The organism is Comamonas sp. 23 (assembly GCF_049601575.1).
Classification (GTDB): Bacteria; Pseudomonadota; Gammaproteobacteria; order Burkholderiales; family Burkholderiaceae_C; genus Comamonas; species Comamonas squillarum.
The window spans coordinates 3,533,330-3,645,834 of record NZ_CP187127.1; the positions used below are offsets into that span (position 1 = coordinate 3,533,330).

Annotated in this window: 102 protein-coding genes and 5 tRNA genes (2 of these 107 running past the window's edge); 56 read left to right on the plus strand and 51 right to left on the minus strand. The window is 64.1% G+C overall.

Going from position 1 to position 112,505, the window contains the following annotated elements; genetic code table 11:
• Nucleotides 1-241, plus strand: partial view of a [protein-PII] uridylyltransferase gene (locus ACPEE1_RS16015; RefSeq protein ID WP_116925041.1) — the 3' end only. The gene continues 2,378 nt to the left of window position 1, outside the view; the window shows 241 of its 2,619 coding nt (coding positions 2,379-2,619); its start codon lies beyond the left edge, outside the window; the stop codon is at nucleotides 239-241.
• A gap of 19 nt (nucleotides 242-260) precedes the next feature.
• On the opposite strand, the gene def is transcribed toward ACPEE1_RS16015, so the two are convergent.
• Nucleotides 261-800 carry a peptide deformylase gene (gene def / locus ACPEE1_RS16020; protein WP_116925040.1) on the minus strand — a complete coding sequence of 180 codons (540 nt, stop codon included), beginning with the start codon at nucleotides 798-800 and terminating at the stop codon, nucleotides 261-263.
• 140 nt (nucleotides 801-940) lie between these two features.
• On the opposite strand from def, the gene ACPEE1_RS16025 reads away from it, so the two are divergent.
• From ACPEE1_RS16025 to ACPEE1_RS16060, 8 genes are all read left to right on the plus strand, one after another.
• Nucleotides 941-1,384 carry a YbaN family protein gene (locus tag ACPEE1_RS16025; protein WP_116925254.1) on the plus strand — a complete coding sequence of 148 codons (444 nt, stop codon included), beginning with the start codon at nucleotides 941-943 and terminating at the stop codon, nucleotides 1,382-1,384.
• Nucleotides 1,385-1,459: 75 nt separating this feature from the next.
• Nucleotides 1,460-1,535: transfer RNA gene (locus ACPEE1_RS16030), tRNA-Asn, on the plus strand.
• Between the two features lie 46 nt (nucleotides 1,536-1,581).
• Nucleotides 1,582-1,657 (plus strand) — tRNA-Asn (locus ACPEE1_RS16035).
• 47 nt (nucleotides 1,658-1,704) lie between these two features.
• Nucleotides 1,705-1,780: transfer RNA gene (locus ACPEE1_RS16040), tRNA-Asn, on the plus strand.
• A gap of 49 nt (nucleotides 1,781-1,829) precedes the next feature.
• Nucleotides 1,830-1,905, plus strand: a tRNA-Asn gene (locus ACPEE1_RS16045).
• Nucleotides 1,906-2,036: 131 nt separating this feature from the next.
• Nucleotides 2,037-2,837, plus strand: a complete 801-nt coding sequence (gene aat / locus ACPEE1_RS16050; protein WP_423933858.1) for a leucyl/phenylalanyl-tRNA--protein transferase — start codon at nucleotides 2,037-2,039, stop codon at nucleotides 2,835-2,837.
• Nucleotides 2,830-3,588: an arginyltransferase gene (locus tag ACPEE1_RS16055; protein WP_116925039.1), complete on the plus strand. Its 759-nt coding sequence runs from the start codon at nucleotides 2,830-2,832 to the stop codon at nucleotides 3,586-3,588. The genes aat and ACPEE1_RS16055 overlap by 8 nt, the downstream gene beginning before the upstream one ends.
• A 54-nt stretch (nucleotides 3,589-3,642) precedes the next feature.
• On the plus strand, nucleotides 3,643-4,440 hold the full coding sequence (locus tag ACPEE1_RS16060) for an IclR family transcriptional regulator (RefSeq protein ID WP_116925038.1): 798 nt from the start codon (nucleotides 3,643-3,645) through the stop codon (nucleotides 4,438-4,440).
• A gap of 69 nt (nucleotides 4,441-4,509) precedes the next feature.
• Here ACPEE1_RS16060 and ACPEE1_RS16065 read toward each other — a convergent pair whose 3' ends face one another.
• From ACPEE1_RS16065 to ACPEE1_RS16095, 7 genes are all read right to left on the minus strand, one after another.
• Nucleotides 4,510-5,634: a serine hydrolase gene (locus tag ACPEE1_RS16065; RefSeq protein ID WP_207788049.1), complete on the minus strand. Its 1,125-nt coding sequence runs from the start codon at nucleotides 5,632-5,634 to the stop codon at nucleotides 4,510-4,512.
• A gap of 117 nt (nucleotides 5,635-5,751) precedes the next feature.
• Nucleotides 5,752-7,290, minus strand: coding sequence for a 2-isopropylmalate synthase (locus ACPEE1_RS16070; protein WP_021024887.1), 1,539 nt, complete (start codon nucleotides 7,288-7,290; stop codon nucleotides 5,752-5,754).
• 143 nt (nucleotides 7,291-7,433) lie between these two features.
• Nucleotides 7,434-9,158, minus strand: coding sequence for a 2-isopropylmalate synthase (gene leuA, locus ACPEE1_RS16075; protein ID WP_423933865.1), 1,725 nt, complete (start codon nucleotides 9,156-9,158; stop codon nucleotides 7,434-7,436).
• 222 nt (nucleotides 9,159-9,380) lie between these two features.
• Nucleotides 9,381-10,268: a CDP-diacylglycerol--serine O-phosphatidyltransferase gene (pssA, locus tag ACPEE1_RS16080; RefSeq protein ID WP_116925036.1), complete on the minus strand. Its 888-nt coding sequence runs from the start codon at nucleotides 10,266-10,268 to the stop codon at nucleotides 9,381-9,383.
• 206 nt (nucleotides 10,269-10,474) lie between these two features.
• Complete coding sequence (gene ilvC, locus ACPEE1_RS16085; protein ID WP_116925035.1) at nucleotides 10,475-11,491, minus strand: ketol-acid reductoisomerase; 1,017 nt, start codon at nucleotides 11,489-11,491, stop codon at nucleotides 10,475-10,477.
• 353 nt (nucleotides 11,492-11,844) lie between these two features.
• Nucleotides 11,845-12,336, minus strand: coding sequence for an acetolactate synthase small subunit (gene ilvN, locus ACPEE1_RS16090; protein ID WP_021024891.1), 492 nt, complete (start codon nucleotides 12,334-12,336; stop codon nucleotides 11,845-11,847).
• A 142-nt stretch (nucleotides 12,337-12,478) separates the two neighbouring features.
• Nucleotides 12,479-14,269: an acetolactate synthase 3 catalytic subunit gene (locus ACPEE1_RS16095; protein ID WP_182345325.1), complete on the minus strand. Its 1,791-nt coding sequence runs from the start codon at nucleotides 14,267-14,269 to the stop codon at nucleotides 12,479-12,481.
• A 305-nt stretch (nucleotides 14,270-14,574) separates the two neighbouring features.
• On the opposite strand from ACPEE1_RS16095, the gene ACPEE1_RS16100 reads away from it, so the two are divergent.
• The 6 genes from ACPEE1_RS16100 to ACPEE1_RS16125 all read left to right on the plus strand — a co-directional run bounded on the left by ACPEE1_RS16100 (nucleotide 14,575) and on the right by ACPEE1_RS16125 (nucleotide 18,248).
• Nucleotides 14,575-15,138: an RNA polymerase sigma factor gene (locus tag ACPEE1_RS16100; protein ID WP_182345611.1), complete on the plus strand. Its 564-nt coding sequence runs from the start codon at nucleotides 14,575-14,577 to the stop codon at nucleotides 15,136-15,138.
• Nucleotides 15,135-15,569 carry a DUF3619 family protein gene (locus ACPEE1_RS16105; protein WP_021024894.1) on the plus strand — a complete coding sequence of 145 codons (435 nt, stop codon included), beginning with the start codon at nucleotides 15,135-15,137 and terminating at the stop codon, nucleotides 15,567-15,569. Before ACPEE1_RS16100 ends, ACPEE1_RS16105 begins: the two co-directional genes overlap by 4 nt.
• Entirely contained in the window at nucleotides 15,566-16,501 is a 936-nt protein-coding gene (locus ACPEE1_RS16110; RefSeq protein ID WP_116925033.1) for a DUF3106 domain-containing protein, read from the plus strand. Before ACPEE1_RS16105 ends, ACPEE1_RS16110 begins: the two co-directional genes overlap by 4 nt.
• A gap of 10 nt (nucleotides 16,502-16,511) precedes the next feature.
• Nucleotides 16,512-17,081 (plus strand): RDD family protein, encoded by a 570-nt coding sequence (locus ACPEE1_RS16115; protein WP_260719193.1) that lies wholly within the window; start codon nucleotides 16,512-16,514, stop codon nucleotides 17,079-17,081.
• Between the two features lie 127 nt (nucleotides 17,082-17,208).
• The gene (locus ACPEE1_RS16120) at nucleotides 17,209-17,655 is read left to right on the plus strand and encodes a diacylglycerol kinase (protein ID WP_116925032.1); all 447 of its coding nucleotides are present in this window, start codon (nucleotides 17,209-17,211) and stop codon (nucleotides 17,653-17,655) included.
• On the plus strand, nucleotides 17,652-18,248 hold the full coding sequence (locus ACPEE1_RS16125) for a TIGR00730 family Rossman fold protein (protein ID WP_116925031.1): 597 nt from the start codon (nucleotides 17,652-17,654) through the stop codon (nucleotides 18,246-18,248). The genes ACPEE1_RS16120 and ACPEE1_RS16125 overlap by 4 nt, the downstream gene beginning before the upstream one ends.
• Nucleotides 18,249-18,361: 113 nt before the next feature.
• On the opposite strand, the gene ACPEE1_RS16130 is transcribed toward ACPEE1_RS16125, so the two are convergent.
• Both ACPEE1_RS16130 and ACPEE1_RS16135 read right to left on the minus strand, forming a co-directional pair.
• Nucleotides 18,362-19,657, minus strand: a complete 1,296-nt coding sequence (locus tag ACPEE1_RS16130; RefSeq protein WP_423933872.1) for an MFS transporter — start codon at nucleotides 19,655-19,657, stop codon at nucleotides 18,362-18,364.
• Nucleotides 19,658-19,730: 73 nt separating this feature from the next.
• Nucleotides 19,731-20,699, minus strand: coding sequence for an ornithine cyclodeaminase family protein (locus tag ACPEE1_RS16135; protein ID WP_423933874.1), 969 nt, complete (start codon nucleotides 20,697-20,699; stop codon nucleotides 19,731-19,733).
• Nucleotides 20,700-20,898: 199 nt separating this feature from the next.
• Here ACPEE1_RS16135 and ACPEE1_RS16140 point away from each other — a divergent pair, with 199 nt between their 5' ends.
• The gene (locus tag ACPEE1_RS16140; RefSeq protein WP_182345321.1) at nucleotides 20,899-21,513 is read left to right on the plus strand and encodes a helix-turn-helix domain-containing protein; all 615 of its coding nucleotides are present in this window, start codon (nucleotides 20,899-20,901) and stop codon (nucleotides 21,511-21,513) included.
• 84 nt (nucleotides 21,514-21,597) lie between these two features.
• On the opposite strand, the gene glnK is transcribed toward ACPEE1_RS16140, so the two are convergent.
• From glnK to ACPEE1_RS16160, 4 genes are all read right to left on the minus strand, one after another.
• Entirely contained in the window at nucleotides 21,598-21,936 is a 339-nt protein-coding gene (gene glnK, locus ACPEE1_RS16145) for a P-II family nitrogen regulator (protein ID WP_116925027.1), read from the minus strand.
• Nucleotides 21,937-22,080: 144 nt separating this feature from the next.
• Nucleotides 22,081-23,538, minus strand: coding sequence for a SulP family inorganic anion transporter (locus ACPEE1_RS16150; RefSeq protein ID WP_423933879.1), 1,458 nt, complete (start codon nucleotides 23,536-23,538; stop codon nucleotides 22,081-22,083).
• A 117-nt stretch (nucleotides 23,539-23,655) separates the two neighbouring features.
• A complete protein-coding gene (locus ACPEE1_RS16155) occupies nucleotides 23,656-23,820 on the minus strand; it encodes a hypothetical protein (RefSeq protein WP_182345319.1) in 165 nt (54 codons plus the stop codon).
• A 45-nt stretch (nucleotides 23,821-23,865) separates the two neighbouring features.
• On the minus strand, nucleotides 23,866-25,521 hold the full coding sequence (locus tag ACPEE1_RS16160; protein WP_423933882.1) for an NAD+ synthase: 1,656 nt from the start codon (nucleotides 25,519-25,521) through the stop codon (nucleotides 23,866-23,868).
• A 195-nt stretch (nucleotides 25,522-25,716) separates the two neighbouring features.
• On the opposite strand from ACPEE1_RS16160, the gene ACPEE1_RS16165 reads away from it, so the two are divergent.
• From ACPEE1_RS16165 to ACPEE1_RS16175, 3 genes are all read left to right on the plus strand, one after another.
• Nucleotides 25,717-26,790, plus strand: a complete 1,074-nt coding sequence (locus tag ACPEE1_RS16165) for a threonine aldolase family protein (protein WP_116925025.1) — start codon at nucleotides 25,717-25,719, stop codon at nucleotides 26,788-26,790.
• 43 nt (nucleotides 26,791-26,833) lie between these two features.
• Nucleotides 26,834-28,060 (plus strand): GNAT family N-acetyltransferase, encoded by a 1,227-nt coding sequence (locus ACPEE1_RS16170; RefSeq protein ID WP_116925024.1) that lies wholly within the window; start codon nucleotides 26,834-26,836, stop codon nucleotides 28,058-28,060.
• A gap of 173 nt (nucleotides 28,061-28,233) precedes the next feature.
• Entirely contained in the window at nucleotides 28,234-28,431 is a 198-nt protein-coding gene (locus ACPEE1_RS16175; protein WP_021025136.1) for a CsbD family protein, read from the plus strand.
• A gap of 249 nt (nucleotides 28,432-28,680) precedes the next feature.
• Here the strand turns inward: ACPEE1_RS16175 and ACPEE1_RS16180 are convergent, their stop codons facing one another.
• On the minus strand, nucleotides 28,681-29,277 hold the full coding sequence (locus ACPEE1_RS16180) for an RBBP9/YdeN family alpha/beta hydrolase (protein WP_260719187.1): 597 nt from the start codon (nucleotides 29,275-29,277) through the stop codon (nucleotides 28,681-28,683).
• 180 nt (nucleotides 29,278-29,457) lie between these two features.
• Nucleotides 29,458-30,384, minus strand: a complete 927-nt coding sequence (locus tag ACPEE1_RS16185) for a LysR family transcriptional regulator (protein ID WP_021025134.1) — start codon at nucleotides 30,382-30,384, stop codon at nucleotides 29,458-29,460.
• A 191-nt stretch (nucleotides 30,385-30,575) separates the two neighbouring features.
• Here ACPEE1_RS16185 and ACPEE1_RS16190 point away from each other — a divergent pair, with 191 nt between their 5' ends.
• The 3 genes from ACPEE1_RS16190 to ACPEE1_RS16200 all read left to right on the plus strand — a co-directional run bounded on the left by ACPEE1_RS16190 (nucleotide 30,576) and on the right by ACPEE1_RS16200 (nucleotide 33,371).
• Entirely contained in the window at nucleotides 30,576-31,211 is a 636-nt protein-coding gene (locus ACPEE1_RS16190) for an FMN-dependent NADH-azoreductase (protein ID WP_116925022.1), read from the plus strand.
• Nucleotides 31,212-31,446: 235 nt separating this feature from the next.
• Nucleotides 31,447-32,325 (plus strand): DMT family transporter, encoded by an 879-nt coding sequence (locus tag ACPEE1_RS16195; RefSeq protein WP_423933889.1) that lies wholly within the window; start codon nucleotides 31,447-31,449, stop codon nucleotides 32,323-32,325.
• A gap of 332 nt (nucleotides 32,326-32,657) precedes the next feature.
• Nucleotides 32,658-33,371, plus strand: coding sequence for a Crp/Fnr family transcriptional regulator (locus ACPEE1_RS16200; protein ID WP_021025131.1), 714 nt, complete (start codon nucleotides 32,658-32,660; stop codon nucleotides 33,369-33,371).
• A gap of 184 nt (nucleotides 33,372-33,555) precedes the next feature.
• Here the strand turns inward: ACPEE1_RS16200 and rnhA are convergent, their stop codons facing one another.
• Both rnhA and ACPEE1_RS16210 read right to left on the minus strand, forming a co-directional pair.
• Nucleotides 33,556-34,005, minus strand: a complete 450-nt coding sequence (gene rnhA / locus ACPEE1_RS16205; RefSeq protein WP_116925247.1) for a ribonuclease HI — start codon at nucleotides 34,003-34,005, stop codon at nucleotides 33,556-33,558.
• A 106-nt stretch (nucleotides 34,006-34,111) separates the two neighbouring features.
• Nucleotides 34,112-34,975 (minus strand): class I SAM-dependent methyltransferase, encoded by an 864-nt coding sequence (locus tag ACPEE1_RS16210; protein WP_116925020.1) that lies wholly within the window; start codon nucleotides 34,973-34,975, stop codon nucleotides 34,112-34,114.
• On the opposite strand from ACPEE1_RS16210, the gene gloB reads away from it, so the two are divergent.
• From gloB to ACPEE1_RS16225, 3 genes are all read left to right on the plus strand, one after another.
• On the plus strand, nucleotides 34,974-35,747 hold the full coding sequence (gloB, locus tag ACPEE1_RS16215; protein ID WP_423933894.1) for a hydroxyacylglutathione hydrolase: 774 nt from the start codon (nucleotides 34,974-34,976) through the stop codon (nucleotides 35,745-35,747). The genes ACPEE1_RS16210 and gloB overlap by 2 nt on opposite strands.
• Complete coding sequence (locus tag ACPEE1_RS16220) at nucleotides 35,747-37,294, plus strand: transglycosylase SLT domain-containing protein (protein WP_325654673.1); 1,548 nt, start codon at nucleotides 35,747-35,749, stop codon at nucleotides 37,292-37,294. Before gloB ends, ACPEE1_RS16220 begins: the two co-directional genes overlap by 1 nt.
• A gap of 113 nt (nucleotides 37,295-37,407) precedes the next feature.
• Entirely contained in the window at nucleotides 37,408-37,731 is a 324-nt protein-coding gene (locus ACPEE1_RS16225; RefSeq protein WP_182345316.1) for a tetratricopeptide repeat protein, read from the plus strand.
• Nucleotides 37,732-37,834: 103 nt separating this feature from the next.
• On the opposite strand, the gene gsiD is transcribed toward ACPEE1_RS16225, so the two are convergent.
• From gsiD to ACPEE1_RS16265, 8 genes are all read right to left on the minus strand, one after another.
• On the minus strand, nucleotides 37,835-38,797 hold the full coding sequence (gene gsiD / locus ACPEE1_RS16230) for a glutathione ABC transporter permease GsiD (protein WP_116925016.1): 963 nt from the start codon (nucleotides 38,795-38,797) through the stop codon (nucleotides 37,835-37,837).
• Between the two features lie 15 nt (nucleotides 38,798-38,812).
• Nucleotides 38,813-39,733 (minus strand): glutathione ABC transporter permease GsiC, encoded by a 921-nt coding sequence (gene gsiC, locus ACPEE1_RS16235; protein WP_116925015.1) that lies wholly within the window; start codon nucleotides 39,731-39,733, stop codon nucleotides 38,813-38,815.
• Between the two features lie 3 nt (nucleotides 39,734-39,736).
• Entirely contained in the window at nucleotides 39,737-41,269 is a 1,533-nt protein-coding gene (gene gsiB / locus ACPEE1_RS16240; RefSeq protein WP_182345314.1) for a glutathione ABC transporter substrate-binding protein GsiB, read from the minus strand.
• 101 nt (nucleotides 41,270-41,370) lie between these two features.
• Entirely contained in the window at nucleotides 41,371-43,275 is a 1,905-nt protein-coding gene (locus ACPEE1_RS16245; protein WP_182345313.1) for a dipeptide ABC transporter ATP-binding protein, read from the minus strand.
• Between the two features lie 328 nt (nucleotides 43,276-43,603).
• A complete protein-coding gene (locus ACPEE1_RS16250; protein WP_182345312.1) occupies nucleotides 43,604-44,623 on the minus strand; it encodes an isoaspartyl peptidase/L-asparaginase family protein in 1,020 nt (339 codons plus the stop codon).
• A 53-nt stretch (nucleotides 44,624-44,676) separates the two neighbouring features.
• Nucleotides 44,677-45,558, minus strand: coding sequence for an alpha/beta fold hydrolase (locus ACPEE1_RS16255; protein ID WP_423933900.1), 882 nt, complete (start codon nucleotides 45,556-45,558; stop codon nucleotides 44,677-44,679).
• 8 nt (nucleotides 45,559-45,566) lie between these two features.
• Nucleotides 45,567-46,028: a type II 3-dehydroquinate dehydratase gene (gene aroQ, locus ACPEE1_RS16260; RefSeq protein ID WP_423933902.1), complete on the minus strand. Its 462-nt coding sequence runs from the start codon at nucleotides 46,026-46,028 to the stop codon at nucleotides 45,567-45,569.
• Between the two features lie 157 nt (nucleotides 46,029-46,185).
• On the minus strand, nucleotides 46,186-46,533 hold the full coding sequence (locus ACPEE1_RS16265) for a hypothetical protein (RefSeq protein ID WP_423933905.1): 348 nt from the start codon (nucleotides 46,531-46,533) through the stop codon (nucleotides 46,186-46,188).
• Nucleotides 46,534-46,740: 207 nt separating this feature from the next.
• Here ACPEE1_RS16265 and ACPEE1_RS16270 point away from each other — a divergent pair, with 207 nt between their 5' ends.
• Nucleotides 46,741-48,558, plus strand: a complete 1,818-nt coding sequence (locus tag ACPEE1_RS16270; RefSeq protein WP_260719178.1) for a glutamine--tRNA ligase/YqeY domain fusion protein — start codon at nucleotides 46,741-46,743, stop codon at nucleotides 48,556-48,558.
• A 77-nt stretch (nucleotides 48,559-48,635) separates the two neighbouring features.
• On the opposite strand, the gene ACPEE1_RS16275 is transcribed toward ACPEE1_RS16270, so the two are convergent.
• A complete protein-coding gene (locus ACPEE1_RS16275; RefSeq protein WP_423933908.1) occupies nucleotides 48,636-50,282 on the minus strand; it encodes an acyl-CoA synthetase in 1,647 nt (548 codons plus the stop codon).
• A gap of 136 nt (nucleotides 50,283-50,418) precedes the next feature.
• Between ACPEE1_RS16275 and dnaG the strand changes: the two genes are divergently transcribed.
• From dnaG to ACPEE1_RS16300, 5 genes are all read left to right on the plus strand, one after another.
• Nucleotides 50,419-52,482 (plus strand): DNA primase, encoded by a 2,064-nt coding sequence (gene dnaG, locus ACPEE1_RS16280; RefSeq protein WP_232539571.1) that lies wholly within the window; start codon nucleotides 50,419-50,421, stop codon nucleotides 52,480-52,482.
• Nucleotides 52,483-52,833: 351 nt separating this feature from the next.
• Complete coding sequence (gene rpoD / locus ACPEE1_RS16285) at nucleotides 52,834-55,299, plus strand: RNA polymerase sigma factor RpoD (RefSeq protein ID WP_116925006.1); 2,466 nt, start codon at nucleotides 52,834-52,836, stop codon at nucleotides 55,297-55,299.
• Nucleotides 55,300-55,439: 140 nt separating this feature from the next.
• A complete protein-coding gene (gene fdhD, locus ACPEE1_RS16290) occupies nucleotides 55,440-56,270 on the plus strand; it encodes a formate dehydrogenase accessory sulfurtransferase FdhD (protein WP_116925005.1) in 831 nt (276 codons plus the stop codon).
• A gap of 318 nt (nucleotides 56,271-56,588) precedes the next feature.
• The gene (locus ACPEE1_RS16295) at nucleotides 56,589-56,894 is read left to right on the plus strand and encodes a winged helix-turn-helix transcriptional regulator (protein ID WP_027010615.1); all 306 of its coding nucleotides are present in this window, start codon (nucleotides 56,589-56,591) and stop codon (nucleotides 56,892-56,894) included.
• A 113-nt stretch (nucleotides 56,895-57,007) separates the two neighbouring features.
• Entirely contained in the window at nucleotides 57,008-57,361 is a 354-nt protein-coding gene (locus ACPEE1_RS16300; RefSeq protein ID WP_116925004.1) for an FKBP-type peptidyl-prolyl cis-trans isomerase, read from the plus strand.
• 100 nt (nucleotides 57,362-57,461) lie between these two features.
• Here ACPEE1_RS16300 and ACPEE1_RS16305 read toward each other — a convergent pair whose 3' ends face one another.
• Together ACPEE1_RS16305 and ACPEE1_RS16310 are read right to left on the minus strand one after the other, a co-directional pair.
• Complete coding sequence (locus tag ACPEE1_RS16305; RefSeq protein ID WP_116925003.1) at nucleotides 57,462-59,498, minus strand: VC_2705 family sodium/solute symporter; 2,037 nt, start codon at nucleotides 59,496-59,498, stop codon at nucleotides 57,462-57,464.
• Nucleotides 59,482-59,760, minus strand: coding sequence for a hypothetical protein (locus tag ACPEE1_RS16310; protein ID WP_423933913.1), 279 nt, complete (start codon nucleotides 59,758-59,760; stop codon nucleotides 59,482-59,484). Before ACPEE1_RS16310 ends, ACPEE1_RS16305 begins: the two co-directional genes overlap by 17 nt.
• A gap of 212 nt (nucleotides 59,761-59,972) precedes the next feature.
• Between ACPEE1_RS16310 and ACPEE1_RS16315 the strand changes: the two genes are divergently transcribed.
• The 4 genes from ACPEE1_RS16315 to ACPEE1_RS16330 all read left to right on the plus strand — a co-directional run bounded on the left by ACPEE1_RS16315 (nucleotide 59,973) and on the right by ACPEE1_RS16330 (nucleotide 63,936).
• Nucleotides 59,973-61,184 carry an ABC transporter substrate-binding protein gene (locus tag ACPEE1_RS16315; protein WP_027010617.1) on the plus strand — a complete coding sequence of 404 codons (1,212 nt, stop codon included), beginning with the start codon at nucleotides 59,973-59,975 and terminating at the stop codon, nucleotides 61,182-61,184.
• Between the two features lie 151 nt (nucleotides 61,185-61,335).
• A complete protein-coding gene (locus tag ACPEE1_RS16320) occupies nucleotides 61,336-62,286 on the plus strand; it encodes a hypothetical protein (protein ID WP_423933916.1) in 951 nt (316 codons plus the stop codon).
• 91 nt (nucleotides 62,287-62,377) lie between these two features.
• Nucleotides 62,378-62,950: a sigma-70 family RNA polymerase sigma factor gene (locus ACPEE1_RS16325; RefSeq protein WP_260719173.1), complete on the plus strand. Its 573-nt coding sequence runs from the start codon at nucleotides 62,378-62,380 to the stop codon at nucleotides 62,948-62,950.
• Entirely contained in the window at nucleotides 62,947-63,936 is a 990-nt protein-coding gene (locus ACPEE1_RS16330) for a hypothetical protein (RefSeq protein ID WP_423933920.1), read from the plus strand. Before ACPEE1_RS16325 ends, ACPEE1_RS16330 begins: the two co-directional genes overlap by 4 nt.
• A 109-nt stretch (nucleotides 63,937-64,045) precedes the next feature.
• Here ACPEE1_RS16330 and ACPEE1_RS16335 read toward each other — a convergent pair whose 3' ends face one another.
• The 5 genes from ACPEE1_RS16335 to ACPEE1_RS16355 form a co-directional block, all read right to left on the minus strand.
• Nucleotides 64,046-64,693 carry a LysE family translocator gene (locus ACPEE1_RS16335; protein WP_423933923.1) on the minus strand — a complete coding sequence of 216 codons (648 nt, stop codon included), beginning with the start codon at nucleotides 64,691-64,693 and terminating at the stop codon, nucleotides 64,046-64,048.
• Between the two features lie 193 nt (nucleotides 64,694-64,886).
• Nucleotides 64,887-65,729 (minus strand): siderophore-interacting protein, encoded by an 843-nt coding sequence (locus ACPEE1_RS16340; RefSeq protein ID WP_423933926.1) that lies wholly within the window; start codon nucleotides 65,727-65,729, stop codon nucleotides 64,887-64,889.
• Between the two features lie 257 nt (nucleotides 65,730-65,986).
• Nucleotides 65,987-66,592 carry a lipocalin family protein gene (locus ACPEE1_RS16345; protein WP_260719169.1) on the minus strand — a complete coding sequence of 202 codons (606 nt, stop codon included), beginning with the start codon at nucleotides 66,590-66,592 and terminating at the stop codon, nucleotides 65,987-65,989.
• Nucleotides 66,593-66,725: 133 nt separating this feature from the next.
• Nucleotides 66,726-67,226, minus strand: coding sequence for an MgtC/SapB family protein (locus ACPEE1_RS16350; RefSeq protein ID WP_116924996.1), 501 nt, complete (start codon nucleotides 67,224-67,226; stop codon nucleotides 66,726-66,728).
• A gap of 106 nt (nucleotides 67,227-67,332) precedes the next feature.
• Nucleotides 67,333-67,542 (minus strand): CsbD family protein, encoded by a 210-nt coding sequence (locus tag ACPEE1_RS16355; protein WP_116924995.1) that lies wholly within the window; start codon nucleotides 67,540-67,542, stop codon nucleotides 67,333-67,335.
• A 735-nt stretch (nucleotides 67,543-68,277) separates the two neighbouring features.
• Here ACPEE1_RS16355 and ACPEE1_RS16360 point away from each other — a divergent pair.
• From ACPEE1_RS16360 to ACPEE1_RS16370, 3 genes are all read left to right on the plus strand, one after another.
• Nucleotides 68,278-69,225: an IS481 family transposase gene (locus ACPEE1_RS16360; RefSeq protein ID WP_423933930.1), complete on the plus strand. Its 948-nt coding sequence runs from the start codon at nucleotides 68,278-68,280 to the stop codon at nucleotides 69,223-69,225.
• A gap of 382 nt (nucleotides 69,226-69,607) precedes the next feature.
• Nucleotides 69,608-69,904 (plus strand): DNA-directed RNA polymerase subunit alpha C-terminal domain-containing protein, encoded by a 297-nt coding sequence (locus ACPEE1_RS16365; RefSeq protein ID WP_165841128.1) that lies wholly within the window; start codon nucleotides 69,608-69,610, stop codon nucleotides 69,902-69,904.
• 380 nt (nucleotides 69,905-70,284) lie between these two features.
• Complete coding sequence (locus ACPEE1_RS16370) at nucleotides 70,285-71,625, plus strand: serine hydrolase domain-containing protein (RefSeq protein ID WP_423933934.1); 1,341 nt, start codon at nucleotides 70,285-70,287, stop codon at nucleotides 71,623-71,625.
• A 162-nt stretch (nucleotides 71,626-71,787) separates the two neighbouring features.
• Here the strand turns inward: ACPEE1_RS16370 and ACPEE1_RS16375 are convergent.
• The 3 genes from ACPEE1_RS16375 to ACPEE1_RS16385 form a co-directional block, all read right to left on the minus strand.
• Nucleotides 71,788-71,864: transfer RNA gene (locus ACPEE1_RS16375), tRNA-Val, on the minus strand.
• An 83-nt stretch (nucleotides 71,865-71,947) separates the two neighbouring features.
• Nucleotides 71,948-74,188, minus strand: coding sequence for a RelA/SpoT family protein (locus ACPEE1_RS16380; RefSeq protein ID WP_409935141.1), 2,241 nt, complete (start codon nucleotides 74,186-74,188; stop codon nucleotides 71,948-71,950).
• Nucleotides 74,189-74,224: 36 nt separating this feature from the next.
• Nucleotides 74,225-75,160, minus strand: a complete 936-nt coding sequence (locus ACPEE1_RS16385) for an alpha/beta fold hydrolase (protein WP_243419261.1) — start codon at nucleotides 75,158-75,160, stop codon at nucleotides 74,225-74,227.
• Nucleotides 75,161-75,273: 113 nt separating this feature from the next.
• Between ACPEE1_RS16385 and ACPEE1_RS16390 the strand changes: the two genes are divergently transcribed.
• From ACPEE1_RS16390 to ACPEE1_RS16405, 4 genes are all read left to right on the plus strand, one after another.
• The gene (locus tag ACPEE1_RS16390; RefSeq protein WP_260719168.1) at nucleotides 75,274-76,062 is read left to right on the plus strand and encodes a 3-hydroxybutyrate dehydrogenase; all 789 of its coding nucleotides are present in this window, start codon (nucleotides 75,274-75,276) and stop codon (nucleotides 76,060-76,062) included.
• A 341-nt stretch (nucleotides 76,063-76,403) separates the two neighbouring features.
• A complete protein-coding gene (gene ompR / locus ACPEE1_RS16395) occupies nucleotides 76,404-77,135 on the plus strand; it encodes a two-component system response regulator OmpR (RefSeq protein WP_021027409.1) in 732 nt (243 codons plus the stop codon).
• A 161-nt stretch (nucleotides 77,136-77,296) separates the two neighbouring features.
• Complete coding sequence (locus ACPEE1_RS16400; RefSeq protein ID WP_116924990.1) at nucleotides 77,297-78,814, plus strand: sensor histidine kinase; 1,518 nt, start codon at nucleotides 77,297-77,299, stop codon at nucleotides 78,812-78,814.
• A gap of 91 nt (nucleotides 78,815-78,905) precedes the next feature.
• On the plus strand, nucleotides 78,906-79,301 hold the full coding sequence (locus ACPEE1_RS16405; protein ID WP_116924989.1) for a GFA family protein: 396 nt from the start codon (nucleotides 78,906-78,908) through the stop codon (nucleotides 79,299-79,301).
• A 70-nt stretch (nucleotides 79,302-79,371) separates the two neighbouring features.
• On the opposite strand, the gene ispF is transcribed toward ACPEE1_RS16405, so the two are convergent.
• Together ispF and ACPEE1_RS16415 are read right to left on the minus strand one after the other, a co-directional pair.
• Nucleotides 79,372-79,857, minus strand: a complete 486-nt coding sequence (ispF, locus tag ACPEE1_RS16410; protein ID WP_116925242.1) for a 2-C-methyl-D-erythritol 2,4-cyclodiphosphate synthase — start codon at nucleotides 79,855-79,857, stop codon at nucleotides 79,372-79,374.
• 106 nt (nucleotides 79,858-79,963) lie between these two features.
• Nucleotides 79,964-80,728: an IspD/TarI family cytidylyltransferase gene (locus tag ACPEE1_RS16415; RefSeq protein WP_116925241.1), complete on the minus strand. Its 765-nt coding sequence runs from the start codon at nucleotides 80,726-80,728 to the stop codon at nucleotides 79,964-79,966.
• Between the two features lie 302 nt (nucleotides 80,729-81,030).
• On the opposite strand from ACPEE1_RS16415, the gene mfd reads away from it, so the two are divergent.
• The 4 genes from mfd (at nucleotide 81,031) to ACPEE1_RS16435 (ending at nucleotide 87,546) form a co-directional block, all read left to right on the plus strand.
• Nucleotides 81,031-84,516: a transcription-repair coupling factor gene (gene mfd, locus ACPEE1_RS16420; protein ID WP_423933941.1), complete on the plus strand. Its 3,486-nt coding sequence runs from the start codon at nucleotides 81,031-81,033 to the stop codon at nucleotides 84,514-84,516.
• 63 nt (nucleotides 84,517-84,579) lie between these two features.
• Nucleotides 84,580-85,293, plus strand: a complete 714-nt coding sequence (gene serB, locus ACPEE1_RS16425) for a phosphoserine phosphatase SerB (RefSeq protein ID WP_182345294.1) — start codon at nucleotides 84,580-84,582, stop codon at nucleotides 85,291-85,293.
• 185 nt (nucleotides 85,294-85,478) lie between these two features.
• On the plus strand, nucleotides 85,479-86,630 hold the full coding sequence (argE, locus tag ACPEE1_RS16430) for an acetylornithine deacetylase (RefSeq protein ID WP_116924986.1): 1,152 nt from the start codon (nucleotides 85,479-85,481) through the stop codon (nucleotides 86,628-86,630).
• Nucleotides 86,631-86,757: 127 nt separating this feature from the next.
• Complete coding sequence (locus ACPEE1_RS16435) at nucleotides 86,758-87,546, plus strand: SOS response-associated peptidase (RefSeq protein ID WP_116925240.1); 789 nt, start codon at nucleotides 86,758-86,760, stop codon at nucleotides 87,544-87,546.
• Between the two features lie 18 nt (nucleotides 87,547-87,564).
• Here the strand turns inward: ACPEE1_RS16435 and xerD are convergent, their stop codons facing one another.
• The 3 genes from xerD to ACPEE1_RS16450 form a co-directional block, all read right to left on the minus strand.
• Entirely contained in the window at nucleotides 87,565-88,527 is a 963-nt protein-coding gene (gene xerD, locus ACPEE1_RS16440; protein WP_423933945.1) for a site-specific tyrosine recombinase XerD, read from the minus strand.
• Between the two features lie 67 nt (nucleotides 88,528-88,594).
• Nucleotides 88,595-89,575, minus strand: a complete 981-nt coding sequence (locus ACPEE1_RS16445) for a tripartite tricarboxylate transporter substrate binding protein BugE (protein WP_027011016.1) — start codon at nucleotides 89,573-89,575, stop codon at nucleotides 88,595-88,597.
• Between the two features lie 217 nt (nucleotides 89,576-89,792).
• Nucleotides 89,793-90,758 (minus strand): tripartite tricarboxylate transporter substrate binding protein BugE, encoded by a 966-nt coding sequence (locus tag ACPEE1_RS16450; protein ID WP_116925238.1) that lies wholly within the window; start codon nucleotides 90,756-90,758, stop codon nucleotides 89,793-89,795.
• A 223-nt stretch (nucleotides 90,759-90,981) separates the two neighbouring features.
• On the opposite strand from ACPEE1_RS16450, the gene ACPEE1_RS16455 reads away from it, so the two are divergent.
• Nucleotides 90,982-91,911: an AEC family transporter gene (locus ACPEE1_RS16455; protein ID WP_116924984.1), complete on the plus strand. Its 930-nt coding sequence runs from the start codon at nucleotides 90,982-90,984 to the stop codon at nucleotides 91,909-91,911.
• Between the two features lie 40 nt (nucleotides 91,912-91,951).
• Nucleotides 91,952-92,626 carry a GDSL-type esterase/lipase family protein gene (locus tag ACPEE1_RS16460; RefSeq protein WP_260719165.1) on the plus strand — a complete coding sequence of 225 codons (675 nt, stop codon included), beginning with the start codon at nucleotides 91,952-91,954 and terminating at the stop codon, nucleotides 92,624-92,626.
• Between the two features lie 9 nt (nucleotides 92,627-92,635).
• On the opposite strand, the gene queG is transcribed toward ACPEE1_RS16460, so the two are convergent.
• On the minus strand, nucleotides 92,636-93,709 hold the full coding sequence (queG, locus tag ACPEE1_RS16465) for a tRNA epoxyqueuosine(34) reductase QueG (protein WP_423936465.1): 1,074 nt from the start codon (nucleotides 93,707-93,709) through the stop codon (nucleotides 92,636-92,638).
• An 84-nt stretch (nucleotides 93,710-93,793) separates the two neighbouring features.
• On the opposite strand from queG, the gene tsaE reads away from it, so the two are divergent.
• Together tsaE and ACPEE1_RS16475 are read left to right on the plus strand one after the other, a co-directional pair.
• Entirely contained in the window at nucleotides 93,794-94,285 is a 492-nt protein-coding gene (gene tsaE / locus ACPEE1_RS16470; RefSeq protein WP_243419260.1) for a tRNA (adenosine(37)-N6)-threonylcarbamoyltransferase complex ATPase subunit type 1 TsaE, read from the plus strand.
• A gap of 89 nt (nucleotides 94,286-94,374) precedes the next feature.
• Nucleotides 94,375-95,883 (plus strand): N-acetylmuramoyl-L-alanine amidase, encoded by a 1,509-nt coding sequence (locus ACPEE1_RS16475; protein WP_232539658.1) that lies wholly within the window; start codon nucleotides 94,375-94,377, stop codon nucleotides 95,881-95,883.
• 72 nt (nucleotides 95,884-95,955) lie between these two features.
• On the opposite strand, the gene ACPEE1_RS16480 is transcribed toward ACPEE1_RS16475, so the two are convergent.
• The gene (locus ACPEE1_RS16480) at nucleotides 95,956-96,600 is read right to left on the minus strand and encodes a VTT domain-containing protein (protein WP_116925236.1); all 645 of its coding nucleotides are present in this window, start codon (nucleotides 96,598-96,600) and stop codon (nucleotides 95,956-95,958) included.
• A 192-nt stretch (nucleotides 96,601-96,792) separates the two neighbouring features.
• Between ACPEE1_RS16480 and mutL the strand changes: the two genes are divergently transcribed.
• Nucleotides 96,793-98,898, plus strand: a complete 2,106-nt coding sequence (gene mutL / locus ACPEE1_RS16485; RefSeq protein WP_116924980.1) for a DNA mismatch repair endonuclease MutL — start codon at nucleotides 96,793-96,795, stop codon at nucleotides 98,896-98,898.
• A gap of 79 nt (nucleotides 98,899-98,977) precedes the next feature.
• On the opposite strand, the gene ACPEE1_RS16490 is transcribed toward mutL, so the two are convergent.
• The 4 genes from ACPEE1_RS16490 to ACPEE1_RS16505 form a co-directional block, all read right to left on the minus strand.
• Complete coding sequence (locus tag ACPEE1_RS16490; protein ID WP_021027661.1) at nucleotides 98,978-100,546, minus strand: DHA2 family efflux MFS transporter permease subunit; 1,569 nt, start codon at nucleotides 100,544-100,546, stop codon at nucleotides 98,978-98,980.
• 43 nt (nucleotides 100,547-100,589) lie between these two features.
• Nucleotides 100,590-101,828, minus strand: coding sequence for an HlyD family efflux transporter periplasmic adaptor subunit (locus tag ACPEE1_RS16495; protein ID WP_116924979.1), 1,239 nt, complete (start codon nucleotides 101,826-101,828; stop codon nucleotides 100,590-100,592).
• 80 nt (nucleotides 101,829-101,908) lie between these two features.
• On the minus strand, nucleotides 101,909-103,453 hold the full coding sequence (locus tag ACPEE1_RS16500; RefSeq protein WP_182345286.1) for an efflux transporter outer membrane subunit: 1,545 nt from the start codon (nucleotides 103,451-103,453) through the stop codon (nucleotides 101,909-101,911).
• On the minus strand, nucleotides 103,450-104,058 hold the full coding sequence (locus tag ACPEE1_RS16505; protein WP_182345285.1) for a MarR family winged helix-turn-helix transcriptional regulator: 609 nt from the start codon (nucleotides 104,056-104,058) through the stop codon (nucleotides 103,450-103,452). Before ACPEE1_RS16505 ends, ACPEE1_RS16500 begins: the two co-directional genes overlap by 4 nt.
• Before the next feature lie 378 nt (nucleotides 104,059-104,436).
• Here ACPEE1_RS16505 and gdhA point away from each other — a divergent pair, with 378 nt between their 5' ends.
• From gdhA to ACPEE1_RS16525, 4 genes are all read left to right on the plus strand, one after another.
• A complete protein-coding gene (gene gdhA / locus ACPEE1_RS16510) occupies nucleotides 104,437-105,783 on the plus strand; it encodes an NADP-specific glutamate dehydrogenase (protein ID WP_182345284.1) in 1,347 nt (448 codons plus the stop codon).
• Nucleotides 105,784-105,914: 131 nt separating this feature from the next.
• The gene (locus tag ACPEE1_RS16515; RefSeq protein WP_182345283.1) at nucleotides 105,915-107,786 is read left to right on the plus strand and encodes a M48 family metallopeptidase; all 1,872 of its coding nucleotides are present in this window, start codon (nucleotides 105,915-105,917) and stop codon (nucleotides 107,784-107,786) included.
• A gap of 159 nt (nucleotides 107,787-107,945) precedes the next feature.
• Nucleotides 107,946-108,971 (plus strand): tRNA (adenosine(37)-N6)-dimethylallyltransferase MiaA, encoded by a 1,026-nt coding sequence (miaA, locus tag ACPEE1_RS16520; RefSeq protein ID WP_182345282.1) that lies wholly within the window; start codon nucleotides 107,946-107,948, stop codon nucleotides 108,969-108,971.
• Between the two features lie 15 nt (nucleotides 108,972-108,986).
• On the plus strand, nucleotides 108,987-109,529 hold the full coding sequence (locus ACPEE1_RS16525) for a DUF2867 domain-containing protein (RefSeq protein WP_423933955.1): 543 nt from the start codon (nucleotides 108,987-108,989) through the stop codon (nucleotides 109,527-109,529).
• Here the strand turns inward: ACPEE1_RS16525 and ACPEE1_RS16530 are convergent.
• A complete protein-coding gene (locus ACPEE1_RS16530) occupies nucleotides 109,526-110,788 on the minus strand; it encodes an MFS transporter (protein ID WP_182345281.1) in 1,263 nt (420 codons plus the stop codon). The two genes, ACPEE1_RS16525 and ACPEE1_RS16530, sit on opposite strands and share 4 nt — an antisense overlap.
• Before the next feature lie 95 nt (nucleotides 110,789-110,883).
• Here ACPEE1_RS16530 and ACPEE1_RS16535 point away from each other — a divergent pair, with 95 nt between their 5' ends.
• Nucleotides 110,884-111,315 carry a winged helix-turn-helix transcriptional regulator gene (locus tag ACPEE1_RS16535; RefSeq protein ID WP_116924971.1) on the plus strand — a complete coding sequence of 144 codons (432 nt, stop codon included), beginning with the start codon at nucleotides 110,884-110,886 and terminating at the stop codon, nucleotides 111,313-111,315.
• 28 nt (nucleotides 111,316-111,343) lie between these two features.
• Here the strand turns inward: ACPEE1_RS16535 and cysE are convergent, their stop codons facing one another.
• Complete coding sequence (gene cysE / locus ACPEE1_RS16540) at nucleotides 111,344-112,123, minus strand: serine O-acetyltransferase (protein WP_116924970.1); 780 nt, start codon at nucleotides 112,121-112,123, stop codon at nucleotides 111,344-111,346.
• 39 nt (nucleotides 112,124-112,162) lie between these two features.
• Nucleotides 112,163-112,505 carry the final stretch of an RNA methyltransferase gene (locus ACPEE1_RS16545; protein ID WP_116924969.1) on the minus strand. It continues 470 nt past the right edge of the window, so only the last 343 of its 813 coding nucleotides appear in the window; its start codon lies beyond the right edge, outside the window; the stop codon is at nucleotides 112,163-112,165.

Genomic DNA, 112,505 nt, shown 5'->3' on the forward strand with positions numbered 1-112,505 from the left:
CCAGCGCTGGCTGCTGTCCATCTCGGCGGCAGACCGCGCAGGCCTGCTCTACACCGTGGCACGCATCCTGGCCCGCCACCAGCTGAGTGTCGAGCTGGCCAAGATCAGCACCTTGGGCGAGCGCGTGGAAGACAGCTTTTTGCTGCAGGGCCCGGAGCTGCAAAACAATGTGAGCCAGATCGCGATCGAGACCGAGCTGCTCTGGGCACTGGCCGCGACGGGCAGCGGCGCGGCCGGTTGACCGTTAAGGCGAACCCGGCTCAGTCGTCCTCGGCCGCGCTGATGCCGGGAAACAAAATCTCGGTAAAACCGAACTGGCTGAAATCGCGCACCCGCATCGGGTAGAGCTTGCCCCAGAGGTGGTCGCATTCATGCTGCACCACCCGGGCATGGAAGCCCTCGGCCTCGCGGTCAATCGGGTCGCCATACTGGTCAAAGCCGGTGTAGCGGATCTTGCGCCAGCGCGGCACCATGCCGCGCAGCCCCGGCACCGACAGGCACCCCTCCCAGTCGTCTTCTTCCTCGTCCGACAAGGGCGTGATCACCGGGTTGATCAGCACCGTGGGCGGCACCAGCGGGCGGTCCGGGTAGCGCGGGTTGCGCTCGGGCGAGCCAAAGAACACCACCTGCAGATCCACCCCGATCTGCGGCGCCGCCAGGCCCGCGCCGTTGGCGTCGCGCATGGTGTCAAGCAGGTCCTGCACGAGCTGGTGCAGCGCATCGGTGTCAAATTCGGTCACGGGCTGCGCGGTGCGCAGCAAACGGGCATCGCCCATTTTCAAGATTGGATAGATCGCCATGCCGGCATGGTAGCGCAGCGCGCAAGCCCGTCTGGCGCCTTTTGCCACCCAAAGCACCGGCGCAGCAGCGCAGCAAGATGCCCACCACCCTTGCCCAGCATCAAGACACTGTTATGCGGCGCGATGCACAATGCTGGACCATGAACGAGCCCGGAGCCTCTTCCACCGCGCTGCAAGACGTGCAGACACCGGCTTACTGCCCCATCCGCAGTCCGGTCTTGCGCTGGCTGCTGCTGTTGGCGGCTGTGGCCTGCCTGGCGATGGGCATCATCGGCATTTTTGTGCCGGGGCTGCCGACCACGGTCTTTGTGCTGATGGCCGGGGCTTGCGCGGCGCGCAGCTCGCCGCGCCTGCATGCCTGGCTGTGGCGCCACCGGCTGTTTGGCGGCATGCTGCGCAACTGGGCGGCGGGCGGTTTTGTCAGCCGCAAGGCCAAGTGGAGCGCCAGCATCACGATGGCGCTGTGCGCAGTCATCATGCTGCTGGTGCCAGCGCCTGGCTGGGCCAAGCTGTTGTCGATTGGCTGCATGGCCTGCGTGCTGGCCTGGCTGTGGTGCCGGCCCGAGCCCCCGGCACCGCAATGAGCCCAGCCCTGCGCGGCAAAAAATGACCTCGTCCGTTTTTCAGGTCAAAAATTCGTTCTATAATCGCAGTCTTGTTCCTCAATAGCTCAGTTGGTAGAGCGCCGGACTGTTAATCCGTAGGTCCCTGGTTCGAGCCCAGGTTGAGGAGCCAAAGAATTTTTCGGCTTTGCAATCGAACAAAGCCTGTTGACCGATATTCCTCAATAGCTCAGTTGGTAGAGCGCCGGACTGTTAATCCGTAGGTCCCTGGTTCGAGCCCAGGTTGAGGAGCCATCACTTATCTGCCCTGCAATCGTTCAGGGCATTGACCAAAAATTTGTTCCTCAATAGCTCAGTTGGTAGAGCGCCGGACTGTTAATCCGTAGGTCCCTGGTTCGAGCCCAGGTTGAGGAGCCAAAGAATTTTTTTTGGCTTTGCAATCGCACAAAGCCTGTTCACTGTTTATTCCTCAATAGCTCAGTTGGTAGAGCGCCGGACTGTTAATCCGTAGGTCCCTGGTTCGAGCCCAGGTTGAGGAGCCATTCAAAAAGCCTGCACCACCGTGCAGGCTTTTTTGTTTTTTGCGGCCGCAGCCCAGCAGCCGGGAGCGAACTGCCGTATTTGTCACCCTGCGTACCACGGGCGGCCAGCAGCGCCCCATTTGGCCGCTACCATGGCAGGCAACACCATGAGCGCCAACCACCACACGCCCCCGCTAGCCTGGCTGCAAGCCGATGACGACTTTCCACCCGTGGACATGGCCTGGGGGCCCCACACCCCGCACCCGGGCCTGCTGGCCGCTGGCGGCGTGCTCGACAGCGCCCATCTGCAGCAGGCCTACCGCCAGGGCATCTTCCCCTGGTTCAGCGAGGGCTCACCCATTCTGTGGTGGTCCACCGATCCGCGCATGGTGCTGCAACCGGCCCACTTCCGCCTGCACCGCTCGCTCAAGCAGGCCATCCGCAAGTTTGCGCAGGATCCCAGCAGCGAACTGCGCATCGACAGCGACTTTGCCGCCGTGATCGCCGCCTGCAGCCAGCAGGACCGCCCGGGCCAGGATGGCACCTGGATCGTCGACGACATCCAGGCCGCCTACACCCAGCTGCACCGGGATGGCTTTGCCCACAGCGTGGAGCTGTGGCAAGGCGGCCAGCTGGTAGCCGGCCTGTACTGCGTGGCCATTGGGCGCGCGGTGTTTGGCGAATCGATGTTCACCACCGTGCCCAACGGCTCCAAGATCGCACTGGCCGCGCTGGTGCAGATCTGCCGGCGCGAGCAGGTGCCGATGATCGACTGCCAGCAAAACACCGGGCATCTGGCCTTCATGGGCGCTGCCGAAGTGCCGCGCAGCCGGTTTTTAGAGAATGTGCGCACGCAAATAGCGCTGCCCCCTATGCGCTGGGAGTTTGCATCTGGCGATGGGACTGACATAATCCCACTATCTGAAATGACATCTCCGCATCCGGATGAGTAGGCTGAACGAACTACCGCTGCACAGCTTGCAGTTTTATGCGACAGCGCCCTACCCATGCAGCTATCTCGAAGCGCGCATGGCGCGCTCTCAGGTAGCCACGCCCAGCCACGCCATCCAGAACGATGTCTACTCCGAGTTGATCCAGCAGGGCTTTCGCCGCAGCGGCCTGTTCACCTACCGCCCCTATTGCGATGGCTGCCAGGCATGCGTGCCCTTGCGCGTGCAGGTGCAGGACTTCAAACCCAAGCGCCACCAGCGCCGCGCGCGCAAGCAGCACCAGGCGCTGGACGTGCGCGTGCTGCCGCTGGGCTTTTTGCGTGAGCACTACGCGCTCTACCTGCGCTACCAGTCGGCGCGCCATACCGGTGGCGGCATGGATGAGGACAGCGTCGAGCAGTATTCGCAGTTCATGCTGCAAAGCCGGGTCAACAGCCGCCTGGTGGAGTTTCGCGAGCCCGCGCAGGGCCAGCAGCCCGGCGCCTTGAAGATGGTCTCGATCATCGACATCCTCAACGACGGCCTGTCGGCCGTCTACACCTTTTACGAGCCCGAGGCCCACACCAGCTACGGCACCTACAACGTGCTCTGGCAGATTGATCAGTGCCGGGCCATGGGCCTGCCCTACCTGTACCTGGGCTACTGGATTGCCGCCAGCCCCAAGATGCAATACAAGGCCGATTACCAGCCCTATGAGGTCTATATCGACCAGCGCTGGCAACCGGGCCAGCTCGCCAACCATTGCGCCCCTTGATCGCTCCGATCAAGCGGTCACCCCTCTTTTTGTTATTTGAGCGCCAGTCTACGCATGACCAAACCAATACATGACACCGTCACCAAGCCCAGCGTGCAAGTGCTAGAGCGCATGTTCACGCTGCTGGACGTCCTGGCCACGCGCGAGGAAGCGGTGTCACTCAAGGAGCTGAGCGAGATCACAGGCCTGCACCCGTCGACGACGCACCGCATCTTGAACGACCTGACCATTGGCCGCTTTGTGGACCGCCCCGAGTCGGGCAGCTACCGCCTGGGCATGCGCCTTCTGGAGCTGGGCAACCTGGTCAAGGCGCGCATCAATGTGCGCGAAGTGGCCCTGCTGCCGATGCGGCGGCTGCACCTGGCCACGCAGCAGGCCATCAATCTGAGCATGCGCCAGGGCGATGAGATCGTCTATGTGGAGCGCAGCTTCAGCGAGCGCTCGGGCATGCAGGTGGTGCGCGCCATCGGCGGCCATGCGCCGCTGCACCTGACCTCGACCGGCAAGCTCTTTTTGGCCAACGACGAGCCCGAGCGCGTACGCGCCTACGCGATGCGCACGGGCCTGGCGGGCAACACCAAGAACAGCATCACCAATTTGGCGGTACTCGAGCGCGAGCTGTCCAAGACCCGCCAGTACGGCGTGGCGCGCGACAACGAGGAGCTGGAGCTGGGCGTGCGCTGCATGGCAGCGGGCATTTATGACGACCAGGGGCGCCTGGTCGCTGGCCTGTCGGTGTCCGCCCCTGCCGACCGGCTGGAAGACGCCTGGACCACGCGCCTGCAGGCCACGGCTAGCGAGATCTCGTCCGCGCTGGGCTTTGACGAGCACCGCCAGCCCAACGCACGCTGAGCCCGGGCAGGCCATCAACCGCACGCAAAAAAACCTGCCGAGGCAGGTTTTTTTGTGGGCGCAGCGCGCTCAGTGCTTGGCCAGCAGCTGCGTGCCCGAGCCTTCCACCCAGTGGCGCACGCGCTCGGCATCGGCCAGGCGACCGAACTTGCCCGCCGAATCCAGGAACACCATGATGAGCTTGCGGCCGGCCACCTGGGCCTGCATCACCAGGCAGCGGCCTGCCTCGGAGATATAGCCGGTCTTTTGCAGGCCGATATTCCACTCGGGACTGTGCACCAGGCGGTTGGTATTGTTGAACTGCAGCATGCGCTCACCCACTTCGACCTGGTAGGACGGCGAAGTGGTCAGATCGCGCAGCAGCGGATCGGAGTGCGCCACATTGACCAAGGTGGCCAAGTCAAAGGCGCTGGACTGGTTGGAGCTCGACAAGCCGGTGGGCTCGACATAGCGGGTATCGGCCATGCCCAGCATCTTGGCCTTCATGTTCATCATGCCGACAAAGGTCTGCAGGCCACCAGGGTAGGTGCGGCCCAGCGCATGGGCGGCACGGTTTTCGCTGGACATCAGCGCCAGGTGCAGCAATTCGCCGCGCATCAAGGTGGTGCCCACACGCAGACGCGAGCTGCTGTGCTTTTCGGTGTCCACATCGTCCTGGGTGATGGTGATCATCTCGTCCATCGGCAGCTGGGCCTGGGAGATGATCAGGCCGGTCATCAGCTTGGTGAGCGAGGCGATCGGCAGCACGGCATGGTCGTTCTTGGACAGCAGCACTTCATGGGTGTCCTGGTCCAGCACCAGAGCGACGCTGGATTTGAGTGCCAGCGGATCGGTCACATCATGCAGGCCGGCCATCTGGCCGAAGGACTGGCGCTCGGGAATGATGACGGCAGCGGCAACGGCAGCGCGCCCTGCGTGGCGCCCTGCCTTGGCCAGCGTGGTCTTGCCCTTGGGGGCTTTGCCGGCGACCTTTTTGGACGATGGCGCAGCCGCTTGCTTTTGGCGGCCATTGCGCTCGCCCTTGGAGGCCACGGCGGCAGGCTTTTTGCTAGCCTTGGCCTGCACATGGGCCTTGGGAGCGGACTTGTTTTTGGCGCTGGCCTGCACGCTGGGAGCGGACAAACCAAAGGCCAGGGTACAAATTGCAAACAAATGTGAAAAACGACGCAAAACACTGCGATGACGTAGCGCCATTATTCTGCTCCCTACAAATACGATAGCTGACAGCGGAAACTTGAATTTAAAAAATCGCGCAAATTCATTAACTTACGCCATTCTTCAATTATTTAAGTGAAATTATATTCCGAAGTCTCAACCTTGTGCAGCTACTCGCTCCGTAGGATTTTGTAACTTGTTTAGCGCAGCGATGTAAGCCTTCGCTGACGCCACCACAATATCAGGGTCTGCGCCTACACCGTTGACCACGCGCCCACCCATCTGCAAGCGCACGGTCACCTCGCCCTGGCTCTCGGTCGAGCCGCTGATCGCATTGACCGCATACAGCACCATCTCGGCGCCGCTGCGCGCCTGCGACTCAATTGCCTTCATCGAGGCATCGACCGGGCCGTTGCCGGTAGACTCGCCGCGCACCTCCTGGCCATGGGCAATCAACACCACGCTGGCCTTGGGCTGCTCGCCCGTTTCGCTCGATTGCGACAACGAGACAAAGCGGTAGGTTTCGGCCTGCGCCTCGGCGCCTTCCATGTGCACCAGTGCGAGGATGTCTTCGTCAAAAATTTCGCTCTTGCGGTCGGCCAGGTCCTTGAAACGGGCAAAGGCGGCATTGATCTCGCTTTCGCTGTCCATCACCACACCCAGCTCCTGCAGGCGCTGCTTGAAGGCGTTGCGGCCCGAGAGCTTGCCCAGCACGATCTTGTTGGCGCTCCAGCCCACATCTTCGGCACGCATGATTTCGTAGGTGTCGCGCGCCTTGAGCACGCCATCCTGGTGGATGCCGGAGGCATGCGCAAAGGCATTGGCGCCCACCACGGCCTTGTTGGGCTGCACCACAAAGCCGGTGGTCTGGCTCACCAGGCGGCTGGCGGCCACGATGTGCTGCGCGTCGATGTTGACATCGAGGCCAAAGTAGTCGCGCCGCGTCTTGACGGCCATGACCACCTCTTCGAGTGAGCAGTTACCCGCGCGCTCGCCCAGGCCGTTGATCGTGCACTCCACCTGGCGTGCACCACCGATCTTGACGCCGGCCAGCGAGTTGGCGACAGCCATGCCCAGGTCGTTGTGGCAGTGCACCGACCAGATGGCCTTGTCGCTGTTGGGAATGCGCTCGCGCAGGTTCAGAATGAACTGGCCATAGAGCTCAGGGATCGCGTAGCCGACGGTGTCGGGCACGTTGATGGTCGTGGCACCTTCGGCAATCACGGCCTCGATCACGCGGCAGAGAAAATCAGGGTCGCTGCGGTAGCCGTCTTCCGGGCTGAACTCAATATCGCCCACCAGGTTACGGGCAAAGCGCACCGACATCTTGGCCTGCTCGAACACCTCATCGGGCGACATGCGCAGCTTTTTCTCCATGTGCAGCGGGCTGGTCGCAATGAAGGTGTGGATACGCGCGCGGTTGGCGGGCTTCAAGGCCTCGGCGGCGCGGGCGATGTCGCGGTCGTTGGCGCGGGCCAGCGAGCAGATGGTCGAGTCCTTGATGATGGAGGCGATGCTCTGGACACAATCGAAGTCACCGTTGGAGCTGGCGGCAAAACCGGCCTCGATGACGTCCACCTTGAGGCGTTCGAGTTGGCGCGCAATGCGCAGCTTTTCGTCCTTGGTCATCGAGGCGCCGGGCGACTGCTCGCCATCGCGCAAGGTGGTATCAAAAATAATCAGTTGGTCGCTCATCGTGTGTTCTCCATGGCATTGGTCCTGCGCTGCCACCGTGGGTGAGTGGATTGTCTAAAACAGGCTGCAGGAGAGCGATCACTTCACTCTGCTGCAGCCTGCTTCAACCGCGCTACAGTTTACGTGCTTTGCTCCGCCTGTGGTTAGGCGGTAGCCACTTGTGCAGCCGCTTGTGGCGCTGCCGTTTGCACGCTGGCGACAGCACCGCTACGTGCTACCGCACTCATCACCGCGCGGAAAGCCGCCTGGGTGCTGTTGCTGTCCATGCCCACGCCGTACAGGCTCTGGCTGTCGCCCACGCGCAGCTCGATATAGGCAGCGGCCGTGGCATTGGCGCCCTTGTCGCCGCGGGCATCGCTGGCAGCCACTGCATGCTCGCTGTAGTCCAGCAAACGAACGGGGATACCGATGGCGCTGCTGACCGCTCGCACAAAGGCATCGATCGGGCCATTGCCGTGGCCGGCGATGCTGACGGCCTGGCCGGCCCACTGCACCTTGCCGCTGATGCGCACGTCATCGCTGTCGTTCGATTCCACGCGGTACTGGGCCAGCGCATGGTTGGCGCCCAGCTGGTACTCGCGCTCGAAGATCTGCCACAGGTCCTTGGCGGTGAACTCGGTGCCCGCCGTGTCCATCGCGCGCTGCACCACCTGGCTGAACTCGATCTGCAAGCGGCGTGGCATCGCCAGGCCATAGGCTTCTTCGAGCAGGTAGGAGATGCCGCCCTTGCCCGACTGGCTGTTGACGCGGATCACCGCTTCATAGCTGCGGCCCAGGTCCTTGGGGTCGATCGGCAGGTAAGGAATTTCCCAGATATCGGCATCCTGGCGGGCCGCAAAGGCTTTCTTGATCGCATCCTGGTGCGAGCCCGAGAACGAGGTGTAGACCAGGTCGCCGGCATAGGGGTGGCGCGCCGGCACGGGCAGCTGGTTGCAGTACTCGACTTCAGCGCGGATGGCGTCGATGTCCGAGAAATCGAGCTGGGGCGATACACCCTGCACATACATGTTCAAGGCCACATTGACGATGTCGAGGTTGCCGGTGCGCTCGCCATTGCCAAACAGGCAGCCTTCGACGCGGTGGGCGCCGGCCATCAACGCCAACTCGGCGCTGGCCGTGCCGGTGCCGCGGTCGTTGTGTGGGTGCACAGACACCACCACCTCAGGGCGGTTGGCAAACTGGCGCACCATCCACTCGATCTGGTCGGCAAACACGTTGGGGGTGGCGTTCTCCACCGTCGTGGGCAGGTTCAGGATGATGTCGCGGCCTGGGCCCCAGGCGGCAATCGCCGTCTCGCAGGCCTGCTGGGACACCTCAAGCTCAGCGAGCGAGAAGGTCTCGGGCGAGTACTGCAAGACCCATTCGGTGCCGGGCTGCGCATCGGTCAAGGTCTTGAGGTGGGTGACCTGGTCTTTGACCAGGGCCATCACCTCGGGCACGCTCATGCCGAATACCACCTTGCGCCAGACCGGGGCCACCGCGTTGTAGATGTGGACGATGGCGCGCGGCGCGCCTTGCAAGGCCTCGACCGTGCGCGTGATCAGCTCAGGCCGGGCGGGGGTCATCACCTGGATGGTGACGTCGGCGGGAATGCGCTTTTCCTCGATCAACTGGCGCACAAAGTCGAACTCGATCTGCGAGGACGCGGGAAAGCCGACTTCGATTTCCTTGAAACCAATCTTGACCAGCATGTCGAACATGCGCAGCTTGCGCGCCAGGTCCATGGGCTCGATCAGCGCCTGGTTGCCATCGCGCAGATCGGTGGACAGCCAGATGGGTGCCTGGGTGATCTGGGCATCAGGCCAGGTGCGGTCACGCAACGCAATGGCTGGAAAAGCGCGGTACTTGCTGGAAGGTTGGGTCAACATGGTTGTCTGGTCTTTCTCATCGGAACAAAAAGTTCGGGGTTGGAAACCAGCAACCTGCTAAAAACAGAATCGGCCCGTTGCTGGTGCAAACGGGCCGAGGTGTAGGGGTGAAAAACTGCGCGCTACTCTACCTGCCCGTTGGACATGCTAGTAGTAGAGCTAGGGACAGGTTTTGCATGGCAATCACTCTAACACAGGTTTGGGCTGGTGTCTGCAAAAAACTCAATCGTGGTGCAAGCCGCGCTCTTCGGGCTCGTCGGTCGAGGTCGCCACGATCGAGACATGCTGGCCCTTGAAGCGGCGCCAGGCATAGATCACATAGCCCGAGAGCGAATAGACCACAAAGATCAGGAACAGCATCGTGGCCGGCTCGATGCTGACCACCGCCAGCAGCAGCACCACCACCACCAGGGAGATGAAGGGCACGCTCTTGGCAGCGCCTGCATCCTTGAAGCTGTAGTACGGGATATTGGTGACCATGGTCAGACCCGCCAGCAAGGTGATGGCAAACATGATCCAGGACAGGTCATCGCGGCTGGCCGGGTAGCCGCCAAACAGCGCAATCACCTGGCCAAAAATCGGCACATCGCGGTGCGATACCAAAAGCGCGCTGGTCAGCCAGATAAAGCCTGCCACCAAGGCCGCAGCAGCGGGCGACGGCATGCCCTGGAAATAGCGCTTGTCCACCACGCCCGTGTTCACATTGAAACGCGCCAGGCGCAGCGCTGCGCAGGAGCAATAGACAAAGGCTGCGATCCAGCCCCAGCGGCCCAGCGGGCGCAGCGCCCATTCATAGGCAATCAGTGCGGGAGCGGCGCCAAAGGACACCATGTCCGAGAGCGAATCCATCTGCTCGCCAAAGGCGCTTTGCGTGTGCGTCATGCGCGCCACGCGGCCGTCGAGGCTATCGAGCACCATCGCGCAGAACACGCCGACAGCGGCCGCCTCGAAACGGCCATTCATGGCCATCACGATCGAGTAAAAACCGCCAAACAAGGCGGCCAAGGTGAACGAGTTGGGCAGCACATAGATGCCCTTGCGCCACTTGCGCTGCGCAGGCGGCAGTGCATGCGCTGCGGCCTTGGGCTTGGTTTCGTTTTCGTCCAGCATTCAATCCACTCCAGCGCCAGCTATATCTGCGCAATCAGCTACTTATTTTATAGTTTCCAGCGGGTTCTGGCCCCGCCGGGCTTGGGCTACAGTGTAGCTTTTCGCCAGCGCGGCCCCGCCGGCCATGCCCATGAAAAAAGGACTGCCAAAGCAGTCCTTTGCACATCACCTCGGCGCCGCAACAGGGCTGCGGCAGCCGCCGGGATTTAGTTGCGGGTCTGGTCGACCAGCTTGTTCTTGGCGATCCAAGGCATCATGGCGCGCAGCTGACCACCGACTTGCTCGATCTGGTGATCGGCGGTGTTGCGGCGGCGGGCGGTCATCGATGGGTAGCTCAGACGGCCTTCCTGGATGAACATCTTGGCGTAGTCGCCGTTCTGGATGCGCTTCAGAGCGTTGCGCATGGCCTTGCGCGACTCTTCATTGATCACCTCAGGGCCGGTCACGTACTCGCCGTATTCGGCGTTGTTCGAGATCGAGTAGTTCATGTTGGCGATGCCGCCTTCGTAGATCAGGTCCACGATCAGCTTGAGCTCGTGCAGGCACTCGAAGTAGGCCATTTCAGGCGCGTAGCCGGCTTCCACCAAGGTCTCGAAGCCCATCTTGATCAGCTCGACCGCGCCGCCGCACAGAACGGCTTGCTCGCCGAACAGGTCGGTTTCGGTTTCTTCCTTGAAGTTGGTCTCGATGATGCCGGCCTTGCCGCCACCATTGGCCATCGCGTAGGACAGGGCCAGGTCACGGGCCTTGCCAGACTTGTCCTGGTGCACAGCGATCAGGTGGGGCACGCCGCCGCCTTGGCTGTAGGTGTTGCGCACGGTGTGGCCTGGGGCCTTGGGCGCCACCATCCACACGTCCAGATCGGCGCGGGGCACGACCTGGTTGTAGTGCACGTTGAAGCCGTGCGCAAACACCAGCGAAGCGCCTTGCTTGATGTTGTCCTTGACGTTGTCGCTGTAGACCTTGGCGATGTCTTCATCAGGCAGCAAGATCATGACCACGTCAGCGGCCTTGACGGCATCGTTGACTTCCATCACGGTCAGGCCGGCCTTCTCGGCCTTGGGCCAGGAAGCGCCAGACTTGCGCAGACCGACGATGACCTTCACGCCACTATCGTTGAGGTTCTGCGCGTGCGCATGGCCTTGCGAGCCGTAGCCGATGATGGCGACGGTCTTGCCTTTGATGAGGGACAGGTCACAGTCCTTGTCGTAAAAAACTTTCATGCTTCGCTCCGTTGGTATCAGTCAAAAATTCAGAAATTCAAACAAACATTCTCAAGAATCTGCATCGTCAGGGGGCCTTGCCGCAGGTCCTGAAGCCAGCAAATAAGCTCCCGCTACAAAAGCGCCCAATCCTACTATGAGTACTAGCCAGGGGTTGGTGCGCCTCGAAGCGTTTTCGTCGGGCTCGCCAAAGATGCCATCACACAAGCGCTGCTGTGTGAAAAGGTCCTGGGACAGACTGCAATCAGGGTCGTCCGTCTGCACCCAGGCCACCACCAGCACAAGCCCCACCAGCAGCAGCACCACCCCCACCGCCTGGCGGGCATGGCGTCGCAGCCGGTGACACCAGCGCATTACACGCGCAAGATGCGTTCACCGCGCCCGATGCCGCTGGCTCCGGTACGCACGGTTTCGAGGATGGCCGACCGGTCGATCGCGCTCAGGAAGGCGTCGTTCTTGGCCTGGTCGCCGGTCACCTCGATGGTGTAGCTCTTCTCGGTCACATCGATGATGCGGCCGCGGAAGATATCGGCCATGCGCTTCATTTCTTCGCGCTCCTTGCCGACCGCCCGCACCTTGATCATCATCAGCTCGCGCTCGGTATAGGCGCCTTCGGTCAGATCGACCACCTTGACCACTTCAATGAGGCGGTTGAGGTGCTTGGTGATCTGCTCGATGACGTCGTCCGAGCCGGTGGTGGTGATGGTCATGCGCGACAGCGAGGCATCCTCGGTGGGCGCCACGGTGAGCGACTCGATGTTGTAGCCACGGGCCGAAAACAGGCCCACCACGCGCGACAGGGCGCCTGGTTCGTTCTCCAGGAGAACCGCAATGATGTGTTTCATAAGAACAGATTCCTCTTTTCGCTACCCTCCCCCGGCGCCGGTAAGCGCAGGGCTCGGTAGACAATAGATTCGTCAGAAAGGGAAAACCCAAGGACAGGCTGGACGCGCGCTTGCCACAAGGCGCGCCAAGCCAGAAAGGCGTTTACAGATCGTCCGCGCCCAGCAGCATCTCGGTGATGCCCTTGCCGGCCTGGACCATCGGGAAGACGTTCTCGGTCGGATCGGTGCGGAAATCGAGGAACACGCTCTTGCGCTCTTCACGGGCAATGCGCCGCGCCTCGCGCAGCGCGGGCTCCACATCCTCGGGCTTCTCGATCAGAATGCCCGCATGGCCATAGGCTTCGGCCAGCTTGACGAAGTCAGGCAGCGAATCCATGTAGCTGTGGCTGTAGCGGCCCGAGTACTCGATCTCTTGCCACTGGCGCACCATGCCCAGGAAGCGGTTGTTGAGCGCGCAGATGATGATCGGCGTCTCGTACTGGCGGCAGGTGGCCAGCTCCTGGATGTTCATCTGCACCGAGCCTTCGCCGGTGATGCAGAACACCTCGGCATCGGGCTTGGCCAGCTTGATGCCCATCGCATAGGGGATGCCCACGCCCATCGTGCCCAGGCCGCCCGAGTTGATCCAGCGGCGCGACTCCTCAAAACGGTAGTACTGCGCAGCCCACATCTGGTGCTGGCCCACGTCCGAGGTCACATAGCAGTCCGCATCGCGGGTCATCTGCCACAGCGTCTCGACCACGAACTGGGGCTTGATCACCTCCTTGTTGCCACGGTCATAGCGCAGGCAATCGCGGCTGCGCCAGTCTTCGATGGTCTTCCACCAGTTTTGCAGCGCCTCGGCATCGGGGCTGACCACGCTCTCGCGCACCATCGCGATCAGCTCGGTCAGCACTTCCTTGCAGTCGCCCACGATGGGCACATCCACCTTGACGCGCTTGGAGATCGACGAGGGGTCAATGTCGACATGGATGATCTTGCGCTCCACCGACATGAAGTGCTTGGGGTTGCCGATCACCCGGTCATCAAAGCGCGCACCGACGGCCAGCAGCACATCGCAGTTCTGCATCGCGTTGTTGGCTTCGATCGTGCCGTGCATGCCCAGCATGCCCAGGAATTTCTTGTCGCTGGCCGGGTAGGCGCCCAGGCCCAGCAAGGTGTGGGTCACCGGGTAGCCCAGCAGGTCCACCAGGGTGCGCAGCTCTTGCTCGGCGCCGCTCAGCAGCACACCGCCACCGGTATAGATATAGGGGCGCTTGGCCGACAGCAGCAGCTGCAAGGCCTTGCGGATCTGGCCGCTGTGACCCTTCTTGACCGGGTTGTAGGAGCGCATCTCGACCGTCGAGGGATAGCCGCTGTAGGCCACCTTCTTGAAGGACACGTCCTTGGGAATATCGATCACCACGGGGCCAGGGCGGCCCGTGCGTGCGATATGAAACGCTTTTTTCATCGTCAGCGCCAGGTCGCGCACGTCCTTGACCAGGAAGTTGTGCTTGACGATGGGGCGCGTGATACCGACGGTATCGCATTCCTGGAACGCATCCGAGCCAATGGCGGTCGTGGATGTCTGACCGGAGATCACGACGATGGGGATGCTGTCTGTGTAAGCAGTGGCAATACCGGTGACGGCATTCGTCAGGCCGGGGCCGGAGGTGACCAGGGCCACGCCCACTTCACCGGTGGCGCGGGCAAAACCGTCTGCCGCATGCACTGCTGCCTGTTCATGGCGAACCAGCACATGGTTGATGGTGTCTTGCTTGTAGAGCGCGTCGTAGATGTAGAGAACTGCACCGCCGGGGTAGCCCCACAGCTGCTTGACGCCTTCGGCCTGCAGTGCCTTGACCAGCACTTCAGCACCCATGAGTTCTTGGGATTTCTGCGCGGACTGATGCGCCGCTTGCGCCGAGTTCTGCTCGGCCTTGGACATTTCCATGATCAACCTTTGTGAATTTCTCTAACGAAAAACCTCTGGTGCTCCTCACCCAGCTCTTGTGGAGCCTGCTTGGAACTTGAGGCCAACGGACATGGGCGAGATGCTTGCGACGCCGGACCGTGACCCTTTTGCTTTTTGATGCTTGTACATTATCGCACTGCAGCATTGCTTTGCGACAAGCTACGGATTTTTTTTCGATAGGATGCGATAATCTAAGGCTTGATGCGGTGTTTTTTGCCACACTTGGTTTATTTACCCGGGTAAAAAGCGAGAAATCTCTGAATAACCACGGTGTTGGGTACGATTTGGCCACAGAACGAGAACTGTCCGACTTTCTGAAAAGCGTTGAAAAGCGAGCTTTCAAGCGCTCGCTTTTTCATGTGCGCGACCAGGAAGCAGCGCTCGACATCGTGCAGGACAGCATGATGAAGCTGGCCGAGCACTATGGGGACAAGCCGCCCAACGAGCTGCCGATGCTGTTCCAGCGCATCCTGTCCAACAGCACGCTCGACTGGTTTCGCCGGCAAAAGACGCGCAACGCGCTCTTTACGACGATGAGCGACTTCGAAGGCCCGGATGACGAGGGGGAATTCAACCTCCTCGATATCTATAACGCCGACAATGGAGAGGCCGAGCAGAGTGCCGAGGACCACACCAACCGCAAACAAACCCTTGCATTAATAGAAAAAGAGATACAACAGTTGCCAGCGCGTCAACGCGAAGCGTTTCTGATGCGTTATTGGGAAGAGATGGACATCGCAGAGACTGCAGCAGCCATGGGTTGCTCAGAGGGAAGTGTAAAAACCCACTGCTTTCGCGCCATCCAAACCTTGAGTAAAGTGCTTAAGGCCAAAGGAATCGTGCTATGAACCGCTCAAACACCGCCCAAACCGTTGTCAATGCTGAAATTTTTGCCCGCCGCGTCACCGCTCGGCTGAGCGAAGCCGAGGCTGATCTCGACTACGACATCAGCGAACGTTTGCGAGCGGCCCGCGAGCGCGCGCTGTCCCGCCGCAAGGTGGTGGCTGTGCCCGCTATTGCACGCCAGCCCCAGCAGGAAGCTGCACCTTCTGGCAAACGCAACTGGTGGCGCGCCGTGGTGTCGGCCGTGCCGCTGAGCGCGATGGTGGCCGGCCTGGCTTTCTTCAATGGTGTTCAGGCGGACGAAGGCGCCAGCGAAATGGCAGAGTACGATGCCACCTTGCTGGCTGACGAGCTGCCGCCAAGCGCCTATACTGATCCTGGTTTTACCCAGTTTCTGAAGATTGCTGCCCAAAAGCAGCCCACTGACAAGCGTTGAGACACGATTACGATAACGACGAGGTAGCCGGCAGCACGCCCGCCCCTTCGAGCATCCCCGCCCTGGCAGCCAGTATTTTGCTGGCTGCTTTTGCTGTTGTGGGCATCTACGCCGGCAATAAGGCCGCCAATATCTACGGCAGCGCCGCCAGCGATCTGGTGAGCGCCAACAGCGTCACGCGCTCGAGCAGCCCGCGCAATGAAGGCCCGAGCTGGGAGGCGCTCGATGACGACCAGCGCACCGTGCTGGCGCCGCTCGAAGAGCAGTGGAACTGGCTGACCACCCAGCAAAAAAGCCGCTGGACAATGATCGCCGACAGCTTTGACGATTTCTCCCCCGAAGAGCAGCTGCGCATTGCCGAGCACATGAAGGAATGGGCCAAGTTCAGCCTCTCCGACCAAAGCCAGGCCCGGCTCAACTACTCGAACATCAGCAGCCTGTCGGCCGAGGAAAAACGCAAGCTCTGGGAAGACTACCAGGCACTCAGCGCCCGTGAGCGCAAGCGCCTGGCCCAGGGCGGCGTGCTCTACCACGGTGGCGTGGCGCTGGCGCCCCGCCCCACCGCCCGCAGCACCGGGCGCCTGGTCAAGGTGCCCGCTGCCGCCATCAACCCCAACCGCGCCAACCCGCCCAAAATCCTGCCGCCGCCCGAGATCCGTGTGCAGTCGCGCGGCATGGTGACGCCAGTCGAAGTAGGCCCCCTCAGCGGGCCAGCCCCGGCCGCCAACGGCGCAGCGCACGCCCCAGCCCCCGCGCTACCCCCGGCGCCGTCCCCCGCCTTGCCGCCTGCCCCGGTGGTGGAGACCGCCCCGGTGCAAATGCCCGCGCCTGTTACCTCCTCGCCGCTGCCCCCGCTCGATGCCCCCAGCCGGCCACCGGCGGGCGAATCGCAGTCGCGCAACAGCGACAGCCCGGTGCACCCGCCGACCTGATACTGTCCGCATGCAGACCACTTCCAGCACAACAGCGCTCCCTTCCGGCCCTCTCGCCACCAGCGCCCTGTTGCGCGCACCGCGCCTGGCGCGGCGCATGGCCTGCTGGTTGTACGAGGGCATGCTGATGTTTGGCGTGGTCTTCATGTCGGGCTACCTCTACAGCTCGCTGAGCCAGACCCGCAATGCGATGGACAACCGCCATGGCCTGCAGCTGTTCCTGTTCATCATCTTTGGCATCTACTTCACCTGGTTCTGGCACAAGGGCCAGACCCTGGCGATGAAGACCTGGCAGATCCGCATCGTTGACCGCCATGGCCAGCCGCTGACCCAGGGCCGCGCGTTGCTGCGCTATGTCTGCAGCTGGCTGTGGTTTCTGCCGCCGCTGGTTGTCAGCATGCCCTTTAGCCTGCCGGTGGGCGAAATCGTCGTGCTGCTGAGCGGCTGGATCGTGCTCTGGGCGCTGGCCAGCCGGCTGCACCCGCTGCAGCAGTTCTGGCACGATGCGATCGCGGGTACCCGCCTGGTCAGCGCCGAGCGCCCTGCGCCCAAAAACACGGCGCCTGATCGGTCGGGCTAGATGGACCCTTGTTGCGCCAGCGCTGCTGGGCGCAAGCGCCACGCAGCGCGCCGATCAAATGCTGCAGTGCAATAATATGCTTTGTGTCGCCCGCGCTGTGCCATGATGGGCGACTACCACGCTCCCTATGAACCAGCCCGATCCCCGCCCCCCCACCGAGCCCGCCGCGCCAGCGCACAGCCTGGCCGACATCCACGCCGCCAACCCGCAAAAAAGCCGCACGGGCCTGGCCCGCGTCTGGCATGCCGCAGGCTACTCGCTGCAAGGCCTGCGGGCCGGCTGGGGCGAAAAGGCCTTCCGCCTGGAGGCCATGCTCGCGCTGCTGATGCTGCCTGCCTCCATCTGGCTGGCGCGCGATTGGCGCGATTGGGCCTTGCTGATCACCCCGGTTTTTCTGGTGCTGATCGCCGAGCTGCTCAATACTGGCATCGAGATGGCGATGGACCGCTTTGGCCCCCAGTGGCATGCACTGGCCAAGAAGGCCAAGGACATGGGCAGTGCCGCCGTGTTCCTGGCGCTGGTGCTGTGCGCGGCGGTGTGGCTGCCTGCCTTGTATGAAAGATTGCTGAAATGACCAACTCCCCTAGCTTTTCGATGTGCGTTTACTGCGGCTCGCGCCCCGGCAAGACCGACGCCTTTGGCCAGGCCGCCCAGGCCGTGGGCCACTGGATTGGCAGCCACGGCGGCCAGCTGGTCTATGGCGGCGGCAAATCCGGCCTGATGGGCACGGTGGCCCGCGCCACGCGCGAGGCCGGCGGCCGCGTGGTCGGCGTGATCCCCAAGGCCCTGGTGGACCGCGAGCTGGCCAATGAGCTCTGCGACGAGCTGCACGTGGTCACCACGATGCACGAGCGCAAGGCCATGATGGCCGAGCGCAGCAATGCCTTCATCGCCATCCCTGGCGGCATCGGCACCTTTGAAGAGCTGTATGAAATCTGGACCTGGCGCCAGTTGGGCTACCACGACAAGCCCATCGGCATTCTCAACGCCCATGGCTACTACGACGGCATGCTGCAGTTCCTGCAGCAGTGCGTGGGCCAGGGCTTTATGGACGACTGGCAGATGGGCCTGATCAAGAGTGGCGATGACCATACCGCGCTGCTCGCACAACTGGTCGAAGAAGCCGGCCTGTCGCAGCAAAGCGATGCGATGCGTGCCGTGATCTAAGCCGCGCCCCGCAGACACAAGAACATCGGCCCGCTTATAAGCGGGCCGATGGCTTTTGGTGGGCCACCACCGCCGCGGTGGATGAGGCGGCAGCAGTGTCTGGGGCAGAGCCCTTAGTCGTTATCGGCCACCGTCTTGGCAAACGCAATGCCAATGAGCGAGATGACCGCCGTGCCCACGATGTACCAGGCCACCGGCACCCAGGAGCCGTTGTATTTGTTGAGCAGCCAGGTGGCGAGCAAGGGGGCAGTGCCGCCTGCCAGCGCCGCGCCAATCTGGTAGCCCAGCGTGATGCCGGTGTAGCGCACGCGGGTCGAGAAAATCTCCGAGAACAAGGTGCCCAGCACGGCGGTGATGGGTGCCCAGACGAGACCCAGGCCGATGACGGTGGCGATGACCAGGCTGGTCATAGTGCGCTGCTCGAGCAGCATGAAGTACGGGAAGGTGAAGGCGGCCATCACCAAGGTGCCAGCGATAAACATGCGCTTGCGGCCAATGCTGTCGGACAGGCGCCCCATGATGGGAATCATCACGGTCGTCAGCAAGGTGGCAATGGTGACCGCATTGAGCACGGAGATGCGCTCAAAGCCCAAGGTGGCCGTGGCGTAGCTGACGATAAAGGTCGAGAAGATATAGAACGGCGCCGTTTCGACAAACTTGATGGCGACGGCCACCAGCACCGCGCGCCAGTGGTAGCGCAGGGTTTCGACCAGCGGGATCTTGGCGACATTGCCGCTGGCCTTGGCCTGCTTGAACGCAGGGGTCTCATCAATGCCCTTGCGGATCCACAGGCCCAGGAACACCAGGATGGCGCTCAGCAGGAACGGCACGCGCCAGCCCCAGGCCAGAAACTGGTCATCGGGCAGGGTGCTCATCACGGTGATGGCCAAGGTGGCCAGCACCATGCCGATGGTCACGCCCATCTGCGGCACGCTGCCAAACAGACCCTTGCGGTTCTTGGGCGCGTATTCATAGGCCAACAGCAGCGCGCCGCCCCACTCGCCACCAATGCCCAGGCCTTGCACCAGGCGCAGCACGATCAGCAGGATCGGCGCCCATATGCCAATTTGCTCATAGCCCGGCAGCAGGCCGATCAGCACGGTGGCGCCGCCCATCAGCGACAAGGTGATCACCAAGGTCTTCTTGCGCCCGATGCGGTCACCGATGTGCGAGAAGATAAAGCCGCCCAGCGGCCGGATGAAGAAGGTCAGCGAGAAGGTCAGGTAGGACAGCATCAGCCCCACGACCGGATCGGTGGTTGGGAAGAACACCTTCCCGAACACCAGCGCCGCCGTGGTCGCATAGAGGAAATAGTCAAACCACTCGATGGAGCTGCCCATCAGACTGGCAATCAGTACTCGCTTGTTGGTGGCCGCAGACGCTGCTGGCTCGGTCGAAGAGGTGCGCATGGAAGGGATGTGAACAGATAGCAAAAGAAAGGGAGAACACTGGCCCGGCCCGCACTGGGCCAGGCACAGCAGATCAGGTGGCCGAGGCGCCCGAGGTGCCCGCAGCGGTATAGGCGTCAAAGGCCAGCGATGCGGCGGCCAGGTCCTCCAGCGCCGTGCCCACGGCCTTGAACAGCGTGATCTCATCGGCGCTGCGGCGGCCCGCGTGCTGGCTGCGGCACAGCTGCTCCAAGGTGGCAGCCAGGCCGCTGGCCTCCCAGGCGCCGCTGGCGATGGGCGCCAGAATATCGCCCGCCTTCATCAGCGCTTCGGGCGTATCGACAAAAACGGTGGCGCGGGCAAAGCAGGCGTCATCGCTCTCGCGCATCGCCGGGGTAAAGCTGCCGATCAGGTCCAGGTGCACACCTGGCTGCAGCCATTCGCCACGCACCAAGGGCGCGTTGGACAAGGTGGCGCAGCTGATGATGTCGGCCTGGCGCGCCGCCTGCTCCAGGTCGGTGGCGACTGCGGCTTGCAGGCCTTGCGCCTGCAGGCGCGCCACCATCGCTTGCGCGGCCTCGGGGCGGATGTCCCAGACCTGCACCTCCTGGATATCCCGCACGCAGCGGTAGGCATCGGGCAGCAGGCTGGCCACGCGGCCGGCGCCCAGCACCAGCAGACGGCGGGCATCGGGGCGGCTGAGCCAGCGCGCGGCCAAGGCCGATGCCGCAGCGGTGCGGCGCGAGGTGATGGCATCACCATCGAGCACCGCCAGCGGGGCGCCGGTGGTCGCGTCGTACAGGATAAAGACCGAATGCAGACCCGGGAGGCCCCGCGCCTGGTTGCCTGGGAAGATGGAGACCGTCTTGACCCCCATGCGCTTGCCGGTTTGCCAGGCGGGCATCAGCAGCAGGATGCCGTCTTCAGCGCTCGTCTGGCCGGCGATCTGGTGGTTGTGGCGCAGTGGCACTTCGCAGCCGGCGATGAACATCTGTTCCAGACAGTCGATCAAGGCCGCCATGGGCAGGTGTTGCGTGGTGTGGGTGGAGTCCAGGATCTGCATGTGGCGCAATAAATCTACTAAAGAGAATTAATTTTCGTATACGAAATTTAATGCAGTTTGAGACAATAAATTTCTTAAATCCGTTCTTTCTGTCTAGGGTTTACCCGAGAATTAGGCCTAAAACGCGGCCGCCACGGCTTCGCTGTGCCACGGGCCAGCGCAGCGCCCCCTACACTGGCGAGCACCACAAGAGCCTGCCATGCCCCACGCCCCACCGCCCCACCACAACGCCGGCGCCGATGCCACCACCGATGTGCTGGCCACCAAGCTGCGCCTGCTGCGGCGCGATGCCGATCTGACCTTGCAGCAGCTGAGCCAGCGCTGCGGCATCTCAGCGTCTGCACTGTCCAAGATCGAACACGGCCAGCTCTCGCCCACCTATGAAAAAATCGCGGCGCTCGCGCGCGGGCTGGAGGTGGACGTGGGCGAGCTCTTCAGCCCGCTGCAGCAAACGGGCCTGCGCGCGCGGCGCAGTATCACCCGCCAGGGCGATGGCCTGGTGCACCGCACGCCGCAATATGTCTATGAGCTGCTGCATGCCGACCTGGCCGACAAGCGCTTTATTCCGCTGCTCACCACCATCAAGGCCCATGAGCGCAGCGCCTTTCCGCAGTTGCTCAGCCACGATGGCGAAGAGATGCTGTATGTGATGCGCGGCAGCGTGGTCATCCATACCGACAGCTACGCGCCGCTGGAGCTGGCCGCCGGCGACTCCTGCTATTTCGACAGCGTCATGGGCCATGCCTGCATCTCGGGCGGCGATGAAGATGCGCAGGTGCTGTGGATCTGCTCGCACACCACGATCAAGCCCTGAACCCGCTGCCCAGCAATCGGTGGCAGACATGAAAAAAGCGCCTTGGTGACCAAGGCGCTTTTGCGGATGCGGGGACTGCCTGGATCAGACCGCCGCTTCGTCCAGATCGCCGGTACGGATACGGATCACGCGCTCGATCTCGGTGACGAAAATCTTGCCGTCTCCGATCTTGCCGGTGCGGGCCGCGTTGACGATCGCGTCCACACAGCGGTCCACATCCTCGTCTTTCACGGCGACTTCGATCTTCACCTTGGGCAGAAAGTCCACGACATATTCCGCTCCGCGATAGAGCTCGGTATGGCCCTTTTGGCGGCCAAAGCCCTTGACCTCACTGACCGTCAGACCGGTCACACCCACATCCGCCAGAGCTTCACGCACCTCGTCCATCTTGAAAGGTTTGATAACGGCGGTAATCATTTTCATAAAGCTCTCCTGGGATGGGCATATACACGCTGCGCAGGCGATGCGCGCAGCAACTGGGGCTATTGTGCGTCAAGATTCCGGCTTCGGCACCTCCGGGGCCAAATCTCCAGGCAATGGCAGCCCAAGCCATGGCCCATCCGCCCGCTAAACGCCGTCCAGCCGCAGGTCCAGACGGGCAGCCAGCGCCTGGCTCTGGGCGTTGAGCCCTGTCACCTGCACGGCGCTGCCATGCTTGCGCAACCGTGCGCAGACCTTGGCGAGCGCCTGCACGGCCGTGATGTCCCACAGATGCGCCTGCGCCATGTCGATGCGCACCGGCCGGCCCTCGATCTCGCGCACATCAAAGGCATCAACCAGCAGATCGGCCGAGGCAAAGAACAGCTGGCCACGCACGGCGTAGACCAACTCGGCATCGCCGCTGCGCTGCACCTGCAGCAGCCTGGACATCTTGAACATGAAGAACACGCCGCTCAGCAGCACGCCCACCGCCACGCCAGCGGCCAGGTTGTGGGTGGCGATGGTGACCACCACCGTGGCGAGCATCACCAGGCTCGACAGCTTGGGATGTTTGAGCAGCGCGCGGGCCGATCCCCAGTCCAGGGTCGAAGCCGACACCATGACCATGATCGCGACCAGCGCCACCACCGGCACCTGGGCCACCCAGGGCTTGAGCAGCACCATCAAGCCCAGCAAAAAGGCACCGGCAAACAAGGTGGACAGCCGGCCGCGCCCGCCATAGCGCACATTGCTCACGCTCTGGCCGATCATGCCGCAGCCCGCTATGCCACCAAAGCAGCTGGCTGCGATATTGGCCAGGCCCAGCCCGCTGCATTCGCGGTTTTTGGCGCTGGGGGTATCGGTCTGCTCATCGACCACGCTGGCGGTCATCAAGGATTCGAGCAGGCCCACCATCGCAATGGCCAGCGCCGGCAGCGCGATCAGCTGCAGGGTCCGCCAGGACAGCGGCACATCGGGCAGCGCCCAGCTGGGCAAGCTATCGGGCAGGTGGCCCAGGTCAGCCACAGTCTTGAGCGGCAGATCCAGCGCATGGGCTGCGCCCGTCAACGCCAGGATGCAGATCAAAGGCGACGGGATGGCCGTACTGATGCGCGGCAGGCCATAGATGACCACCAGGCCCAGCGACAGCATGGCCCAGGTCGCGCCATTGGCGCCCACCAGGTGTGGCAGCTGGGCCGCAAAAATAAGAATGGCCAGCGCATTGACAAAACCGGTGCGCACCGAGCCCGAGACAAAGCGCAGCAGCACGCCCAGGCGCAGCCAGCCAAACAGCACCTGCATGGCGCCGGCCAGCAGGCCCGCCGCCAACAGGTACTGCAGGCCATGGGCCTGCACCAAGGGCGCTGCGACCAGGGCCACTGAGCCCGCAGCGGCCGACACCATGGCCGGCCGCCCGCCCGCAAAGGCAATGACGATGCTGATGACAAAGGAGGCAAACAGGCCCACCGATGGATCCACTCCGGCGACATAGGAAAAGGCGATGACCTCGGGGATCAGCGCAAACGTGGCGACCGCGCCGGCCATCAGCTCGCGCGGCACGCTCGGCGCCCACTGGGCGCGGAAATAATGAAGAAAAGGGGACATGGCAAAGCGCGCACCCGGTATCACCGAGTGCAGCTCCAAAAAAGACGGAAGTAATGCGGCGGCGCAGGCGGGCCGCGCGATGCCGCGATCAACGAAAGCGAGGGAAGGCGCGCCGCGCTATGGCGGATTGAGCCGCGAGAAGCCCGACTGGCGCGTGGCGACCTGGCGCGCAATGCGTGCGCGCACAAAGCTCTGAAAGCGCGCAGCCCCCAGCCGCCCCGCATTGGGTGCAAACGGCGGGCAGGCACAGCGCATCAAGGGCATCAAGGGCATCAAGGGCATGGGCCGCAGGCGTGGGTCACAGGCACGGGCAGTGGCCGCCGCCGCTCAGCCGCGAAAACCGTTGGTGATGGGGTAGCGCCAGTCGCGGCCAAAACCCCGGGCCGACAGGCGCGGGCCCACGGCGGCCTGGCGGCGCTTGTATTCGTTGATGCGGATCAGGCGCACCACCCGCTCCACATCGGCGCGGGGGTAGCCGGCAGCCACAATGCTGTCGATGTCGGCGTCCTGCTCCATATAGCGCGCGATGATCGCATCGAGCACTTCATAGGGCGGCAGGCTGTCCTGGTCCTTCTGGTCCGGCCGCAGCTCGGCACTGGGCGGGCGGGTAATGATGCGCTCCGGAATCGGGTTGCGGCCGGTTCCGTAGGGGTCATGGGCATTGCGCCAGCGCGCCAGCTCGAACACACGGGTCTTGGGCACATCGCGCAGCACCGCAAAGCCGCCCGCCATGTCGCCGTACAAGGTGCTGTAGCCGGTGGCCATCTCGCTCTTGTTGCCGGTGGTCAGCACGATGGAGCCAAACTTGTTGGACAGCGCCATCAGCAAGGTGCCCCGAATGCGGGCCTGCAGGTTTTCCTCGGTCGTGTCTTCGGCGCGGCCGGCAAAATCATGCGCCAGCGCGGCCTTGAAGGCTTCGAACTGCGGCGCAATCGAGATCTCCTCATAGGCCACGGACAGGCGCTCGGCCATCTCGCGCGCATCGATCCAGCTGATATCGGCCGTGTAGGGCGAAGGCATCATCACCGTGCGCACTTTGTCGGCCCCCAGCGCATCGACCGCAATCGCCAGCACCAGGGCCGAATCGATACCGCCGGACAAACCCAGCACCGCACCGGGGAAACCGGTCTTGCCCAGGTAGTCGCGCACCGCCACCACCAAGGCCTGCCACAGCTGCTGGTTGGTGTCGCCAGGCTGGGCGATGGGGCCGGACAGCTGCAGGCCCGTGGCCGTGGCCTCGACCTGCACGGTCAGCAGATGCGCGTCAAAACCTGGGGCGCGGGCGGCCACCTGGCCATCGGCATTGAGCGCAAACGAGTGGCCGTCAAACACCAGCTCATCCTGCCCGCCCACCAGGTGGGCATAGACCAGCGGCAGACCGGTCTCGCGTGTGCGCTCGGCCAGCAGGGCCTCGCGGTGGCCGGGCTTGTCCATCTGGAATGGCGAGGCATTGATGACGGCCAGCAGCTGCGCACCGGCCGCCTTGGCCGCCCGCGCGGGCTGGCTGGCCCAGGCGTCTTCGCAGATCAGCAGGCCAATGCGGCTGCCCGCCACCTCGAACACACAGGTCTGCGTGCCTTCGACAAAGTAGCGGGTCTCGTCAAATTCACGGTAGTTGGGCAGCAGCTGCTTGCGGTAGCTGGCCAGCACCTGGCCGGCGCGCAGCACGCTGGCGGCGTTGTAGCAGCGGCCATGGGCCGCATGCTGCGCCGCCTGCGGGTGGCCCAGCACCACCGTCAGATCAGGCCACTGCCGGCTGGCCTCCAGCACCTGCGCCACGGCGGCATCGCAGGCCGCCAGGAACGAGGGGCGCTGGAACAGGTCCTCGGCGGCATAGCCGCAAATGCCCAGCTCGGGGGTCAGCAGCAGCTGGGTGCCCTGGGCCGCGGCCTGCGCCGCCGCATCAATGATCTTGCGGGCATTGCCCGGCATATCGCCCACAACAAAGTTCAGCTGGGCGCTTGCAATGGAAAAATGGGACATGGATGGTTCGATGGCAGTGAGCAGTGCACCAGGGCCACAAGGAGAGTGGGCAGGGCCCGTGCCTGGCGCAGCCAAAGAGTCTAGCCTACAAACCCCAAGGCCTGCGCAGCGGCACGCAAATCCCGCCAGTCCGGGTCCGCTGGCGCGCGGTTTGCGGGCAAAATCGGGCTTTTGCACCACCACCTGCAGCGTCCCATGAACTTTGGCAGCGACAACCAAGCCGGCGTCTCCCCCCGCATCCTGCAAACTCTGGTAGAGGCCGCCAGCGGCATCCAGTCCGCCTACGGCAACGACGAATGGAGCCAGCGCGCCGAGCAGATGCTGGGCGAGGCCTTTGGCGCGCCCGTCAAAGTGTTCTTCGTCACCACCGGCACAGCGGCCAATTGCCTGGCGCTGTCCACCATCGCCCAGCCCTGGAACGCCGTGGTCTGCCACCACATGGCTCATATCGCGGTCGATGAGAACAGCGCCCCGGCGCTCTTCACCGGCGGCGCCAGCCTGCTGCCGATGGCCACGGACAACGGCAAGATCAGCGCCGAGGACCTGGCCGCGTTTGTGGAGCGCACCCCCCACGACGCACCCCACAACATGGTGATCAGCGGCCTGAGCATCTCCCAGGTGACCGAGAACGGCCTGGTCTACCAGCCCCAAGAGATTGCCGCACTGGCCGCCCAGGCCCATGCACTGGGCCTGCGTCTGCACATGGATGGCGCGCGCCTGGCCAATGCCATCGCCGCGCTGCAGTGCCACCCGGGCGACATCACCTGGCGCGCGGGTGTCGATGTGCTGAGCCTGGGCGCCTCCAAGAACGGCGCGCTGATGGCTGAGGCGGTGGTGTTCTTCGACCAGGCGCTGGCCCAGAACTTCTCGCTGCGCATCAAGCGCAGCGGGCAGCTGGTCTCCAAAAGCCGCACCATCGGCGCGCAGTTCTGCGCCTGGCTGGAGGGCGGCCACTGGATGGAGCTGGCCCGCCATGCCAATGCGATGGCAGCCAAGCTGTCGGCCGCACTCGCCGCCACGCCTGGTGTACGCCTGAGCTGGCCCACCCAGGCCAATGAAGTGTTTGTGCGGATGCCCATTGCGCTCTATGAACATCTGCGCGCCCAGGGCGTGCGCTGCTCTGACTGGTACGCCAGCAGCCTGCCGGCAGGTACCCAGCTGCAGGCGGGCGAGGTGGTGGTGCGCTTTGTCGCGTCCTGGTCCAGCAGCGACGAAGAAATCGCCGCGCTGATGGACCTGGTGCACAGCCACCAGCGCCAAGCCGCATAACCTGCCCCGTGCAGCGGCGCAGCAGGCAGACCACAATCGGGCCATGACCTCGCTGCCCGCTGACCCCACGCCCGCACCCCACCCTGGCCCCAGCCTGGAGCTGCGCATCCTGCCCAGCATCGCCGAGTTCGATGCCCTCGCCTGGGATGGACTGCTGGCCTTGCAAGAGCGCCCCACCCCCTTCATGCGCCACGCCTATCTGCAGGCGCTGGAGGACAGCGGCAGCGCCACCGTGGAGAGCGGCTGGCAGCCTTGCCACCTGAGCCTGTGGCAGGGTGACGTGCTGGTGGGCGCTTGCCCTATGTACCTCAAAAGCCATTCCTATGGCGAGTACGTGTTTGACTTTGCCTGGGCGCGGGCCTATGCCGAGCATGGCCTGGACTACTTCCCCAAGGCGGTCATTGCCGTGCCCTTTACCCCGGTGCCCGGCAGCCGCCTGCTGGTGGCCGATGACAGCTTTCGCGCGCCGTTGCTGCATGCCGCCACCCAGTTTTGCGACCAGCAGCAGGTCTCGTCGCTGCACCTACTGTTTGGCGCTGCGCCCGATCTTCAGGCGGCGGATAACATTGCGCTGATGCAGCGCGAGAACGTGCAGTTCCACTGGCGCAACCGCGATGCGGCCGAGACCGGCGACGCCAGGCCCTACGCCGACTTCGATGATTTTCTGGCTGAGCTGCAGCAGGACAAGCGCAAGAAGATTCGCCAGGAGCGGCGCAAGGTGCAGGCCGCTGGCGTCACGTTCCGCCATGCCAGTGGAGCGCAGATCAGCGCAGCCGATTGGGACTTCTTCTACCAGTGCTATGAGCGCACCTATCTGGAGCATGGCAACGCGCCCTACCTGACCCCGGCGTTCTTTGCCGCGATGCGCACGCAGATGGCCGAGCACTGGCTGCTCTTTATCGCCGAGCGCGAGGGCCGCCCCATCGCCGCCAGCCTGATCGCGATCGATGCGCCGGGCACGGGGCCGCGCCACGCCTATGGCCGCTACTGGGGTGCGATGGAGCGGGTGGACTGCCTGCACTTTGAGGCCTGCTACTACCAGCCCATTGCATGGTGCATACGCCATGGCCTGCAGTGCTTTGAAGGCGGCGCGCAGGGCGAGCACAAGATGGCACGCGCCCTCATGCCGGTGCGCACCCCCAGCGCCCACTGGCTGGCCCATGCCGGCTTTGCCCAGGCGGTAGAGCGCTACCTGGCGCGCGAGTCCCAGGGCATGGCCGAGTACCAGCGTTCGCTGCAGGACCACAGCCCGCTCAAACACCGGCCATAAGCCCGGCCCCGGCTGGTTGATCCCCTGCCCAAGTTGTAATTAATCTTGTCGGTGGTTGCGGCGCTGTGACCGCTGTCGGCGATACCGCACAACAAGCACGACTGCGCACTGACAGGCTCTGGCATGGCCGCTGCGCACAATGGCTACACCTCAACCAAGCAAGGAGTGGCACCATGAACAAGGACCAAGTCGTAGGCAAGATCAAGGACCTCGCAGGCGAAGCACAGGCCGGTGTCGGCAAGGCCATCAACAGCCCCAGCCAGATCGCCAAGGGCAAGGCACTGGAGGCCGAAGGCGAAATCCAGAAAAAGGCCGGTGATGTGAAAGAGAGCTTGAAGGACGCCGCTGATGCGGCCAAGAAGCGCCTCTGAGCCTGATCGACCTCCGGGGTGTAACAGCGGCCTTGATGAACGTCACTAACACATACAAATTACCGACATTGAGGCACTCAATTTAAGGCAATATAAGCCTATTGATTCAACCGAACCCCTCCTTGGCCAGCATTCGTTGCTGGCATTTTTTTGCCCGCAGCAAAAGTGCAGGCAGCGCGAAGACCGCCTGCACGAACCGTGCAGAGATGCCAGATATGGACGCGGAAAAAGAGATCAGGCAGGAGCGAATCAGGCCGCTTGCGCTTGCACCGGCGCCAACGATGCCAAGGCACCCAGCAAGGCCCAGCCCAGCGGCCATTCGCCATGGCCCGATTCCACATTGATATGGCCGGCCGAAGGCACGCGCACAAAGGTGCTGCCCCAGCTTTTGGCATAGGCGCTGGCCATGCGGATCGGACAATAGGGGTCGTTGCTGCTGGCAGCCACAATGCTGGCAAAGGGCAGCGGGTTCGCGGGCACGGGTGTGAAGTCTTCAAACAGCGCGCGGCGCTCCGGATCGGCCGGCGCCACCAGCAAGGCCCCGGCAATGCTGCCGCGTTGCTGGTTGCCTAGTTGCTCGACCGCATGCACGCTGGTGATGCAGCCCAGCGAATGGGCCACCAGGATGACCGGGTGCGGCGCGGCCTCAATGGCCTCCTGCACACTGGCTACCCAGGGGCTGCGGTGCGGTTGCAACCAGTCCTCCTGCTCCACGCGCAAGGCGCCGGCAATCCGTTCAGCCCACAGGCTTTGCCAATGGCCGGGGCCGGAGTTGCGCCAGCCCGGCACGATCACCACCGAGACCTGCGCACCCGTCTCGGCTTCTCCACGCCACCCCGGCTGCACAGGCCGCTGGCCATTACGCTGTGCGACCGCAATGGCCGCAGGGCGTGGCGGGGGGGAGGGATTGATCGTGACAAGACAGGCACCGGACATGCATGCATTGTCAAAGCAGGCTTTTAGATCAACAACGACTATTTTTTAGTATTGTTATTTCTAAAATTAATATGAAGCAGCGCCAGGCATTCAGGTCCCATCGGTTTGGCCAATGCGCTGCAACGGCAGGTTCTCGCCCATGAAGTCCAGAAACGCGCGCTGCGCTGGCGCCATATTGCGGCGCGAGACAAAGGCCGCATGCAAGATGCCTTCGGGGATGCTCCAGCCGGCCAGCAGCTCGACCAGGTCGCCATTGGCGACCTCATCGCGCACCATGGCCGCGGGCATCCAGCAGGCGCCAATGCCGTCGAGCACGGCATATTTCAGCGTCACCAGGTCATCGGCCACATAGCGAGCCTGGTGGTGGATGGTCACATGCTCGCCTTCGGGGCCCACCAGCTGCAAGGTGCTGTTGCCATCGGCACTGGTCAGCGACATCGTCGGGATCTTGCTGCCCAGGTCCTGCGGGGTCTGCGGCACGCCATGCACGGCCAGCAGCTCGGGGCTGGCCACCAGGCGCTGGCGCGTCATGCCCAGGCGTTTGACGACCAGGCTGCCGCTGTCATTGAGGTTGGCACGCACCCGCAGCGCCACATCAATGCCCTCTTCGATCAGGTTGATGGTGCGGTTGGTCACCAGCATCTCGATGCGCACCTTGGCATAGGTACGCAAAAAGGCCGGCAGCAGCTTGCCCACCGCGCCCTGGGCCAGGGTGACAGGGCAGGACACGCGCACCGTGCCCGAGGGCTCGCGCTGGGTCTGCTCCATCTCGGCCTGCGCATTCTGCGCCGCCTCGCGCGCTGTTTGCGCATGGCGCAAAAAGGTCTCACCGGCATCGGTCAACGACAGCCTTCGCGTCGTGCGCTGCAGCAGCCGCACGCCCAGCTGCGCCTCCAGATCGGCAATGCGGCGCGACAGGCGCGACTTGGGCACCCCCAGCGCGCGGCCCGCCGCAGCAAAGCCGCCGCGCTCGACCACTTCGGCAAAGTAGTACATGTCGTTGAGGTCGTATTTCATCGTGAGAGGCAGCGTTAGCGCGGTCTGCGCGGGCACAGGCGGCAAAAAAGTCTGCCCATCATAGTTCTAAAAATAGAACAATCCAACCCAATTCCAGCGCTCAATCGGGCCCGCCAGCAGTGACAGAATTCAGCCATTGGCAAAAATGCTGCGACTGCAGCAAAAGCCGTCACCTGATTGAAGGACTGACCATGAAACTGCTGCATATCGATTCGTCCATCCTGGGCGCCAACTCCGTCTCCCGCCAACTCAGCGCCGAAGCCGTCAAGGCCTGGGTTGCGGTGCATCCCAACACCCAGGTCGAGTACCTGGACCTGGCCGTCAACACCCCACCCCACCTGGGCGCTGACGCACTGGGCTTTCGCACCGGCCAGGAAGCCAAGACCGAAGCCGAGCGCGAGCAAAATGCGATCTCCGAGGCCCTCGTGAGCCAGCTGCTCGAAGCCGATGTGCTGGTCATCGGCGCGCCTTTGTACAACTTCAGCATCCCCACCCAGCTGCGCAGCTGGATTGACCGTGTGCTGCAAAGCGGCCGCACCTTCCGCTACACCGCCAACGGCCCAGAAGGCCTGGCCGGTGGCAAGAAGGTGATCGTGGTCGAATCGCGCGGCGGCATCTACTCGACCAGTGAAGGCGGCCGTGCGATGGAGCACCAGGAAACCTACCTGCAAACCATCTTCGGCTTTATCGGCATCACCGATGTGCACTTTGCCCGCGCCGAAGGCCTGGCCATGGGCCCTGAAGCCCGCGCCGCTGCCATCAGCAAGGCCCAAGCCGAGATCGCCCAGGCCGTGGCCACGCCGATGCAGCAGGCCGTCGCGGCCTGATTGCCGCGCACCTGAACAGCAGGAGGCCGGAAGCCCAACGCCCCCTCCGACTGCGGCCTGGCACCCACCACCCAGTGCCGAGCTTTATCGCCGATCTGAAGAAGAGCCTTCCGATCAGCTTTTTTGCGTCTGCATGACAAGGCAAGCCACTGAATCAGCCTATTGATGCGGCGACTGAAAAGTGCTCAACCCGTGGTTACAATCGGCCGCCTCTGCTGCGCTAAAACTGCCTCCCATGAGCCAACTCGGTATCGCCTTGCATGTCTGCGGGCTGTGGATTCTCTCTAGCCTGGACGCCAGCGGCAAGCTGCTGGTCCTGGCGGGGGTGCCGGTGCTGATGGTGGCCTGGTTCCGTTATGTCGGCCATGTGGTGCTGATGGGGGTGTTTGTGCTGCCCAAGCGGGGGCTGGGGCTGTTTCGCACGCAGTCGCTGTCGCGCCAGGTCCAGCGCTCGGTGCTGATGATTGCCACCACCTTGCTGTTCTTCCATGTGCTGAGCATGGTGCCACTGGCCGAGGGCACGGCGATGAACTTCATGGCGCCGCTGTTGGTGATGGGGCTGGCGCCCTGGCTGCTGGGCGAGCGCCCGGGTTGGCACCGCTGGGCGGGCGTGCTGCTGGGCTTTGTCGGCATGCTGGTGGTCATCCGCCCGGGCGGGCAGCTGTCCACCGAAGGGGCCATCTGGGGCGTGGTGACGGCCAGCACCTTTGCGCTGTTCCAGATCAGCACGCGCCGCGTGGCGGCAGACGACCCGCTCACCAGCAACCTCTACGGGGGCCTGTTTGGTGCACTGGTACTGAGCGCCTTGCTGCCCTTTTTCTGGAAGCAGCTCGATCTGACGGTGTGGCAATCGCTGCTGCTGGCCTCCACCGGCCTGTCCGGCTTTGTCGGTCACTGGCTGCAGATCACTGCCTACAGCAAGACCAGTGCGACCTTGCTGGCGCCGTTCAACTACCTGCAAATCGTCTCGGCCACCACCTTGGGCTGGTTGATTTTTGGCCAGTTGCCCGATGCGGCGACGGCTGCCGGCATGGCCTTGATCTGCTGCGCGGGCCTGGGTGTGGTGCTGGTGGAAGTGTGGCAACAGCGCCTGCGCCAGCGCCTGTCAGCCTAAAAAGCCAGCGGAAACAAGAGGGAAAGCGCGCAGAGCCTCTGCCCAATACCCCAGCATTTAAGACCAGCTTCACCATTGAAGAAGTACCCCTTCGTCATTCGCGCACACCGGGGAAACCCAAATATCAAATTGATAGCGATATATGCAAACCCAATGAGCATATAGCGCCTATTCCTTGCTGCTGCTCAGGTTGCAAAAACGGACAACTTGGATTGCCGCACGCCTGAGGGGCTCGGGTGACAATTAACAATTTGGCGGCAATGCTATACATTCGGTGATGACCGTCGCACAAGCGACAAAATTCATAATTCCAGTCACCGAGACGACATGCCATGGACGATCCAATCCTGACCCCCGAAGAGCGCGAAGCCATCAACACAGGGCGCTGGTTCAGCACCCTCTCGCCGACTTTGCGCCATGACATTCTGCGCTGTGCCTATGTCAAGCGTTTCAAGGATGGCGGGTTGATCTTCTCCCGTGGCGATGAGCCCGAAGAGTGGGTGTCCGTGGCCCGGGGCTCGGCCCGCGTGAGTTCGGCGTCGCTCACGGGCAAGCAGATCACCTTGACCTATGTCGAGCCAGGCACCTGGTTTGGCGATGTGGGCCTGTTCGATGACGACAGCCGCACCCATGATGTCTATGCCCATGGCGAGACCACGCTGGTCTGCGTCAGCAAGGCCGACTTCCAGCGCATCTTGCAGACGCATGTGGAGTTCTACCAGGCGCTGGCACGCATGCATGCGCGCCGCATCCGCAGCCTCTACGGCATGGTGGAAGACCTCAACACCTTGCCGCTGCGCGCGCGCCTGGCCAAGCAGCTGCTGCACCTCTCGCGCAGCTACGGCGTGCCCGGCAAGGAAAGCAGCGAAACCCGCATCGGCCTGCAACTGGCCCAAGAAGAGCTGGCCCAGTTGCTGGGCGCCTCGCGACAGCGGGTGAACCAGGAGCTCAAATCGATGGAGCGCGAGTCCTCCATCCGCATCGAGCCCTCGGGCCTGACGGTGCGTGACAGCAATGCGCTGCGCCGCATCGCCGCTTCCGAGTAAAAAGATGCGCATTCGCCCACCACCCGCACTGGCTGGTGGGCCTTGTACAGCACGGGCGCAACGTCCGGCTTAAAACACCCCGTAGCGGTAGGCCACATACAAAGCGGCCAGCACACCGACCACTGCCAAAATCCCCATGATGCGTCCCATAGCTCGCGCTCCCTGGTTGTATTGCTAAATTGCCTCAGCCTCGGCCCAGCGCCATCGCCACACCCCGGTTGGCCAGTGCGTCTGCGCGCTCATTGCCTGGGTCGCCGGCATGGCCCTTGACCCAGTGCCAGGTGATACGGTGCTCGCCGCCATGCACCAGTGCATCGAGGCGCTGCCACAGATCGACATTCTTGACTGGCTCCTTGCTGGCCGTGCGCCAACCCTTGGCCTTCCAGCCAGAGATCCATTCAGTGATGCCTTTGCGAACGTACTGGCTGTCCAGATACAGCTGCACATCACAGGGGCGCTTCAAGGCTTCGAGCGCCTGGATCACCGCCATCAGCTCCATGCGGTTGTTGGTCGTGCCCAGCTCGCCACCAAACAGCTCCTTTTGCGCAGTGCCAGCGCTGAGCAAAGCGCCCCAGCCGCCAGGGCCAGGGTTGCCCTTGCAGGCACCGTCCGTATAAATCACCACTTGGTTCACACCCACTCCTTGGCACTTGCCGCGATTACAGAGGGCCACTATAAGCGCATTTGCTGGCTATTTTTGGGCCCCTGTGCGCGGCGGACTGCAGCCGCTTACGGCCGTGTCATTCCACACGGCGCTGCGTTTCGCTCAGCCGCTCACGGGCGGCCACCGCAGGGCGCGCCACGCCACTGGGCGCCGCTGCCTTCCACGGTGCGGCCAATTTGTGCACGCTGGGCACTTTTTTCACCGCCTCGGCAAAATACACGCCGCCCAGTACCGGCCAAGCCGTAGGCCCGACCCTGTCCATCCATTCCCAGCGGCGCAGCCAGGCATCGCTGCGCATCGCAGGGCGAAAGCAGCCAAAGCTGGCGCTTTGCAGCTCCAGCCCCAGTAGCTTGAGCCAGTCGCGCAAACGCCCGTAGCCGATCAGGTTGTGGTCATTGGGCATCGGCGGGAGCTTTTGCAGTCCCGGAATGCGGCGGCTCCAGGTGTGCATGCCCCAGAGGCTGGCAGGGTTGATGCCGCTGATCAGCACCCGGCCTTCGGGCACCAGCACACGGGCCACCTCGCGCAGCACCGCATGGGGGTCGGCGCTCAGTTCCAAGGTATGGGGCAGCAGCACCAGGTCCAGGGTATCGGGGCCAAAGGGCAGTGCATGGGCATCACACAGCAAGCTGGCGGTGACAGGCTCTGTCCGCGTTGCGGGCAGACCCGGCTCGCTTTGTAAAGGCAGTGCAAAGCTCTGTACATCTGCCAGGCGGCTTTGTTGCCACTGCGCGGTCTGCTCGGTCGAGTCGAGCGCGAGCCAACGATGGGGCGTGCGATTGTTGCGCAGCCCCTGCAGCGGGAAAAGCCCGATCTGCAGGCTATGGAAGCCAAAAATATCGGCCACGGCATCGTCGTAACATGTTTGCTCCCAAGACAGCATGTAGCTGCCCAGCGGCGTCTGCCACCAATTTTGCGTGCCTATAATTTGGTCATTCATGCATCTGTTACCTCTGCCCGCTTTCAACGACAACTACATCTGGCTGCTGCACGACGGACAGCGCGCGCTGGTCGTCGACCCAGGCCAGGCTGCGCCCGCGCTGGACGCGCTGCGCCGCCTGGGTCTGCAGCTGCAAGCCATTGTAGTGACCCACCACCATGGCGACCATACCGGCGGCGTGGCCGAGCTGCGCGAGGCCACTGGCGCTCGTGTGTACGGCCCGGCCACCGAGGACATTCCCCAGCCTTGCCAGCCCATGCAGGGCGGCAACACGCTGGAGCTGCTGGGCCCGCAGTGGCAGGTGATCGATGTGCCCGGCCATACCGCCGGGCATATCGCTTATTACTGCGCCGATGTGGCCGGGCAGCCGGTGCTGTTCTGTGGCGATACCTTGTTCTCAGGCGGCTGCGGCCGCCTTTTTGAAGGCACACCCGCGCAGATGCATGCATCGCTGTCGGCGCTCGCTGCGCTGCCCGCCCAAACGCGGGTCTGCGCCGCCCATGAGTACACGCTGTCCAACCTGCGCTTTGCGCAGGCGGTGGAGCCCGACAACCCGGACATCGCCCGCTACCTGGCGCACTGCGAGCAGCTGCGTGAGCGCGGCGCGCCTACCTTGCCCGCGCAACTTGGCAACGAGCTGCGCATCAACCCTTTCCTGCGCTGCAGCCTGGCCACCGTGGCCCGCGCTGCGCAGCAGTTTGATCCCTCCACCCCTGGCAGCGACCCGGTCGCCGTTTTTGCCGCGCTGCGTCGCTGGAAGAACCAATTCTGATGAAGTATCTGTACCTGTGGAGCCTCAGCGCCCTGCTCGCCCTGACTGGCTGCGCCACGACCGAGACCGGCGGCCCGCCCACCGCAGCAGGCGATGCACCGAAGATCAGCTCGGTACCGCACACCCCCAACTACCCCAGCGGCCCCTTGAGCCCCATCAATGCGGCCAGCCTGCAGGGCAATGGCGCCGTCACCAGCCTGGCCGTGCCCGATGATCTCTGGGACCGCATCCGCCGGGGCTTTGCGATGCCCGATCTGGAAAACGACCTGGTGGGCAACCAGGAGCAGTGGTATTCCAGCCGCCCCGATTACATACAGCGCATGACCCAGCGCTCCTCCAAGTACATGTTCCACATCGTCGAGGAGCTCGAGCGCCGGGGCATGCCCACCGAGCTGGCCCTGCTGCCCTACATCGAGAGCGCCTACAACCCGCAGGCGGTCTCCAGCGCCAAGGCGGCCGGTATGTGGCAGTTCATGCCCGCCACCGGCACCTATTTCGACCTCAAGCAGAACATGTTCCGCGACGACCGGCGCGACGTGCTGGCCTCGACCCGCGCGGCGCTGGACTACCTGCAAAAGCTCTACAACATGTTTGGCGACTGGCACCTGGCACTGGCCGCCTACAACTGGGGCGAAGGCAGCGTGGGCCGCGCCATTGCACGCAACCAAAAGCAGGGCCTGGGCGGCGGCTACACCGACCTGAGCATGCCCGATGAGACGCGCAACTACGTGCCCAAGCTGCAGGCGGTCAAGAACATCATTGCCCACCCCGAGCGCTTCCAGGCCGAGCTGCCGCTCATCGAGAACCACCCCTACTTCCAGGCCGTGACCCTGGACCGTGACATCGACACCGCCCAGGTAGCCGAGATGGCCGGCGTCACGATGGATGAGTTGAAGTCGCTCAACCCCTCGTTCAACCGCCCGGTGATCTTCAAGGCTGGCACGCCCCAGGTGCTGCTGCCCTGGGACAACGCCAATGTGTTCCGCCGCAACCTGCAGGCCCATGAAAAAGGCCAGTACGCGAGCTGGACGGTCTGGACCGTGCCCAGCACCATGACCGTGGCCACGGCCGCTGGCATGGTCGGCATGAGCGAGAACGACCTGCGCGCGGTCAACAATATTCCGCCGCGCATGATGGTCAAGGGCGGCTCGTCGCTGATGGTGCCGCGCTCGGCCGCTGTCAAGCAGGATGTCTCCAGCCACCTGGCCGACAACGCCCACATCGCGCTGACCCCGGAAGTGGTCACCCGCCGCACCACCGTCAAAGCCCGCAAGGGCGACACCGTCGCGCGCGTGGCCCAGCGCTACCGCGTCACCGCCGCACAGGTGGCCGACTGGAACGATATCGGCGTCAAGAGCGCCTTCAAGGTGGGCCACCAGGTCGTTCTGTACATGCCTGTGCGCGTAGGCGCAGCACCCGCCCCCAGCGGCGGCCATGCAGCCCGTGGCAGCCGCAGCAGCAACGCCAAAAAGCCCGCCGTGCGCCAGACGGCCACCAAGAAGGCCCCGTCCAAGCGCAGCACCAGCACCACGAAGAAAAAGCGCTGAGGCAGCCCGCGCCACGCCAGCAAAAGACGCTCCCCGGAGCGTCTTTTTTTATGCGCACAGACTTTGCGGACAAAGGCCTCGCACTATGCTGGGCGCAACACAGAGGAGATGGCATGCGCGAAGGATTGGAAAAACTGCTGACCAAGGGGCAAGACAGCGCGGTGCTGCGCTTTGGCCTGGGCCAGGCCTGCTTGAAGGAAGAGGACTATGCGGCCGCCGCGCTGCACCTGGCGCAGGCCGTCGCCCAGAATCCGCAGTACTCGGCCGCCTGGAAGCTGCTGGGCAAGGCCCAGCTGGAATCGGGCGTGCCCGATGCCCGCATGCAAGCGCAGGCGAGCTGGCAGCAAGGCCTGCAGGTGGCGGAGCAGCAGGGTGACACGCAGACCGTCAAGGAGCTCACGGTGTTCTTGAAACGCCTGCAAAAAGCCGCTGAATAAGCAGCCTTAGCGGTGGCGATCACCGATAAAAAAACGGCAAGGCCGCCAAGGCGCTTGCCGTTTCTTTGTTTCACCTTGCTTGCACCCTGCCAGGTGCCGAAGGTCAGTTGTCCAGCTTGGGGTCCAGCGCATCGCGCAGGCCATCGCCCAGCAGGTTGAAGGCCAGCACGGTCACAAAGATCGCCAGGCTCGGGAACAGCGCCACATGCGGGGCATTGAGCATGTCGCTGCGCGCCTCGTTCAGCATCGCGCCCCACTCCGGCGTCGGCGGCTGCGCGCCCATGCCCAGAAAGGACAGGCTGGCGGCCGTGATGATCGAGGTGCCGATACGCATCGTCAGGTAGACGACCACCGACGAGACGGTGCCCGGCAGCAGATGGCGCAGCATGATGACCCGGTCGGGCGCGCCGATGGAGCGCACCGCCTCGATATAGGTCTGCTGTTTGAGCGCCAGCACATTGCCGCGCACCAGGCGGGCAAAAGCGGGCACGCTGAACACGGCGACGGCCATGATCACATTGATCATGCCGTTGCCCAGGATGGCAACGATACCGATGGCCAGCAAGATGCCGGGGAAGGCGAACAGCACGTCGGACATGCGCATCACGCAGCGGTCCCACCAGCCTTCGTAGTAGCCGGCCAGCAACCCCAGGATGGCGCCGATCACCGCGCCGATGGCGACCGACACAAAGCCCGCCGCCAGTGAGATGCGCGCGCCCACCAGGATGCGGCTGAAGATGTCGCGGCCCAGCGAATCGACACCAAACCAATGCTTGGCCGTGGGGGGCGAATTCAGCGCGTCGTAGTCGAAGAAGTTCTCGGCATCGTAGGGCACGATCCAGGGCGCCAGGATGGCTACCAGCACCAGGGCGATGATGAAGACGCCAGCAAACAAGGCCAGCTTCTGGCGTTTGAACTTGCGCCAGAACTCGGCCATCGGCGTGCGCATGCGCGTCGATGCGGCCAGGTTGGCAGGCAGGGACGGCGCAGCAGCGCCGGCGGTAGAGACCGTGTGGGCCGCCGCCACAGCGCGGTCGGCAGATTCAGGAGCGTTCGGAGTAGTCATGGCCAAAGCACCTGCTTAGCGGTAACGGATGGTGGGGTTGATCCAGGCATAAAGCAGGTCGACCACCAGATTGATCAGGATGAATTCCAGCGAGAACAGCAGCACCAGGGCCTGGATGATGGGGTAGTCGCGCATCTCGACGGCGTCGACCAGCAAGCGGCCCATGCCAGGCCAGTTGAACACCACCTCGACAACGATGGAGCCGCCCAGCAAAAAGCCGAACTGCAGGCCCATCATGGTCACCACCGGAATCATCGCATTGCGCAGGCCATGCTTGATGACGACCACGGTCTCCTTCAAGCCCTTGGCACGTGCGGTGCGCACATAGTCCTCTTTGAGGATGTCGATGAAGGAGCTGCGGGTAAAGCGCGCCATCACGGCCGCCACGGCTGCGCCCAGGGTCAGCGACGGCAGCACATAGTGCTTCCAGCTGTCCGCACCCACGGTGGGCAGCCAACCGAGCTTGACCGAGAAATACTGCATCAGCAGCATGCCCAGCGCAAACGACGGAAACGAGATGCCCGACACTGCCAGGGTCATGCCCAGCCGGTCAGGCCACTGGTTGCGCCAGACGGCCGAGACAATGCCCAAAAACATGCCCAGCACCACCGACCAGGCCATGGCCATCACGGTGAGCCAGAAGGTCGGGCCAAAGCGCTCGGCAATCTCTTGCGAGACCGGGCGCTTGGTCCGGATGGATTTTCCAAAATCGCCCTGCAACGCATTGCTGAAGAAACGCACGAACTGCTGGTGCAGGGGCAGGTCCAGCCCCAGGTCCTTGCGGACCAGTTCGATCGTCTCCGGGCCGGCTTCGGGGCCAGCAGCCAGGCGCGCGGGGTCACCGGGCAGCATGTGCACGAAACCGAACACCAGCACCGCCACGATGAGCAGTGTCGGTATCAGCCCGAGCAAGCGTTTGAGCAGGTAGCGATACATGGATTACTTCAGGTCCAGGTCAACAAAGTTGAAGTTGCCGTCAGGGATGACGTAGAAGCCAGACAGGTTCTTGGCACGCACAGACACCAGTTGCTCGGTGTTCAGGAAGATCCAGGGCGCATCCTTCCAGATCTTTTGCTGGGCATCGGCGTAGATCTTGCCGCGTGCCGCGGTGTCGGTGGTCACCAGCGCCTTGGCAATGTCGGCATTGACTTCGGCGTTGTTGTAGTAGGCGGTGTTAAAGCCCCGTGGAGGCGCGCTCTCACCGGCCAGCAGCGGACGCATCGCCCAGTCTGCCTCGCCGGTGGACGAGGACCAGCCCACGTAGTACATGCGCACTGCGGCCTTCGCTGGATCCTGCACCGATTCCACTTCAGCGACGCGCTGGCCCGCTTCGAGCGCACGCACCGTCACCTTCACCCCCACCTGCGCGAGTTGCTGCTGGGCAAACTGGATGACCTTCTGGGCGGTGGAGTGGTTGTAGGCCGACCACAGGGTGCTCTCAAAGCCATTGGGGTAGCCCGCCTCCTTCAGCAAGGCCTTGGCCTTGGCAGGATCGTAGGGCCAGGGGCCCAGCTTGGTGGCAAATTCCACGCCCTTGGGCAGCACGCCTTCGGCAGGAATGGCCGAGCCGGCAAACGCCACCTTGGACAGCGCTTCCTTGTTGATCGCGTAGTTCAGCGCCTCACGCACCTTGGGGTTGTCAAACGGCTTTTGCGTCACATTCATCGAGATGTAGCGATGGATGATGGACGGGGCCTTGGTGACTTCCAGGCTTGGCTTCTTTTCCAGATTGGCCACGGCTTCGGGCGGCACCGGGAACGCGAAATGCGCTTCGTTGGTCTGCATCATCGAGGCACGGGTGTTGTTGTCCACCACCGGGCGCCAGGTGATCGAATCGACCTTGGGCAGGCCCTTTTGCCAGTAACCATCAAACTTGGCAACCTTCATGTAGTCGGAAGGCTTCCACTCGACAAACTTGAAGGGGCCGGTGCCCACGGGGTGCTGCACGATGTCCTTGCCATACTGCTTGAGCGCAGCGGGCGAGATGATCACGCCCGAGGGGTGGGCCAGCGAGTTGACGAAAGGCGCAAACGGCTCCTTGAGCGTGAACTTGGCGGTGAGATCGTCCACCGCTTCGATCTTGGCGATGTTCTTGTACAGGTTGTAGCGCTTGAGCTTGTTGTCCGGGTTGATCACGCGCTCGAAGGTCTGCTTGACCGCTTCTGCGTTGAAGGGCGTGCCGTCGTGGAACTTCACGCCGCTGCGCAGCTTGAAGGTGTAGACCAGGCCGTCCTTGCTCACCTCAAAACCGGTGGCCAGCACGGGGACCATCTTCATGTCCTTGTCGAAGCCGTACAGGCCTTCGTAGAAGGACTTGGCCACGGCCTGCGACAAGGTGTCGTTGGCGTCATAGGGGTCGGTGGTCGTGAAGGTGGAAGCCACCGCTACCACCACGTCCTTGGCCGCATGGGCCGAAAACGCAGTACCCGCCAGCAGCATGGCGGCGGCGATCGAAGTCAAACGTCGTTGCATATCAACTCTCCTCTTCAGGTTTTGCATCGGCTGGCCCACCACGGCGGCGACCAGACCCACTACATTCTTGGCGTTACTCGGCTGGGCAATCCTGCGCGGGCTCAAGCCGGCTGCAGATCCTGCACCTGGCCGGCAGGCACCGCGGGCTGCGGCATCTCTTGGGCCACCCAGTGGCCCGGGCCCACCTCGCGCATCGGCAGCACGCGCGGCGGGTCGTCCACCCCGCGCACAGGGCTGGGGATCTCGGCCACATTCAAGGTGTGCTGGCGGCGTTGCGTCGGGTCGGCAATCGGCACGGCCGCCATCAGGCGCTTGGTATAGGGGTGCTGCGGGTTCTCGAACACCGCGCGGCGCGGCCCGATCTCGACGATCTGGCCCAGGTACATGACGGCCACGCGGTGGCTGACGCGCTCGACCACGGCCATATCGTGCGAGATGAACAAAAAGGCAATGCCAAACTCCCGCTGCAGGTCCATCATCAGGTTGATGATCTGCGCGCGGATCGACACATCGAGCGCAGAGACCGCCTCATCGGCAATCACCACCTTGGGGTTCAGGGCCAGCGCGCGGGCAATGGCGATGCGCTGGCGCTGGCCGCCCGAGAATTCATGCGGGTAGCGGTTGGCGGCAACCGGGGGCAGGCCGACCTTCTCCAGCAGCCACTCCACCTTTTTCTCGGCCTGCTCGCGCGGCAGCAGCTTGTGGATCAGCATGGGCTCCAGAATGCTGTAGCCCACGGTCAGGCGCGGATCGAGCGAGGCAAACGGGTCCTGGAAAATGAACTGGATATCGCGGCGCAGCGCCTGCAGCTGCGCGCCTTGCAGCTTGGCAATATCGCGCCCGGCCACCTGCACATCGCCGGACTGGAAATCGATCAAACGGGCCAGCGCGCGGCCCGTGGTGGATTTGCCGCAACCGGACTCTCCCACCACCGCCAAGGTCTCGCCCGGCTGCAGGCTCAGGCTCACCTGCTCGACCGCATAGACCTGGCGCTTGACGCCGCCAAACAGACCTTCCTTGATCGGGAAACGCGTCACGAGCTTGTTGACCTGCAACACCGGCTCACCGGCTTGCACGGTCGATGTCTCGGGCGCAGTGGTCTCGGCCTGCGCGCTCTGGCCCAGCAGACTGAAGCGCTCGGGCAAATCCTTGCCGCGCATGGCGCCCAGCTGCGGCACGGCGGCCAGCAGGTTGCGGGTATAGGTCTGCTGCGGGTTGGCAAACAGCTGCACGCAGTCCTGCTCTTCGACCTTGTCGCCGCGGTACATCACCAGCACGCGGTCGGCCACCTCGGCCACCACGCCCATATCGTGGGTGATGAAGATCACCCCCATGGACATCTCGCGCTGCAGCTCCTGCACCAGCGCCAGAATCTGGGCCTGGATGGTCACATCCAGCGCCGTCGTCGGTTCATCGGCAATCAGCAGCGAGGGCTTGCAGGACAGCGCCATCGCGATCATCACGCGCTGGCGCATGCCGCCAGACAGCTGGTGCGGGTGGCGCGTGAGCACATTGCGGGCCTCGGGAATGCGCACCAGCTCCATCATGCGCAGCGCCTCGGCCATCGCCGCGCTGTTGGACTTGCCCTGGTGCAAGCGAATCGATTCGGCAATCTGCTCGCCCACGGTGAACACCGGGTTGAGCGAGGTCATCGGCTCCTGGAACACCATCGCCATATCGGCCCCGCGCACCTGGCGCATCTGGGCGGAGGTGGCCTTGGCCAGGTCGATCGTGCCGGCATGGCGGCCGCGCAGCAGCATCGAGCCGCTGTCGATCTGGCCCCCGCCGGTCTCCACCAGCCGCATCAGCGCCAGCGACGTGACCGACTTGCCCGAGCCCGACTCGCCCACCACTGCCAGGGTCTGGCCGGCGTAGACATCGAGGTTCAGGTTTTTGACCACCTGCACCCGCCCCTGCTCGGTCTTGAAGCTCACGGACAGATCGCGCACCTGCAAAACGGGCGGCGTCAGGTCATCGTGGACGGGAGTAGAACTGGGGTTGGACATAGGTAGAAGGGGCAGTGCTGGGCTTCGCGAAGAAGGCACAAGCCGTAAAGCAGGACAGGCACCCGGGTTGGGACAAATCCTTGAGAAAAATCCCCGTGTTGGCAAGAACACTGAGGCATAGATATTCACCTGGGTGACAGTGTTTGCAATTGTAGAAAGCCGGGGGGCGGGTTTGGAGGCAAAACGGCCTATGGTTTTCACCTACGCAATTGCCGCAGAGGCGCGCACCATCGTGGTGCGGCGGCTTGCCCGTTGCAGGCAAGCCACCCCGTCATCGCCGGGGTCGGGTCAGGGCCCGTTGGTGGCCCCCTGTCTCAGCGATGCACGATCACGCTGGAGCCAAGGCGTCGTTGGCATAAATGGCCACGAGCGCCTCGCCATCGATGCCGATCTGGCCCCGGTACATGCCTTCGGAGTTGAAGCACAGCGAGACTTCGCCATCGGCGCCCACCGCAATCAGGCCGCCGTCGCCGCCCAGCGGTGGCAGCACGCGGTGGATGACCTCGGCCGTGGCCTGGGCCACCGACTCGCCCAGCAGCTCCACGCGCGCGGCCACCGTGTGGGCGGCCGAGCCCCGGATAAAGGCCTCGCCCACGCCGGTGCAGGACACAGCCACCACGCCATGCTTGGCATAGGTGCCCGCGCCCACCACGGGCGAGTCACCGACGCGCCCCGGCTTTTTGTTGGTCAGGCCACCGGTCGAGGTGGCGGCAGCCAGCTGGCCATGCACATCCAGCACCACCGCACCGACGGTGCCCATCTTCTTGCGCTCATCGAGCGGCGCGGCCTGGGCCTGGGTCTGGCTTTGCGCGGTGTGGTCCAGCGCCACCTGCTCGCGGCCCGACGCCAGCGCTGCGGCCTGCACGGTGCGCAGCTGGGTCAGGCGCTGCTCGGTCGAGAACCAGTCGCGCGCCACCATCTCGCAGCCCTGGGCCTGGGCAAAGCGCTCGGCCGCTTCGCCAATCATGAACACGGGCCCGCCCGCCTCCATCAGCGCCAAGGCGGCGCGCACCGGGTTGCGCACGGTGCTGACCCCGGCGAGCGAGCCGCAGGCCAGGTCGCGCCCGCGCATCACACAGGCATCCATCTCATGCGTGGCATCGGCCGTGAACACGGCGCCGCGCCCGGCGTTGAACAGCGGACATTCTTCGAGCAGGCGCACGGCCTCCACGGCCACTTCTTCGGCAGGCGCACCTGCCGCCAGCTTTTGCTGCGCGCCTTGCAGCACATCGCGCAAGGCCTCCCGGTAGGCCTGCTGCTGCGCGGGGGTGATGGAGGCGCGGGTGATGGTGCCGGCGCCGCCATGGATGGCGATCACGGGGCGAAAGGAGGAGATAGAGGTGGTCATAGTGCTTGGGCCGCTCGCGCCGTTGCGCGGCCAGCCGGTTCCAGGTGGTTCAATCAGGAAGAGAGCAGCGGCAGCAGCGTGGCGATAAAGGCCTCGGGCTGCTCATACTGCACCCAATGGCCGCTGTCGGGCAGCCGCACAAAGGCCTGCAGATGGGGCGTAACCGCGCGGTATTGGTGCTCCAGCGCGGGCATATAGCTTTTGTACAGGGCGTCATAGGCGCCATAGATCGCAGCGACCGGGCAGGCGATCTGCGGCAGCGACTGCGCCAGGATATCGGTGTTGGCCAGGCGCCGGCGCGGCAGGCGGTCCCGAACGACATTGTGCTGGTGCACGGCCAGGGCCTGGTCGTCTATCTTGGCGGCATCCCAGAGCATCAACGCGCCCAGGTTGTAGCGGTGCATCTCCTGCTGCTCGGCAGGGTCGCTCAGATGGCGCCAGCCCTTCAAGCTGAACTGCTTCTCCGGCACCACGCCCATGGCAGGGGCCCCCACCAGCACCAGGCGCTCGACCGCCTGCGGGTAGGCGGCGGTCAGCATGGCCGCCGTCATACCGCCAAAGGAGAAACCCATCAGCTGGCAAGGCAGCAGATCCAGCTGCGCCATGCCGGCATGCAAGGGCGCGAGCATGGCATCGGCGTCGGTACCCACCGCTGGCGGGTCGGAGTCGCCAAAGCCCGGCAGATCGGGCAGCCAGAGTTCATAGCCTTGGGCGAGCAGCGCATCGATATTGCGGATCCAGTGGGTCCAGCTGCCGCTGCCGCCATGGAGCATCACCAAGGGCAGCGTGCCAGGTCGGCGCTCGCCCCAGCTATGCCAGACCACAGTCTGGCCTTCAAAAACAGTGGTCCGCCGTGTCGCCTGGGCCAACAGCGTCTCGTAGAGCGCCGGCAGCGGCAGCAAGCCCGCAGCGCTGGTGTCCAGAACATCCGACATCGCAACGCTCACGCGGTCTGTCCGAGCAGTACCTGGGCCACCGCATCGATCGCAATGCTGTAGCCCTGCACCCCCAGGCCGCAGATGACCGCCTTGGCCACCGGCGCAATATAGGAACGGTGGCGGAAGGCCTCGCGGGCATGGACGTTGCTGATATGCAGCTCGATCACCGGCAGCGCCGCGCCCTTGATCGCATCCATCAAGGCCACGCTGGTGTGGGTGTAGGCCGCGGCATTGAGCACCACGCCGGCCAGTTGGCCCTCGCGCTGCAGCTGGCCCGCCTCGTGCAGCCAGTCGATCAGCGCGCCTTCATGGTTGCTCTGGTGAAAACGCAGCGCCAGCTGGTTGCGGGCGGCCGCCTGGGCACACAGCTGCTCGACATCGGCCAAGGTGTGGGCACCATAGATGGTGGGCTCGCGCAGGCCCAGCAGGTTCAGGTTCGGGCCGTTCAGTACAAAAACAGTTTTCATCTCAGCTTCCACAACGGACAACAGCTGTGGATTATCCGAGCATTCGGCGCCCCAGCGCACAGCCCAAGCGACAGCTGGGCGGTTGGGCCCCCCCGGCAAGCACCCATAAAAAAGCCCTGGCGGGCCAGGGCATCGGTTGCGCAAGCTGCCATGCAGCTCAATAGCGGTAGTAATCGCGGTCGTGGCGATGGTGGCGGTAGTAGCGGCCGGGAGGTGGGCCGTAGTACACGGGCGCTGGGCGGTACACGGGTGCGGGGCGGTAGACCACGGCAGGGGGTGGCGGCGCCACATAGACCGGCTGGGGTGCATACACAGGGGTAGGCGCCACATAGACGGGCTGGGGTGCGTACACCGGCGCGGGGGCCACGTACACCGGTGCGGGCACGTTGATACCCACCGACCAGGACACCCGGCTGGCATGGGCGCCAGCGCTCATCAGCGCCAAGCCAGTCAGCACCGCAGCGGCGGCCCAGCGAGAGCCTTGTTTCAGCATCGAATTGCGCATATTGATCTCCTTGCGAGAATCCCTGAAAAATGTCATTGAACTTTCAACGCGGCAAGCAGGCAGAAAGATACCAAAGGCTCTGCAAATTATGGTTTCAAGACAAGATATCCTGTTGCAAAGCGTAAATGGCATGCCCAAGTTCGGGTCAGAGCCCCAGAAACCGCAATACGTTCCAGCCATCAGGGTACTCCCTTAGAATACACAACTATGAATGCACCTGCCCCGAGCGCTTCGCACAACGGTAGTGACGAAGTGGTCAAACCCACCAATTTCCTGCGACAAATCATCGAGTCCGATCTCGAAAAAGGCAGCTACGCCCAGCGCCACTGGGGTGGTACGCCTGGCGATGCCCAGCACCACCAGCAGGGCCCCATCGACCAGGCCAAGATCCGCACCCGCTTTCCGCCTGAGCCCAACGGCTACCTGCACGTGGGCCACGCCAAGTCGATCTGCCTGAACTTTGGTCTCGCACGCGACTTTGGCGGCGTCTGCCACCTGCGCTTTGACGACACCAACCCGGAAAAGGAAGACCAGGAGTATGTGGACGGCATCATCGATGCCGTGCGCTGGCTGGGCTTTGACTGGAAGGACCCGAGCGGCGAGCAAAACCTCTACTACGCCAGCAACTACTTCGACTTCATGTACCGTTGCGCGGTCTACCTGATCGAGCAAGGCCTGGCCTATGTCGACGAGCAGTCGGCCGACGAGATGCGCGCCAACCGGGGCGACTTCACGCGCCCGGGCGTCAACAGCCCGTTCCGCGACCGCAGCGTGGCCGAGAACCTCGAGCGCTTTGCCGACATGAAGGATGGCAAGCTGCCCGATGGCGCGGCCGTGCTGCGCGCCAAGATCGACATGACGGCGCCCAATATCAACCTGCGCGATCCTGCGATCTACCGGGTGCGCCATGCCGAGCACCACAATACCGGCAACCAATGGTGCATCTACCCGATGTACACCTTTGCGCACCCGATCGAGGACGCCTACGAGCACATCACCCACTCGATCTGCACCTTGGAGTTCGAGGACCAGCGCCCCTTCTACGACTGGTTGCTGGACCACCTGCGCAGCGGCGGCCTGATCGATGCGCCCCAGCCGCGCCAGTACGAATTCTCGCGCCTGAACCTGACCTATGTGATCACCAGCAAGCGCAAGCTCAAGCACCTGGTGGACAACCAATTGGTCAGCGGCTGGGACGACCCACGCATGCCCACCGTCGTCGGCCTGCGCCGCCGTGGCTACACGCCCGCGTCCATCCGCAATTTCTGCGAGCGCATTGGTGTCACCAAGGACTACGCCTGGATCGACTACGCCACCTTGGACGGCTGCCTGCGCGAAGACCTGGAGAACCAGGCCCACCGTGCGATGGTGGTGCTGGACCCGGTCAAGCTGGAGCTGAGCAACTGGGCCGAGGTGTTTGGCAGTGCCGAGCACCTCGAAGCCTGCAGCCTGCCCGCCCTGCCCCACCCGGCAGAAGGCCAGGCCGCGCCTGAGCGCCACTTCAGCCTGGGCCGCGAGGTCTGGATCGAGCGCGAAGATTTTGCCGAAGTGCCCCCCAAGGGCTACAAGCGCCTCTTCCCCGGCAACAAGGTGCGCCTCAAGGGCGGCTATGTGATCGAGTGCACCGGCTGCGAGAAGGATGCCGATGGCGTGATCACCAAGGTGCTGGCCACCGTGGTGCCCGACACCAAGAGCGGCACCCCTGGTGCGGACAGCGTCAAGGTCAAGGCCGCCATCACCTGGGTGGGCGTGGCCGATGGCGTGCAAGCCGAAGTGCGCCTCTATGACCGCCTGTTCACCGATCCGCAGCCCGATGCCGGCGGCAAGGACTTCCTGGCCCTGCTCAACCCGGATAGCCTCAAGGTCGTGACCGCCTATGTCGAGCCCTCGCTCAAGGCTGCGCAGCCCGATGACAAGTTCCAGTTCGAGCGCTTTGGCTACTTTGTGGCCGACCGCCATGACCACCGCAGCGACAAGCCGGTGTTCAACAAGATCACCGGTTTGAAGGATTCCTGGGGCAAGTAAGCGCCAGGCCTGATCCGCTGAACCCCAACTCGCCCCAGCAAGCTGCGGCGGGTTTTTTCATGGGTGTTCAGGCCGGATCAGCTGTCTATCGCGTCTGCAGACCCCGCCTGCTTGCGCAGCTCGAACTTCTGGATCTTGCCGGTGCTGGTCTTGGGCAGCTCGCCAAACACCACCGCACGCGGGATCTTGAAGCCGGCCAAATGCTTTTTGCAGTGGGCAACGATGTCCTCGGCGCTCACCTGGGCGCCAGGCTTGAGCTCGACAAAGGCGCAAGGCGTCTCGCCCCAGCGCGCATCGGGCTTGGCCACGACGGCCGCAGCCAGCACGGCGGGGTGGCGGTAGAGGACATCCTCGACCTCGATCGACGAGATGTTCTCGCCGCCCGAGATGATGATGTCCTTGCTGCGGTCCTTGATCTTGATATAGCCATCGGGGTCCTGCACCGCCAGGTCACCGGTGTGGAACCAGCCACCGCGAAACGCCTCCTGCGTGGCTTCGGGGTTTTTCAGGTAACCCTTCATCGCGATATTGCCGCGCAGCATGATCTCGCCCATGGTCTGGCCATCCTGCGGCACCGGCGCCAGCGTCTCCGGGTCGCGCACCTGGGCATCGCGCTGCAGGTGGTAGCGCAGGCCCTGGCGGGCGTTGAGACGGGCACGCTCACCCACATCCATGCCCTGCCAGTCGGGCTGCTGGGCGCAGACCATCACCGGGCCATAGACCTCCGTCAGCCCATAGACATGGGTCAGGTCAAAGCCCAGCTGCTCCATGCCCTCGATCATGGCCGCAGGCGGCGCAGCACCGGCCACCATGCATTTGACGCCAGCGGGCACGCCTTCCTTCAAGGCCGCCGGCGCATTGACCAGCAGGCTGTGCACAATCGGCGCGCCGCAGTAATGGCTCACGCCATGGTGCTTGATCGCCGCAAAAATGGCCTGTACATCGACCCGGCGCAGGCAGACATTGACGCCGGCGCGCAGCGCCACCGTCCAGGGAAAGCACCAGCCATTGCAGTGGAACATCGGCAGGGTCCACAGGTAGACCGCAAACTTGGGCATGTCCCATTCCAGCACATTGCTGATGGCATTCACCGCCGCGCCCCGGTGGTGGTAGACAACGCCCTTGGGGTTGCCCGTGGTGCCGCTGGTGTAGTTGAGCGCAATCGCGTCCCACTCATCGCCGGGCAGCTGCCAGTCAAAACCGGCATCGCCCTGGGCCAGCAAGGCCTCGTAGCTGAGGTTCCCCAGCCGCTCGCTGGCCTCGCCGTAGAGCGCATCCTCCACATCCACCAGCAGGATGGGCGCCTGCGATTGGCGCAGCGCCAAGGCCTTGGCCACGACGCTGGCGTATTCCGGGTCCACGATCAGCGCCTTGGCCTCGCCATGCTCGAGCATGAAGGCAATCGTCTGCGGATCGAGCCGGGTGTTGAGGGTGTTGAGCACGGCCCCTGCCATCGGCACGCCAAAATGCGCCTCCACCATCGGCGGCGTGTTGGGCAGCATCACCGCCACCGTGTCGTTCTTGCCAATGCCATGCTGCTGCAAGGCGCTGGCCAGCTGGCGGCAGCGCGCATAGGTCTGCGCCCACGTCTGGCGCAGCTCGCCATGGATGATGGCGAGGCGCTCGGGGTAGACCTCGGCGCTGCGGGCGATAAAGCCCAGCGGGGTCATGGGGGTGTAGTTGGCCCCGTTTTGCTCGAGCCCGGTGTCAAAAATGCTGTTCATCAGTGCGTGTCTCCTCGGCAAACACTGTGCCACAAGCGGCTGACACGAACATTGCACGCTGTCACGTGACCGATAGCCGGGATTTGCCATTGACCCGGGGGCAGATTGGGGTGGCGCTGCGGCGGCGCAGCCCGGCATGCGCGACAATAGCCGGGTGTCCATCCCCCAGTCATTTATCCAGGAGCTGCTCTCCCGCGTCGACGTTGTCGATGTGGTCGGCCGCTATGTGCAGCTGAAAAAAGGCGGCGCCAACCTCATGGGGCTGTGCCCCTTCCATGGCGAGAAATCGCCCTCCTTCAGCGTCAGCCCCTCCAAGCAGTTCTACCACTGCTTTGGCTGCGGCAAAAACGGCAATGCCATCGGTTTTCTGATGGATCACACCGGCATGGGCTTTCGCGAAGCGGTGACCGACCTGGCCCAGAGCGTGGGCCTGCCGGTGCCCGAGGACGATGTCTCGCCTCAGCAGCGCGAGCGCGCGGCGCAGGCGCGCGAAAAGCAGGCCTCGCTCACCGACCTGCTCGAAAAAGCGGGTGACGCCTACCGCAAGCAGCTGTCGCAGTCGCCCAAGGCTATTGCCTACCTTAAAGGCCGGGGCGTCAGCGGCGTCACCGCCAAGCGCTTTGGCCTGGGCTATGCGCCCGAGGGCTGGCGCAGCCTGGCGAGTATCTTCCCCGCCTATGACGATCCCAAGCTGGTCGAAGCGGGCCTGGTGATTGAATCGGACGACGGCGAAGGCAAGCGCTACGACCGCTTTCGCGACCGGGTGATGTTCCCCATCCGCAATATCAAGGGCGAATGCATCGGCTTTGGCGGCCGTGTGTTTGGCGATGAAAAGCCCAAATACCTGAACTCGCCCGAAACCCCGGTCTTCCACAAGGGCCGCGAGCTCTATGGCCTGTTTGAGGCCCGCACCGCCATCCGCGAGCATGGCTATGTGCTGGTGACCGAGGGCTATATGGATGTCGTGGCGTTGGCCCAACTCGGCTTTCCGAATGCGGTGGCCACCCTGGGCACCGCCTGCACGCCCGACCATGTGCACAAGCTGTTCCGCTTTACCGACACCGTCGTCTTCAGCTTTGACGGCGATGCCGCCGGCCGCCGCGCGGCCCGCAAGGCGCTCGATGGCGCGCTGGCCTATGCCAGCGACACCCGTAGCATCAAGTTTCTCTTCTTGCCCGCCGAGCACGACCCGGACAGCTTTGTGCGCGAATATGGCGCCGACGCCTTTGCCCGCCATGTGCATGACGCCACGCCGCTGTCGCGCTTCTTGCTCGAAGCGGCCAGCGAGCTGTGCGACCTGGGCCAGGCCGAAGGCCGGGCCCGCATGTCCAGCAACGCCCGCCCGCTGTGGAACCTGCTGCCCGATGGCGCCCTCAAGCGCCAGTTGCTCGGTGAGATCGCCGACAAGGCCCAGTTGCCCGCCGCCGAGCTGGAAGGCCTGTGGCAAAAGGCCACTGCGCAAGAGCAGGCGCGCCAAAGCGGCGCTGGCCAGGCTGCGGCCAGCAGCGGCCCGCGCCACGCGCCCTCCTGGGATGCCCCGCCGGTGGGCGCTGACAGCATGCCCGCCTATGGCGATGCGCCGCCCTGGGGCAGCGACACGGCCATGGACCGCTACCCCGGCCAGCGCAACGACAGCTTTGGCGAGCCGCGCGGCGCCCATGGCAGCGGCAACGGCTACACCAAGCGAAGTGGCGAGTGGCGCCCCGGCCAGGGGGGCCGCAAAGGCGGCTGGCAGCCCCGCCCCGAGCCGCAACCGCCAATGCCCAGCGTAGCGGTGACCCGCGAAGACCAGGCCGCGCGCCTGCTGCTGTCGCACATGGCATTTTTGGAGAATTTCTCGCCCGAAGACGCCGCCACCCTTGCCCAGCTGCCCGCCCCCCATGGGCCGCTGTTCGCCTGGGTCGAGCAGCAGTTCCTCAGCCACGGCGCCCAGTCCTGGGCCGTGCTGCGCGAGCACCTGCGAGGCCATGCGGTCGAGGCCTTTGCCACCGCGCTGATGCGGGGCCAGCATGCCCAGATTGATGGCCCGCTCGATGAGATCCGCGCCGAGCTGCGCGACTCCCTCAGCCGCATCGTGCTCGACCAGCTCGAGGAGCAAAACCGCCAGCTGGTTACCCAGGCCTCCGATCCGCAGGCGCTGCGCCGCTACCAGAGCAATTTCCACCGCATCGGCCTGCTCAAGCGCCAGGTCAATAAATAGGCGCGGCTCCAAATTGCCAGGGGGCATATAAAAATATTTGCCCCGATTGCCGTACAGGCCCTTGACATTGGCCAAAAAGGTATAATATTTGACACATCGGCAAGAGCGACAGCAGCACCTCCGGACCGGGCCCGTATGAAGAATCATGCGATTTGCCACCAGCGCAAGTGCCCAAAATACCGCAAGGACTGCATTCCAAATGTTCGCCCCCACATCTTGCCTTGAGGCTTAGCGCCTCGTGCAGCCGCGTTATTCGCCACATTTTGTTGCGTTTTACCGCTGCAGTTTCAATGCGCCGGTGATGGCGCTTGCCAGTTTTCTTTGTGTGTTCTCTTTGCTCTGAGGGTGTCCATGCCAGCTACAAAGTCCGCGAAGTCGTCCGTCAAGTCGTCCACTACCACCAGCGCGGCCAAAAGTGCCAAAGCTACAGCAGCCAGCCCTGCCGCCCAACCGGCGGCCAAACGCGCGACTGCTGCAGCAGGCAAAACCGTAAAAGCCAGTGCTGCGCCCACCCCAGCCAAGGCAGCGACGAAGAAGGTTAGCTCCGTGTCCGAAAAACAACGCCTGTCCCAGGCCGAACTGCTCAAGGCAGCCGATGCCCTGCTCAATGCAGGCGCCCCCAAAAAGCGTGCCGCCAAGAAAAGCGAAGCCGCCGAAGAAGATACCCCGGTGAAGGCCAAGGCCGCCACCAAGACTGCGACCAAGGCCAAGACCGCCAAGGCCGAAGACGACAAGCCCAAGGCGCCGCGCAAGACCGCCGCCAAGACCACCAAGGCCAAAGCCAAGGACAAGGGCGATGAAGATATCGACGATACCGATTTCTCGGACATCGAAGAGGACATCGCGGGCGACAGCGAAGAGGTCGTAGAGGTCTCCGCATCGCCAGACGCGCCGACCGAAAAGGTCAAGCCGCTGCGCATGAAGGTCTCCAAGGCCAAGGAACGCGCCTTGATGAAGGAGTTCGGCCTCGACGAAGCCGTGCTGACCGAAGAGGAAATGTCCACCCGCCGCCAGCGCCTCAAAGCGCTGATCAAGCTGGGCAAGACGCGCGGCTACCTGACCAACGCCGAAATCTCCGACCACTTGCCCGACAAGCTGGTCGATGCCGAGACGCTGGAAGTGGTGATCTCCATGTTGAACGACATGGGCGTGGCCGTCTACGAACAGACGCCCGACGCAGAGACCCTGCTGCTGAACAACACCGGTCAATCGGCCACCACCGAAGAAGAAGCCGAAGAAGAAGCCGAAGCGGCTTTGTCGACGGTCGATTCCGAATTCGGCCGCACGACCGACCCGGTTCGCATGTACATGCGTGAAATGGGCACGGTCGAGCTGTTGACGCGCGAAGGCGAAATTGAAATCGCCAAGCGCATCGAAGGCGGCCTGCAGGACATGATGCTGGCCATCAGCGCATCGCCCGCGACCATTGCCGAGATTCTGGCAATGGGCGAAGAGATCCGCGAAGGCAAGGTGGTCATCTCCACCGTGGTGGACGGCTTCTCCGACGCCGACGAAAACGACGACTACGTGGCCGAAGAAGACTTCGACGAATACGACGAAGAGGACGACGACGACGGCAAGGGCGGCTCCAAGGCGCTGACCAAGAAGCTCGAAGAGCTCAAGAACGAGGCGCTGTCGCGCTTTGCCAAGCTGCAGTCGCTGTTCGAGCAACTGCACGCGGCCTATGACAAGAGCGGCTACGGCTCGTCCCAGTACACCAAGGTGCAGGACCAGCTGTCGGCCGAGCTGATGACCATCCGCTTTACCGCCAAGACCATTGAAAAGCTCTGCGACATGCTGCGCGAGCAGGTCGACAGCGTGCGCCAGAAAGAGCGTGCCCTGCGCAAGATCATTGTCGAGAAGTGCGGTCTGCCCCAGGAGAAGTTCATCCAGCTGTTCCCTGCCAACCTGCTCAACCTGCAATGGATCGAGAAGGAAGCGCAAGCGGGCAACAGCTGGAGCGCCATCATGGGCCGCAATATCCCGCCGGTGCAAGAGCTGCAGCAGAACCTGATCGATCTGCAAGCCCGCGTCGTTGTGCCGCTCGATGAGCTCAAGCTCATCAACAAGCGCATGAACGACGGCGAGCGCGCATCGCGCAATGCCAAGAAGGAAATGATCGAGGCGAACTTGCGCCTGGTGATCTCGATTGCCAAGAAGTACACCAACCGGGGTCTGCAGTTCCTGGATCTGATCCAGGAAGGCAACATCGGCTTGATGAAGGCCGTGGACAAGTTTGAATACCGCCGCGGCTACAAGTTCTCGACCTATGCGACCTGGTGGATTCGCCAGGCGATCACGCGCTCGATTGCGGACCAGGCCCGTACCATCCGTATTCCGGTGCACATGATCGAGACGATCAACAAGATGAACCGCATCAGCCGCCAGCACTTGCAGGAGTTCGGCTTTGAGCCCGATGCCTCCATCCTGGCCGAGAAGATGGAGATCCCGGAAGACAAGATCCGCAAGATCATGAAGATCGCCAAAGAGCCGATCTCGATGGAAACGCCGATCGGTGATGATGACGACAGCCACCTGGGTGACTTCATCGAAGACAGCGCCAACACGGCGCCGGTCGATGCAGCGATGCAGGCCGGTCTGCGCGATGTGGTCAAGGACATCCTCGATGGCCTGACCCCGCGCGAAGCCAAGGTGCTGCGCATGCGCTTCGGTATCGAGATGTCCACCGACCACACCTTGGAAGAAGTGGGCAAGCAATTTGACGTGACGCGTGAGCGCATCCGCCAGATCGAAGCCAAGGCGCTGCGCAAGCTCAAGCACCCCAGCCGCTCGGACAAGCTGCGCAGCTTCATCTAAGCGCTTGCCCAGCCCTGCAAGACCTGCGGATCGCAAGATCCGGATCTTCCCACCCAACCCCGCCTCGGCGGGGTTTGTTTTTGGGCGCAGACTGCCCACGGCGCAGACGCCGTCATTCGCTTTGCGTCACAATCAGCGCCATGCCTTCCGATCTGCCCCGCGCCGTCCAGCCCCTGCCCGCCACCGTGATCACGCCTGAGGGCGCGCTTTTGCGGCTGGATGCGGTTGCGGCCGAAGTGCCGGTGGCGCTGGTGTTCAATGGCATCTCGCATGCGGTGATGATGTGCAGCCCGCAGGACCTGGAGGTGTTTGCGCTGGGCTTTGCGCTGTCCGAGGGCATCATCGACCAGGCAGCCGACTGCTATGGCATCGAGGTGCAGTCGCTGGCGCCCTGCGGCACGGACCCGGAAGCACCGGGCATCAGCGTGGAGATGCAGATCGCCAGCCGCTGCTTTGTGCGCCTCAAGGAGCGGCGCCGCGCCCTCACCGGCCGCACTGGCTGCGGCATCTGCGGCATCGATTCGATGGACGCCCTCGATCTGGTGCCCGAGCCCCTGCCGCAGCTGCCCGACTGGGCCCAGCACCTGGACCTGGCGGCCTTGCAGACGGCGTTTTCTCAGCTGCCCCAGCTGCAGCTGCTCAACCAGCAGGCCGGCGCCGTCCATGCCGCTGGCTGGGCCACGCCGGCCGGGCAATTGCAGGTCGCCCTGGAGGACGTAGGCCGCCACAATGCGCTGGACAAGCTGCTGGGCCATATGGCGCACCAGCAGATGCTGGGCCAGCCCGGCTTGGTGGTGATGACCAGCCGCGCCAGCTACGAACTGGTGCGCAAATGCGCCCGCATGGGCCTGCCGGTGCTGGCCACCATCTCCGCGCCCACCACGCTCGCCATCCAGGTGGCCAACCAGGCCGGTATGCGCCTGTTTGGCCTGTGCCGGGGCCCGCGTGTGGTGCGCTACAGCACCCTCTGACAAGTTCCAGACAGGTACCAAACAGGCACCAGACGGGTGCCAGACAGCGGCAAAACCGGGCGCTGGCCCGGCGGCGCACCGGTGCCACTTCGGCGCTGCAGCGCCTTGCGGACGGCCTTTGCACACTCAAAAACCGTAGCAATTGAACAACACTTCCGCCGCCGCCTGGGTCCAATCGTCAGCTGCGCCTATACATCTTGGCTGAAGAGCTATTAAACTTGTAGCAGATGTTGCCGCGACGCCGATCGCACCCTCTCAGTGGATTTGCATGCGAAGGCCTGGGCCTCGCTCCTCAACACAGCGCAAGGAGACCCTTACATGAGCGCCAAGGAAAACACCGCCATCAACCAGCTCTTCGAGCGGTTGGAGTGCCGCTACGCTTTGCGTGTGCTCTGGGCATTGCGGGACGGACATCCCCAGACCTTCCGCTTGCTGCAAGACAGCGTGGGCGGCATCACGCCCAACACGCTCAACACCCGCATCAAGGAGCTGCGCGAGGCCGGCTTTCTCGACCACAACAGCGATGGCTACACGGTCACCCCCTCCGGGCAAGACCTGCTCAAGCGCCTGTCCGACGTGCAGGCCTTTGCCACGCGCTGGGTGGCGGCGCAGACCAAGAAGTAAATTCCCGCCCGCCGAAGCCCTTTTTTGCCCCCTGGAGCCCGCCTTGTGCGGGCTCTGTGTTTGGCAGGCGGGTATGATCGCTGCTGGTAGCAAAGCACTCACAAAGGATTTACATGACCACCGTCACCACCCCCTCCGGCCTGCAGTACGAAGACACGGAAGTTGGCACCGGCGCCGAAGCGGCCAAGGGCCAACAAGTCACCGTGCACTACACCGGCTGGCTCTTCAACAATGGCGAGCAAGGCGCCAAGTTCGACTCCAGCAAGGACCGCAATGACCCCTTCGTGTTCCCCCTGGGCGCCGGCATGGTCATCAAGGGCTGGGACGAAGGCGTGCAGGGCATGAAGGTGGGCGGCAAGCGCACGCTGATCATCCCCGCTGAATTGGGCTATGGTGCACGCGGCGCAGGCGGCGTGATTCCTCCCAACGCCACGCTCAAGTTTGACGTGGAACTGCTGAAGGTCTAAGCAACGCAGGCCCCCTGGCCTGTGATCTACACCTTCCCAAAAACTGCACATGGCGCCCAACCTGTGCAGTTTTTTCATATCCGGGCCCGCCTAGTGGAGGCTATTTGGCGAGGGGCTCGGACTGCCGGGTGCAGCAGCTCACCGCCCAGGTCACGAACACGCCCAATGGCACGCCAAACACCGCGGCCAGCGTGGGCTGGATGCCCCACCACAGATGGGCCGAGGCCTGCGCCCCGGGCGCCAGGCTGTTGATCGGCATGTTGACGACCATGTAGTACAAGGTGATGCCCAGGCCCGCTGCCATGCCGCAGACAGCGCCCCGCCGCGTAGCGCCGCGCCAGTACAGGCCCAGCAGCATGGCTGGCACAAAGGCCGCTGCAGCGATCGAGAACGAGGCCGACACCAGCACCAAAATGCCCGAGCTGCGCACCGAGGCGACGGCCGCGGCCGCAAGCGCCACCAGCAGCAAGGTGAACTTGGACAGAATCACGCGCTGCTGCGGCGTGACCGACTTGCCCCGCTCGACCAGGTAGAGATCGCGCACCAGCGCATTGCTGATGGTCAGCAGCAGACCATCGGCTGTCGATAGCGCAGCGGCCAGCCCGCCGGCCGCCACCAGGCCCGAGACCACAAATGGCAGGCCGCCCAGCTCGGGCGTGGCCAGCATGATCAGGTCAGCGCCCAGATGGATCTCACCCCACTGCACAATGCCGTCGCCGTTCACATCCTCGATCGACAGCAAGGCGTTGTCCATGCGTGTCCACTGCGCAATCCAGGCCGGCAGCGCATCGAAATGGCTGCCCACCAGGCCTTGCATCACCTCCAGCTTGACCAGGGCGGCGAGCGCGGGCGCACTGGTGTAGAGCAGCACCACAAAGAACAAGGTCCAGACCACCGAGCTGCGCGCGGCAGCCGGGCTGGGCAAGGTGTAGTAGCGGGTGAGCAAATGCGGCAGGCCGGCGGTGCCCAGCATCAGGCAGAACATCAGCGCCATGAAGTTGCGCCGCGACAGGCTCTCTTGCTCCTGCGCGCTTTGCTCCGAGCCCAGCATCGGCGCATAGGGCAAGGTGTGCTGCGGCATGCCGCCCAGCGGCTGGGCGCGGGCATAGTTCTCGCGCATCGCCGCCGTCCACAGCTCGCGCGCGCTGGTCTCGTCCTGCGGCAGCGCTGCCAGCTCCCGCCCGGCGGCCAGCACCTGGTTCAGGTCAGCATTGCTGATGCGCAGCTGCTGCACCTTCTCCTGCAGGCGCGTGCGCTCGGCCTCCAGTGCGGCGGGAATATTGCGCAGCCGCGATTCATACAGCATGCCCTTTTGCAAAAACACCAGCTCCACATCGCGCTCGGCCGAATCGCTCAGCAGCCCCTTCTCGTACTCGGCGATCTTGCCCAGATCCTGGGTGTAGGCCACGGCGGCGACCGGGCTGCCCAGGCGCTGGTAGGCCAGCCAGGAGACCGGAATCAGAAAGGCCAGCAGGATCATCACATACTGCGCGACCTGGGTCCAGGTGATGGCACGCATGCCGCCCAGAAAGGAGCAGACCAGCACGCCGCCCAGCCCCAGCATGATGCCGATCTCGAACTGCACGCCGGTCAGCCGCGAGGCGATCAGGCCCACCGCATAGATCTGCGCCACCACATAGGAAAACGAGCACATCACCGCAGCGACAGCGGCAATCACGCGCGGCCAGCGCCCGCCATAACGCAGCTGGAAAAAATCGGGCAAGGTGTAGAGATTGAGCGCACGCAGCTGCGGCGCAATCAGCAGCGCCACCAGCACAAAGCCGCCGCTCCAGCCCAGCAGGTAGGCCAGCCCCCCGGCTTGCTGGCTGGTGCCGGCAAAGCCCTGCAAATACAGCGCGCCCGACAGCGATAAAAAGGACGCCGCGCTCATCCAGTCGGCCGCAGTGGCCATGCCGTTGTAGAGCGGCGGAATGCGGCGCCCCGCGACATAGTACTCCTCCGAATCGGCCGTGCGCCCCCAGACGCCAATGGCCGCATACATCATCACCGGCACAAACAGAAAGAGCGGGCCGATCCACTGGCGCGACAGACCGGCGCGCTCGGCCCAGGCCACCAGGCCGATGAAGCAGCCCAGGCCCAGCAGGTACAGCACAAAGAACTTATGGTTTCGTGCCATGATGACTGCGGGCAACCTGCACGTCTTTCTCCGGATGGCGGCGCATGTACAAGGCGTAGCCGGCAACCAGCAGCACATACAGCACCGGCAGCACCGATGCCCCATAGAGGTAGGCCGTGCCATTGCCCCAGATCGCATCGATCTCGGGCGCCCAGTACAGGCCGCCAAAGGTGCTGAGCACCAGCACCAGCAAGACCAGCAGCTTCATCGCGTTGAGTGGCATGGGTTCAAAAGGGGCAGGGTTGGGGTGCGAGGAATCCATCGGGGCCTTTCAAGCCGAATGACTGAGACAGCAGCAGGCTGCAGCCCGCATTCTTGCATTTTGTCGCAGATGGGACTGGTTTGCCCAGCGCCTTAGGGGAAGCACCGTGATCGCCCGCGACATCGCTTTTGATAATGCCTGCACAGGCTTGGGCCGCGCTGCAGCAAAGCCGGGCACTGCCAACGACGACAAAAAACAGACAGGAGACAAGCATGACCCTTCGCACATCCACCGCTGCTGCCAGCTTGCTGGCATGCGCCACCTTGGCCGTCCAGGCCGCCGGCATCTCCGATGACAAGGTCAGGATCGGCGTGCTCAGCGACATGTCGGGCCAGTACGCAGACTCGGGCGGCAAAGGCTCGGTCGAGGCGGCCAAGATGGCGGTCGAAGACTTTGGCGCCAAGGTACTGGGCAAGCCGGTGGAAGTGGTCTTTGCCGACCACCAGAACAAGGCCGATATCGGCGGCACCAAGGCACGCCAGTGGTGGGATGCCGAAGGTGTGGACATGATCGTCGACATCAACAACTCGGCCATCGCCGGCGCGGTGTTCACGATGGCCAAGGAGCGCGGCAAGGTCGCCATCAGCACGGGCGCACTGTCCACCGGGCTGACCAATGAATTCTGCGGCCCCACCTCGATCCACTACACGGTCGATTCGTACTCGCTGGGCAAGTCGGCGGTGCAAAGTATCCTGGCCCAGGGCAAGAAGGACTGGTACATCGTGGCCGTCGATTACGCCTACGGCAAGGTAACGGCAGCCACGGTCACCGACTTCGTCAAGGAAGGAGGCGGCAAGGTGCTGGGCACCGTCTACCACCCCTTCAATGCCAGCGATTTCTCGTCCTTCATGATGCAGGCCCAGGCCAGCAAGGCGCAGGTGATCGCGCTGGCCAATGCCACGCAGGACACCGTCAACTCCATCAAGACGGCGCGTGAGTTTGGCATGACCAAGAACCTCACCTTTGTGCCCCAGCTGATCTACATCAACGATGCCCATGCGATGGGGCTGGAGCTGGGCCAGGGCCTGACCTTTGCGACCGCTTTCTACTGGGACCGCAACGATGCCTCGCGCGAATGGGCCAAAAAATACCAGGCCCGCATGAAGAAGATGCCCTCGATGAACCAGGCCAGTGTCTACTCGGCCGTCACCCAGTACCTCAAGGCCATCGAGGCGGCGGGCACCGACGACGGCCTGGCCGTGACCAAGCAGCTCAAGACCATGAAGATCAACGACATGTTCTCGCAAAACGGCTATGTGCGCGAGGATGGCCGCATGGTGCATGACATGTTCCTGGTGCAGATGAAGACCCCCAAGGAATCCAAGGGCCCCTGGGACTACTACAAGATCCTCGACACCATCCCGGGCGAACAGGCCTTCCAGCCGCTGTCCAAGAGCACCTGCTCGCTGGTCACGCAGAAGTAAGCGCGGTTGCAGCGCAGGCGCCGTGGGAGCGCCTGCGAAAGCACCTGCCAAGGCGACTTACAAATAAATACGATTGCGGGCGGGGCCTTTTAACCCCTTGCGGGCGGGCAGCGCGATTCAGGGCAGACCACCACTTCTGCAGCGCCCTGCCATGCACACCATCCTCCCCCCCGCCCCTGCTTCGTGCCGCGCACGCAAGCCCCGTACCCTCCACGCACTGGCCGCATGGGCCCTGCTTGCCAGCATCCTGCTGGGCAGCCTGCCCGCACAGGCCAGCCAGCTGGCCGATGTGCAGATCATTGACCGCAGCAGCGGCCAGCGCCTGCCGCTGTACTACCACCAGGGCGAATACTGGGTGGCGGGCCAGCCGGGCAGCAGCTATGCGGTCGATATCAACAACCGCAGCCGGGGCCGCATCCTGACCGTGCTCAGCATTGATGGCATCAACGCCATCAGCGGCCAGGCCGCCGCAGCCGTGCCCGACGATGGCTATGTGCTGGGCAGCGGCCAGCAATGGGCCATTGCAGGCTGGCGCAAGAGCGACCAGCAGGTGGCGGCCTTCTATTTCTCGCACAGCGAAGACGCTTATGCCGCACGCACCGGCCGGCCGCGAGATATCGGCGTGATCGGCGTCGCGGTGTTCCGCGAGCGCGCCCCCCTGCCCCAGCCCCCGATCGCACGCAACAGTGCCGCGCAAAAAAGCACGGCACCGGCTGCCGAAGCCAGCATCGCCGATAGTGCAGCGCCTGCGATGCCCAGCGCCTCGGTGCAGCCGCCCACAGCCGCTCCTGCGGCATCTGCGGCCCTCAGTGCCTCGGCCGCCGCAGAATCGCGCCAGGCCAGCGCGCCGGCCGCCGCGCCCACGCCGGTGGCACCGCGCCTGGGCACCGGCCATGGCGCGCTGGAGCGCTCCGCCACACGGACCACCGAGTTCCACAGCGCCAGCAGCAGCCCGGCGCAGATCATCCGCATACGCTACGACAGCTATGCCAACCTGGTGGCCCAGGGCGTCATCCGCGCGCCGCAGCCCGCCGTGCAGCCGGCGCCCCGCCCCTTTCCGGCATCGCCCTCTGGCTATGTACCTGATCCGCCTGCCTATTGAGGGCCAGCAGCCGCAGGCATCGCCGTGCTGCGGCGTGCGATTTTCTCCACATGGGCCACCAGCGGGCGCAGGCTTTTGCATAATCTGCCGCATGGTAGATGCACTGCAAGACGACCAAGCGCTGATGCTGGCCTACGCCGGCGGCCAAGTCGCGGCGTTTGAGCAGCTCTACCAACGCCACAGCCAGCGCCTGTGGCGCTATTTTTTCCGCAATACCGGCAATGCTGCGCTCGCCGATGACCTGGCGCAGGAGACCTGGTTTGCCGTGGTCGATGGCGCCCAGCGCTACCAACCCCAGGCGCAGTTCATGACCTGGGCGTTTACCCTGGCCCACCACAAACTGGTGGACCACTGGCGCCGCCACAAAGCCCACCGCAGCCTCGATGAAGAGGACAGCGAAGGCATGCGCCTGGCCGAGACCTTGTTTGCCAACTCCGGCTTTGACCCCGAGCGCCTGCAAGGCCGCAAGGACCTGGCGCGTGCTTTGCTCGCTGCCCTGGCCCAGTTGCCGCCCGAACAGCGCGAGGCCTTTTTGCTGCAGGCCGAGGCCGATATGTCGGTGGCCGACATTGCCGCGGCTACGCAGGTGACCCAGGAAACCGCCAAAAGCCGCTTGCGCTATGCCCGCGCCAAACTGCGCCAGGCCATCGAGGTGACCGCATGAACACACCGCAAGACCCCAAGCGGCCCGATGCCCTGGTCGACCTGTACCGCGAGGCCAGCGCGCAGGACGCCGGCCCGAGTGACGCCAGCACGGCGCAGATCCTGGCCCATGCGCGCGCCAAAGCCGCACAGGGCCTCAGGCCAGCCGCTACACCGGCCGGTCTGGACAGCAGCGGCCAGCAAGGCCAGCACTTCCGAGGCGAAGCCGCCAATGACCGCCGCTGGTGGCTGCAGGCCCTGGGCAGCCTGGCCGCCATTGGCCTGGTCAGCTGGCTGGCGCTGCAGCACCTGAATGAGCCTGGCGCGCCGCAGCTGGAGGCGCCCCAAATGGACAGCGCGCCCAGCGCTGCATCGGCACCGCCTCCGCCACCTAGCGCGCCCGCAGCGCCCGCCGCACCTGCTGGTACTGACAGGGCGGCGAGCCCCGCCAGCGCCAAGATGCGCAGCGAAGCGGCACCGATGGAAAAGGCTGCAAGCCCTGCCGCCGACGCAGCGCACGCGCCTGCCCCCGCTTCTGCGGCTGGCGCAGGCGCAAGCAGCGCCAACACCGGCCCCGCGCCAGCCATCGCACCTGTGCCGCAGGCAGAGCGCCGCATGCCGTCGGCAGCCGCGCCTACGCCGGTAGCGCCGCCGATGCCAGCACCTGCGGCACCCGCTGCAGCCGCCGTTGCACCCGCATACCCTGCTGTTCCACCCGCTGCCAGAACGCAGGCGGCCGAAGAAAAACGCGCGGCCGAACGGCCAGCGCCACCGATGGCTGCAGCACCGGCTGCATCAGAAGCCGCCTCCGCACTGTCTGCTGCGGCACCTACCCTGCCCCCATGCAGCCCCGATCTGGCCCCCCAGGCCCTGGCCGAGCAGCGCCGCCGCATCCAGGCCTATGACAAGGCCCTGGCCGCTGGCCTGCCAGCACCTGCGCCGCTGCCGGTATGCCGCCCTGCGCCCGCCCATGAGGCAGAGCCTGCGCAGCCAGTGGACAGCCGCTGAGTCCCCGCCAAGCAGTGTGCAGACATAAAAAACAGGCCTGCATGTCGCAGGCCTGTTGGCTTGGTATCAGCGAAGATTAGCGAAGAAGCGGCACTGGATTTAGGCGGATCTAAGCCATCAGGTCATAAAGCCCATAGCCAAAACCGGCAACGCCAATGGCCAGCAGCAGGCAGGAGGCCACCAGCAAGATGCGCTTTTCGCGGGCGGGCGAAATCAAGCTGCGCACCAGGAGCGCAATGAGGCCCAGCATGCTGAAATCCAGCACCACCCAGACAACGGTCAGCACCGCCAGGCTGTGGTCGGGCGCAGGCAACACGCCCATGAACTGAGGCAAGAACGAGGCAAAGAAAATGATGTCCTTGGGGTTGGAGACACCAAGGATAAAGCCCTGGCTGAAGCCGCCTTGCTGGCTGCCGGTGGCCGGTTCCGCAGTCATGGCCCTGCCGGGCTGGGCATCCATCACCCAGGCGTCGCGGATCATGCCCCAGGCAATCCAGACAATGTAGAGGCAGCCGGCCAGGCGCACCAGCTTGAACGCAGATTCATCGATAACCAGCAAGCCCTTGATCAGCAGCGCCGACAGAAAAATCAGCACCAGCGATGCCAGGTTGGTGCCACAAATGGTGGCAAACGCATGGCGCATGCCGCCCACGAGGCCCGCTCGGGCCACCAGCAAGGTCACGGGGCCCGGGGTGATCAGCAAGGTAATGACCGACAGCGCAAACAGAAACACCAGCGAAAGATTGAGTTCAGACATGGGCAGCAGAGAGCGGGAAGAACGCGCGCCTGCAGTGCAGGGCAAAAAGCGCGATTGTGCCGCGAAGCACCGCGCAATTCAATGTATTGGGCAGTCACTTGCCAAGCAGCGCCAGCGCCCATCCGCCGATAAAAAACCGGGCCGCTCGCCCGGTGGGTGAATGCGGCTGGCGCGTGCTTACATCGCCCTGGCGTTAAATCGCAATCCCCAGGTCATCCCAGTCCGCCAGCTTGCCGCCAGCGGCGGTGAATTTTTGGTACGCGCTTTGGCGTTCGGCATCGATTTCGGTATTGCTCGCGCCACGCTTCCAGTAGCCAGCAATCGACACATCGGCCTTGTCCATGCCCAGCTCCGACTGGAAGTATTTGCGCATCGCGCGCATCTCATCGCGCTCACCCGCGCCCCAGATCACATGGCCAGCTGCGCCCGCCAACTGGCGCGCCTGCTGCAGCAACGGGTCGCGCCCATGCCCTGGCAAGCGCTGCAGCTGCAGGCCAGCCACCCGTGGCAGCTCTGCAATCCCATGCAGATCGTCGCTGGCAATCCAGCCTACGCCGCCCAGCCCTGCGGGCCAGCGTTGCAAGATCGAGTAGAGCGCGGGCAGGCCCGAATCATCACAAAACAGCGCCACAGGCCGGCCCTTGGCGTCGGGCAGCACGATGTTGACGCGGGGGCCTGTCAGCCGTACCTGCTGGCCAATGGCAGCCTGCGCGGCCCAGCGCATCATGGGGCTGTCGCCGCCATGCATCACCACATCAAACTCGGCGCAGCGGCTGTGCGGCGCAAAGCTTCGCACGGTATAGACGCGCGAGACCGCAGGTGCCTGAAGATCCGGGTACACACGGAAAGCCACATTCGCCTCATCCCAGACCGGGTCGTTGCCGACATCGCCCAGATGCATGCCCACCCGCAAGGTGTGGGGCGACGGGCGCTGCAGCGAGACGATGGTGGCATCGATCTGGTGCTCCTGGTCGCGAGGCGCCTGCGCGGCCACTGGGCTGGAAGATGGGTTGGGAGAAGCGGAGGAATGGGACATCGATACACAGACCGCATGGGCCATCGAGTGCGTGGAGAAAAGAGCTTGGCTGGCTGACAGACCGCAAGGGCCTGCCGGTGGCTAGCAAAAACGACCTTGGAGACGCTGAGGTCCCGGGTCGCCCCACGATGAAACGGATGCAAAGAGCCGCGCTGTGGCTGACGCTCTCGATGGCGGGATCATAAACCAGTTGAGAATGAATATCATTTAATACCCATACCTTTCACGCAGCCTTTGCAGCCAGCTATGCACTGATCTTACGCCGCCTTGCTGCTCTCGACCATCTCCAGCGCCGCGCCATGCGGCACCCGGATCAGCCGATGGGCATCGACCCCATTGCTGGCGGCGATGGCCACCAGGCGTGTGTAGGTAGCTTCATCGATGCTCGGCGTGCGCGACAGAATCCAGGCGTACTTGGCCGCATCACCGACCACCACGGCGTGTCCTGCATCATGGTCGACATAGACCACATGGTAGCCGGCATATAAAGGGCGAAAGAACGACACCTTCAGCGAGCCCAGTTCCGGGCCGGACAGCAGCTTGGCCACCGCAGTTGCCGACTTCCATTGGCCACGCTCCGGGTCAAAACCGCGATTGGTGACCTGCACCGTGCCATTGTCTTGCAACAAGTAGTCTGCGGTGCATGAGGTCAGTCCGCGCTCAAACACATAGTCAATCCGTGCCAGCTCATACCAGTGGCCCATGTACTGCCGGACATCGAAGTCCTGCACAGGGCGAACATTCTTGGGCACCCTCACCCGCTGGCCGGTGTACCACAGCGCAGACACTGCAGCCGTCAAGGCCATGGCCAGCGGCAAGGAGGAGGTTCTGGAGGAGGCCGATGCCTCAGGTGTGCGGCGCATAAGAGGGTTCCTTCCAACAAAACCCTTTTGTACCGCCGATGGCAAGCGGCCTGCGTAGGCCTTGCCACGGCAGCGGCCTAGGTGCATTCCGACAAGGCGTCAGGGTCTGCACCGCGCGCCCTGCAGCGGCGCATCAATTGCCTTTTTTGGGCACCACATTCTTGGGCAGCACCATCAGCACAAAGAGCGCAAACAAGGTGCACAAAATGGCAGCGGCCTCTTCACCTGCGCCCACCGCCATGCCTATCGCTGCGGTGAACCAAATGCCTGCGGCGGTGGTCAGGCCCTTCACATCCTCGGTGTTTTCCTTGGCGGGTTTCAAGATGGCGCCCGCTCCCAAAAAGCCCACGCCAGCAATCAGCCCCTGGATCACCCGGCTGGAGTCCATCGGCGTCATGCCCATCAGTTGCGCCACGGCCAAAAAGGTGGCCGCCCCCATGGCCACCAGCATGTGCGTGCGCAGGCCGGCAGCCTTGCCGCTGGCCTCTCTTTCATAGCCCAGCATGCCACCCAGCAGGGCCGCAAGCAGCAGCTTGAAAATGATGCGCGTGGCCTGCGCCAGATCGGTCAGATCAGACAGCTCGCCAGCGATGGTGTGAATGATGGTTTGGAACGCGGAGTCAGAAGCATTCATGGCTCGGGCCTTGGTGCATCACGCAGCAAGGCGGCCACGTTCCATGGCCGCCTGCATGCAGAAAGTAAAAAGACCTCCCTCGCAAAAGCCAGGGAGGCTGCTTGAATTACCAGCGGTAATTGTTCTTGGTTTCCCAATCCTTGACCTGCTGCTCGGCAGCATCTTTCGCAATACCTTCACGCTCTTGGATGCGGCCCACCAGCTGCTCGCGCTTGCCGTCGACCACGTCCAGATCATCATTGGTCAGCTTGCCCCACTGCTCTTGGACCTTGCCCTTGAATTGCTTCCAGTTGCCTTTGATCGTGTCTTCGTTCATCTGTCACTCCTTGCGGGTTTGCGGGTTAATCGGCTTGTGTGGTTCCAGTGTCACACCCTCACGGCCCCCGCATTGCAGTCGTGCAAGCAGCATTACCGTAGGGACTCTCCCACAGCGTGGCGAACACGGCGGATTTGCGCCCCCTATACAACAGAGCATGGCTTTGTCTATGGCCATTCCATACCCAGTACATCTTGTAAAGCGCATACTGGGGGTGGCGACGAGGAGCGGCCTCGCATAGAACCGGCATTCCAGCGATATTCAAGGAGTTGAAAGCCATGACTTATGCATCCAAACCCCTTCCGGCTCAGGCACTGAGCCAAGAAGAGATTCAAGCCCGTTATGAAAAGGACCGAATTTCTTACCCCGACGGTGTTCCCCACTCCCGTATCACCTGGATAGAAAGGCCAGAGTACAAAGGCAATGAACTCAGTTACCGGGGCCAAAAGCCCAAGACGATCGTGACCTTGGCCAGCTCGGCAAGTCCGACCATCCCCTCTTAGAACCTGTTCAAAGTCTCCTCGCGCCGCGACAGTGTCTTTGCGAGATGGGATGCGAGGGGGGCGCCCAGCCGCGCAATACCGCAGCAATAGCCATGCTATTGCGAGGATTTGCAACGACGCAGACCGCTCCCTAGCTGTGAAGGTTCAATAGGTTGTATCCGGTGTTCATCCGGGTTGGATTTGAGAGACTGGAAGTCGCCAAACACCCAACCCACTCAGGACAGCCAACCGGATGAACACTCATAAGCATGCCCGACTTACCTTTGCCCGGAGACTGGAGATGGTCAAACAGATGACCTTGCAAGGCCTGGATGCCTCTCAGGCCGGAGCCCTTCAAGGCGTCACCGCACAGACCGCTCGCAAGTGGCTGGGCCGCTACCTCTCGGGCGGCGAAGCAGCCCTGGCCGATGCTTCCTCCAGGCCCATTTGCTCTCCCAAAGCCATCTGCGAGTCCAAGGCCTTACTCATTGTTGAGCTACGCAAACGCCGCATGCTGCAGTCGCGCATTGCCAGCTACGCAGGCGTCTCGGCGTCCACCGTGAGCCGGGTATTGGCCCGTGCGGGCCTGTCTCGACTCAGCGATCTGCAGCCGTCCGAGCCCGTGGTTCGCTATGAGCACGATGCGCCTGGAGACATGCTGCACATCGATACCAAGAAGCTCGGGCGCATCGTTCGGCCCAGCCACCGCGTCACAGGCAATCGGCGCGATTCGGTCGATGGTGCGGGATGGGAGACACTGTTCGTGGCCATTGACGACCACGCACGCATTGCCTTTACCGCTATGCATCCGGACGAGAAAACGCCGCAAGCCGTCGCCTTTCTGCGCAACGCCGTGGCGTACTACGCGGGGCTTGGAGTGAGCATCAAACGCCTGCTGACCGACAACGGTGCGGCATTCCGCTCAAGGGAGTTCGCTGCGGCCTGCAACGCCTTGGGCGTGCAGCACAAGTTCACCAGGCCGTACCGGCCACAGACCAACGGCAAGGCCGAGCGATTCATCCAATCGGCGCTGCGCGAGTGGGCCTATGGTTGGACATACCAGAATTCAGCTGAGCGAGCACAAGCCTTACATCGCTGGCAGCATTACTACAACTGGCACAGGCCTCACAGCGGCATTGGTCGAATTACCCCGATGGCCAGGCTCAAATCTGCAAACAACCTCTTGACAGTTCACACCTAGCCGGGCGCCCCTTCCCGGGCAGCGCAAAGCCACTGTCCCTATGGGTTGGAGTGAAATCGGGCGATTTCTGCGTGCTGGCCCTTGCTTGCACCCCGGTGCAAGCTGCGCTCCATCCCTTCGAACTCATCCCGATTGCACTCCAACGCGGCTGCGTAGAGACTTTGAACAGGTTCTTAGCGCCATGCCTTTGGTGCACTAAACCTTGGCCCGTTGACGGGTGATCCTCCACCCACCCTTGCCACTTTTGCAAGCCCTCTTGGAGGGCTTTTTTCTTGCACAGCGCGGCATGCGCCGCTTCTCGCAGCAGCCCGCGGGGTTGTAAGCTTGTATGAGGACTCGGGTGCTAGGATTGCGGCTCGCAACACAACCCTGTCTCTATCTGATGTCTCCGCTGAACGGTGCGCAAGCCGCGCACGCCACTCCGCTTGCAGGAAAGCTCTCCAACCGCGCATTCAACGCCCTGGCCCGCCACAACATCACGACCGTGGAAGAAGTCATCGCCGCCTATCCCGAGCGGCTGCTCAAACTGGCCGGCTTTGGCCTGCAGTCCCTGCGCGAGGTGGAGGCCGTTTTCTTTCCAGGTCAGTGCTATCTGGCTGAACTCAAAGATGGGCAACGCCCCACCAAGAAGATGCATGGCGCCCCGCTGGCTGCCTTGGGCCTGGCCACGGCGGCCTGAGCCGCTGACGGGCCGATATGCGATCCCCATATCGCCATCGCCAGCGCCAGCGTGTGCAGCATGCCCCAGGCCAAGCTGACCTGCTCAACAACGAAGCGGCCATCTCGCAAGGAGACAGCGCCTTGTAACGCATGCGGCCCATAGCCCCGCACCGCCGACGCCAGCGCAGCCTCAGCATGTACATGCGCCCAGCGATCAACAGGCCGCCCACTCTGGGGCTATTTCGCTGCAGCAAAACGCACCAAACGCTGAATATGCGCCCCCTTGATGGCTGCGGTATTCGGATGCGGTCGGGGAAGTATTTATGGCGCGCGATGAAACCATCAGCATATCGTGCTCTGTAAGATACTGCGATAAACACATCTGCATGGAGCTAGAGCATGGCAGCACCGCAATGGTTGAATCGCGCATCACGCCTTGTCGCCGCATCGCTTTTGGGGGCGGTCAACGCCGTTGCGGCTCCCGCTTCGCCTCCGCAACCCTATCCCGACGCTGCAGACAGCGACCCCGTCAAACTGGGCTGGATGGTGGGGTCGCCGCCGCCTGCAGACCGCATTCTGCGGTTTGACGACGGCTCGTATTTCCAATTCCCGGCGATGCGCTGGAGTGTCTCGCACTTTCGCGAGCTGATGCCGACCGTCAATATCTCGCGAGGACTGCGGCCTGCCGCTACGCTGCGCAGCGCCTTGCGCGATGATATTGACGGCGTGGAATTCAAGCGCCTCGATACCGGTGAAACAATGCGCTGGCGGGACTCACTGGCCGCCAACTACACCGACGGCATCGTCGTGCTGCACAAGGGCCGCATTGTTTACGAGCGCTATGCCGGCGCACTCCGGCCCGATGGCCAGCATGCGGCGATGTCGGTCACCAAGTCCTTTGTCGGCACCTTGGCAGCGATGCTGGTCGCAGAGGGGACACTGGACCCCAACCGCAAGGCCGCAGACTATGTGCCCGAACTCGCCATGTCTGCCTTTGGCAGCGCCACGGTGCGCCAGGTGATGGACATGACCACCGGCATCCGGTTCAGCGAAGACTATGCCGACCCCCAGGCAGAGGTCTGGGCCCATGCGACCGCAGGCAATCCACTGCCCAAGCCCAAAGACTTCACGGGCCCGCGCAGCTACTATGAGTTTTTACAAACGGTCCAGCCGCAAGGCATGCACGGTGAGGCATTTGGCTACCGCACCGCCAATACCGATGCGCTGGGTTGGATCATTGCGCGCATCAGCGGCCAGTCCGTCGCGCAGCTCTTGTCCAGCCGCATCTGGAGCCGCCTGGGCGCCGAGCAGGATGCCTATATGTCCGTCGACGCGACCGGTACCCCATTTGCCGGCGGCGGCTTGAACACGGGCCTGCGAGACCTGGCGCGCTTTGGCGAGATGGTGCGCAACAACGGCTTTTTCAATGGCCAGCAAATCATCCCTGCAGCCGCGATCGCCGACATCCGCCAAGGCGGCAAGCCTGCCGACTTTGCCAAAGCCGGCTACGCCCTCTTGCCGGGTTGGAGCTACCGCAATATGTGGTGGGTCACGCACAATGCCCACGGCGCCATTGCCGCACGCGGCGTGCATGGGCAGGCGCTCTATATCGATCCGACAGCAGAGATGGTCATTGCAAGATACGGCTCGCACCCGGTGGCTGCTAATGCGGCAAATGATCCGACGTCATTGCCTGCGTTTGAAGCGCTGGCGCGGCATTTGAAGCAACACCCGCGTTAGGAATATTGAGATTTCGTGGCGAAAACCTTGCCACCCTCTGCAAAAAGAGGCCAGGAATGAAAAAACCGCCCAGAAGGCGGTTTGTTCAAAATAGAAACCTTGGAGAGGTTTCATACCAAATCCCTGTTATCCTGAAGTCTGGTTCTCTTCAGAGGGAAAATTTGGTAGGCGCGATTGGACTCGAACCAACGACCCCCACCATGTCAAGGTGGTGCTCTAACCAGCTGAGCTACGCGCCTGTCGTTGAAGACTCAAATTATAGCCAGAAAAAACGGCCCAAATGGAAAGTTGAGGCTTTTTTTGAAAATAGTGCTTTTCGGCCCTATTTGCGGCGCACCGAGCGCACGCCCGATACCGTCGCCACAGAGGCCAGCACCTTGGCCAGCTTGCCCGAGTCCGACACCTCTACAGTGAACGTCATCCAGGCAGTGCCTTTGACAGACTGGGTCTGCACACCGATCACATTGGTCTTGTCACGCGCGAACAGCTCAGAGATGTCACGCAGCAGGCCCTGGCGGTCGTGGGCCTCCACGGCCACATCGACGGGGTAGACCGCTTCGGTCGAGCGCTGGCCATGGGTGGGCAGGCCCCACTCAACATCAATGCTGCGCTCGGGATTGCGGGCGCACATCTCGCGGAAGTTGCTGCAGTCGTGGCGGTGCACGCTCACGCCCTTGCCCCGCGTCACAAAGCCCCCGATGCGATCGGGCGGTGCGGGCTTGCAGCATTTGGCCAGTTGGGTCATCAGCGAATCAACGCCCACCACCAGCACGCCGCCCTTGCCCGAGCCCTCGGTGGCCTTGCGCGGGCGGCTCAGCACCATTTCATCATCGGCCTGCAGGGGCTCCGGGGGGCGCAGGATGTTCTCAATGGTGCGCAGTGACAACTCGTCCTTGCCCACCACCTCAAACAGTGCCTCTGCGGTCTTGAAGCCCAGCTGGTCGGCAAGGTCATCGTGCTTGAGCGCCGTCTTGCCTTCGCGCTGCAAGAGTTTCTCGACCAGTTCGCGGCCCCGGCTCACCGTCTCGTGCATGACCTGGGCATTGAACCAGGCGCGCACCTTGGCCTTGGCGCGCGAGCTGACCAGGTAGCCCAGCTCGGCATTGAGCCAGTCGCGCGATGGCCGCCCTTCCTTGACGGAGACGACCTCCACCGTCTGCCCGTTTTGCAGCGGTGTGTTGAGTGGCACCATCTGCCCATCGACCTTGGCACCCCGGCAGCGGTGGCCCAGATCGGTGTGCACCGAATAGGCAAAGTCCACCGGTGTAGCGCCCTGGGGCAGCTCAATGACGGCGGCATTGGGCGTCAGCACATAGATATGGTCGTCAAACAGGCCACTGTCCTGGGTCTGGCCGACCATGTCCTTGCGCCAGGCCAGCAGCTGGCGCAGCACCGCAATCTTGGCGTCGTAATCACTGGTGGCAGATACGCCGGCATAGCCCTTGGTGCCCGCTTCCTTGTAGGCCCAGTGGGCGGCCACACCGTTTTCGGCATGGTCGTGCATGGCCTGGGTGCGGATCTGAATCTCGATGGCCTTGCCGTGCTCGTCCCGCACCACCGTGTGCAGCGACTGGTAGCCATTGGGTTTGGGCCGGGCGATGTAGTCGTCAAACTCCGACTCCACCGGGCTGAAGGCCTCGTGCACGAAGGACAAGGCGGCATAGCAGTCCTTGACCGTGGGCACCACCACGCGCAGCGCACGGATATCGAAGAGCTGGTCAAAGCCCAGCGACTTGCCGCGCATCTTCTTGATGATGCTGTAGATATGCTTGGGGCGGCCAGCGACTGTCGCGCTGATGCTGTGCGCGCGCAGGTCGGATTCGAGCCGCTCGCGCAGGCCCACCATATAGAGCTCACGCTCGACCCGGGTCTCATCGAGCAGCTTGGCGATCTTCTTATAGGTATCGGGCTCCAGAAAGCGGAAAGCCAGGTCCTCGAGCTCCCACTTGATCTGCCAGATACCCAAGCGGTTGGCCAGCGGCGCAAAAACCTGCAGGCTCTCGCGCGCCACCGCGGGCGACACGGGCCCCTTGGTGGCCGCATACCAGCGCAAGGTTTGCAGGCGTGATGTGAGGCGCAGCATCACCACGCGCAAGTCGCGCGAGAACGCCAGCAGCATCTTGCGGATGTTCTCGGTCTGCGTAGCCGGGTCATCGACCAAGTGGCCGGCATCGGCCTGGCGCGCTTGCGCCTGCACCTTCATCAGCGCCACGGTCTCCACCGCCAGCACCGCATAGCTCTCGCCAAAGGCTTTGCCGATGACTTCGCGCGGCTTGTTCAGCTGCTCACTGGTGTGTACCAGATAGGCAGCCGCCTGCATCGCTTCGGAGCCACCAATGTGCTTGAGGATGGAAGCGACGGCATCAGCGTGCTGCAGTGCGTTCTCGCCCGTATCCAGGGTCTCCTCGGCGATCAGCGGTACGGAAAAAGCGCGCGCCCGGGCCAGCACGTTGTCTTGCATCGGCAAGGCATTGGCAGTGGCAGCCACCAGCGGGGAGACGGGCTCCGGGGGAAGATATTCCGCGCCTGGCGCGGGCTGAGCGACTGCCGTAAGACTTTTCATGTTGTCACCACCATCACACCCCCTCCGGGGCGTGCGCTACGCACCGCATAAAAAAGCCAGCACGGCAGCCGTTTGATCAAAAGATACCAAGGTGGGCGCATGGCCGACACCGGGGAACTCCACCACCCGCGCCTTGGGGCCGCGTTCCGCCATAGATTGGGCCGTTTTCGCAGAAAGCAAGTCTGAATCTGCACCCCGCAGCACCAAGGTCACAGCCTCGATCTGGTCGTAGAGGCGCCACAGCAGTTGCTCGCCGGCGGCAGCCATCTCTGGGGTCATCGCCTGCATGGGCTGCGCAATGGCGGGGTCGTAATGCAGGCGCACACTGCCGCCAGCTTCGGGCCGCAGCATCGGGCGCGACAGCGCCAGCCATTCCTCATCGCTGTGCGGGCCAAAACCCTTGGAGAGCTGGCCCATGGACGCAACCGCCTCTTGCTCGGAGCCATACAGCATGTGCTGGCCCACATAGCTGCCAATACGTGCCAGCGCAGAGGCCTCGATGGTCGGCCCCACATCATTGAGCACCAGGCGGCGGATGGGTGCGGGCATCAGGGGCCGGATGCTGGGCTCGCCGGCCAGGCCAATGCCGATGAGGCCACCCATGCTGGTGCCCACCCAATCGAGCTTGCCAATGGGCGCTGCGCCGTGCACCTGCTGGAGCAAGGCCAGCATGTCGGCCACATACAAGGGGACCTGGTAGCCGGCCGGGTCTTCCAGCCAATCGCTGTAGCCGCGGCCCACCACATCCGGGCAGATCACCCGCGCCTGCAGCGACAGCTGCCGCGCCAGCACATCAAAATCACGTCCTTGCCGGGTCAGGCCATGGGCGCAGACGATCACATGCGGGTGATGCAGATCGCCCGTATCGTTCCACTCCCAATAGGCCATCCGGTGCGTGGCACCCTGGCGACCCGTGTCCGTATTCCCCGCCACCGCACAGGTGACATACTGCAAGCGTGGATCTTGGTACATGGCCCCTCTTATATAGAAGAACGCAGCGCTACCGGGCGAACCGTGGCTGGGGTTTGCCTTAGGATGGATGCATGCGTTTGCATGAATACTAACCGAGTAACTGGAGATATTGGATGTTGAAAGCAAAAACAGCGCTCGTCACCGGATCGACGAGCGGTATCGGATTGGGGATTGCCAAGGCGCTGGCGCGCCAGGGCGCCAACATCATCTTGAATGGCTTTGGCGACGCAGAAGGGCCCATCAAGGAAGTGCAGGACGTGATCACCAGCAGCGGCTCCGGCGCTCGGGTGGGCTACCACGGCGCCGACATGAGCAAGGCTGCCGACATCGAGGCCATGTTTGCCTATGCAACGCAGACCTTTGGCCGGGTGGACATCCTGGTCAACAACGCCGGCATCCAGCATGTATCCAACGTACAGGACTTTCCGGTCGAGCGCTGGGATGCCATCATCGCCATCAACCTCACCAGCGCCTTCCACACCAGCCGGCTGGCATTGCCGCCCATGCAAAAGTCGGGCTGGGGCCGCATCATCAATATCGCCTCGGTCCATGGTCTGGTCGGCTCGGCCGGCAAATCCGCCTATGTCGCCGCCAAGCACGGCATTGTGGGCCTCACCAAGGTGACCGCGCTGGAGAACGCCGCCAGCGGCATCACCTGCAACGCCATCTGCCCGGGCTGGGTGCTCACGCCCCTGGTCCAAAAGCAGGTCGATGCCAAAGCTGCCCAAATGGGTGTCAGCAATGAAGAGGCCAAAAAGCTGCTGCTGGGCGAGAAGGAGCCCTCGATGCAGTTCACCACGCCCGAAGAGCTGGGCGAGCTGGCCGTGTTCTTCTGCTCACCGGCCGCCAACAATGTGCGCGGCGTGGCCTGGAACATGGATGGCGGCTGGGTAGCGCAATAAAGTGCAATAAGGCGCAATATGGCGCAATGACCTCCAGCCTGGGCCGCCAGCCCAGCGACACCCAGGCGCGAAAGCGCCTTTTTTCACGCCCATGATCGCCAATGCATTAAACGCATAGATATGAAACATATCCAGGAAAGGGCGATCCAGCATCCTTAAAAGAGGCAATCTCAGCAAAAAATGCAGGAAAAAGTCGATTTTTGGCGTAAGAACCGTCCTCCCATACTGCATATGTAACGCAAACTTTGTAACCATGGGTCAAAAAAGCGGTTCGAGTTGCGCATTTTTCGCAAAAACCGGTCAAAATGTAAAAGTTACATATCAACCGGAGGATTCCACCCATGGTTACAGCAACCAATCGCGTCGACAAAATCTTGGTCGTTGATGATGACGCACGAATTCGCGATCTGCTGCGCCGCTATCTGTCGCATGAAGGCTTTGAAGTCATGATTGCCGAGGATGGCAAGGGCCTGCAGCGCATCTTGCTGCGTGAGACCGTGGATCTGATCGTGCTCGATTTGATGATGCCCGGTGAAGACGGACTGTCCATCTGCCGCCGCCTGCGCGCCAGCAACGACCGCACCCCCATCATCATGCTGACCGCGAAGGGTGAGGACGTGGACCGCATCGTGGGTCTGGAAGTCGGCGCCGATGACTACATCGGCAAGCCCTTTAACCCGCGCGAACTGCTGGCCCGTATCCACGCCGTGCTGCGCCGCCGCCCACCGCAAGAAGCGCCGGGCGCGCCATCGGGCGAGAACGAGGTGGTCAACTTCGGCCCCTTCACCTTTGACATGAGCACCCGCGTGCTGACCAAGGACGGCGAAGAGCTTCCCCTGACCACTGGCGAATTCGCGATGCTCAAGACCCTGGTGCGCCACCCACGCCAGCCGCTGTCGCGTGAAAAGCTGGCCCTGCTCGCGCGCGGCCGCGAGTTCGAGCCCTTCGACCGCAGTCTGGACGTGCAGGTTTCACGCCTGCGCAAGCTCGTCGAGGTCGACCCGGCAGCTCCTCGCTATATCCAGACCGTCTGGGGCGTGGGCTATGTGTTCGTACCCGATGGCGCCAACTGATTGTTGAGCCTGGCGCCCCAAAAACCGCCCCAGCTTGGCTGCGGGGCGGTTTTTTTATACCCCCACTGCCGGGCACAGCATGGTGTCCCGCCCGCTTTACAGCGAGAATGTACAGGCACTTCCGGCCTTTATTGACCCGACTTTTCTACACGCACACGGCCATGGCTCCCACCCCTGTTAACGACGCCGACCAATCCGGTCTGGCCCCTCTGGATGGCAGCGCCGCAGCGGCCGCGCACAGCAACAAGCGCACCCGCGTCGGCCTCAATCTTTTTTGGCGCACTTTCTTTTTGCTCGCCATCTTGCTGACCGGCAGCATCCTGGCCTGGGTGCAGACCCTGCGCTCGCTCGAGACCGAACCCCGCGCCATCCAGACGGCCCAGCAGATCGCCTCGCTGGTCAACCTCAGCCGTGCGGCGCTGATGCACTCCGATGCCATCGCCCGCGTCTCCCTCGTCAAGACCATGGCCGACCAGGAAGGCGTGCGCATTGTGCCGCGTGAGCCCAAGGATGTGTACGAGTCCATCGACAACTCCACCCCGCTGGGCGCGCGCCTGACGCAGGAAGTGACCAAACGCCTGGGCCCCAGCACCATCGTGGCCAGCAGCGTCAATGGCGAAGAAGGCCTGTGGGTGGGCTTCACTATCGATGGTGACCAGAACTGGTTCCTGATCGAGCCCTCGCGCTTCAACCCGGCTGGCGGCAAGACCTGGCTGGTGTGGGTGCTGACGGCCGCAGCGCTGTCGCTCGCTGGTGCAGCGGTGATCGCAGGCCTTATCAACCGGCCACTCAAGCAGCTGTCCAGCGCCACCAACCGGCTGCGCGAAGGCGACTTTGCCGCGCAACTCGACGAAGATGCCGTCACCAGCGAAATCCGTGAAGTGAACATCGGGTTCAACCGCATGAGCGAGCGCCTGTCCAAGCTCGAGCAAGACCGCGCGGTCATGCTGGCCGGCATCTCGCACGACTTGCGCACGCCGCTGGCCCGCCTGCGGCTGGAGACCGAGATGAGCGTGTTCGACCAGGTCGCGCGCGAGCACATGGTGGCCGACATCGTGCAGCTCGATGCCACCATCGACAAGTTCCTCGATTACGCCCGCCCCGACCATGCCGCCAAGCTCGCGCCGGTCAATGTCTACGGCGTCGTGTCCTCATGCGTCTACGCCGTGCAGGACCACCAGGAGCTGCAGGTGCACATGAAAGTGCCCGAAGAGCTGATGGTCAATGCCGATGAGATCGAGCTCTCGCGCGTGCTGTCCAACGTGCTGGAAAACGCCCGCCGCTATGGCAAGACGCCAGGCGCCTCGCACACCCGCGTGGACATCACCGTCAAGTTCAGCGAAAGCACCGTCACCATCCGCATGCGCGACCATGGCCCGGGCGTCTCCAAGGACCAGCTGAGCAGCCTGACCAAGCCGTTTTACCGGGGTGACACAGCCCGCACGGCAGCCGCTGGTGCGGGCCTGGGTCTGTCGATCGTCGAGAAAACCGTGCAGCGCATGGGCGGGCGCTTGAGCATGGTCAATGCCTCGGATGGCAGCACGGGCCTGGTCACCAGCATCTACCTGCGCCGCGCGCCCGACCAGGCCATCGGCAAGGAGCCCAAGCGCCGCCTGCTGCGCCCACAGATCAAGCGGCACCTGCCGGGAGCCCCTACCAACCTGGCCGATCTGCAATAAGCCCCCTCGCCTGCCAGCGGCACGCGCCGCTGGCACAAAGCCACGTCTGTGCATAGAATGCAGGCACCCCGTTGCCCGCCTAGGAGTTGACATGCAAGCCCAGTGCCTTTGCGGTGCGGTCCATGTGACTGCCCCGACTGTCCAAGATGTCCATGTATGCCATTGCAGCATGTGCAGGCGCTGGGGCGAGGGCCCCGCCTTCACCTTGCATGGCGGCACCGAGGTGGAGTTGACGGGCCCCGTCACCCGCTATGCCTCCTCCCCCTGGGCCGAGCGCGCCTTTTGCAGCCATTGCGGCACGCATTTGTTCTACCGCCTGCTGGCCACCAACGAGCATTTTCTGTCGGCTGGCCTGTTCCAGGACGAGGACGGCATGCGGCTGGCCTCGCAGATCTTCATTGACGAAAAGCCTGCCTATTACGACCTGGCCAATGACACCCCCAAGCTCACTGGGGCGCAGGTGTTGGCGCAGTACGAAGAGACCTGAGCTGGTGCCTCACGGCAAGAAAGGATGACCGCCTCTCGCGGGCCGTCATCCTTTCTTGCCAGCGCTTGACTTAGGCCTGCTCGCCAGCCCGCACCAGCAGCACCACCGCACGGGCTTCCATCGCCGCACCCTGGCCTACCGGGCCCATCTTCTCGGCCGTTTTGGCCTTCACATTGACCTGGGTTTCATCAATGCCCAAGGTCTTGGCAATAGTGGCCCGCATCGCAGGAATATGCGGCGCCAGCTTGGGCGCCTGGGCAATGACGGTGCTATCCACGTTGTTGACCTGCCAGCCTTGGGCCGCCACACGGCGCATGGCCTCGGCCAGCAACACGGCCGAATCGGCACCCCGGAAAGCGGCATCGGTATCGGGAAAGTGCGATCCGATATCGCCCATGCCAGCGGCGCCCACCAAGGCATCGGTGATCGCATGCAGCAGCACATCGGCATCCGAATGGCCCAGCAGGCCGGTGGTGTGCGGCACCTGGATGCCGCCCAAAATCAGGTCCCGGCCGGGCACCAGCGCATGAATATCCCAACCCTCACCAATGCGCATTTGCAGCATGTGTATCCCTTATCTCGTCCGTTTACATCCGTACCCCAACGCGAGCCACCACAGGCCCGCCTAAGGAGCCGAGGCTGTGCAGCGCGTCGCCGGGGATTCAATCAAAAAGTGCCGCCACCTGGCTGTCGCCGCTGGCCATGCGCTGCAGCAGCAAGGCCTCGGCCAGCGCAAAGTCATCGGGGAAGGTGACCTTGAAGTTAAAGCTGCTGCCCGGCACCAGCCGGGGCTGCAAGCCCAGCGCCTCGATGGCACTGGCTTCGTCGGTCACATCGTTGCAGCGCTCCAGCGCTTCGAGCAGCGTACCGATGCGGAACATCTGCGGCGTCTGCGCCAGCCACTTGTCCACCCGGGGCAAGGTGCTGCTGACGCGGCTTTGGCCATGGGCATCGGTGGCAGCGGCCTTGAGTGTATCGGGCAATGGCAGTGCCAACAGGCCCCCCACCGTATCGGCCGCACATTCCTGCATCAGCTGCTCGATCTGGCCGGGCTTGATCAGGCAGCGCGCCGCATCATGCACCAGCACCCAGTCATGGGGCTGGGCCCCCAGGCCCGAATCACCCAGCAGGCTGCGCAGACCGCCAGCCACGGTATCGGCCCGGGTGGGGCCTCCGCAGGCGCTGATGGCAAAGCCCGGGCGCTGGTAGCGCTGCAAAAAATCATCGCCCGCGCTGACACCGACCAGCACACCCGAGAGCGGCTTGGCCGCCATGAAGGCGGCCAAGGTATGCAGCACCAGCGGCCAGCCCGCCACCTGTTGGTACTGCTTGGGCAGATGGGCGGGGCGCGCGGCATCCACCGCACGGGCGCCCACGCCGGCACATGGCAAAAAGGCCCAGAATTTGGCCACCACCTCCTGGCGCATCTCGCCCAGCGCCTGGGTCTGGGCGCCCGGGTCAGCCGGCAAGACGGCTGCTGGCACCGTCACCGGCGCAGCCACCTCGGGTGCAGCCCTGGGTACAGCAGGGATCAATTCGTTGCGGGTGGTCTGGTTCATGGGGGTATTTTAGAATGGAGCGGTTGCACGGTGCTGTCAGCCAGACCCGTGCTTTTGCTGTTTATTAAGCGCCCAGGGGCGCCCTTGTAGGGGGTGGCCTTGGCTGCACAGGCCCAGGCGCGGCATGCCGCCCCGGGCTGTCGTCCGTGTATGGACTGGTTCGGACCCCTATGGAACTCCCCAAACTCAACGCCGGAAAACGTTTTCAACTGCCCATGCCCCCGGGCAGCGCCGATGCCTTGCTGCTCGCGACCTTGGCCACCCGCGAGGCCGCAGCGCAGCGTGTCACGGCCATCATCACCGCTGACGCGGGCGATGCCCACCGCTTGCAGGACGAGCTGGCGTTTTTTGCCCCCGAGCTGCGCATAGCCCTGTTCCCGGACTGGGAAACCCTGCCCTACGACACTTTCTCGCCACACCAGGACCTGATCAGCGAGCGGCTCGCTGCGCTGTGGCGCATCAGCCAGGCCGAAGCCGATGTGGTGCTGATCCCGGCCACCACGGCGCTGTACCGCCTGGCACCGCCCTCCTTTTTGGCGGGCTACACCTTTGCGTTCCAGGCTGGGCAAAAGCTCGATGAGGCGCGCCTCAAGGCCCAGCTGACGCTGGCCGGCTACAACCATGTCTCCCAGGTGGTGAGCCACGGCGAGTACTCGGTGCGCGGCGGCCTGATCGATCTGTACCCGATGGGCTCGCTCGTGCCCTACCGGGTCGACCTGTTCGATGACGAGATCGACTCCATCCGCACCTTTGACCCCGACACCCAGCGCAGCCTCTACCCGGTCAAGGATGTGCGCTTGCTGCCCGGGCGCGAGTTCCCGATGGATGACGAGGCCCGCACGCGCTTTCGCAACAAGTGGCGCGAGATGCTCGAAGGCGACCCGACCAAGAGCCGCATCTACAAGGACATGGGCAACGGCGTGGCCACGGCCGGTATCGAGTACTACCTGCCGCTGTTCTTTGAGGAGACCGCGACCGTGTTTGATTACCTGGGCAGCCAGGCCACCTTGGTGCTGCATGGCGATATCGAGCCGGCCTTCCAGCGCTTTTGGCAGGACACACGCGACCGCTACCGCCTGGTGCAGGGTGACCCCGAGCGCCCGGTGCTACCGCCCGACAGCCTGTTCCTGAGCCCCGAGCAGTTCTACGCCACCGCCAAGCAGATGGCCCAGCTGTCGCTGCGTCCGCAGTTGGAAGACGTGGAGCACAGCGCCATCTTCCAAAAGCTGGGCGACCTGGCTGTGGTGCGCGGCGCCGAGGACCCGCTCGCCAAGCTGCAGCAGCACATTGCCCAGCGCCAGGCCCGCACCTTGCTGCTGGCCGAGAGCGATGGCCGGCGCGAGAGCCTGCTCGACTTCTTCCGCGCCAGCGGCCTCAACCCGCCAGCCTTTGATTCGCTGGCCGAGTTCCAGCAGACCACGGATGAGCCCGTCGGCATTGCCACAGCGGCGCTCGCCAAGGGCTTTCGCTGGGCCGAGCAAGGCATTGACTTTGTCACCGAGACCGAGCTGTTTGCTGCCACCGGCGGCGCCCGCCGCAAGCGCCGCCAGGAGCAGGCCAGCGATGTCGAGGCGCTGATCAAGGACCTGTCCGAGCTCAAGGTGGGCGACCCGGTCGTCCATGCCCAGCACGGCATCGGCCGCTACCATGGCCTCATCAACATGGATGTGGGCCAGAAGAACCCCGATGGCACACCGGCGCTGCAGGAGTTCCTGCACCTGGAATATGCCGACAAGGCCGTGCTCTATGTGCCAGTCAGCCAGCTCGCGCAGATCAGCCGCTACACCGGCGTGTCGGCCGAAGAGGCCCCCTTGCACAAGCTGGGCAGCGGCCAGTGGGAAAAGGCCCGCCGCAAGGCCGCCGAGCAGGTGCGCGACACCGCCGCCGAGCTGCTCAACATCTATGCCCGCCGCGCCGCCCGCGAAGGCCATGCCTTCCGCTACAGCCCGCAGGACTACGAGCAGTTCGCCAACGACTTCGGCTTTGAGGAAACCGCCGACCAGCGCGCCGCCATCCATGCGGTGATCCAGGACATGATCTCGCCCCAGCCGATGGACCGTCTGGTTTGCGGCGATGTGGGCTTTGGCAAGACCGAGGTCGCCTTGCGCGCGGCCTTTGTGGCCGTCACCGGGGGCAAGCAGGTGGCCCTGCTCGCGCCCACCACCTTGCTGGCAGAGCAGCACTACCAGACCCTGGCCGACCGCTTCTCCAAGTGGCCGATCAAGGTGGCGCTGGTGTCGCGCTTTCGCTCGGGCAAGGAAGTGAACACCACGATCAAGGGGCTCGATGACGGCACCGTCGACATCGTTGTCGGCACGCACAAGCTGCTGTCCGAAAAAACCCAGTTCAAGAACCTGGGCCTGCTGATCATCGATGAAGAGCACCGCTTTGGCGTGCGCCACAAAGAGGCGATGAAGGCCATGCGGGCCGAGGTCGATGTGCTCACGCTGACGGCCACCCCGATTCCGCGCACCATGGGCATGGCGCTCGATGGCCTGCGCGATCTGTCAGTGATCGCCACCGCGCCGCAGCGCCGCCTGGCGATCAAGACCTTTGTGCGCAGCGAAGGCACCGGTGTGATCCGCGAAGCCGTGCTGCGTGAGTTGAAGCGCGGCGGCCAGTGCTACTTTTTGCACAACGAGGTCGAGACCATCGAGAACCGCCGCCAGAAGCTCGAAGAGATCCTGCCCGAGGCCCGCATCGCCGTGGCCCACGGCCAGATGCCCGAGCGTGAGCTCGAGCGCGTGATGCGCGACTTTGTGGCCCAGCGCTACAACATCCTGCTGTGCTCGACCATCATCGAGACCGGCATCGACGTGCCCAGCGCCAACACCATCATCATCAGCCGCGCCGACAAGTTTGGCCTGGCGCAGCTGCACCAGCTGCGCGGCCGGGTGGGCCGCAGCTACCACCAGGCCTATGCCTATCTGATGGTGCCGGACTTGGACGGCCTGACCAAGCAGGCTGCGCAGCGCCTCGAAGCCATCCAGCAGATGGAAGAGCTGGGCAGCGGTTTTTACCTGGCCATGCATGACCTGGAGATCCGGGGCGCGGGCGAGGTGCTGGGCGACAACCAGAGCGGCAACATGATGGAGATCGGCTACCAGCTCTACAACGAGATGCTGTCCGAGGCCGTGCGCAGCTTGAAGGAAGGCAAGGAGCCCGACCTGCTCAGCCCCCTGTCTGCTGCCACCGACATCAACCTGCATGCCCCGGCGCTGCTGCCCAACGACTACTGCGGCGATGTACACCTGCGCCTGTCGTTCTACAAAAAGCTGGCGACTGCCAAGACCAGCGAGCAGATCGACCACCTGCTCGAAGAGATCGTGGACCGCTTTGGCAAGCTGCCATCGCAGGCCCAGACCTTGGTGGATGTACACCGCCTGCGCGTGCTCTGCGAGCCCTTTGGCGTGCAAAAGGTCGATGCCGCGCCCGGTGTGATCAACATTACCTTCCACCCCAACCCGCCGATCGAGCCGATGACCATCATCGGCCTGATCCAGAAGAACAAGGCCATCAAGCTGGCGGGCAACGACAAGCTGCGCATCGAGCGCGCGCTGCCCGAGGTCAAGGACCGCGTGCAGATGGTGCGCGATGTGGTGCGCAGCCTGGGCAAGCCCGTTTCGGCCGCTCCGACCGCTGTGGCCACGGCCTGAGCGGCCTTTGCCCATCCCGCAGCCCGTTTATCATTCCCCTACCCTCACCCCTCAAAAGCTCCCATGAGTGCCTCTACCGAATTCGCCCCTGGCCTGACGATCCAGAACCTGGCCACGCCGCAAAAGCTGTCCGACTACAAGCTGATCGCGTTCGACATGGACTCGACCCTGATCACCATCGAGTGCATCGACGAGATCGCCGACATCACCGGCAAGAAGGCCGAGGTGGCGGCGATCACCGAAGCGGCGATGCGCGGCGAGATCACCGACTACAAGGACAGCCTGCGCCAGCGCATGGCCCTGCTCCAGGGTGTGCCCATGGCCGCGATCGAGCGCGTGCTGCAAGAGCGCCTGACCCTGACCCCCGGCGCCAAGACCCTGGTAGATGCGGCGCATGCGGCCGGCCTCAAGGTGCTGCTGGTCTCGGGCGGCTTCACCTTTTTTGCCGACCATGTCAAAAGCCTGCTGGGCATCGACTTTGTGCGCGCCAACCAGTTCGAGGTCAAGGACGGCCAGCTGACCGGCGGCCTCATCGACCAGAGCTGGGGCGATATCTGCGACGGTGAAGAAAAGCGCAGCACCGTGCTGGGCCTGGCGTCGCTGATGGGCATCACGCCCGAGCAGGTGATTGCCGTGGGCGATGGCAGCAACGACCTGCCGATGATGCGGGCCGTGGGCCTGTCGGTCGCCTTCCACGCCAAGCCGCGCGTGCGCGCCGAAGCCAAGGTGGCGATCAACACCGGCGGGCTCGATCGCCTGCTGGAAGTGCTGGGCTGATAGCCCCGGCCGATCCGGCCGCACAACAACGGGAGCCATGTGCTCCCGTTTTCCGTTCTGTCCCAGCCGCTGGGCCATCTCATCTAAAACCCCAACACCCAACCCCAGCTTAGGCAGCGCGCCCTGCCGCCAGGGCCCAAGCACCCTACACTCAGTCACTTGCATGTAACACCAAGTGAAGCGCTATGAACACCCGCTCCTGGCTGGAAAAGCTGGTCGCATTCGACACCACCAGCCGCAACTCCAACCTCGCCCTGATCGAAACCGTGCGTGACGCACTGGCCCTCCAGGGTCTGAAGGCTGAGCTGATCCACTCACCCGAAGGCGACAAGGCCAACCTGTTTGCCACCCTGCCTGCCGATGACGGCAGCACCCAGGGCGGCATCGTGCTGTCGGGCCACACCGATGTGGTGCCGGTCGACGGCCAGAACTGGGACAGCGATCCCTTCAGCCTGACCGAAAAGGAAGGCCGGCTCTACGGCCGTGGCAGCGCCGACATGAAGGGCTTTATCGCCGCATCGGTCGCGCTGGTGCCCGAGTTCCTCGCCATGCCGCGCAAAAAGCCCATCCACCTGGCGCTGTCGTATGACGAGGAAGTGGGCTGTGCAGGCGCCCCGGTGATGCTGCGCGCCTTGAAGGCACGCGGTCAGCAGGCCGATGGCTGCGTGGTGGGCGAGCCCACCAGCATGCAGGTGGTGGTCGCGCACAAGGGCATCAACCTGTACCGCTGCAAGGTGCATGGCAAGGCAGCGCATTCGTCGCTGACCCCCAAGGGCTGCAATGCCATCGAGTACGCCGCACGCCTGATCTGCCATATCCGCGATGTGGCCGACCAGTTCAAGGCCAACGGCCCCTATGACGAGTTCTATGACGTGCCGTTCACGACCATGACCACCAACCAGATCTCGGGCGGCATCGCCGTCAACACCATCCCCGAGCTGTGCGAGTTCAACTACGAGTTCCGCAACCTGCCGGGCATGACGGCCGAGAGCATCCAGGCCAAGGTGCAAAGCTATGTGACCGGCGAGCTGCTGCCGCGCATGCGCCGCGAGTTTGCCGATGCCCGCATCGACATCGAAACCGGCCCCGCCGCCCCCGCGCTGGAAGCGAGCGAGCAAGCGGCCATCACCGCGCTGGTGCGTGCGCTGACCGCCGACCAGGCCACGCGCAAGGTGGCCTATGGCACCGAGGCAGGCCTGTTCCAGAACCTGGGCATCCCCACCGTCGTCTGCGGCCCCGGCAATATCGAGCAGGCGCACAAGCCCAACGAGTTTGTCGAGATCAGCCAGCTCGAGGCCTGCGAGCGCTTCCTGCGCAAGCTGGGCCAGTCGCTCTGATTTAAAATACGCACTGCGGCTGCAAGGCTTGCCACCGAGCCCACCCTGCCCCAGGGTGGGCTTTTTATCTTCTGCCAGAAACCGGCGCCAGCGAATGCTGCTGCAGCCTTCACGTACCATTGCGCCCATGAGCACCCAATACGAAGCCCTCAAAGCCCCCGAGCTGTACCTCAGCGCCTTCCAGGTAGAGCCCCCTGCAGAGATGGGCGAGCGCAAGATGACGCCGCGCCGGCCCGGCTTCTTTATCACCACCAGCCTGACAGGCGCCACCGATGCCGAGAACGCCGCGCGCAAGGCGGCCCTGGCCGAGCAGGCTGCTGCAGAAGCGGCAGCGAGCGGCGCCCCCGCCGATGCCGAGCCCGCGCCCGCTGCTGCGCCGCTGGTCACACCCCGCCTGCTGGTGCCCGCGCAATGGGGCCTGGTGCCGCACTGGGTCAAATCGGCCTCCGATGGCCAGCTGCGCGCCACCAAGCTGGTGAATGTCAAATCCGACAACGCCTCCACCAGCACCGCCTTTCGCGATGCCTGGCTGAACAACCAGCGCTGCATCGTGCCGATGATGGCCTTTGTCACCGACGACTACCGCACCGGCAAGGCCAAGCCCACGCGCATTGCCCGCGTTGACGGCCTGCCGATGGGTGTCGCCGGCATCTGGTCCCGCTGGACCGACGACAACGGCACCGAGCTGCTCAGCTACGCGATCATTACCGTCAACGCCAATGCCCATGCGCTGATGAACCGCTACCAGCAGCCCGGCAACGACAAGACCATGCCCGCCATCCTCAACGAAGGCGCCTATGACGCCTGGCTGCGTTCATCGGCCTACAAGGCCAAGGAATTTCTGCGCGCCTACCCCGCGCAAAAGCTGCTGGCCAACCCGGTGGAGAAGGGCCGCAAGAATCCGCTGGGCATCTGATTGCCGCTGCCCGCCGCGCTAGCCACGCGGATGGTGCTGGCTGTGCAGCACCTTGAGGCGCTCGCGCGCCACATGGGTGTAGATGGTGGTGGTGGAGATATCGGCATGGCCCAGCAGCAGCTGCACCACGCGCAGATCGGCGCCATGGTTGAGCAGGTGCGTGGCAAAGGCATGGCGCAAGGTATGCGGGGACAGCGGCGCAGTGATGCCAGCGCGCTGCGCATATTTTTTGACGATCATCCAGAACGCAACCCGCGTCATGCCGCTGCCGCGCTGGGTGACAAACAGGTCCGCGCTTTGCCGCCCCGCCAGAATGGCGGGCCGGCTCTCGGCCAGGTACTGCTCCAGCCACTGCTGGGCCACCTGGCCAAAGGGCACCAGCCGCTCCTTGCTGCCTTTGCCCACCACGCGCACGATGCCGTCGGCCAGGCTGAGCTGCACGCTTTGCAGCTCTACCAGCTCCGACACGCGCAGGCCGCTGGCATACATCAGCTCCAGCATCGCGCGGTCGCGCAGGCCAAGCGGGTTGCCGGCGTCGGGCGCTTCGAGCAGGGCCTCCACCATGGCCGAGGTCATCGTCTTGGGCACGCGCAGCGGCTGGCGCGCTGCCAGCATGCGCAACGTGGGATCGGCGCTGATCAGCGACTCGCGCAGCGCCCAGTGGAAAAAGCGCCGCAGCACTGTGAGGCGCCGGTTGGCCGTGCTGGCCTTGTCGCCCATGCGCGTGGCAAAAAAGGCCTGCAGCTGGGCCTCATCGCTGCGCTCAAGCGGCTGGCCGGGGTGCTCCTGGGCGAGCCACTGGCCGTACAGCGCCAGGTCGCGCCGGTAGGCCGCCAAGGTGTTGCGCGCCAGGCCGTCTTCGAGCCACACCGCATCGATAAAGCGGTCAATCACCGGGTGCGCCGCAGCAGTGCGGGCCGGGTCGGCGGCAGGGGCTGAAGGGGCTATCGGGGGTTTTGCAGATCGTGGAGCGCTTGCCATGCCCGGCATCATGGCATGAAAAAAGCCGCCGGCTTGCGCGGGCGGCTTGGGACTTTATGAGTCGGGATCAGTCCAGCTTCAGGTCCTGCTTCTTGACCACGTCCTTGTAGACGTCGAACTCGGCCTTGATCTGCTCGGCGAACTGCTCGGGCGTGTTGCCCACCACCAGCGAGCCGGTGTCTTCGATGCGCTTCTTCACCGCAGGGTCGGCCAGCACCTTCTTGGTGGCGGCATTGATGCGGTCCACCACATCCTTGGACACGCCCTTGGGCGCGAGGATGCCGTAGAAAGCCATGCGGTTCACCGGCTCCAGGCCCACTTCCTTGAAGGTCGGCACATTGGGCAGCACCGCCAGGCGCTCGGGCGCGGCCACGACGATAGGCACCAGACGGTTGTCCTTCACAAAAGGCAGGGTCGAGGGCAGGTTGTCCAGGATCATGTTGACCTGGCCGGCCACCGTGTCGTTGAGTGCCGGGCCCGCACCGCGGTAGGCGATGTGGGTCATCTGGATGCCGGTCAGGCTCTTGTACAGCTCCATCAGCATGTGCTGAATGCCGCCGGTGCCGGACGACGAGTAGGCGTACTTGTTGGGGTTCTTCTTGAGCTCGGCCTCGAACTCCTTGTAGTCCTTGGCTGGGAACTTCGGGTTCACCGCAATGATGTTGGGCGTGGCCGCCACATTGATGATGGGGGTGAAGTCCTTGATCGGGTCGTAGGAAATCTTGGGGTTGATCGCCGGGTTGGTGGCCACCGTAGAGACGGTCGCAATGCCCAGGGTGTAACCGTCGGCCGCTGCGCGCACCGTCTCCACCGCACCGATGGTGCCGCCCGCACCACCCTTGTTGTCCACCACCACGGGCTGGCCCAGCTCCTTGCCCAGGGGGTCAGCGATCACGCGCGCAATGATATCGGTGGTGCCGCCAGCTGCAAAAGGAACGATCAGGCGAATGGGCTTGTTAGGGTATTTTGTATCGGCCAGAGCGCCAGTGCTCAAGGTGGCTGCGGCAGCAGCGATCAAGGTCAGGCCCACGAGAGAGCGACGTTGCATGATGAATCTCCTCATTTGAAATGGTGTGGCCGTCGTTCGCGTGCCGGTGGATGACCCGCATGGCGCACGGCCACGTAATGCTTTTTCAGCACAGCGCGTTTATACCGGATTAATACGTCCGCAACCGTGCTGCAACCGCACAAAAAGCGCGTGATTTCCCTAGGATTTCCCTAGAAAAGCGCACGCGCTTTGAGGCAGAACAGACGAGGGACGGGGATCAGTCCAGCTGGATGCCCTGCTTGTCCACCACCGCCTTGTAGGCCGCGTATTCGTCCTTCATCTGCTGGGCAAACACCTCAGGCGTCGTGCCCAGAATGTCCGAGCCGGTCTCTGCGATGCGCTTTTGCACGTTCGGGTCTTCCAGCGCCTTTTTGGTGGCCGCGTTGATTTTGTCAACTATCTCCTTGGGCAGGTTCTTGGGGCCGACGATGCCGTAATAGGCACTGCGGTTGACCACGGGAACGCCCACTTCGGTGAACGTGGGGATGGACTCCAGCCCGGCCACGCGCTTGGGCGCGGCGACCACGATGGCGCGCAGGCGCTTGTCGCGGATAAAGGGGTAGGCCGAGGGCAGGTTGTCAAAAATCATGTTGACCTGGCCGGCGACCGTGTCGTTCAGCGCCGGGCCGCCGCCCCGGTAGGGAATGTGCACCACGTTCACGCCGGTTTCGGACTTGAGCATTTCCATCAGCAAATGGGCAATGCTGCCGGTGCCGGGCGTTGCATACGAGTACTTGCCGGGGTTCTTCTTGAGCTCGGCAATGAACTCCTGGTAGTTGGTGGCCGGAAAGCTCGGGTGCACCGCAATCACATTGGGCGTCGCCGCCACATTGATGATGGGTGTGAAATCGCGCTGCACGTTGTAGGGCATCTTGGGGTTGACGGCCGGGTTGGTGGCCGTGGTCGACACCGTCGCGATGCTCAGGGTGTAGCCATCGGGCTGGGCACGCGCGGCTTCGGCCGCGCCCACGGTGCCGCCGCCACCGCTCTTGTTGTCCACCACCACCGGCTGGCCGAGGGCCTTGGACAGCGGCTCCGAGATCACGCGCGCCACGATGTCGGTGGTGCCGCCTGCGGCAAACGGCACGATCAGGCGGATGGGCTTGTTGGGATAGGGATCAGCGGCCAGGGCAGCGCTGCTGCCCAGCGCCAGTGCCATGGCCAGGCACAGTCGGCGTTTCATCATGGTGGAGGTCTCCTCGGGATCTGGGGCGCTGGCTGGGGCCAGCTTGGACGTAGCTCCCATGCTAGCGGTGTTGCCTGGCGGTTCTGCCCCAAAGCGCGCCGCGGATGGCCCGTGTTTTCCCGCATCGGGGAGGCGGATAGCGCAATTGGCAACTGCTTTGGCAGGGCTTGCACCCACACGGTGGCGACAGGGCACGGGCAGGGGCCAGCGCCCTTCCGCTATGCTTGCGCCGGTGAACTACGCCCAACTGCTTTTCCCTGATTTCTCGCTGATCCTGATCGGCTACCTGGTCTGCCGCTACACGGCGCTGAACCGGGCCATCTGGCAGCCGGTGGAAAGCCTGGTGTACTACTTCCTCTTTCCCACCTTGCTGTTCTATTCGATCATCAGAAGCCCGATCGACTGGCACGGCACCTCCAACCTGATGCTGGCCGGCGTGGCCACGGGCCTCGTCGCGGTGGCCCTGACCTACACCCTGCCGCGCTGGCCCTGGCTGGGCCGGCGGGTGGACAGCCGCGACGCCGCTGCCAGCGCGCAGATCGCGTTTCGCTTCAACTCCTTTATCGGCCTGGCGCTGGCCGACCGGCTCGCCGGCCCCCAAGGCCTGCAGCTGATCTCGGTGCTGATTGGCGTCTGCGTGCCCATGTTCAATATTGCCGCCGTCTACCCGATGGCCAAGGGCTCGCAAAATGGCTTTATGCGCGAGCTGCTGCGCAACCCGCTGATCGTCGCCACGCTCACGGCCCTCATCTGCAACCTGCTGGGGCTGCGCCTGCCCGCCATCGTCGAGCCCACCGTCGCCCGCATCGGCCAGGCCTCCATCGTGCTGGGCCTGATGTCGGCGGGCGCCGGCATGCAGCTGGGACTGCTGGCGCGCGGCAAATTGCTCAGCGGCGCAGTGCTGGCCATCCGCCACTTTGTCACGCCGCTGATTGCGCTGTGCATGGCCCACTGGCTGGCGCTGTCGGCCCAGCAGGCCGCCATTTTGCTGATCTTCTCGGCCTTGCCGACCGCATCGACCTGCTATGTGCTGGCCGCCCGCATGGGCTACAACGGCGCCTATGTCGCGGGGCTGGTGACCTTGTCCACCATCTGCGGCGTGGCCAGTCTGCCGTTTGCACTCAGCCTGCTGGGCTGGTGGCCGGTTTAACAACGCGGCCTGCCAAGGCCATCGGTTAAGCTCGGCGGCTATGGAGAAAACCATTGATTCCGCACGCCGCCATAGCCTCCAGCGCCTGGCGCTCATCCCCTTTCTGGGCCTGGCCGCAGCCGGGCTGGCCGCCTGCAGCAAAAAGGTGCCACTCGCCGCTGCGCTGCCCGCTGGCGCCACGGTGCTCGCATTGGGCGATTCGCTGACCCAGGGCGTCGGCGCCAGCGCCGCGCAGTCCTACCCGCAGTTGCTGGCCGAGCGCACCGGCTGGAACGTCATCAATGCCGGCATCTCCGGCGAAACCAGCAGCCAGATTGCGCAGCGCCTGCCGCAGCTGTTGGAGACCCACCAACCGGCCCTGGTGATTGTTTGCGCCGGCGGCAACGACTGGCTGCGCCGCCAAAGCGCGCAAGCGGCCCAGGCACAGATCGCCAGCATGCTGCAGCAATGCAAGGCCCAGCACATTGCCGTGTTGCTGGTGGCGGTGCCCGAGTTCAGCATGAGCGCCGCGTTGACCGGCCGCATCCAGGACCACCCGATCTACGAGGCGCTGGCCAAGGAGGAGCAGGTGCCCTTGCTCGCCAACGCCTGGAGCGAGGTGCTGGCCAATGACGCGATGCGCGCCGACCAGGTGCATGCCAATGCGGCGGGCTATGCGCGCTTTACCGAACTGCTGGTCGCGCAGCTCAAGGCCTCGGGCTTTCTCAGCGCCTGAGAACCTGTTCTAAGCGCCGATCGCAGCGCCATCAGGCGCTGTGCGCTGGCCCAGCCCCCAGGCCACATGCTCGCGCACCATGGCGCTGTCATGGTCTGCGCGGCTGTGCAGCGCCTGCGCATAGCGCGCCTCGCCCGTCTGGCGCCAGGCATTGCCCAGCGCAACGGCAATATTGCGCAGCCAGCGCGCATGGCCGATGCGGCGTATGGGGCTGCCCTCGGTGATGCGCAAAAACGTCGCCTCGTCCCATGCAAACAGATGGGGCAGCTGCTGGTCCATCAGCGCGCCGCGCGCATCAAAATCGGGCAGCGCCGCACGCTGGGCAAACTTGTTCCAGGGGCAGGCGAGCTGGCAGTCATCGCAGCCGTAGATGCGGTTGCCCATGGGGGCGCGAAATTCTTCCGGAATGGCGCCATCAAGCTCAATCGTCAGGTAGGAGATACAGCGCCGCGCATCGACCGATTGCGGCGCCACGATCGCCGCCGTCGGGCAGACATCGATGCAGGCCGTGCACTGGCCGCAATGCGCAGTCACCGGCGCAGTCGCCGGCAAGGCGATATTGACAAAGATCTCACCGAGAAAAAACATCGAGCCGGCATCGCGGCTCAGCACCAGCGTGTGCTTGCCGCGCCAGCCCTGGCCGCTGCGGCTGGCCAGTTCGGCCTCCAGCACGGGGGCCGAATCGGTGAACGCGCGGTGCGCCAGGTTGTGTTCGCCAAGCGCTGCATCGATGCGCTCGGCCAGCTTTTGCAGCCGGTTGCGCAGCACCTTGTGGTAGTCACGGCCCCGGGCGTAGACGCTCACCAGCCCCTCGCCAGGCCTGGCATGGCGCTCCCACTCCAGCCGCTGCCAGTCGGCAGGGGTGTTTTGCGGCAGATAATCCATGCGTGCTGTAATCACGCTGAGCGTGCCGGGCACCAGCTCGGCCGGCCGGGCGCGCTTGAGGCCATGGGCCTGCATGTAATGCATCTCGCCATGGAAACCTTTTTCCAGCCACTGCATCAATCCAGTTTCCGCCGTCGACAAATCCACGCCTGCCACGCCGATTTGGGAAAATCCCAGCTCCAGCGCCCAGTCGTTGATCTGTTGAATGAAAGTGGGATCAGCGGCGTCCATGTGCTGCCATTGTAAAAAACCTGAGGGCCCGCGCGGCCCGGGAACGACATTTTGAACGCTACTGCCAGCCCCTCCTACCCCGCGCTCCACCTGGTCTGGAAAGACGAGCGCGATACGGAAGCCTTTGCCGCGCGCCTGGCCGCGCAGGCAGCGCTGTCGAATGTTTACCTAACTTTGCATGGCGATCTGGGCGCGGGCAAAACCACCTTGGTGCGCCACCTGCTGCGTGCGCTGGGCGTGCAGGGCCGCATCAAAAGCCCCACCTATGCGGTGGTCGAGCCCCATGAAGGGCGCGACTTCCCCATCTGGCACTTTGACTTCTACCGTTTCGACGATCCGCGCGAATGGGAAGACGCCGGCTTCCGGGATATTTTTGCCAGCCCCGGCCTGAAAGTGGCAGAATGGCCGCAGAAGGCTGCAGCGGTAACACCCATTGCCGATGTAGCTATCAGTATTGAAGCAATCAACGAATCAGAACGCCAGGTGCATCTGCAGGCCTTCACCCCGGCAGGTGCCGCCATCGTCCAAGGGTTTTCAGCGTGAGCGACACCCCGCAATATCTCCCAGCCTCTGCCCCTTTCACCACCGCTGACGGCGCGCCCGCCAGCCACCACGGCCTCTCGCGCCGCGATCTGCTGCGCGGCGGCAGCCTGGTGCTGCTGCTGGGCAGCAGCCACCTGGCCTTTGGCGCCAGCATCGTTGCAGTTCGCCTCTGGCCCTCCAAGGACTACACCCGCGTCACGATCGAGTCCGACACCCCTCTCAAGACCGAGCAGCGCTTTGTGCCCGAGCCGCCGCGCCTGGCAGTCGATATCGAAGGGATCGATCTCAACCCCGCGCTGCGCGAGCTGGTGGCCAAGGTCCGCTCGGACGACCCCAATATCGCCGGCATCCGCGTGGGCCAGAACTCGCCCAATGTCGTGCGCCTGGTGATCGACCTTAAGCAGGAAGCCAAGCCCCAGGTGTTTACGTTGAAGCCGGTCGCCCCCTACCAGCACCGCCTGGTGCTGGACCTGTACCCGGCCAAGCCCAGCGATCCGCTCGAGAGCCTGATCACCGAGCGCATGATGGAAAACAGCCACAGCGCCGTGGCCGCAGCGCCAGCCCCTGTACCCCCGCCTGCAGCCGGCGGCAGCCTGCCGCCGTCGGTAGCCGCTGCGATTGCCGGCGACCCGCCCGCGCCCGCTGCACTGGGCACCGTGGTGGCCGCCACCCCTCCATCGCCAGCAGCCGCCGCCCAAGCCGCTGACCCGCTGGCCGAGCTGATTGCCAAGAGTGGCAACCGCCCGGTGGCACCCCCGGTTGCACCGGTCGCGCCGCCGCCCACCGTCGTGGCTGCAGCACCTCCTCCGCCCCCGCCGCCGCCACCTCCTCCACCGCCCGCACGCGGCCGCCCGGCATCGCGCACCGACCGCCTCATCATCGTCGCGCTCGACCCTGGCCATGGCGGTGAAGACCCTGGCGCCACCGGCCCCAGCGGTATCCGCGAAAAAGACATTGTGCTCAAGATCGGCCATATGCTGCGCGAGCGCATCAACAACAGCAGCGTGGGCGGCAACCCGATGCGCGCGTTCATGACACGCGATGCCGACTTCTTTGTGCCGCTCAACACCCGGGTCGAAAAAGCCCGCCGTGTGCAGGCCGACCTGTTCATCAGCATCCATGCCGATGCGTTCACCAAGCCATCGGCCAACGGCGCCAGCGTGTTTGCGCTGAGCGAGCGCGGCGCGACCAGCTCGGCCGCGCGCTGGCTGGCCAACAAGGAGAACCAGGCCGACATGGTGGGTGGCCTGAACGTGGCCGGCGTCGGCAGCAGCGATGCCCATGTGCAGCGCGCGCTCCTGGACATGAGCACCACCGCGCAGATCAATGACAGCCTCAAGCTCGGCACCCATGTGCTGGGCCAGTTGGGCCAGTTCGCCCGCCTGCACAAGCCCCGCGTGGAGCAGGCCGGTTTTGCCGTGTTGAAGGCGCCCGACATCCCCAGCGTGCTGGTCGAGACCGCCTTCATCAGCAACCCCGAAGAAGAGGCCAAGCTGCGCACCACCGCCTACCAAAACCAACTCGCTGACGCCATCATGCGCGGCATCCAGGCTTATTTTGCGAAGAACCCGCCGCTGGCGCGCAACCGCACGGTATAAGCTTCGATCCACCTTTGCAGCCACAAAAAAGGGACCGCCTCGGCGGTCCCTTGCTCATCGTGCAGTCGCTGCTCAGACGGCGCCAGCGGCCTTCTCGTTCCTGCCGGCGCGCCAGGCGCCAAAGATGGCCAGCAGGCCAGGCACGAGGATCAGGCCCCAGATGATCTTCTCCAGGTTGGCCTTGACCCAGGGCAGGTTGCCAAAGAAGTAGCCCGCCGCGCAGATGCCAAATACCCAGATGGCCGCGCCAATCAGGTTGTAGGCAATGAACTTGGCACGGTTCATGTTGGCAACGCCCGCGACAAAGGGCGCAAAGGTACGCACAAATGGCATGAAGCGCGCCAGGATGATGGTGATGCCGCCATAGCGCTCGTAGAACGCATGGGCCTTGTCAAAGGCCTTGCGGTTGAACCAGCGCGAGTTCTCCCACTTGAACACCTTGGGCCCCAAATGGTGGCCGATCTGGTAATTGCATTGGTCGCCGAGGAAGGCCGCCGCAAACAGCAAGCCGGTGGCCAGCGGAAAACTCATCAGCCCCGCGCCGCACATGGCGCCGACGATGAACAGCAGCGAATCGCCGGGCAAGAAGGGCATCACCACGACACCGGTCTCGACAAAGACGATCAGAAACAGCAGCGCATAGACCCACATGCCGTAGGTCGTTACAAAAGCTTCCAGGTACTTGTCGACATGCAAGATGAAGTCAATCAAATGCATGCCTGCATCGATGAACCAGCTGAAGAATTCCAAAACACAACCTCTCTACACAAAAACCGCAGCGGTCATGAAACCCTGCGGCAAACCATCTGGATGCCACCCTCCCAGCCCTCAGAGGCACAGCCCCAGAGCCCAAAGTGGCGATTGCACACTTTACCCCGAATGCCAGGCGGCTTTGCCTAAAATCCCTGCATGACCGCTGATACCGCACCCGCCACCCTTGACCCGGCAGACGCCCCCAACGACGCCCTGACGCCTGCAGCCGACAGTGGCAGCAGCGCGGCGCCCGCGCGCCGACCCATCCAGGATCTGCCCGATGAGCTGGTCAGCCAGATTGCGGCCGGCGAGGTGGTCGAGCGCCCCGCTTCCGTCGTACGCGAGCTGGTCGACAATGCGCTCGATGCGGGCGCCACCAGCATCACCGTGCGCCTGCTCGCCGGTGGCGTGCGGCTGATCACCGTCGAAGACGACGGCTGCGGCATTCCGCGCGAAGAGCTGCCCATTGCGCTGCGCCGCCACGCGACCAGCAAGATCCGCAACCTGCATGACCTCGAATCGGTAGCCACCATGGGTTTTCGGGGCGAGGCGCTGGCTGCCATTGCCTCGGTGTCGGAGATGAGCGTGCTCTCGCGCCCCGCCCAACAAGAGTCCGCCTACCTGCTCGATGCCCGCAGTGGCGAGCTGCGCCCCGCCGCCCGCAACCCCGGCACGACGATGGAGGTCAAGGAGCTGTTTTTCAGCACGCCTGCGCGGCGCAAGTTCCTGAAAACCGATGCCACCGAGCTCGCCCATTGCGTCGAGGCCGTGCGCCGCCATGCGCTCACCCGCCCGGGCGTGGGCTTTGCGATCTGGCATGAGGGCAAGCTGGTGGAACAATGGCGCGCCACGCTGCCGCCCCGCAACGATCAAGACCAGCCCGACGACGCTGCCTGGCAGCAGCTGGAGCAGCGCGCGATGGACAAGCGCCTGGCCGATGTGCTGGGCCCCGATTTTCTCGAGCAATCGATTGTTGTGAACTACCAGGCTGGCCATGTGCAGGTGCGCGGCCGCGCGGGTCTGCCCGATGCCGCTCGCTCGCGTGCCGACCAGCAGTTCTGCTATGTCAACGGCCGCTTTGTGCGCGACAAGGTGCTCACCCATGCGGCCCGCGCCGCTTATGAAGATGTGCTGCACGGCCACCGCCAGCCGGTCTATGCGCTCTATATCAGCCTCGATCCGATGCGCGTCGATGTGAATGTGCACCCGACCAAGATCGAGGTGCGCTTTCGCGATAGCCGCGAGGTGCACCAGGCGGTGCTGCATGGCGTGGAGAACGCGCTGGCCGCCCCGCGTGCCCAGCAGTTGCTGGATGCAGCGGCCGCCGCACCCACAGCCGCCGCTGCGGGCCAGCCCACCGCCTTGCCCGGCCAGGCCTATGCGCCAGCCCCCCAGGCACAGACTGCGATGCGCTTTGAGGCCCCGCCCCGCGTCAACGGCCTGCAGGCGCTGCAGCAAACGGCTGCGCTCTGGGGCCAGGGCGGGGGCGCTGCAACGCCGGATGCAGCGCTGGCAGGCATGTCCAGCAACACAGCGACCAGCATCGATGCCACGCCCTGGCAGGTGCAGGAAGCGAGCCCGCGCTGGAACCCGCAACCCGCTGCCGGCGCGATGGCCGCCGGCGCGCCGCTGGTGCCCACCCTGCCTCCGGAATCTGCCGACAACCCCTGGCCGCTGGGCCGCGCCGTGGCGCAAATCCATGGGGTCTATATCCTCGCAGAAAACGCCCAGGGCATGGTCATTGTCGATATGCATGCCGCCCATGAGCGCATCGTCTACGAGCGCCTTAAAAGCCAGCTCGATGACGGCGATGCCAACAGCGCCATTGCCAGCCAGCCGCTGCTGATTCCCGCGACCTTCTCGGCCACACCCGAAGAAGTGGCCACCGCCGAAGACCACAGCGAGACCCTGGCCCAGCTGGGGCTAGAGGTCGTGCCCTTCTCGCCCAAGACCCTGGCCGTGCGCGCCACACCCACCACCTTGGCCCAGGGCAACCCGGTAGAGCTGGCGCGCAGCGTGCTCGCTGAGCTGGCCCAGCACGATGCCAGCACCGTCGTGCAGCGCGCCCGCAACGAGATCCTGGGGACGATGGCCTGCCACGGCGCCGTGCGCGCCAACCGGCAACTCACCATCGACGAGATGAATGCGCTGCTGCGCGATATGGAGCACACCGAGCGCTCGGACCAGTGCAACCATGGCCGGCCCACCTGGCGCCAGCTGAGCATGAAGGAGCTGGACGCGCTGTTCTTGCGCGGCCGCTAAACCGCGCCCCAGCGCCCAGACCGAAAAAAGGAAGCCGAGGCTTCCTTTTTCCATGTATGCAGCCGTGTGCAGTGCTGGATCAGTGCGCAGCCGATGCTGCCTCCGATCCGCCGCCGCCCTGGCCCTTCTTGGGGCCCTTGGCCAGCCAGACCAGCGGGATCAGCAGCAGGAACAGCATCGACGAGGCCCAGAAAATATCATTGGCCGCCAGCATAAAGGCCTGCTGGTTGACCAGCTGGTCGACCCGGGCGAGCGCCTGCTGCAGCGTAAGCCCGCTGGCCTGCAGGCCTTGCACCACTTGCGCGGTGGGGCCATCGCCCAGGCTGATGTGCTCGACCAGTTGCGCATGGTGCAAGGTGGCGCGGCGCTCCCAAAGGGTGGTGGCGACCGAGGTACCGACGGCACCGGCAGTGATCCGCACAAAGTTCGACAGGCCCGATGCACTGGGCATTTTCTCGGGCGGGATATCGCTCAAGGTGATGGTCATCAGCGGGATGAAAAAGCCTGCCATGGCCGCACCCTGCACGATGGTCGGGATCATGATGGTCGTCAGGTCCACCTGGGTGTTGAAGCGCGAACGCATCCACATCACCAGACCGAAGACGATGAACGAGGCCGTCGCATAGCGCCGGGGATCGACCTTGTGGATGGTCTTGCCCACCACCGGTGAGAGCACCAGCGCCAGCAAGCCCACCGGCGCCAGCACCAGGCCCGCATCGGTGGCGGTGTAGCCCATGAACTGCTGCAGCCACAAAGGCAGCAGCACCACATTGCCGAAGAACAGGCCATAGCCCACCGAGATGGCCAGGGTGCCCGCCCAGAAATTGCGGTTCTTGAACAGGCGCAGGTCCACCACCGGGTGCTTGTCGCCCAGCTCCCAGATCAGGAAGTACAAGAGGCCAACGACCGCAATCACCGCACAGGCGACCACCATCGGCGACTGGAACCAGTCGTGCTCCTTGCCGATATCGAGCATGATCTGCATCGCCGAGACCCAGACCACCAGCAGCCCCAGACCGATCGCATCGATCGGCAAGGCCTTGCGGACCGAATCCCGGTTGCGGAAGATCGCCCAGGTGGCGCCCACGGACAGCATGCCGACCGGCACATTGATGTAGAAGATCCAGGGCCAGGACATGTTGTCGGTGATCCAGCCGCCCAGCAGCGGCCCCATCACCGGCGCGATGAGGGTCGTCATCGACCAGAAGGCCATGGCCGTGCCCGCCATCGCGCGCGGGTAACTGGCCAGCAGCAGCGACTGCGACAGCGGAATCATCGGCCCGGCGACAAAGCCCTGCAAGATGCGGAACGCGATCAAGGTCGTCATGTTTGGGGCCAGGCCGCAGAGCCAGGACGAGATCACGAACAAGGTCACGCTGAGCATGAACAAGCGCACCTGGCCAAAGCGCATCGACAGCCAGCCGGTCAGCGGCACCGAGATCGCATTGGCCACAGCAAAGCTGGTGATCACCCAGGTGCCCTGGTTGGCGCTGACGCCCAGGTCACCGGCAATGGCCGGCAGCGACACGTTCGCGATCGACGTGTCCAGCACATTCATGAACACCGCAGCTGAGAGCGCCAGGGTGCCGATGAGGCGCGCCGAGCCTTCGAGCGGCGGGTGGGGTAGCGAGGGATTGGAAGTTGCCATAACGCATCCTTGGGCCACCCTCTGGGCGGCCCCTGGTCAAAAATTACAGCTTCTTGCCGGCGTTGCTGGCGATGACCTGCGCAATCACCGCATCGGCGCCTTCGTCCTGCACCTCATAGACATTGGTCTGCACCAGGGGCTCCTTGCGCGGCACATCGGCCAGCAGCTTGCCGTCCTGGTTCTGGATGTCCACATCGACCAGCATCGACAGGCCCACGCGCAGCGGGTGCTCCTGCACCTGCTTGGCATCGAGCGCAATGCGCACCGGCACGCGCTGCACGACCTTGATCCAGTTGCCCGTCGCGTTTTGCGCGGGCAGCAGCGAGAAGGCCGAGCCGGTGCCCACCCCCAGGCCTTCAACCGTGCCGCTGTACTCGACCTTCTTGCCGTAGAGATCGGCCGTCATCTTGACGGGCTGGCCCAGGCGCAGGTTGCGCAGCTGGTTTTCCTTGAAGTTGGCCTCCACCCAGAGCTGGTTCATCGGCACCACGGTCATCAGCGGCGTACCGGGAGCCACGCGCTGGCCCACCTGCACCGAGCGCTTACCCACAACGCCCGAGACGGGCGAGACCAGCTCATTGCGCTGCATCGCCAGATAGGCCTCACGCACCTTGGCCGCAGCGGTCAGCACGTTGGGGTGGTCGTTCACGCTGATGCCTTCGGTCAGCGACTGGTTGCTGGCCAGTTGCTCGCGCGCCGTGTTGACGGCGGCCTGCGACGCATTGACCGCTGCCTGGGCGGCATCGACCTGGCTTTGCGCATGGCTCAGCTCTTCCTTCGATACGGCGCCATTGCCCGTCAGAGCCTGGCGGCGCTTGAGGTCGCTTTGCGCGCGCACCAGGTCGTTCTTGGCCTTGGCCACCTCGGCCTGGCGCTGCGCGATCTGCGCAGTGTAGGAGCCATTGTTCACATACAGGGTGCGCACCTGGCGCACCGCCTGGGCCAGGTTGGCCTTGGCCTGCTCGAAGGCCACCTTGGCATCAGCAGGGTCCAGGCGCACCAGCGGCTGGCCTTCCTTCACATAGTCGGTGTCATCGGCCAGGATGGACTGCACCGTGCCGGCGGTCTGCGGCGCGATCTGCACCAGATTGCCCTGCACATAGGCGTTGTCGGTTTCTTCGAAGTGGCTGTTGACCATCCAGTCATAGATGCCGTAGGCGGCGCCCAGCACGATGACGATGCCCGTCAGGCGCAGCAGCCATTTTTTGCGCGGCTGGGCTGCCGGTGCCTCAGGGGCAGCGGGCGCGGCGGAGGGAGAAGCGGAGGTGTTGTTGTTCGACATGGTATTGCGTAGCGAGTTATGTGACGAGAGGCGTCGCCTTCAAGGTCTTGCTTATGTGTGTTGCACGCGAGGTGGGCAGGTCAGCTCTTGGCGCTGTCCATCGGGGCGTTGGTCTGGGTGGGGAAGTTGCCGTCCAATTCGGCATTGCTGTCGCTGTTGCTGCTGCTCTGGGTCTGCTGCTGGTAGCCCCCACCCAAAGCTTGGGCCAGCGCGGCATTGGTCGACAGAATGCGGGCCTCGACATCCACCATCTGCTGGCGCTGGGTGAGCACATTGGTCTCGGCCGACAGCACATTCAAATAGGTGCCAAGCCCTGCGGCATAGCGCTGGTTGGCAATATCGAGCGCGCTTTGCGCGGCATCGGCAGCGCGGCGCTGCTCGGGCAGTTGGGCCTGCGCGGCGCGCACGCTGGCGACCTGGTCGGCCACATCGTGTACCGCCGTGATCACCGCCTGGTTGTAGGCCTGCACGGCAAGCTCGTAGTCGGCCGATGTGCCGCTCAGGTTGGCACGCAGCCGGCCCGAATCAAAGATCGGCAGGCTCAGCGCCGGGCCCACGCCCCATTCACGCGCGCTGCCCTTGGCAAAGTTGTTAAAGCCAATGCTCGACAGCCCCAGGAACGCGGTCAGATTGATATCGGGATAGAACTCGGCCTTGGCCTGGCGAATGCCCTGCTCGGCCGCTTCCACGCGCCAGCGCGCGGCCACAATATCGGCACGGCGCCCCAGCAGGTTGGATGACAGCTGCGACGGAAAACGCGGCAGGCTCAGTTGTGTGATAGGCGATGCGACCAATTCCTGGGCGCGTGCGGGCTGGCCCATCAGCGCGGCCAACGCGTTTTGTGCCAGCTGCTTTTGCTCACGCACTTGCAGCAGCTGCACCTTGGCTTGCGGCACGCCGCTCTCGCTTTGGCGCACTTCCAACGTGGTCTCCAGGCCTGCGTCATAGCGGTCACGCACCAGCTGCAAGGTGTGGGCACGCTGGTCGATGGCGCGCATGGCCACCTCTTCCTGCGCCTGCAGACGTGACAGCTGCACATAGGCCTGCACCATGGAGCTGGTCAGCAGCACGCGGGCGGCGTCCATGTCGGCCTGGGCCGCGCGGGCCGAGCCCACGGCGGCATCGAGCGCAGCGCGGTGCTTGCCAAACAGGTCCAGCGACCAGCTGCCATTGATACGCGCCTCTGCCGTGCTGTAGTTGTTGCCCGCCAGGGGCGGCGGAATCATGCCATTGGCCGGCGCATGGTTGCGCGCGGCACTGGCCTGACCATTGACCTGCGGGCCCATTGCTGACTCACTGACCTGCGCCAGCGACCAGGCCTTGCGGATGCGCGCCTGCGCCGATTGCAGGTTGGGGCTGTCGGCCAAGGCGGTATCGATCAGCGCATTGAGCTGCGCATCGCCCAGCGCCTTCCACCACTGCGCATCGACCGGGGCCACGGTCGCGGCTTGGTCTGCCGCTGAAGGCTCAGTGAGCAAGCCGACGGACTGCGGCGAGCGCATCTGGGCATGGGTATCGATGCCGCGCATATCGGCGCATCCGGCGATGAACGTGCTGGCCGCCAGCGCAATGGCTGACAGGGCCAGCCGGCGGTCGGCGCCCACAAATGAAAAACTGCTGGTCATACTGCCCTCTCCTTGCCGGGCTGCTGTGCTGTGTTGTCGGAGTTGTCGGTGGCGTCACCGGCGCAGCCATCGGGGGGCAGGCACATGTCCACCGACAAGGTGTTGGGCATGGCCTCATAGATGCGGCGCAGGTAACCGTGGAACTGGGTCAATTCATCGGGTGACAAGGGGCTGAGCGCGGCGCTGTTGACGCCTTTGACGATATCGGGCACCTGCCTTGCAGCAGCCAGCCCCTCCTCGGTCAGGCACAGGCTGACCACGCGGCGGTCGTCGGTGGAGCGTTCGCGCTCGATGATGCCCTTGTCGACCAGGCGGTCGATGAGCCGCGTCATCGCGCCCGGGGTCTGCAAGGTGCGGCGCGCCAAGTCGGCCGCCGTATGGGCCTTGCCGCTGGCCAGGTGCAGCACAGGAATCCACTGCGCCTGCGTCAGGCCCAGCGGCTCCATGCGGCGGTCCACCTCGGCACGCACCACAGTGGAGATGATGCGCATCAGCCAGCAGGGGAAATCCACCGGCCGGATGGCTTCAATCTCGGGAAAGCCGCCCGCCAGCGCTTCTTGGTCCTCGCCAGCAGACGCGGGTTTTTCCTGGTGCGAATCGGTCATGCCGCAGGCCCTTTCTGAAATGGTTTACAAGGCAATGATTATCCAATCATTCATTGCCTAGGCAATTGTTGAAAAGGCAAAGACCACAATCGGCACACAGATTTGTGGCACTGCAGCGCCCGGGGTGACAGCCAGCCCCCCGCACAGCCCCATTTCAGGGCATGGCAGCCGGCCCGTAAAGCCGCTCGCGCCCTCAAAAAGCACCAAACCAGTGCGACCCGCTGATTGTTCAGGGTCATCCCATGTGGGTTTTATGCATTAATGCATGCGGATTCGGCATAATGTCGGTTTTCGGCGCGATGGCGCACCATCGCTGTGCACACTTCGGCCCTCGCACAAAATCAGTGCAAGCCGGCTTTAGACCTTGAAAGTTTGTCCATGCAACACCAATCCCTGGCCCAGTTTCTCGCTTACGTCGAACAGCGCAACCCCGGCCAGCCCGAGTTCTTGCAGGCCGTGACCGAAGTCATGGAAAGCCTGTGGCCCTTCATCGAGAAGAACCCCCGCTACGCCCAGCACAGCCTGCTCGAACGCCTGGTCGAGCCCGAGCGCGTGGTGAGTTTTCGCGTCAGCTGGGTGGACGACCAGGGCGTGGTGCAGGTCAACCGTGGCTACCGCATCCAGCACAGCATGGCCATCGGCCCCTACAAGGGCGGCCTGCGCTTTCACCCCTCGGTCAACCTGTCGGTGCTCAAGTTCCTGGCGTTTGAGCAGACATTCAAGAACGCGCTGACCACGCTGCCCATGGGCGGCGGCAAGGGCGGCTCGGACTTCGACCCCAAGGGCAAGAGCGATGCCGAAGTGATGCGCTTCTGCCAGGCCTTCATCAGCGAACTGTTCCGCCATGTGGGCTCGGACACTGACGTGCCCGCCGGCGATATCGGCGTGGGCGGCCGTGAAGTGGCCTTCATGGCCGGCATGTATAAAAAGCTGGCCAACCGCGCCGACTGCGTGTTCACCGGCAAGGGCCTGGCCTTTGGCGGCTCGCTGATCCGCCCCGAAGCCACCGGCTTTGGCACCGTCTACTTTGCGCAGGAAATGCTCAAGACCCGTGGCAAGAGCTTCGAAGGCCTGACGGTCTCGGTTTCGGGCTCGGGCAATGTGGCGCAGTTCGCCATCGACAAGGCCATGGCACTGGGCGCCAAGGTGGTCTCGGCTTCTGACTCCTCGGGCACCATCTACGACGCGGCCGGTTTTGACGGTGACAAGCTGGTCAAGCTGATGGACATCAAGAACAAGCAGTACGGCCGCGTGAGCGACTACGCCAAGCAAGTGCCGGGCGTGGAGTACTACGAAGGCAAAACCCCCTGGTTCATCAAGGCCGACGTGGCCCTGCCCTGCGCCACCCAGAACGAGCTGGAACTGGCCGACGCCCAGACCCTGATCAAGAACGGCGTGCTGTGCGTGGCCGAAGGCGCCAACATGCCTTGCACCATCGAAGCGGCCAAGGCCTTTGAAAAGGCCGGCGTGCTCTACGCGCCCGGCAAGGCATCGAACGCCGGCGGCGTCGCCACCTCCGGCCTGGAGATGAGCCAGAACGCGCTGCGCCTGAGCTGGCCCGCTGCCGAAGTCGACCAGCGCCTCTTTGAAATCATGGAAGGCATCCACTCGGCTTGCGTCAAGTACGGCCAGCGCGACGACGGCACCATGAGCTATATCGACGGCGCCAATATCGCCGGCTTTGTGAAGGTGGCCGACGCCATGCTGGCCCAAGGCGTGTTGTAAAAACGCCCGGGCATAGCGCCCGGTCAGCACCCACTGCACAATGCCCCCATCGTTCAGCGCGCTGGGGGCTTTTTGCTGCGCGCCAGAACATCACAACGACAACCACAACGACAAGGTATGAGGGGCGGGCCATGGAGCAAGCGGACTTTATCCATCTGGTGCGCGAGAGCGAAATAGAAAGCGCCAACGACAGCGCCGCCTACCGGCGCAGTGTCATCCGGTTTGCGCTGCTGGGCTACCTCTGGGTGGTGGGCTGCCTGGTGCTCAGTCTGGGCGTCCTCGGCTTTGTCGTGGCCCAGGCAGTGCGCGGCCAGTTTCGCGGCGGCTATGTGCTGGCGCTGGTGTTTGCGCTGGGCCTGCTGTGGACCAGCTTCAAAGCGCTGTGGACGGGCCCGGCCGACGAGCCCGAAGGCATTGCCATTACCGAGGCCGAGGCTCCGGAGCTGTTCAAGGCGCTCGATCGCATACGCCGCAAGGTCAAGGGCCCGGCCATCGATGCCGTCTACCTGCAAGATGACTTCAATGCCGCCATCTGGCAGCGGCCCCGCTTTGGCATGCTGGGCGTCTCGGTCAACTACCTGATAATTGGCCTGCCGCTGCTGATGGCGCTCGACAAGGCCAGGGTGATGGCCGTGCTGGCCCATGAATACGGCCATCTACGCGAGAACCATAATCGCCTCAGTGCCTGGGTGTACCGCTCGCGGCGCGCCTGGCTCAAGCTTTACTACAGCATGCGCGAAGATGACGGCCCGATGGCCGCAGCCACCCGCTCGTTCCTGAACTGGTACTTTCCGCGCTTTGCCGCCAAGACCTTTGCGATGGCCCGGCAGGACGAGTACGAGGCCGACCGCATCGCCGCCCAGCTGCTGGGGGCCGACGTGGCGGCTGCCACACTGACCGAGCTGGAGATCAAGGCCGCCTGGCTGAGCGATGCCTTCTGGGGCCAGCACTGGCGCAGCGCAGCCCAGCACCCGCTGCCCCAGGGGCCGTTCAGTGCCATGCAGGCCCTGCTGCGCCTCAAGCCCGAGCCGGCATTTGCGCAACAGGCCCTGCGCCAGGCGCTCGCGCGGATCAGCGATGTGGACGACACCCATCCCGCCTTGCGCGACCGCGTGGAGGCCATCAGTGGCGAGCGCCCTGGCCTGCCCAGCTGGTCCACCAAAGGCGCTGTGAGCCTGCTGGGCCCCAAGGCTGCGGAATGGATGCAGCAGTTCGACGCCCGCTGGTGCAAGGACAACGCCAGCACCTGGAAGCAGCACCATGCACGCATGGCGCGCTGGCAGCAGCATGCCCAGCAGCTGCGTGCCAATGCGGCCCACTCCAGCAATGCAGAGCTGATCGAGCGCGCGCGCATTGAGCGCAAGATCGACCGCCAGGCCCCCGTGCGCCAGCTCTACGAGCAGGTGCTGGCCCGTGATGCGCAGCACCCCGGCGCGCTGGCCGGACTGTCCGCCTGCCTGCCCACCAGCGATACCGCCTTGCAGCAAAAATGCCTGGAGGCGCTGTGGCAGACCGCCCCGAGCTACCGTCCCTATGCCACGCGGGCGATGGTGGGCATGCTGGAGGCCCAGGCCAAGCAAAGCAGCTACGACGCTGCCGCCATGCGCCTGTGGCGTGACCGCGCCCGCGAGGCCGAACAGCAACAGCAGGAATTTTTTGACCGCTTGCAGCAGGCCCCTGTGTTCCAGGGCACGCGCGTGAACGATCTGAGCGCCTTCGAGCTGGCCGATCTGCGCGGCGAGCTGGCCCTGTTCAAGCCGATCAGCCAAGCCTGGCTGCTCAGCAAACCAGAATCAAGCATGCCCGAGCTGCGCATCCATCTGCTGCTGGTGCAGGCCCCTCGCCTCCATGAAGAGCAACGCAGCGAGCTGCGCCGCGCGCTGTACGCCGATATCGACCTGCCCGGCATGCTGCTGGTGGTGTGCGTGGGCCCGGGCGAGCCGGCCAGCGAAGAAGAGGCAAGGCGCCACGCGCGCCAACCCATTTACCTCGCCACTCTGTAGAACCAGCGTCAGGCCTGCATCGAAAACTCCCGCCCAGCCAGTTGGCTTCGCTTTGGCCCTACACTGGCGGCCAGACATCACTCCTGTATTGATAGCTGTCTGCGCCAGCCCCCATGCCTGCATAGGGTCCCTGCGTGGCCAGCTCACCGCTTCTTTACCGTGCCATCCGCTGCAAGCTCTCCTCTCTGCCTGGGCCTGGCAGGCCCCACCGCCTCCGGCAAGACCGGCGCTGCCATTGCGCTGGCGCAGCAACTGGGCGCGGCGCGGCCCGTCGAGATCATCAGCGTGGACTCGGCCCTCATCTACCGGGGCATGGACATTGGCTCGGCCAAGCCCAGCGTGCAGGAGCAGGCCGGCATTGCCCACCACCTGCTCGATATCCGCGACCCGCTGGACGCCTACAGCGCGGCCGAGTTTGTGCGCGATGCGCTGGCGCTGGTCGCGCAAATCCATGCGAGGGGCGGCATCAGCTTGCTGGTGGGCGGCACCATGCTGTACTTCAAGGCGCTGATGGATGGCATGGACGATATGCCCGCCGCCGACCCGGCAGTTCGCGCCCAGCTTGATGCCGAAGCCGCCCTCCATGGCTGGCCCCATATGCATGGGCTGCTGGCGCAGGTTGACCCGGTGACCGCGCAGCGCCTCGCGCCGGGCGACAGCCAGCGGGTGCAGCGCGCGCTGGAGGTCTGGCGCATCAGCGGCCAGCCGCTGTCGCACTTCCATGCGCAGCAAAAGCGGCCGTCGCCACTGCTGCAGCTGGCACCGGGTTTTCAGCTCTTCAGTTTGGAGCCCAGCGACCGCGCCTGGCTGCATGCGCGCATTGCGCTGCGCTACGACCAGATGCTGGCCCAGGGATTCTTGGCCGAGGTGCAGCAGCTGCGCGCGCGCGGCGATCTGCAGCTGAATCTGCCATCGATGCGCTGCGTGGGCTACCGCCAGATGTGGGAGATGCTCGACCGCTGCGCAGAGCGAGGCATTGCCGTGCACACCGAGCGCGACGTGCCGCCCGCATTGTGGGCCGAGATGCGCGAGCAAGGCATTGCCGCCACGCGCCAGCTGGCCAAGCGCCAGATCACCTGGCTGCGCAGCATGCCCGCCCGCCAAGCGATTGCCTGCGATGCGCCGGGTGCGCTGGACCAATGGCTGCGCGCCGCCAGCGCCCGGCTCGCCGCTGCTGGCGCCTAAACGCGGGCCCACACCATGCCCACCCAACCGCAAGAAACACGGCCGCCTGCGGGCAGCCGCATCGCCGAGCGCCTAGCCGGCGCGCATTTTCAGGATGCCTGGTGCATCCACACCGCGCAGACCGGCGAGCCGGCGCTGGCCTATTTTCTGGCCGCAGTCGCGCGCACGCCGCGCTGGATTGAGTGGTGCATGCAGGCCCGCAACCGGGTTGGACAGCTGCTAGGGCTCAAGAACCTGGGCACCCTCTCCCAGATCGACCCGCAGCGGCCCGCCAGCGCCTACCAGCCTGGCGAGCGCGTGGGCGTTTTTACGGTGTTAGAGAACAGCGCAGGTGAAGCACTGATCGGCGACAGCGACAAGCATTTGAACGTGGTGCTCAGCGTCCACCGCGCGCCTGTGGCGGGCCGCCAGGACCAGGTCGCCATCACCATCACGACGGTGGTGCATGTCCACAACCTGCTCGGCCACTTGTATATGCTGCCGGTGGCGCCGATGCACCGGCGCATTGCACCTGCGGTGCTGGCCGCCTTGGGCCAGGCACAACCTGCAGCGGCCTAAGCGTTCGCAGCGGCGTTCGCAGGATCCGCACGCATCCAGTCGCAGGTCGCCCGCCAAAACAGCAGCGCGCTGCCGCTGACCACCGCACCCAGCGCACACACGCCGAGCCACCCCGCATAGGCATAGACGCTGGTGGCGCTGATGGCGCCCAGGCCGCTGCCTACTGCATAGAACAGCATGTAGACGGCGACCACGCGGCTGTGCGCATCGCTGCTGCGCGCAAAGATCAGGCCCTGGTTGCTGACATGCAAGGCCTGGCCCCCCAGATCCAGTAGCACAATGCCCAACACCAAGGCTGTGATCGCCCAGCGCGGATCGGGCAGCCCGCCCAAACCGGCCAAGGGCAGCCAGGCCAGCAGCAAGGCCAGCAAGGCCCACATTGATGCGCGCTGCGCCTGGCCCCTGTCCACCCAGCGCCCTGCTAGCGTCGCTGCCAACGCGCCGGCGGCACCTACCAGGCCAAACAGGCCAATGGCAGTGTGCGAAAAACCAAAAGGCGCTGCGCGCAGCGGCAGCACCAGGCTGCTCCAGAAAATGCTGAACGCGGCAAACATCAGCAAGGCCAGCACCCCGCGCACCTGCAGGACCCGGTCGCGCCGCAGCAGGCTGCCCATCGACGCCACCAGTTGTCTATAGCCCAGGGTGGATGGCCGATGCGCCAGCACTGGCAACCACCACCACAGTGGCAGCGCCATCGCCAGCATCAGCGCCGCCGATGCCATATAGACGCTGCGCCAGCCCCAGGCATCGCCCACGGCCCCGGCCAGTACCCGCGCCAGCAGCAGGCCGATAAAAACTCCGCTTTGCGCGCCCCCCACCACCCGGCCCTGGGCATCGGGCGGCGCTGCACTGGCGGCGTAGGCGATCAGGCCCTGGGTCATCGCGGTGCCCAGCAAGCCCACCGCCAGCATCGCCCCCATCAACAGCGGCGCAGAAGGCGCCCAGGCTACGGCCAGCAACGCCAGCACCAGGGCCAGCAATTGCCAGGCCATCAAGGGGCGCCGGTTGACCCGGTCGCCCAAGGGCACCAGCAGCAGCAAGGCGAGGGCCGATCCCAGCTGCGTGGCGGTGATCACGCCACCGACCGCAGCCAGCGGTATGCCCAGGTCCAGCGCCACCGCATCGAGCAGCGGCTGGGCGTAGTACACATTGGCCACGCTGGCACCAGCGGCCACGGCGAACAGCCCCACCAGGCCTGATGGCACGACAGGATGCTGGACCTGCCGGCCCGGGGTATCAACACAGGAAGAGGAAGTCATCGAGTCATCACAATCTAGTTTTAATTTAAAACTAGATGAATTCTAGGCATTCCAGTTTTAAAATGCAACTCAAATGAAAACTTGGAGGACACCGCATGACCCAGCCTGAGCCCTGCCCCGTTGCGCGAGCGCTCGATACCATTGGCGACCGCTGGTCGCTCTTGATCGTGCGGGATGCCTTTGACGGCGTGCAGCGCTTCGGCGATTTGCAGCGCAACCTGGGCATGGCGCGCAATATCCTGAGCGACCGCTTGCGCAAGTTGGTGGACGCGGGCGTGCTGCAGACGCAGCCCGCATCCGACGGCAGTGCCTACCAGGAATATGCGCTGACGGCCAAGGGCCTGGGCCTGTTCCCGGTGGTGGTGGCGCTCAGGCAATGGGGCGAGGACCAGCTGTTTGCGCCGGGCGAGGCGCATTCGAGTTTGGTGGAAAAAGCCAGCGGCAAACCCGTGGCGCGCATGCAGCCGCAAACCGCCGACGGCCAGGTGCTGGCGCCCAGCGCCGCCATGGTGCGCAAGCTGGGCTAGCCGCTTATTAGCAAGACAGGCCAGGGCCTTACTTGCCGACCAGGTCGCTCAGCTTCTGGGCTTCAAATTCTGTCTCTCGCTGCGCATCGCAAGGCACGCAATCGCCCAGCTTGCTTTGCAGCGACAGCTTCTCGATGGCAGCCCAGAGCATGGTGATCTGCTGCTCATGGCCAGCCGCGCTGTCGATGATGCCGCGCATGGCCTTGGACAGAGGATCGTCTTCCTGCGTCACGCCGTAGGCGGCAAACTTCTGCTCAGGCTGGGCCTCGGTCACATCGGCGCTGGCGCCTTGGCGCGAGGCAATGATGCGCGCGGGGATGCCCACGGCGGTGGCACCCGCAGGCACCGGCTTGATGACCACGGCATTGCTGCCGATCTTGGCGCCGTCGCCCACCTCAAAGCCGCCCAGCACCTTGGCACCCGCAGCCACCACCACGTTCTTGCCCAAGGTGGGATGGCGCTTGGCGCCCTTGTAGAGCGTGGTGCCGCCCAGGGTGACGCCGTGGTAGATGGTGCAGCCGTCGCCGACAACCGCGGTCTCGCCAATCACGACACCCATGCCGTGATCAATAAAGACATTGCGGCCAATCTGCGCGCCGGGGTGGATCTCGATGCCGGTCAGCCAGCGGGCCATGTGCGAGATGAAACGGCCCGTCCATTTGAATCCATGGCTCCAGCACCAGTGCGCAGGACGCTGCATCCAGATCGCATGCAGACCGGGATAACAGGTGATGACCTCCCAACGGCTGCGGGCAGCAGGATCGCGGTCGAGGATGCACTGAATATCGGAGCGCAGGCGGTCAAGCATGGAAACAATGGTTATATAAGTATTCGAGGGCCCGCCAGTCTAGCGTTTTGTGGCCTCGGCCGTGCGCAGCATGGCCTTGGCAACACCTCTGAGGATATGGATTTCCTCCTGGGTCAGTTGCGCGCGGTTGAACATCTGGTTGAGCCGGGGCATCAGCTTCTTGGGCGCATCCAGGTCCAGAAAGCCGATCTCGGCCAGCGCCTGCTGCCAGTGCGCCAGCATGCCCGCCACCTGCTGCGCATCGGCCCGCTCGCCCCGCGCCGCCACATCGCTCACGCCATAGCCGCCCAGTGCCTGGCGCCAGTCATAGGCCACCACCTGCACGGCCGAGGCCAAGTTGAGCGAGCCAAAATCCGGATTGGTCGGAATCGACAGCGCCACA

Coding starts and splice junctions, on each gene's coding strand:
- fdhD (WP_116925005.1), top strand. CDS start 55,440: ATGCCTTCCGATCTGCCCCGCGCCGTCCAGCCCCTGCCCGCCACCGTG.
- ACPEE1_RS16170 (WP_116925024.1), top strand. CDS start 26,834: ATGACCTCGCTGCCCGCTGACCCCACGCCCGCACCCCACCCTGGCCCC.
- ACPEE1_RS16495 (WP_116924979.1), bottom strand. CDS start 101,828: ATGTCGAACAACAACACCTCCGCTTCTCCCTCCGCCGCGCCCGCTGCC.
- ACPEE1_RS16130 (WP_423933872.1), bottom strand. CDS start 19,657: ATGCGCACCTCTTCGACCGAGCCAGCAGCGTCTGCGGCCACCAACAAG.
- ACPEE1_RS16525 (WP_423933955.1), top strand. CDS start 108,987: ATGCCCACCCAACCGCAAGAAACACGGCCGCCTGCGGGCAGCCGCATC.
- ACPEE1_RS16095 (WP_182345325.1), bottom strand. CDS start 14,269: ATGGAAATGTCCAAGGCCGAGCAGAACTCGGCGCAAGCGGCGCATCAG.
- ACPEE1_RS16455 (WP_116924984.1), top strand. CDS start 90,982: ATGCTTGCGCCGGTGAACTACGCCCAACTGCTTTTCCCTGATTTCTCG.
- ACPEE1_RS16115 (WP_260719193.1), top strand. CDS start 16,512: ATGCAGACCACTTCCAGCACAACAGCGCTCCCTTCCGGCCCTCTCGCC.
- ACPEE1_RS16140 (WP_182345321.1), top strand. CDS start 20,899: ATGCCCCACGCCCCACCGCCCCACCACAACGCCGGCGCCGATGCCACC.
- ACPEE1_RS16515 (WP_182345283.1), top strand. CDS start 105,915: ATGGAGCAAGCGGACTTTATCCATCTGGTGCGCGAGAGCGAAATAGAA.
- ACPEE1_RS16480 (WP_116925236.1), bottom strand. CDS start 96,600: ATGCATTTGATTGACTTCATCTTGCATGTCGACAAGTACCTGGAAGCT.
- ACPEE1_RS16315 (WP_027010617.1), top strand. CDS start 59,973: ATGACCCTTCGCACATCCACCGCTGCTGCCAGCTTGCTGGCATGCGCC.
- ACPEE1_RS16320 (WP_423933916.1), top strand. CDS start 61,336: ATGCACACCATCCTCCCCCCCGCCCCTGCTTCGTGCCGCGCACGCAAG.
- ACPEE1_RS16300 (WP_116925004.1), top strand. CDS start 57,008: ATGACCACCGTCACCACCCCCTCCGGCCTGCAGTACGAAGACACGGAA.
- gloB (WP_423933894.1), top strand. CDS start 34,974: ATGCATCTGTTACCTCTGCCCGCTTTCAACGACAACTACATCTGGCTG.
- rpoD (WP_116925006.1), top strand. CDS start 52,834: ATGCCAGCTACAAAGTCCGCGAAGTCGTCCGTCAAGTCGTCCACTACC.
- ACPEE1_RS16025 (WP_116925254.1), top strand. CDS start 941: ATGAACGAGCCCGGAGCCTCTTCCACCGCGCTGCAAGACGTGCAGACA.
- ACPEE1_RS16165 (WP_116925025.1), top strand. CDS start 25,717: ATGAACTTTGGCAGCGACAACCAAGCCGGCGTCTCCCCCCGCATCCTG.
- ACPEE1_RS16490 (WP_021027661.1), bottom strand. CDS start 100,546: ATGGCAACTTCCAATCCCTCGCTACCCCACCCGCCGCTCGAAGGCTCG.
- ACPEE1_RS16270 (WP_260719178.1), top strand. CDS start 46,741: ATGAATGCACCTGCCCCGAGCGCTTCGCACAACGGTAGTGACGAAGTG.
- ACPEE1_RS16380 (WP_409935141.1), bottom strand. CDS start 74,188: ATGAAAAGTCTTACGGCAGTCGCTCAGCCCGCGCCAGGCGCGGAATAT.
- ACPEE1_RS16295 (WP_027010615.1), top strand. CDS start 56,589: ATGAGCGCCAAGGAAAACACCGCCATCAACCAGCTCTTCGAGCGGTTG.
- ACPEE1_RS16160 (WP_423933882.1), bottom strand. CDS start 25,521: ATGTCCCATTTTTCCATTGCAAGCGCCCAGCTGAACTTTGTTGTGGGC.
- gsiC (WP_116925015.1), bottom strand. CDS start 39,733: ATGTATCGCTACCTGCTCAAACGCTTGCTCGGGCTGATACCGACACTG.
- ACPEE1_RS16120 (WP_116925032.1), top strand. CDS start 17,209: ATGAACCAGCCCGATCCCCGCCCCCCCACCGAGCCCGCCGCGCCAGCG.
- ACPEE1_RS16390 (WP_260719168.1), top strand. CDS start 75,274: ATGTTGAAAGCAAAAACAGCGCTCGTCACCGGATCGACGAGCGGTATC.
- ACPEE1_RS16445 (WP_027011016.1), bottom strand. CDS start 89,575: ATGCAACGTCGCTCTCTCGTGGGCCTGACCTTGATCGCTGCTGCCGCA.
- ACPEE1_RS16365 (WP_165841128.1), top strand. CDS start 69,608: ATGTCTCCGCTGAACGGTGCGCAAGCCGCGCACGCCACTCCGCTTGCA.
- ACPEE1_RS16135 (WP_423933874.1), bottom strand. CDS start 20,699: ATGCAGATCCTGGACTCCACCCACACCACGCAACACCTGCCCATGGCG.
- ACPEE1_RS16185 (WP_021025134.1), bottom strand. CDS start 30,384: ATGAAATACGACCTCAACGACATGTACTACTTTGCCGAAGTGGTCGAG.
- dnaG (WP_232539571.1), top strand. CDS start 50,419: ATGCGCGACAATAGCCGGGTGTCCATCCCCCAGTCATTTATCCAGGAG.
- ACPEE1_RS16200 (WP_021025131.1), top strand. CDS start 32,658: ATGGACGATCCAATCCTGACCCCCGAAGAGCGCGAAGCCATCAACACA.
- serB (WP_182345294.1), top strand. CDS start 84,580: ATGAGTGCCTCTACCGAATTCGCCCCTGGCCTGACGATCCAGAACCTG.
- aat (WP_423933858.1), top strand. CDS start 2,037: ATGGCAGGCAACACCATGAGCGCCAACCACCACACGCCCCCGCTAGCC.
- ACPEE1_RS16435 (WP_116925240.1), top strand. CDS start 86,758: ATGAGCACCCAATACGAAGCCCTCAAAGCCCCCGAGCTGTACCTCAGC.
- mutL (WP_116924980.1), top strand. CDS start 96,793: ATGACCGCTGATACCGCACCCGCCACCCTTGACCCGGCAGACGCCCCC.
- ACPEE1_RS16155 (WP_182345319.1), bottom strand. CDS start 23,820: ATGCCCTTGATGCCCTTGATGCCCTTGATGCGCTGTGCCTGCCCGCCG.
- ACPEE1_RS16530 (WP_182345281.1), bottom strand. CDS start 110,788: ATGACTTCCTCTTCCTGTGTTGATACCCCGGGCCGGCAGGTCCAGCAT.
- ACPEE1_RS16070 (WP_021024887.1), bottom strand. CDS start 7,290: ATGAGCGACCAACTGATTATTTTTGATACCACCTTGCGCGATGGCGAG.
- ACPEE1_RS16345 (WP_260719169.1), bottom strand. CDS start 66,592: ATGCGCCGCACACCTGAGGCATCGGCCTCCTCCAGAACCTCCTCCTTG.
- ACPEE1_RS16065 (WP_207788049.1), bottom strand. CDS start 5,634: ATGGCGCTACGTCATCGCAGTGTTTTGCGTCGTTTTTCACATTTGTTT.
- ACPEE1_RS16350 (WP_116924996.1), bottom strand. CDS start 67,226: ATGAATGCTTCTGACTCCGCGTTCCAAACCATCATTCACACCATCGCT.
- ompR (WP_021027409.1), top strand. CDS start 76,404: ATGGTTACAGCAACCAATCGCGTCGACAAAATCTTGGTCGTTGATGAT.
- argE (WP_116924986.1), top strand. CDS start 85,479: ATGAACACCCGCTCCTGGCTGGAAAAGCTGGTCGCATTCGACACCACC.
- ACPEE1_RS16190 (WP_116925022.1), top strand. CDS start 30,576: ATGAAACTGCTGCATATCGATTCGTCCATCCTGGGCGCCAACTCCGTC.
- ACPEE1_RS16535 (WP_116924971.1), top strand. CDS start 110,884: ATGACCCAGCCTGAGCCCTGCCCCGTTGCGCGAGCGCTCGATACCATT.
- aroQ (WP_423933902.1), bottom strand. CDS start 46,028: ATGAAAACTGTTTTTGTACTGAACGGCCCGAACCTGAACCTGCTGGGC.
- ACPEE1_RS16250 (WP_182345312.1), bottom strand. CDS start 44,623: ATGACCACCTCTATCTCCTCCTTTCGCCCCGTGATCGCCATCCATGGC.
- ispF (WP_116925242.1), bottom strand. CDS start 79,857: ATGCGCATTGGTGAGGGTTGGGATATTCATGCGCTGGTGCCCGGCCGG.
- ACPEE1_RS16210 (WP_116925020.1), bottom strand. CDS start 34,975: ATGAATGACCAAATTATAGGCACGCAAAATTGGTGGCAGACGCCGCTG.
- glnK (WP_116925027.1), bottom strand. CDS start 21,936: ATGAAAATGATTACCGCCGTTATCAAACCTTTCAAGATGGACGAGGTG.
- ACPEE1_RS16340 (WP_423933926.1), bottom strand. CDS start 65,729: ATGTCCCATTCCTCCGCTTCTCCCAACCCATCTTCCAGCCCAGTGGCC.
- ACPEE1_RS16060 (WP_116925038.1), top strand. CDS start 3,643: ATGACCAAACCAATACATGACACCGTCACCAAGCCCAGCGTGCAAGTG.
- ACPEE1_RS16265 (WP_423933905.1), bottom strand. CDS start 46,533: ATGCGCAATTCGATGCTGAAACAAGGCTCTCGCTGGGCCGCCGCTGCG.
- ACPEE1_RS16355 (WP_116924995.1), bottom strand. CDS start 67,542: ATGAACGAAGACACGATCAAAGGCAACTGGAAGCAATTCAAGGGCAAG.
- ACPEE1_RS16225 (WP_182345316.1), top strand. CDS start 37,408: ATGCGCGAAGGATTGGAAAAACTGCTGACCAAGGGGCAAGACAGCGCG.
- ACPEE1_RS16275 (WP_423933908.1), bottom strand. CDS start 50,282: ATGAACAGCATTTTTGACACCGGGCTCGAGCAAAACGGGGCCAACTAC.
- cysE (WP_116924970.1), bottom strand. CDS start 112,123: ATGCTTGACCGCCTGCGCTCCGATATTCAGTGCATCCTCGACCGCGAT.
- ACPEE1_RS16505 (WP_182345285.1), bottom strand. CDS start 104,058: ATGACCGATTCGCACCAGGAAAAACCCGCGTCTGCTGGCGAGGACCAA.
- ilvN (WP_021024891.1), bottom strand. CDS start 12,336: ATGAAACACATCATTGCGGTTCTCCTGGAGAACGAACCAGGCGCCCTG.
- ACPEE1_RS16385 (WP_243419261.1), bottom strand. CDS start 75,160: ATGTACCAAGATCCACGCTTGCAGTATGTCACCTGTGCGGTGGCGGGG.
- ilvC (WP_116925035.1), bottom strand. CDS start 11,491: ATGAAAGTTTTTTACGACAAGGACTGTGACCTGTCCCTCATCAAAGGC.
- xerD (WP_423933945.1), bottom strand. CDS start 88,527: ATGGCAAGCGCTCCACGATCTGCAAAACCCCCGATAGCCCCTTCAGCC.
- ACPEE1_RS16405 (WP_116924989.1), top strand. CDS start 78,906: ATGCAAGCCCAGTGCCTTTGCGGTGCGGTCCATGTGACTGCCCCGACT.
- ACPEE1_RS16150 (WP_423933879.1), bottom strand. CDS start 23,538: ATGTCCCCTTTTCTTCATTATTTCCGCGCCCAGTGGGCGCCGAGCGTG.
- ACPEE1_RS16360 (WP_423933930.1), top strand. CDS start 68,278: ATGAACACTCATAAGCATGCCCGACTTACCTTTGCCCGGAGACTGGAG.
- ACPEE1_RS16220 (WP_325654673.1), top strand. CDS start 35,747: ATGAAGTATCTGTACCTGTGGAGCCTCAGCGCCCTGCTCGCCCTGACT.
- ACPEE1_RS16450 (WP_116925238.1), bottom strand. CDS start 90,758: ATGAAACGCCGACTGTGCCTGGCCATGGCACTGGCGCTGGGCAGCAGC.
- ACPEE1_RS16500 (WP_182345286.1), bottom strand. CDS start 103,453: ATGACCAGCAGTTTTTCATTTGTGGGCGCCGACCGCCGGCTGGCCCTG.
- leuA (WP_423933865.1), bottom strand. CDS start 9,158: ATGTTGACCCAACCTTCCAGCAAGTACCGCGCTTTTCCAGCCATTGCG.
- ACPEE1_RS16325 (WP_260719173.1), top strand. CDS start 62,378: ATGGTAGATGCACTGCAAGACGACCAAGCGCTGATGCTGGCCTACGCC.
- ACPEE1_RS16335 (WP_423933923.1), bottom strand. CDS start 64,693: ATGTCTGAACTCAATCTTTCGCTGGTGTTTCTGTTTGCGCTGTCGGTC.
- ACPEE1_RS16305 (WP_116925003.1), bottom strand. CDS start 59,498: ATGGCACGAAACCATAAGTTCTTTGTGCTGTACCTGCTGGGCCTGGGC.
- mfd (WP_423933941.1), top strand. CDS start 81,031: ATGGAACTCCCCAAACTCAACGCCGGAAAACGTTTTCAACTGCCCATG.
- gsiD (WP_116925016.1), bottom strand. CDS start 38,797: ATGACTACTCCGAACGCTCCTGAATCTGCCGACCGCGCTGTGGCGGCG.
- ACPEE1_RS16370 (WP_423933934.1), top strand. CDS start 70,285: ATGGCAGCACCGCAATGGTTGAATCGCGCATCACGCCTTGTCGCCGCA.
- ACPEE1_RS16310 (WP_423933913.1), bottom strand. CDS start 59,760: ATGGATTCCTCGCACCCCAACCCTGCCCCTTTTGAACCCATGCCACTC.
- ACPEE1_RS16055 (WP_116925039.1), top strand. CDS start 2,830: ATGAGTAGGCTGAACGAACTACCGCTGCACAGCTTGCAGTTTTATGCG.
- ACPEE1_RS16415 (WP_116925241.1), bottom strand. CDS start 80,728: ATGCGCCAGGAGGTGGTGGCCAAATTCTGGGCCTTTTTGCCATGTGCC.
- gsiB (WP_182345314.1), bottom strand. CDS start 41,269: ATGCAACGACGTTTGACTTCGATCGCCGCCGCCATGCTGCTGGCGGGT.
- ACPEE1_RS16105 (WP_021024894.1), top strand. CDS start 15,135: ATGAACCGCTCAAACACCGCCCAAACCGTTGTCAATGCTGAAATTTTT.
- ACPEE1_RS16195 (WP_423933889.1), top strand. CDS start 31,447: ATGAGCCAACTCGGTATCGCCTTGCATGTCTGCGGGCTGTGGATTCTC.
- ACPEE1_RS16255 (WP_423933900.1), bottom strand. CDS start 45,558: ATGTCGGATGTTCTGGACACCAGCGCTGCGGGCTTGCTGCCGCTGCCG.
- ACPEE1_RS16245 (WP_182345313.1), bottom strand. CDS start 43,275: ATGTCCAACCCCAGTTCTACTCCCGTCCACGATGACCTGACGCCGCCC.
- pssA (WP_116925036.1), bottom strand. CDS start 10,268: ATGCTGGACGAAAACGAAACCAAGCCCAAGGCCGCAGCGCATGCACTG.
- gdhA (WP_182345284.1), top strand. CDS start 104,437: ATGCAACACCAATCCCTGGCCCAGTTTCTCGCTTACGTCGAACAGCGC.
- def (WP_116925040.1), bottom strand. CDS start 800: ATGGCGATCTATCCAATCTTGAAAATGGGCGATGCCCGTTTGCTGCGC.
- ACPEE1_RS16125 (WP_116925031.1), top strand. CDS start 17,652: ATGACCAACTCCCCTAGCTTTTCGATGTGCGTTTACTGCGGCTCGCGC.
- ACPEE1_RS16460 (WP_260719165.1), top strand. CDS start 91,952: ATGGAGAAAACCATTGATTCCGCACGCCGCCATAGCCTCCAGCGCCTG.
- ACPEE1_RS16330 (WP_423933920.1), top strand. CDS start 62,947: ATGAACACACCGCAAGACCCCAAGCGGCCCGATGCCCTGGTCGACCTG.
- ACPEE1_RS16175 (WP_021025136.1), top strand. CDS start 28,234: ATGAACAAGGACCAAGTCGTAGGCAAGATCAAGGACCTCGCAGGCGAA.
- ACPEE1_RS16400 (WP_116924990.1), top strand. CDS start 77,297: ATGGCTCCCACCCCTGTTAACGACGCCGACCAATCCGGTCTGGCCCCT.